The organism is Armatimonadota bacterium, assembly GCA_016789105.1.
In the GTDB taxonomy this organism is placed as follows: domain Bacteria; phylum Armatimonadota; class Fimbriimonadia; order Fimbriimonadales; family Fimbriimonadaceae; genus UphvI-Ar2.
The window spans coordinates 1-90,450 of record JAEURN010000009.1 but is presented as its reverse complement, the minus strand read 5'-3'; the positions used below and the strand labels follow the sequence as shown (position 1 = coordinate 90,450).

Annotated in this window: 82 protein-coding genes; 27 read left to right on the top strand and 55 right to left on the bottom strand. The window is 58.7% G+C overall.

Translation table 11 applies throughout. The annotated features are described in order from the left end of the window. Positions 1-78: 78 nt before the first annotated feature. On the bottom strand, positions 79-1,278 hold the full coding sequence (locus tag JNM28_11710; protein MBL8069108.1) for a glycine C-acetyltransferase: 1,200 nt from the start codon (positions 1,276-1,278) through the stop codon (positions 79-81). A gap of 65 nt (positions 1,279-1,343) precedes the next feature. Between JNM28_11710 and JNM28_11705 the strand changes: the two genes are divergently transcribed. The 3 genes from JNM28_11705 to JNM28_11695 all read left to right on the top strand — a co-directional run bounded on the left by JNM28_11705 (position 1,344) and on the right by JNM28_11695 (position 3,338). Then, entirely contained in the window at positions 1,344-2,018 is a 675-nt protein-coding gene (locus JNM28_11705; protein MBL8069107.1) for a DUF3298 and DUF4163 domain-containing protein, read from the top strand. Positions 2,019-2,119: 101 nt separating this feature from the next. Then, on the top strand, positions 2,120-2,713 hold the full coding sequence (locus JNM28_11700) for a DNA-3-methyladenine glycosylase (protein ID MBL8069106.1): 594 nt from the start codon (positions 2,120-2,122) through the stop codon (positions 2,711-2,713). 85 nt (positions 2,714-2,798) lie between these two features. Next, positions 2,799-3,338 carry a hypothetical protein gene (locus tag JNM28_11695; GenBank protein ID MBL8069105.1) on the top strand — a complete coding sequence of 180 codons (540 nt, stop codon included), beginning with the start codon at positions 2,799-2,801 and terminating at the stop codon, positions 3,336-3,338. Between the two features lie 17 nt (positions 3,339-3,355). Here the strand turns inward: JNM28_11695 and JNM28_11690 are convergent, their stop codons facing one another. The 4 genes from JNM28_11690 to JNM28_11675 all read right to left on the bottom strand — a co-directional run bounded on the left by JNM28_11690 (position 3,356) and on the right by JNM28_11675 (position 7,677). Next, positions 3,356-3,775 carry a YbaN family protein gene (locus tag JNM28_11690; protein ID MBL8069104.1) on the bottom strand — a complete coding sequence of 140 codons (420 nt, stop codon included), beginning with the start codon at positions 3,773-3,775 and terminating at the stop codon, positions 3,356-3,358. Positions 3,776-3,922: 147 nt separating this feature from the next. Further along, positions 3,923-5,107 carry a hypothetical protein gene (locus JNM28_11685; GenBank protein ID MBL8069103.1) on the bottom strand — a complete coding sequence of 395 codons (1,185 nt, stop codon included), beginning with the start codon at positions 5,105-5,107 and terminating at the stop codon, positions 3,923-3,925. A 523-nt stretch (positions 5,108-5,630) separates the two neighbouring features. Further along, positions 5,631-6,383 (bottom strand): ABC transporter ATP-binding protein, encoded by a 753-nt coding sequence (locus tag JNM28_11680; protein ID MBL8069102.1) that lies wholly within the window; start codon positions 6,381-6,383, stop codon positions 5,631-5,633. Positions 6,384-6,390: 7 nt separating this feature from the next. Continuing rightward, on the bottom strand, positions 6,391-7,677 hold the full coding sequence (locus JNM28_11675) for a TolC family protein (GenBank protein MBL8069101.1): 1,287 nt from the start codon (positions 7,675-7,677) through the stop codon (positions 6,391-6,393). 115 nt (positions 7,678-7,792) lie between these two features. Here JNM28_11675 and JNM28_11670 point away from each other — a divergent pair, with 115 nt between their 5' ends. Then, positions 7,793-8,866, top strand: coding sequence for a class I fructose-bisphosphate aldolase (locus tag JNM28_11670; protein ID MBL8069100.1), 1,074 nt, complete (start codon positions 7,793-7,795; stop codon positions 8,864-8,866). Positions 8,867-8,927: 61 nt separating this feature from the next. Here the strand turns inward: JNM28_11670 and JNM28_11665 are convergent, their stop codons facing one another. Together JNM28_11665 and JNM28_11660 are read right to left on the bottom strand one after the other, a co-directional pair. After that, entirely contained in the window at positions 8,928-9,551 is a 624-nt protein-coding gene (locus JNM28_11665) for a hypothetical protein (GenBank protein MBL8069099.1), read from the bottom strand. A 203-nt stretch (positions 9,552-9,754) separates the two neighbouring features. Then, complete coding sequence (locus JNM28_11660; protein ID MBL8069098.1) at positions 9,755-10,339, bottom strand: hypothetical protein; 585 nt, start codon at positions 10,337-10,339, stop codon at positions 9,755-9,757. A 517-nt stretch (positions 10,340-10,856) separates the two neighbouring features. On the opposite strand from JNM28_11660, the gene lpdA reads away from it, so the two are divergent. Continuing rightward, the gene (lpdA, locus tag JNM28_11655) at positions 10,857-12,413 is read left to right on the top strand and encodes a dihydrolipoyl dehydrogenase (GenBank protein MBL8069097.1); all 1,557 of its coding nucleotides are present in this window, start codon (positions 10,857-10,859) and stop codon (positions 12,411-12,413) included. 96 nt (positions 12,414-12,509) lie between these two features. Next, positions 12,510-13,097 carry a hypothetical protein gene (locus JNM28_11650; GenBank protein MBL8069096.1) on the top strand — a complete coding sequence of 196 codons (588 nt, stop codon included), beginning with the start codon at positions 12,510-12,512 and terminating at the stop codon, positions 13,095-13,097. A 79-nt stretch (positions 13,098-13,176) separates the two neighbouring features. Here JNM28_11650 and JNM28_11645 read toward each other — a convergent pair whose 3' ends face one another. After that, positions 13,177-14,259 (bottom strand): AI-2E family transporter, encoded by a 1,083-nt coding sequence (locus JNM28_11645; protein MBL8069095.1) that lies wholly within the window; start codon positions 14,257-14,259, stop codon positions 13,177-13,179. 41 nt (positions 14,260-14,300) lie between these two features. After that, complete coding sequence (locus JNM28_11640) at positions 14,301-15,707, bottom strand: HD domain-containing protein (GenBank protein ID MBL8069094.1); 1,407 nt, start codon at positions 15,705-15,707, stop codon at positions 14,301-14,303. A gap of 194 nt (positions 15,708-15,901) precedes the next feature. Here JNM28_11640 and JNM28_11635 point away from each other — a divergent pair, with 194 nt between their 5' ends. Then, positions 15,902-17,350, top strand: coding sequence for a peptidase S10 (locus tag JNM28_11635; protein ID MBL8069093.1), 1,449 nt, complete (start codon positions 15,902-15,904; stop codon positions 17,348-17,350). Between the two features lie 30 nt (positions 17,351-17,380). On the opposite strand, the gene JNM28_11630 is transcribed toward JNM28_11635, so the two are convergent. Continuing rightward, the gene (locus JNM28_11630) at positions 17,381-18,001 is read right to left on the bottom strand and encodes a hypothetical protein (GenBank protein ID MBL8069092.1); all 621 of its coding nucleotides are present in this window, start codon (positions 17,999-18,001) and stop codon (positions 17,381-17,383) included. Positions 18,002-18,114: 113 nt separating this feature from the next. Between JNM28_11630 and ribA the strand changes: the two genes are divergently transcribed. Next, on the top strand, positions 18,115-19,311 hold the full coding sequence (gene ribA, locus JNM28_11625; protein MBL8069091.1) for a GTP cyclohydrolase II: 1,197 nt from the start codon (positions 18,115-18,117) through the stop codon (positions 19,309-19,311). 154 nt (positions 19,312-19,465) lie between these two features. On the opposite strand, the gene JNM28_11620 is transcribed toward ribA, so the two are convergent. The 18 genes from JNM28_11620 to JNM28_11535 all read right to left on the bottom strand — a co-directional run bounded on the left by JNM28_11620 (position 19,466) and on the right by JNM28_11535 (position 41,677). Beyond that, positions 19,466-19,822: an endonuclease domain-containing protein gene (locus JNM28_11620; protein ID MBL8069090.1), complete on the bottom strand. Its 357-nt coding sequence runs from the start codon at positions 19,820-19,822 to the stop codon at positions 19,466-19,468. A 403-nt stretch (positions 19,823-20,225) separates the two neighbouring features. Next, positions 20,226-23,420 (bottom strand): ribonucleoside-diphosphate reductase subunit alpha, encoded by a 3,195-nt coding sequence (locus tag JNM28_11615; GenBank protein ID MBL8069089.1) that lies wholly within the window; start codon positions 23,418-23,420, stop codon positions 20,226-20,228. Between the two features lie 509 nt (positions 23,421-23,929). Further along, positions 23,930-25,156 carry a cell division protein FtsZ gene (ftsZ, locus tag JNM28_11610; protein ID MBL8069088.1) on the bottom strand — a complete coding sequence of 409 codons (1,227 nt, stop codon included), beginning with the start codon at positions 25,154-25,156 and terminating at the stop codon, positions 23,930-23,932. A gap of 39 nt (positions 25,157-25,195) precedes the next feature. Further along, positions 25,196-26,428: a cell division protein FtsA gene (ftsA, locus tag JNM28_11605; GenBank protein ID MBL8069087.1), complete on the bottom strand. Its 1,233-nt coding sequence runs from the start codon at positions 26,426-26,428 to the stop codon at positions 25,196-25,198. 26 nt (positions 26,429-26,454) lie between these two features. Beyond that, on the bottom strand, positions 26,455-26,862 hold the full coding sequence (locus JNM28_11600) for a small basic family protein (GenBank protein ID MBL8069086.1): 408 nt from the start codon (positions 26,860-26,862) through the stop codon (positions 26,455-26,457). Next, positions 26,859-27,614 (bottom strand): DUF881 domain-containing protein, encoded by a 756-nt coding sequence (locus JNM28_11595; GenBank protein ID MBL8069085.1) that lies wholly within the window; start codon positions 27,612-27,614, stop codon positions 26,859-26,861. Before JNM28_11595 ends, JNM28_11600 begins: the two co-directional genes overlap by 4 nt. A gap of 4 nt (positions 27,615-27,618) precedes the next feature. Then, positions 27,619-28,392, bottom strand: coding sequence for a hypothetical protein (locus JNM28_11590; protein ID MBL8069084.1), 774 nt, complete (start codon positions 28,390-28,392; stop codon positions 27,619-27,621). Beyond that, complete coding sequence (locus JNM28_11585) at positions 28,367-30,625, bottom strand: D-alanine--D-alanine ligase (protein ID MBL8069083.1); 2,259 nt, start codon at positions 30,623-30,625, stop codon at positions 28,367-28,369. The genes JNM28_11590 and JNM28_11585 overlap by 26 nt, the downstream gene beginning before the upstream one ends. Further along, complete coding sequence (locus tag JNM28_11580; GenBank protein MBL8069082.1) at positions 30,622-31,716, bottom strand: UDP-N-acetylglucosamine--N-acetylmuramyl-(pentapeptide) pyrophosphoryl-undecaprenol N-acetylglucosamine transferase; 1,095 nt, start codon at positions 31,714-31,716, stop codon at positions 30,622-30,624. Before JNM28_11580 ends, JNM28_11585 begins: the two co-directional genes overlap by 4 nt. Beyond that, a complete protein-coding gene (locus tag JNM28_11575) occupies positions 31,713-32,915 on the bottom strand; it encodes an FtsW/RodA/SpoVE family cell cycle protein (GenBank protein MBL8069081.1) in 1,203 nt (400 codons plus the stop codon). The genes JNM28_11580 and JNM28_11575 overlap by 4 nt, the downstream gene beginning before the upstream one ends. Next, on the bottom strand, positions 32,912-34,261 hold the full coding sequence (murD, locus tag JNM28_11570; GenBank protein ID MBL8069080.1) for a UDP-N-acetylmuramoyl-L-alanine--D-glutamate ligase: 1,350 nt from the start codon (positions 34,259-34,261) through the stop codon (positions 32,912-32,914). Before murD ends, JNM28_11575 begins: the two co-directional genes overlap by 4 nt. Further along, positions 34,258-35,211 (bottom strand): hypothetical protein, encoded by a 954-nt coding sequence (locus JNM28_11565; protein MBL8069079.1) that lies wholly within the window; start codon positions 35,209-35,211, stop codon positions 34,258-34,260. The genes murD and JNM28_11565 overlap by 4 nt, the downstream gene beginning before the upstream one ends. Then, entirely contained in the window at positions 35,204-36,556 is a 1,353-nt protein-coding gene (murF, locus tag JNM28_11560; protein MBL8069078.1) for a UDP-N-acetylmuramoyl-tripeptide--D-alanyl-D-alanine ligase, read from the bottom strand. The genes JNM28_11565 and murF overlap by 8 nt, the downstream gene beginning before the upstream one ends. A 55-nt stretch (positions 36,557-36,611) precedes the next feature. Continuing rightward, positions 36,612-38,108, bottom strand: a complete 1,497-nt coding sequence (locus tag JNM28_11555; GenBank protein ID MBL8069077.1) for a UDP-N-acetylmuramoyl-L-alanyl-D-glutamate--2,6-diaminopimelate ligase — start codon at positions 38,106-38,108, stop codon at positions 36,612-36,614. 9 nt (positions 38,109-38,117) lie between these two features. Beyond that, positions 38,118-39,836, bottom strand: coding sequence for a penicillin-binding protein 2 (locus JNM28_11550; protein ID MBL8069076.1), 1,719 nt, complete (start codon positions 39,834-39,836; stop codon positions 38,118-38,120). After that, on the bottom strand, positions 39,814-40,239 hold the full coding sequence (locus tag JNM28_11545; GenBank protein MBL8069075.1) for a hypothetical protein: 426 nt from the start codon (positions 40,237-40,239) through the stop codon (positions 39,814-39,816). The genes JNM28_11550 and JNM28_11545 overlap by 23 nt, the downstream gene beginning before the upstream one ends. Next, positions 40,236-41,162 carry a 16S rRNA (cytosine(1402)-N(4))-methyltransferase RsmH gene (rsmH, locus tag JNM28_11540; protein MBL8069074.1) on the bottom strand — a complete coding sequence of 309 codons (927 nt, stop codon included), beginning with the start codon at positions 41,160-41,162 and terminating at the stop codon, positions 40,236-40,238. The genes JNM28_11545 and rsmH overlap by 4 nt, the downstream gene beginning before the upstream one ends. Further along, entirely contained in the window at positions 41,162-41,677 is a 516-nt protein-coding gene (locus JNM28_11535) for a hypothetical protein (GenBank protein MBL8069073.1), read from the bottom strand. Before JNM28_11535 ends, rsmH begins: the two co-directional genes overlap by 1 nt. Positions 41,678-41,977: 300 nt before the next feature. On the opposite strand from JNM28_11535, the gene JNM28_11530 reads away from it, so the two are divergent. Next, a complete protein-coding gene (locus JNM28_11530) occupies positions 41,978-43,753 on the top strand; it encodes a peptidoglycan DD-metalloendopeptidase family protein (protein ID MBL8069072.1) in 1,776 nt (591 codons plus the stop codon). A gap of 1 nt (position 43,754) precedes the next feature. Here the strand turns inward: JNM28_11530 and JNM28_11525 are convergent, their stop codons facing one another. Both JNM28_11525 and JNM28_11520 read right to left on the bottom strand, forming a co-directional pair. Further along, complete coding sequence (locus JNM28_11525; protein MBL8069071.1) at positions 43,755-44,054, bottom strand: 4a-hydroxytetrahydrobiopterin dehydratase; 300 nt, start codon at positions 44,052-44,054, stop codon at positions 43,755-43,757. Between the two features lie 73 nt (positions 44,055-44,127). Next, positions 44,128-44,991, bottom strand: coding sequence for a prepilin-type N-terminal cleavage/methylation domain-containing protein (locus JNM28_11520; protein ID MBL8069070.1), 864 nt, complete (start codon positions 44,989-44,991; stop codon positions 44,128-44,130). Positions 44,992-45,181: 190 nt separating this feature from the next. On the opposite strand from JNM28_11520, the gene JNM28_11515 reads away from it, so the two are divergent. Continuing rightward, on the top strand, positions 45,182-45,889 hold the full coding sequence (locus tag JNM28_11515) for a hypothetical protein (GenBank protein MBL8069069.1): 708 nt from the start codon (positions 45,182-45,184) through the stop codon (positions 45,887-45,889). Further along, on the top strand, positions 45,886-46,599 hold the full coding sequence (locus tag JNM28_11510; GenBank protein MBL8069068.1) for a hypothetical protein: 714 nt from the start codon (positions 45,886-45,888) through the stop codon (positions 46,597-46,599). Before JNM28_11515 ends, JNM28_11510 begins: the two co-directional genes overlap by 4 nt. On the opposite strand, the gene JNM28_11505 is transcribed toward JNM28_11510, so the two are convergent. After that, positions 46,556-47,179: an HAD-IA family hydrolase gene (locus JNM28_11505; protein ID MBL8069067.1), complete on the bottom strand. Its 624-nt coding sequence runs from the start codon at positions 47,177-47,179 to the stop codon at positions 46,556-46,558. The two genes, JNM28_11510 and JNM28_11505, sit on opposite strands and share 44 nt — an antisense overlap. After that, a complete protein-coding gene (locus JNM28_11500) occupies positions 47,179-47,916 on the bottom strand; it encodes a sugar phosphate isomerase/epimerase (protein ID MBL8069066.1) in 738 nt (245 codons plus the stop codon). Before JNM28_11500 ends, JNM28_11505 begins: the two co-directional genes overlap by 1 nt. A gap of 75 nt (positions 47,917-47,991) precedes the next feature. Between JNM28_11500 and JNM28_11495 the strand changes: the two genes are divergently transcribed. The 7 genes from JNM28_11495 to JNM28_11465 all read left to right on the top strand — a co-directional run bounded on the left by JNM28_11495 (position 47,992) and on the right by JNM28_11465 (position 56,048). Further along, a complete protein-coding gene (locus JNM28_11495) occupies positions 47,992-48,867 on the top strand; it encodes an ABC transporter substrate-binding protein (GenBank protein ID MBL8069065.1) in 876 nt (291 codons plus the stop codon). Positions 48,868-48,890: 23 nt separating this feature from the next. Beyond that, positions 48,891-49,727 (top strand): S-methyl-5'-thioadenosine phosphorylase, encoded by an 837-nt coding sequence (locus JNM28_11490; GenBank protein ID MBL8069064.1) that lies wholly within the window; start codon positions 48,891-48,893, stop codon positions 49,725-49,727. A gap of 41 nt (positions 49,728-49,768) precedes the next feature. After that, positions 49,769-52,327, top strand: a complete 2,559-nt coding sequence (locus tag JNM28_11485; GenBank protein ID MBL8069063.1) for a hypothetical protein — start codon at positions 49,769-49,771, stop codon at positions 52,325-52,327. Next, complete coding sequence (rpiB, locus tag JNM28_11480) at positions 52,324-52,767, top strand: ribose 5-phosphate isomerase B (protein ID MBL8069062.1); 444 nt, start codon at positions 52,324-52,326, stop codon at positions 52,765-52,767. Before JNM28_11485 ends, rpiB begins: the two co-directional genes overlap by 4 nt. A 16-nt stretch (positions 52,768-52,783) precedes the next feature. Beyond that, on the top strand, positions 52,784-54,070 hold the full coding sequence (locus tag JNM28_11475; protein MBL8069061.1) for a hypothetical protein: 1,287 nt from the start codon (positions 52,784-52,786) through the stop codon (positions 54,068-54,070). Between the two features lies 1 nt (position 54,071). Then, a complete protein-coding gene (locus tag JNM28_11470) occupies positions 54,072-55,322 on the top strand; it encodes a S41 family peptidase (protein MBL8069060.1) in 1,251 nt (416 codons plus the stop codon). A 162-nt stretch (positions 55,323-55,484) separates the two neighbouring features. Further along, positions 55,485-56,048 (top strand): DUF899 family protein, encoded by a 564-nt coding sequence (locus JNM28_11465; protein ID MBL8069059.1) that lies wholly within the window; start codon positions 55,485-55,487, stop codon positions 56,046-56,048. A 36-nt stretch (positions 56,049-56,084) separates the two neighbouring features. On the opposite strand, the gene JNM28_11460 is transcribed toward JNM28_11465, so the two are convergent. Beyond that, a complete protein-coding gene (locus tag JNM28_11460; protein ID MBL8069058.1) occupies positions 56,085-57,161 on the bottom strand; it encodes a Gfo/Idh/MocA family oxidoreductase in 1,077 nt (358 codons plus the stop codon). 77 nt (positions 57,162-57,238) lie between these two features. Between JNM28_11460 and JNM28_11455 the strand changes: the two genes are divergently transcribed. Further along, a complete protein-coding gene (locus tag JNM28_11455) occupies positions 57,239-58,762 on the top strand; it encodes a DUF853 domain-containing protein (protein MBL8069057.1) in 1,524 nt (507 codons plus the stop codon). A 3-nt stretch (positions 58,763-58,765) separates the two neighbouring features. Here JNM28_11455 and JNM28_11450 read toward each other — a convergent pair whose 3' ends face one another. After that, on the bottom strand, positions 58,766-59,623 hold the full coding sequence (locus tag JNM28_11450; protein ID MBL8069056.1) for a hypothetical protein: 858 nt from the start codon (positions 59,621-59,623) through the stop codon (positions 58,766-58,768). A 730-nt stretch (positions 59,624-60,353) separates the two neighbouring features. Between JNM28_11450 and JNM28_11445 the strand changes: the two genes are divergently transcribed. Together JNM28_11445 and JNM28_11440 are read left to right on the top strand one after the other, a co-directional pair. Continuing rightward, a complete protein-coding gene (locus tag JNM28_11445; protein MBL8069055.1) occupies positions 60,354-61,097 on the top strand; it encodes a hypothetical protein in 744 nt (247 codons plus the stop codon). Positions 61,098-61,207: 110 nt separating this feature from the next. Then, the gene (locus JNM28_11440; GenBank protein ID MBL8069054.1) at positions 61,208-63,733 is read left to right on the top strand and encodes a hypothetical protein; all 2,526 of its coding nucleotides are present in this window, start codon (positions 61,208-61,210) and stop codon (positions 63,731-63,733) included. Between the two features lie 74 nt (positions 63,734-63,807). Here JNM28_11440 and JNM28_11435 read toward each other — a convergent pair whose 3' ends face one another. Together JNM28_11435 and JNM28_11430 are read right to left on the bottom strand one after the other, a co-directional pair. Further along, the gene (locus JNM28_11435; GenBank protein MBL8069053.1) at positions 63,808-65,277 is read right to left on the bottom strand and encodes a DUF2779 domain-containing protein; all 1,470 of its coding nucleotides are present in this window, start codon (positions 65,275-65,277) and stop codon (positions 63,808-63,810) included. A gap of 16 nt (positions 65,278-65,293) precedes the next feature. After that, positions 65,294-67,546, bottom strand: a complete 2,253-nt coding sequence (locus JNM28_11430; protein ID MBL8069052.1) for a family 20 glycosylhydrolase — start codon at positions 67,544-67,546, stop codon at positions 65,294-65,296. Positions 67,547-67,635: 89 nt separating this feature from the next. On the opposite strand from JNM28_11430, the gene JNM28_11425 reads away from it, so the two are divergent. Both JNM28_11425 and JNM28_11420 read left to right on the top strand, forming a co-directional pair. Then, positions 67,636-68,814 (top strand): PDZ domain-containing protein, encoded by a 1,179-nt coding sequence (locus JNM28_11425; protein ID MBL8069051.1) that lies wholly within the window; start codon positions 67,636-67,638, stop codon positions 68,812-68,814. Positions 68,815-68,889: 75 nt separating this feature from the next. Next, positions 68,890-71,430 (top strand): phosphoesterase, encoded by a 2,541-nt coding sequence (locus JNM28_11420; GenBank protein ID MBL8069050.1) that lies wholly within the window; start codon positions 68,890-68,892, stop codon positions 71,428-71,430. A 16-nt stretch (positions 71,431-71,446) separates the two neighbouring features. Here the strand turns inward: JNM28_11420 and JNM28_11415 are convergent, their stop codons facing one another. The 4 genes from JNM28_11415 to JNM28_11400 are packed head-to-tail and all read right to left on the bottom strand — an operon-like array spanning position 71,447 to position 74,711. After that, positions 71,447-71,845 (bottom strand): hypothetical protein, encoded by a 399-nt coding sequence (locus JNM28_11415; GenBank protein MBL8069049.1) that lies wholly within the window; start codon positions 71,843-71,845, stop codon positions 71,447-71,449. A 2-nt stretch (positions 71,846-71,847) separates the two neighbouring features. Then, entirely contained in the window at positions 71,848-72,369 is a 522-nt protein-coding gene (locus JNM28_11410; GenBank protein MBL8069048.1) for an adenine phosphoribosyltransferase, read from the bottom strand. Positions 72,370-72,403: 34 nt separating this feature from the next. Next, entirely contained in the window at positions 72,404-72,727 is a 324-nt protein-coding gene (locus tag JNM28_11405; protein MBL8069047.1) for a (2Fe-2S)-binding protein, read from the bottom strand. Between the two features lie 10 nt (positions 72,728-72,737). Then, positions 72,738-74,711, bottom strand: coding sequence for a PhoX family phosphatase (locus tag JNM28_11400; GenBank protein MBL8069046.1), 1,974 nt, complete (start codon positions 74,709-74,711; stop codon positions 72,738-72,740). Between the two features lie 137 nt (positions 74,712-74,848). Between JNM28_11400 and rpoZ the strand changes: the two genes are divergently transcribed. From rpoZ to prmA, 3 genes are read left to right on the top strand one after another with little or no spacing between them, the layout of a single operon-like run. Then, positions 74,849-75,412, top strand: coding sequence for a DNA-directed RNA polymerase subunit omega (gene rpoZ, locus JNM28_11395; protein ID MBL8069045.1), 564 nt, complete (start codon positions 74,849-74,851; stop codon positions 75,410-75,412). Between the two features lie 6 nt (positions 75,413-75,418). Next, positions 75,419-76,546 (top strand): molecular chaperone DnaJ, encoded by a 1,128-nt coding sequence (gene dnaJ, locus JNM28_11390; GenBank protein MBL8069044.1) that lies wholly within the window; start codon positions 75,419-75,421, stop codon positions 76,544-76,546. A gap of 2 nt (positions 76,547-76,548) precedes the next feature. After that, on the top strand, positions 76,549-77,400 hold the full coding sequence (gene prmA / locus JNM28_11385; GenBank protein ID MBL8069043.1) for a 50S ribosomal protein L11 methyltransferase: 852 nt from the start codon (positions 76,549-76,551) through the stop codon (positions 77,398-77,400). Positions 77,401-77,410: 10 nt separating this feature from the next. On the opposite strand, the gene rdgB is transcribed toward prmA, so the two are convergent. The 4 genes from rdgB to JNM28_11365 form a co-directional block, all read right to left on the bottom strand. Beyond that, positions 77,411-78,016: an RdgB/HAM1 family non-canonical purine NTP pyrophosphatase gene (gene rdgB, locus JNM28_11380; GenBank protein MBL8069042.1), complete on the bottom strand. Its 606-nt coding sequence runs from the start codon at positions 78,014-78,016 to the stop codon at positions 77,411-77,413. Positions 78,017-78,099: 83 nt separating this feature from the next. Beyond that, positions 78,100-78,816 (bottom strand): ribonuclease PH, encoded by a 717-nt coding sequence (rph, locus tag JNM28_11375; GenBank protein ID MBL8069041.1) that lies wholly within the window; start codon positions 78,814-78,816, stop codon positions 78,100-78,102. Between the two features lie 12 nt (positions 78,817-78,828). Then, complete coding sequence (locus tag JNM28_11370) at positions 78,829-79,527, bottom strand: 16S rRNA (uracil(1498)-N(3))-methyltransferase (protein ID MBL8069040.1); 699 nt, start codon at positions 79,525-79,527, stop codon at positions 78,829-78,831. Between the two features lie 43 nt (positions 79,528-79,570). Next, positions 79,571-80,239, bottom strand: coding sequence for a uracil-DNA glycosylase (locus tag JNM28_11365; protein MBL8069039.1), 669 nt, complete (start codon positions 80,237-80,239; stop codon positions 79,571-79,573). Positions 80,240-80,266: 27 nt separating this feature from the next. Between JNM28_11365 and JNM28_11360 the strand changes: the two genes are divergently transcribed. Further along, entirely contained in the window at positions 80,267-80,596 is a 330-nt protein-coding gene (locus tag JNM28_11360; protein MBL8069038.1) for a hypothetical protein, read from the top strand. Here JNM28_11360 and JNM28_11355 read toward each other — a convergent pair. From JNM28_11355 to JNM28_11305, 11 genes are read right to left on the bottom strand one after another with little or no spacing between them, the layout of a single operon-like run. Next, complete coding sequence (locus tag JNM28_11355; protein MBL8069037.1) at positions 80,593-81,447, bottom strand: hypothetical protein; 855 nt, start codon at positions 81,445-81,447, stop codon at positions 80,593-80,595. The two genes, JNM28_11360 and JNM28_11355, sit on opposite strands and share 4 nt — an antisense overlap. A gap of 56 nt (positions 81,448-81,503) precedes the next feature. Continuing rightward, on the bottom strand, positions 81,504-82,283 hold the full coding sequence (locus JNM28_11350) for a hypothetical protein (protein ID MBL8069036.1): 780 nt from the start codon (positions 82,281-82,283) through the stop codon (positions 81,504-81,506). A 25-nt stretch (positions 82,284-82,308) separates the two neighbouring features. Then, positions 82,309-83,034, bottom strand: a complete 726-nt coding sequence (locus tag JNM28_11345; protein MBL8069035.1) for a hypothetical protein — start codon at positions 83,032-83,034, stop codon at positions 82,309-82,311. A gap of 18 nt (positions 83,035-83,052) precedes the next feature. After that, on the bottom strand, positions 83,053-83,850 hold the full coding sequence (locus JNM28_11340; protein MBL8069034.1) for a hypothetical protein: 798 nt from the start codon (positions 83,848-83,850) through the stop codon (positions 83,053-83,055). Further along, positions 83,850-85,358, bottom strand: a complete 1,509-nt coding sequence (locus JNM28_11335; protein ID MBL8069033.1) for an ATP-grasp domain-containing protein — start codon at positions 85,356-85,358, stop codon at positions 83,850-83,852. Before JNM28_11335 ends, JNM28_11340 begins: the two co-directional genes overlap by 1 nt. Further along, entirely contained in the window at positions 85,355-86,116 is a 762-nt protein-coding gene (locus tag JNM28_11330) for an enoyl-CoA hydratase/isomerase family protein (GenBank protein ID MBL8069032.1), read from the bottom strand. The genes JNM28_11335 and JNM28_11330 overlap by 4 nt, the downstream gene beginning before the upstream one ends. A gap of 49 nt (positions 86,117-86,165) precedes the next feature. Then, a complete protein-coding gene (locus tag JNM28_11325; GenBank protein ID MBL8069031.1) occupies positions 86,166-86,729 on the bottom strand; it encodes a hypothetical protein in 564 nt (187 codons plus the stop codon). Positions 86,730-86,786: 57 nt separating this feature from the next. Continuing rightward, entirely contained in the window at positions 86,787-88,604 is a 1,818-nt protein-coding gene (locus JNM28_11320; GenBank protein ID MBL8069030.1) for a hypothetical protein, read from the bottom strand. A 10-nt stretch (positions 88,605-88,614) separates the two neighbouring features. After that, the gene (locus tag JNM28_11315; GenBank protein MBL8069029.1) at positions 88,615-89,055 is read right to left on the bottom strand and encodes a hypothetical protein; all 441 of its coding nucleotides are present in this window, start codon (positions 89,053-89,055) and stop codon (positions 88,615-88,617) included. Between the two features lie 38 nt (positions 89,056-89,093). After that, entirely contained in the window at positions 89,094-89,921 is an 828-nt protein-coding gene (locus JNM28_11310; protein ID MBL8069028.1) for a DUF1460 domain-containing protein, read from the bottom strand. A gap of 48 nt (positions 89,922-89,969) precedes the next feature. Then, positions 89,970-90,431 (bottom strand): hypothetical protein, encoded by a 462-nt coding sequence (locus JNM28_11305; GenBank protein ID MBL8069027.1) that lies wholly within the window; start codon positions 90,429-90,431, stop codon positions 89,970-89,972. Positions 90,432-90,450: the final 19 nt, after the last annotated feature.

Sequence of the window (90,450 nt, the reverse complement as noted above, 5' to 3'; positions counted from 1 at the left end):
CAGGGTATGAGGAGCGGAGCCCGAGTGGAGAAAACAACCCCTCCCAACCCTCCCCAGACTTGGGGAGGGGAATGCGGGCTAAACCCCGGCGCCGAGCTTGTCACGCACCCGGATGAAGGCACCCAAGGCATCAGCAAGATCTTGGTCGGTATGGGTCGCATTGGGCATGGTGCGGATGCGCGCCTTGCCCTTGCCCACCGTCGGATACACGATCGCGAGAGCATAGACGCCTTCTTCCCACAACAACCGCTCCGCCTCTTGGGCCGCCTTCTCCTCTCCAAAAAGGATCGGGGTGATCGGGGTCTCGCTGCCCATTGTGTCGAACCCCGCCCCGTGCAACATCTCTTTCCATTTGCGGGCGTTGTCCCATAGTTTCGCCATGGGTTCGGGGTCGTTTTCCATCACATCTAGCGCAGCAATGAGGGCAGCAGCGACCATCGGCGGGTGGGCAGTGGAGAACAAGTATGGCCGGCCACGGTTGACCAACCACTCCTTCAATGGCGCACTCCCGGCAATATAACCACCGACAACGCCGAGGGCTTTGCTCAATGTGCCCAACTGGATGTCCACTCGGCCGTAAAGGTCGAAGTGGCTGGCGGTGCCGGCCCCATTCTTGCCCAACACGCCGCTGGCATGGGCGTCATCCACCATTACAAAGGCGTCATACCGCTCCGCAAGACCCACAATTTCTGGCAGCGGGGCGATGTCGCCATCCATGCTGAAAACGCCGTCAGTGATGATCATGCGCTTATTAAAGCTTTGCGCCCGCCGGAGGCAATCCTCCAACTGATCCATGTCCTTATGCGCATAGACCCAGCCGTCGCTCTTGCGGTAACTCGCCGCACTCAGCCGCACTCCGTCGATGATTGAGGCATGGTTAAGCTCATCGCTGATAATCACATCCTCGCCAGTAACCACCGCCGGGATGCACCCACTGTTTGCCGTGAATCCGCTCGTGAAAACGAGCACAGCCTCTACCTTCTTGAACTTGGCAAGACGTTCCTCCAATTCGTCGTGGATCGCCATGGTGCCACCAATCCAGCGCACGGCCCCGGCACCAACCCCCCACTTTTCAATAGCCTCCAACGCCGCCTGGCGAACCTTGGGATGGTTCGCCAACCCCAGATAGTTGTTGCTGCTGAGGTTGATGACTTCCCGACCGTCCATCCGGACCCGCCCGCCCGCCGGGGATTCCAGGATGCGCGGCGTTTTGTAAAGGTGGGCGTCCTTCAACCCTTGGATCTCGCCTTTGAGCCAGCTTTGCAACGTGTCGTTCATTCAGTGCAGTTTATCCCGCCCTTGGGGAAGGTGCCCCAGGCGTAGGCTTCCAGTAAAATGCCGCCATGCCCCTCGCCGCTGCCGCACTGGTCGTATTAGCCTTCGCCGATACAAAGATCACCCATAAATCCTTGCATGACACCAAAAAGGGCAAATATGAACTCAACCTCCACTGGGTCGAACTCTCCCCCAAATCTGCGGTCAACAATTTAGCCAACACACTCATCAAATCGGCAGTGATGGGTGATATCGTCGAATTCAAAAAAGATGCGATGGAGCCCGGCTACAAGCCCGTTGCCCCTTGGGAGCACGAAGTTGGATGCACGGTATCGATGGCAACCCCGAACTTGGTCAGCGTTCTGATTGACACTTACAATTACTCCGGTGGCGCCCACCCCAACGGCTGGACGGAAGTCGTCAATGTAGCGCTCATCAGGGGCAAGGCCCAACAACTCACCCTCAAAGACCTGCTGGCACCGGGCGTCACCGAATCAGATATCCTCGACGTCATCGTGCTCCCGCGGGCAAACGCCGCCAAACGCGAACGGGGCATGGATGAGATCGACACGTTGCCTGAGGAAACCAATCGGAAGTTCATCATCTCCAAATTCGGCCTGACTTTCCCGTTCGACAAATACGCCATCGGTGCCTATGCCGAGGGCGAATACCAAGTGAAAGTCGCATGGAAGGATATGACAGGGTTGATTAACACGAAAGTCATCCCGTTTGCGGTGCCGTGATTCTCAACGTCATGCCGATCAGTCGTTAGTCATGGGTCGATGAGCTCCCCCACTGTTCAGGGCCTGCCCCGTGTCTTCACGCGATCTGGTTCAATCATGGCGTGGACGGCGAAGAACTCCGGAAGCGGTTGACCCTCCTTCCCGTCGAAGAATCGGCCGCCATGCTCCTGGGCGCACGGCTGGTGACCCCCGTCGGCTCGTGCCAAATCGTTGAGGTTGAAGCATATTCGGGCTCCCAAGATCCAGGCTCTCACGCCTTCCGGGGAGAGACCCCACGGAACCGGGCGATGTTCGGCCCATCCGGCCACCTCTACACCTATTTCGTGTACGGGAGTTCTTGGATGCTCAATCTCACCGCCGGGCCAGCGGGGGTGCCTGCGGCCATCCTCATCCGCGCAGCCATCCCGCTGGACAACCTCGATGCCGTCCGACTCAACCGGCCAAGAGCCAAGTCAATCCACGATTTGGCCAATGGGCCGGGGAAAATCTGCGCGGCTTACGGGATTGGTGCTGCCGAATACGGGTTGGACGCTCTGGATCCCGATTCTAGGGTTCACATTTTGCCAGACAAGCAGGCCCGTGAGGTCATCGCCACGCCGCGGATCGGGCTCGCCGTCGGCAAAGGCCACGAGACACCTTGGAGGTTTGTCGACGCCGGAGCCGCCCAGTGGGCATCTCGCCGCTCACTTCCCTGAGGCCGTTGCCCAGCGGCTCTTTCCCTTTCGGCAGGCCACCGAGTGCCGTTGGGCACCCATTTGCCTGCGAAAGGAAACACTACTCATGACAACCACAATCAAACGTGCTTTGGCCGCTTTGCTGGCAATCGCGGTCGCCGGAGCGGCCGCCGCCGGCGTCCGACCGGCCGAACCCTGGCGAGAATTCCGGATCCCTGGATCGAAATATGCCATCTCTGCGCCTGCGGCGTTCTCCCCGAACGATGCGGCTTCGGCCTTACCGGGGCCCGAGTTCCAGGCAACGGTCGCTGACCCCGTCCTGATCGTCGGGGTCAAGTCCGTTACAGATCCCGCGGCCACCATGGAAAGTCCGGCCTTTTGCGCCAACCAAACCCTTCAATCCATGCGGGGCAACCCGAGTTTCGTCCAGGGTGACTTCTTGAATAAGACCGTCCGGGGCGTGGATTCCGCTTGGATCTGCTATGACCTTTACAATGCCGAAAACGGCGTCAAGATGACGCAGGTCATTGGGATCATCGGGCGGGCAAATGAACGGATGATCGTCTGCCTGACCTATGACAACACATCCAAAGCGGCCTTTGAAACCGCCATTAAAGTCATGGAATCGATCCGGATCGCCCCATGATGGCCCCCCGCCGCCGGTCATGCACCCAACTGGTCGGCGGCGGGAACACCTGGATGGGCCCCCGAGAACTCTTCGATATCTTCAGTGTTCCGGCGAGTGACAATGTAACCGATCCCGGCCAACCCGAGGCCGCCGACCACCGCTTTAACCCATGGCTTGCGGATTGCAAACATTGACAGCCCGCAAAAAACGACGATGCTCAGGCATGCCACCCACTTGATCCGGCGGCTGATGCTCCGGTGTCGCTCCCAATGGGTGAGGGTCGGCCCAATGATTTTGTGGTCTAGCAACTTCCTGCGCCACTTTTCATTTGCCCCCTTGGTGAATGCTGCCAGGGCCAGAATAAAAAAAATGGTCGAAGGCATTCCTGGAACGGCAATGCCAACTAGCCCCGTGCCCACCATGGCAAAGCCCAACAGGTTCCATAGGAGCCGCATCAACCTCATTATCGCCGCACCAGGCAGCATTGCCCTTGACCGAGATGGGGCGAAGTTGACTCCGGCGACGGGGGTCGCCCCAAAGGGAGGCGCGCCCCCCATGGATGCCAGGGGGGCGCGCCGATTGTCCGAGCCGCCGTCTTCTCTTTACGCTGCGGCGCGTGAGTTGCCTTCCTTGTTTCTTGAAACGACCTGCTGGGCCTCGTTGATTACCGCGTTGAGCTGGGAGATTTGGGCATTGACCTCATGGACGCTGGCCACAAGCTCTTCCACTTGAGCCGTCATCTCCTCTGTCGAGGCACTCATCTCTTCCGTTGCGGCGCTGTTCTGTTCGCTTGTGGCCGCGATGTTCTCGATCCCCGAATTCGCCGAACTCACTTCGTGGTTGATCTGCTCGATGAGTTGGAGGTTCGATTCCGCCACGCTGTTGACTTGTTCCATGGCCGATGAGAGTTGCACATTCAGTTTTGTTGTCTCTTCGGCGGTTTTGGCGATCCCTTCCAGGCACCCGGCTGCCATCAGCGTGATTTCGGCCGCCCCTTCGACGTCGGTGATGGTTTGTTCCATCGACGCTGCGGCCTGTTGGCTGCCGGCTTGCACGGCGTTAATCAAGACGGCGATCTCTTTAGTTGCCACCGAACTGTGCTCGGCAAGTTTCCGGACTTCTTCGGCCACAACGGCAAACCCCCGGCCCATTTCCCCGGCCCGGGCCGCTTCGATGGCAGCGTTCAAAGCCAGGAGGTTCGTTTGGGCCGCGATGTCTTCGATGGTCTGCACGATCCGCCCGATCTCGTCTGACCGGGTCGTCATCTCGTTGACCTGGTTCGCGGTCTCGGACACGGTCGCCTTGACCCGGTCGATGGCGACCATTTTCTCTCGGATCTCTTCCCAGACTTTCGATTGTTTGGCGATTTCGTCGATGCTAGACAAAACCGTTCGTGCCACTTCACCGGCGTCCGAGAGGGCCGTCTGCTGGTGGATCGACCCTTCGCTGATCTTGTAACTCGCTTGGGCAAGTTCCCGCATGCTGGAGGCTGCGCTCTGACTGGCATCCGCCTGGACGGTTGCCGAACCCGCCAATTGCTCGCTGACCTTTGCCAGTTCGGTGATGGCCCGACCAGAATCTTCGCTCCCGGCCAAAAGCTGTTCGCTGTTGTGTTGCAGGTTTGTGGCGATCTCCCGCGACTGGTCTACAATTTCGCGAATTTTGGCAATGTAGCCAAACTCGATGTACGCTTCCATCACCAGCGCCTGGTCGAGGTTCAAAGTTTTTTGAAAGGCCCGGAGCCAACGGCTGAGCTTGGCCGGGCTGAACTTGTTCGATTTCACCATCAAGTCGAAAATCACGTCGTAATAGGTGCTCATCGCCGCATAAAACCACACTGGCTCCAGCCCGATCCGGGCATGGATCTGGCCTACAATCAATCGGCTTTCAAAGTATCCGGCCCCAAATTCGCCGTTCAGCATTTCGGCAAAGTAATTCGGATTGGTCTTCTTCAGTTTGTCGATGTTCGACCCCGCGGCAGTCACGATTGCTAGGGCGTCGGGATATTGGCCGATGTGGGCATAAAACGCGTCCACGATATCGGCCATATGCTTGTCGAAGAAGGGTTTCATGTCCCGCAGTGCGTCGCGGTCGTCGTTTGTGATCCGGTTGATGTCCAAACGGCGTTGTTGTTCGCGGGCATCAAGGCCAAAAAGCGGTGTCAGCATGGTCCTACCTGGTGTTTCTTTCGGTAAAGATCGGCTGAAACTACCTGGCGGCACAGCATGTTCTTGCAAATTTGCAACAGATTATCAAGATTCAAATCATGACAGTTTTTTCATGATTATGATGCTGGCTGAGCCGGTCGATTCAGGCCGGAAGGTCGGCGGCCGACGGAAGCTTCGCCAGCTCTTCACGGGCATCGATCGGATGTTCGACAAGCTCATCCTTTTCGATCTTCCCATCCCGGAACCGGATGATGCGACTGCAATGACGGGCGATGTCTTCTTCGTGAGTGACGATCACAACCGTTTTGCCCGCCCGGTTGAGCTCTTGGAACAGGGCCATGATCTCAAAACTCGTCCGCGTATCCAGGTTCCCGGTCGGTTCGTCGCCGAAGATGATCACCGGATCCGTTACAATTGCCCGCGCGATCGCCACCCGCTGTTGCTGGCCCCCCGAAAGCTCGTTGGGCTTGTGGTGAACCCGCTGGCCCAGACCCACCTTTTCCAGGGCCGCTTTTGCCAATGCGGACCGGTTCCGGGTGCCAGCATAAAGCAGCGGGAGCTCCACGTTCTTGAGTGCGCTCGTCCGCGGCAAGAGGTTGAACGTCTGAAAGACGAACCCGATGTACTTGTTGCGGACTTCTGCCAACTCTTGGTCGAATAGCCGGCTGACTTCCCGACCGTTCAAATAGTATTCGCCGCTGGTCGGCCGGTCCAAACACCCCGCCATGTTCATGAACGTGGATTTCCCCGATCCGCTCGGACCCATGATCGCCACAAATTCACCTTGGTAGATGTTGACCGAAACCCCGTTGAGGGCGCGAACAACCATATCCCCCATCACATAGGTTTTTGTGAGGTTGCGGGTTTCGATGACCGGTTTCGGCGGTGCTTCCATTTTTCCCTTATTCGCCCGGAACCGGTTGGCCGGTTGCCAACCGGAATTTGACGTCCGAGATCAGCATGTCATATGTCGCCTGGACCAGGTTCGACTCTGCGGTGGTGAGGCTCACCCTGGCGGTCAGCACTTGAATCAAGTTCCCAGCCCCTTCCTTTTGGGCGGCTTCCGCTGCCCGGTAGTTTTCCTGGGCTGCATTCAATGCCGCCGTCGCAGCTTCAAACCGGATCCGGTTTTGGCCGTATTCCTTGTAAGTCGATTCGATTTCGGCGCGAACGTTTCGGACATCCTGCTCAAAGCTCGCATTCTGTGCCTCCAGAGTTAACCGGGCAGCGTCGAGCACCGACTTGGAATTCTGGCCATCGTAAAGCGGCATGCTGGCCGAAAAGGTCAGCGAGGCCCTTTGGAAAGGGTCGTCAGCAAAAACACGGCGGTACCCCGCATCCAACGAGAATCCGATGAGCGAGTCGCGCTTGGCCGTTCGGACGGCCACCTGTTGGGAATAGATCCGCTCCCGGCTCGCCGCCAAGTCGGCCCGGTTTGCCAAACCCAATTCGATCGCCTGCTGCAGAGTCATATCCAATTCAGGCAGTTGTTGAGCGGTCGGCTTGGCCAATTCCGGCAATTCGCTCTGCTCCCAAGCCAAAACGGCCTTGAGATCTGCAGCAGAGGTTGCCACTTGGTTTTCCGCCGCCAGCACACTGACCCGGGCATTTTGGTAATCGGCTTCCGCCTGCAAGATGTCCTTCTTCGGCACATCCTCGATCGGCGGGTTCGCCCGGAACTTCGTCTGCTCCAAGATGACTTTTGCCCGTTCGAGGTTGTCCATTTGGACGCGGAGCAATTCTTGCGCCCTCAAAGCATCGTAAAACCGGGAGTGCACGCTGAAGAGCGTGTTGCGCAAAGTCTGCAAGGCATTGAACTGCTGGGCCTCGGCACTGTAGCGGGCCTGGTCGTAGCGATCCTGCCGGCTCCCGTCATCGAACAACCGCCAGCTTACGTCCAAAGCCGCATTTGTTGTCGTGAAATCGTCCTTAGACCGGAACGGCCCGGTGAGGGTTTCACTGCGCCCCCAGTCCCGTGAAATCGAGGGGGTCACACTTGGCAAAAAGGCACTGTAGGCCCCTCGGGCACTTTTTTGGGAAGCCCGGTAGTTCAAAAATGCCGCCTGGACCGAGCCGTTCCGCTCTTTGGCCATTGTCAATGCGTCGCTGATGGTCAATGGCTGCTGGGCCGAAGCCAATCCGCAAAGCCCCATTCCAAGGAACAAGGCCCCTATTGTCCGCTGTCTCATCCTATCTGTCCCAATTTCCTCAAACCGGTTATACCGACCCCGGCCGTGCCGGGTTGCCAATAGGGGCCGCAAGGCCCCGGCAAGACCACCCCGGCGTTCGTGGCACAATAGCCAAATGGCGCGATCACTCAGCGAAATCGAAGCAATCCTCGGTGCCCATGCGGAACCGTTGCTGGGGCACACCAGCAAAACCATCGACAAGTCGATGCTCCACCTGCCCGGCCCCGATTTCGTCGATCGGATCTATGCCCAATCCGACCGGAACAACAAAGTCTTGGGGAGCCTCCAAAAGATGTTCTCGCACGGCCGGCTCGGCGGGACCGGTTATGTCAGCATCCTGCCCGTAGATCAAGGGATCGAGCACAGCGCCGGAGCCTCTTTTGCCAAAAACCCCGTCTGCTTTGACCCGGCGGGAATCGTGGAACTCGCGGTGGAAGGCGGATGCAACATGGTCTGCTCCACACTCGGCGTCCTCGGCATGGTCAGCCGCAAATATGCGCACCGCATTCCCTTCATGGTCAAACTTAACCACAACGAACTGCTGAGCTACCCCAACCGCGCAGACCAGGTCATGTTCGCCCAAGTGGAGCAAGCGTGGGACATGGGGGCCATCTCCGTGGGGGCGACCATCTATTTCGGGTCAGAAGAATCAACACGCCAACTCGTCGAAGTCAGCCAAGCCTTTGAGCACGCCCACAGCCTGGGGATGAGCACCGTTCTTTGGTGCTACCTGCGCAACGACGCCTTCAAGAAAGACAAGGATTACCACCTTTCAGCCGACCTGACCGGCCAGGCCAATCACCTGGGCGTCACCATCCAAGCCGACATCATCAAACAAAAGCTCCCCGAATGCAACGGCGGCTACAAAGCCCTGGGCACCGGCGGATCCAGCTACGGCAAGCTGGATGAACGGATGTACACCGAGTTGGCCACCGACCACCCGATCGACCTGACCCGGTACCAACTCATCAACTGCTACATGGGCCGGTGCGGGCTCATCAACTCCGGCGGCGCATCGGGCGACAACGACCTCCAAGATGCGATCACAACCGCCGTCATTAACAAACGCGCCGGCGGGTCGGGGCTCATTTCTGGTCGCAAGGCATTCCAAAGGCCGCTCAAAGAAGGGATCGAGATCCTCAACGCCATTCAAGATGTCTATCTCTGCGATGGCGTGACCATCGCCTGACGGAGGGAATCGCATCTGGGGCTGGCCAATGCCTGCCAGCCCCAGAAATGCCGAGCGGCGCTCAGCCCTGCACCGGCTCTGCCGAAGGCTCTGCCATCTCCACTACCGCGACGGCCGAGGATTTTGCCACGGTTTGATCCAGCACTTCAAGGCCAAGGGGCGTTGCCACCCGCTCAGCGCTTTGCAGCGCCAGGGCATGGTGGTCTTGCTTGTTCAAACTTTCGACAAACGATCCAGGAACCGTGTCGATCAACATCGCTTCCCGGCGGGCATTCTTCCAAACCATAAAGACCCGGAACTGCTCGAATTCGTCCGCCTCGCCGTCGTGCTGGGCCGCATCGGTAAACAGTTCTGACCGGACACACACGCATTGAAAGGCCTCCCGCGCCGGCCCCCGTTCGCCCAACAGCACGGGCAGGAACCCTTTGACGGCTTCGTACCGACCTTCTTTGAGGTGGAGGGCGAACTTGACCGTCCACGTGGCGACCAAGAATCCGCCCAGCATCAGGATGGATCCCCCAACCACTTCGGCGACATTTGCCGTTTTTGAGCCGTAGAGCCCGTGTGCGACCGCGGCCGCCCCCGGGATGGCGGCCACCAAACCCCAAAGCCTTTGCCGGTTCGGGGTTTGCCAGGACATCACGTTTCCGTCCCCACCGGTTTGCTCTTCCAAATACCCTGCCATTTTTCAGCCCCTACCCTGATTAACGGCCACCGCCGCCAAGATGATTCTACAGAACAACTACTTCAAAACAAAATTACACGGTTCCAGCAGATTGCAAGCACCCGATTTGATCCCTTAGGGCCACCGCTTCGCTGTTCGCGCCTGTCGTGTCATCGGGGAGTCCCGCCGCCCGCGGTTATGCCACATTCGGCTTCAACCGCCTATCAATAGGTTTTCGCAACCCGTTTCACGTGTCCGTCAAAGAAAAGAACTTCAAAAGCAATGCCGTCATAGGGCACATCGTGCAACCTCTCGTCTTTTGGAGACCGGACGTGCCCGTTTCCAATCTCGTAAATGTGGATCGTCCCCGCCGGGTCAGGCGTTCCCGTTAGTGATAGAGAGAGAGTCTTTCCAGATCTTGAAAACGACAGGTTCCCGTTGTGTCGGTAGCTCGAGTACAGGTGATCATTCAGCCCATATCCGGCAGAGTAGGTACCCCGGTGCTCATCCAGAGGGGCAAAAAACTGATCGATCGTCAACCCGTAGGGCAGAAGACACAAACGCCATGCCTTTGCCGGGTGGTCATGGCTACCATCGCTTAACAACGGGCCCGATTCCGGGCTATGGGTGAGATAGGGGGGCAAGAGATCATCGTAAGCATTGGCATAAAGCGCCGAAGCAATGCCGATCTGCCTGAGGTTTTCCCCTGACACTTTCGACTTGGATCTCACCACGGCCGACCTTGCGGCAACCGTCAACAAAGCAGCAAGAATGCCGGAAATCGCCACGGCAACAACGATCTGGAGCAACGTATAACCCGATTGGATTCTAGAACGTTGTTTTGCCACAGTGCGACCTATTTGCATTTTCCTCGGTATAGTCCCCGGTGCAATTGCCGGTTTGGTATTGCAACGTCCGGCATGTCAACCAAGCGCAGTCAAATGGATTGACTTCAGCGCACCCCCTTTTATTGTTTGACAGTTGCCGATAAGAACCAGTCAATCCATCTGCTGTGCATTCAAGCACGCACTGGTCGATCCCGACCGGTTTGCATGCCACTTCAACCGCTTTGGGAGAACTCGAAGGTTTGGGACAATTTTCAAATCGGGATTGCGTCACATTGAATCCGGACCCGAATGCCACTCCGGCCAGGACGCTTACCGCAACGTAGGATCGAAAATGTTTCCTATCACGGGCGCCTAGCAAAAACCCAAGTAGCATAGTGGGGGGGGGCTAAAGACCTCGTTTGAGTTAACAGAAATCGTGTCGGAGAAGGTCCAGATGCAGGCTCACCGACTTGCAAATACCCCTCGGTAAACTGCCCCTGTGCAAAGCACGCCCCAAGGCGGATCCCCACAGCCCGAGACCCCGGTCGCCGGGCCTGCCGCCACCGTCCCCCAGACTTTTGAAAGTCTGATCAAGGATATTAGCGCGCTGATGCCACCCCAGGAAAAAGAACAACCAATGGCTACTGAGAACTTTGATGCCGACCTTGTTGTCATCGGTGCCGGCCCAGGCGGGTACGTCGCTGCGATCCGCGCTGCCCAACTCGGGGCAAAAGTCATGTGCGTCGAAAAAGAATTTCTCGGCGGCACATGCCTCAACTGGGGGTGCATCCCCTCAAAAGCCATGATCGGCTCAGTCGAACGGTACCAAGACACCAAAAAGGCCGCCGAACTCGGGGTCACCATCTCCGGAGAGGTCGGGTTCGATTTTGCGAAAATCATGGAGCGCAAAGAGAAGATCGTCCAAACCCAGCGCGGAGGGGTCGGCTACTTGTTCAAGAAGAACAAGATCGAGCACGTCGAAGGGTTCGCCAGTTTCAAAGACGCCAACACCATTGAAGTCGACAAAGATGGCCAAAAGCGCACCATCCGGGCCAAGAACTTTGTCTTGGCGATGGGTTCCAGCGTTATCCACATCCCAGTCCCCGGTTTGGAAGGCGGACGCGAGAACGGTGTTTGGACATCAGATGAAACCGTCACCGCCACCCACGTGCCCAAACGAATGCTCGTCCTGGGCGGGGGGGCCGTCGGGTGCGAATTCAGCTACGTTTTTGGCGGGCTGGGCAGCGATGTCACCCTCGTTGAAATGATGCCGAACCTCATCCCCATGTTCGACGAAGAACTGGGCAAGGAGTTGGGCAAGCAGATGTCCAAACTGGGCGTGAAAGTCAAAACCGGCGCCGCGCTAGAAAAATGTGAGAAAAAAGGCGACGCCTGGGTTTGCCATGTCAAAACCGGGACGACGACCGAACAGATCGAAGTCGATGTCGTCCTGCTGGGGGTCGGGCGCAAAGCCAACACCGAAGGGATGAACCTGGAAAAAATCGGCGTCAAGTTGCACCGCCGTGGCGTTGAAATTCTCGACGACACCATGGTCACTCATGTCCCCAACATTTATGCCATCGGGGACGTCACGGGCCGAATCCAATTGGCGCACGTGGCCAGCCACGAAGGCATTATCGCCGTCACCAACATCATCAAAGGCACCAAGGAAAAGGCGCAATACAAAGCCGTCCCCAACTGCGTTTACACCGTTCCGGAAGTGGCCAGTGTCGGCCTCACCGAAGAGCAAGCCAAAACTCAAGGCCACGAAGTCAAAATCGGCAAGGCCCAATTCCGGCCGAACGGCAAAGCCATGGCCAGCGGGCACCAAGACGGTTTTGTCAAAGTCGTCGTCGATGCAAAATATGGCGAACTCTTGGGTCTGCACATGATCGGCTCCCACGTGACCGACATGATCCACGAGGGCGTTGCCGCGATCAACCTGGAAGCCACGCTGGAATCGCTCTTTATGAGCATCCATGCCCACCCCACCATGGCCGAGGTCGTCCTGGAAGCATTCGAAGACGCCCACGGCATGGCCATCCACAAAGCCTAGGCCACCTACAGGGGCCGCGTTTGAGCAAATGGCGACCGCCCAGCCCAAACGCGGTCCCTGCATCTTTTCCCCTGCCAAATGCGTTAACCTGTTTGTATGGCAAATCTGGCTAAGTCCATCCCCGTGGCGTTGACTTGCTTCTTCCTTTGCGCCTGTGCGCCGCCGGTCAAGGTGGAACAGGAAACCGACGGCACGGAAACCATCAGCAAGAACACCAAAGGCGGTTCAATGACCTTTGGCAAAGAGGGCAACAACGTCGACATCAAGTCCGAAGACGGGTCGGAAGCTCACGCCAAATCCAACGCTGACGGCACGACCGCCATGACCGGCAAAGACAAAGATGGGAACGAATTCTCAATGCAGTCCGGCAAAGAAGTCGACCTGGGCAAATTTGGGCTGCAAAATTACGGCAACAAAGAAAAAAGCAATGGCGCTTCCTCGTCGGTGGAAGCCGACACCGCTGAAGGGAAATCGGCCAATCTCACGTTTGCAACCAAAGATTCCATCGACCAAGTTATCGGATTTTACGAAAAGCAGATCGCCAAAGACAAATCCACCTACAGCGCCAACGGGAGCAAATTCGTCAGCGGTAAGACGTCCAACGGAGCCGAAGTCTTCATCTCTGCCTCCGCCTCCGATGGCTTGACGCAGGTTTCGATCTCCGCGAGCCTTAAAAAGAGCTAAGTCTCCTGATCCCGGCCAATCGGAATCTGGGCTCCGCCCATTCCATGGTGCCGGGATCGGTTCTTTTTGCCGGGCGCGGTCAGGCGGGCTCCAAAGATTGGTCACCATCCCGGCGCAACCGGAGGATGTCGACCAAGGCCAGGAACAGGGTGAGGAGCATCGGCCCCGCCATCAACCCGACCGGGCCCAAGGCCACAACCCCGCCAATCAACGCAAAAAAGACCGGGATTTCGTGCAATTTCGTCCGGGCCCCAATGAACAAGGGCCGCAAAACGTTGTCGATTGTGGAGATCAACCCAAAGCCGATGACCAGGACAAGGACGCCCTGCCAGATCTTGCCCTGAATCAACAAGGACAGGCCGATCGGCACATAAACCACCGGTGCCCCCAAAAGGGGGATGGTGCAAAACAAGGTCGTGAGCAGCGCCAAAGGAATCGCGCCAGGGACGCCCACAATCCAATAAAGCAACAGGGCCAGCCCGCCTTGGATCCCCGCAACCACCACAACCGAATAGAAAACCGACCTTACTGTGTTTGCGATCTGCTGAAGGATCTTCTCGGTGTCTTCACGGGGCAAAGGAACCAAATCCAAAACTGGTTCCTTCATGTTGTGCCCGTCCCTCACCATAAAAAACATCGTCAGCAACGAAATGACCAAGGTCAAGACCGTGAACACAAAATTCTGGATGCCGCGGGACAATGGGGCAGAAATCCGGCGGCCGATCTCCGCTTTGTTTTTGTCCAGCACATCGGCCATGTGGATGTCGGTGGCCCCGACTCGATCCATTAGCGGTTTGAGCGTCTTGTCTAGTTCGTCGCCCAGCGTTCGGAGCACATCGGTTTCTGCCCCAACCCCACGCCCAGAATCATGGAGCAGCTGCTGGGCATAGCTCACAACTTGCACGCCCGCAATGGAACCGGCCACCGCCAAGGGCAATGTCACGACGAAGGCCGGAACAAGCGTCACAGCCAAGGCGGCCGTCCCCCGTTTCCACCCCTTGGCAACCAGCCGCTCGAAAGCCGGGTACAGCAAGATCGAAAAAACACTTGCCCACAAAATCGCCGGCAGGAACGGCGAAACCAGATAGATGACTCCGCCAATGACGGCGATGGCCACGATCCAAAAGATGATGAATCCATTGCGGGATTTGAAGTCGTGCATGCCTTTTTCCGTCCTACCTGGCAGGTCTGTACGATTCTGACCTAACCGCCGTTACTGATGATCCGTCTTAGGGCGTCTTTTGCCCCTTCGCGGTCACCCGGAGTAATGACGCCATCCAAGACCAACCGCTCGATCTCTGCTTTGAGCCGGCCCACTTCAGGTCCAGGATCGATCCCGGTCAATTCCATGATTTCCTTGCCAGAAAGAGGGCTTTGCCATCCCGAGTCCGATTCGCTCGTCTGCAACTCGGTGATCCTTTGCCGAACGGTTCCCAAATCCAGCCGGCGCACACCCTCTTTGAGTGCGTTGGCATCCGCATCCAGCAGCAGGAACCAATTCTCCAATTGCGGGCCCAAGTCCCGGGCGATCCTCCGCGCCGCGGGCTTGGTCAGCTCCTTGATCCCGCTCAGTCGCATATGGCTGCCAACCAACAACGAGACGTCGCTTGCCTGCCCACTCGAAAATCGCCACCTGAGACACAGCTCGGCCGCCATTTTGGCCCCCACGCTTTCATGGCCAAAAAAGCGGATGTCACCGTTTGCATCAACTGAACGCGTGACCGGTTTGGCCACATCGTGGAGCAATGCCGCCAAAAGCAGGATCAGCCGATCCCCACCCGCCTGGCCAGTAGCCGCGGCGTTGTCCACGACCTGCAAAGTGTGCCCCCACACGTCGGCAGTGTGCCATTTCCCTTGCGATACGCCGTGCATCGCCTCCAATTCGGGCGCCCAACTGCTGAGCAGACCGAGCCGGCTCAAATCGTCAAGGGCCTTGGCCGGAAACGGGCCAAGCAGCATTTTGGCAAACTCGTCGCGGATCCGCTCTTGGGATATCACCCCCAGCCGGAACGACTCCGATTGGATCGCCTCCGCCAATCCTGGAGCGAAGTTGAAGCCCAATTGGTGGCGGAATCGCACCGCCCTCAACATGCGCAGGGGGTCGTCGTGGAAGGTGCCCGCTGAATCCCGGGGCGTCCGCAAGATCCGGTCCGACAAATCGGCCAGGCCCGACCCCAAAAGGTCGACCACTTCCCCGTTCTGGATTTCTAATAGCAACGCATTGACCGTGAAATCCCGGCGGAGCGCATCTTCAAGCAATGTCGCCGGTTGTGTTTCGGGTTTGCGGGATTCCGGAGAATACGATTCGCGCCGCGCCGTCACCAACTCGACCGGGGTTCCAGCAACCATGACCATCGCCGTGCCGAATCGGGCAAAGGTCTGAGGTGATCCCACATTCTTGCGGTCATGAGCATGGATCACGGACGCCAGTTCCTCCGCATCCCCTTCGGTGACCAAGTCGAGGTCGTTTTTGGCCGGAATGCCGAGCAGCGCATCGCGGACTGCTCCACCCACCAGGTAAACGCGGCCTTGGAAAGGCGTGCCCCTGACGGCATCGCGCACCAGTGCCACCGCGGCATGGCCCATCAACCCGCGAATGCTTCCCGACATGTGACCCTCTGCATTGTGGACCACCGGGACGCCCAGGCCATTCCCGCGTTGATCCGACGCCTGAAGTAAGAGTGCAGGCAAATCTCGGAGCCAAGCGTTGCAAGGCCGGCCATCCCGTTTGCAGAAGCCGCGATGTGGACTATTCTCACCAAATTGGTGAACTTTGGCCGGTTCAACCCAGATAGGATAACGATATGCCTGACGATGCGGTGAAGCAAGACGCGAAGAACGGAGAAAAAAAAGAAGACAAAAGGAAACTTGTCGAAGAAACGCCGGTGACCCGGGATGGGGTGGCCGGGGGGCACGAATACACTGTTGAGACCGGCCGCTTGCCGATCTTTGACAGCGATGGCGAAATCGAAGCCCTCATGTTCTACCACTACTACCGCCGCAAGGGCGGAGGCGTGCGCCCAATCATTTTCAGCTTCAACGGCGGGCCGGGATCGCCCAGCCTGTGGCTGCACTTGGGGACGATGGGGCCCAAACGGGTGAAAATGGAAGCCGACGGGGATATGCCCCAGCCGCCGTTCCAATTGGTGGACAACCCCCACAACTGGCTGGAATTCGGCGACCTGGTCTTCATCGACCCGGTGGGCACGGGTTACAGCCGCGCCAAAGACGAAGAAACCGCCCAAAAATTCTGGAGCGTCAAGGGGGATATCGAGTCAGTGGGGGAATTCATCCGGCTCTTTCTCTCGCGGAAAGAGCGGTGGACTTCCCCGCTCTATCTGGCTGGGGAAAGCTACGGCACCACCCGGGCCACCGGGCTCAGTGGGTATCTCGTCGAGCGCGGCGTCGCCTTCAGCGGCCTAATCCTTGTGAGTTCGGTACTCAGTTTCCAAACCCTCCGGTTCAACAAGGGCAACGACCTCCCTTATGCCGTTTACCTGCCCACCTACACGGCAACCGCCCACTACCACGGCAAGGTGACCGGAGACCTCAAGCAGCTGATCGACAAGGCGCGGGATTTTGCATTTGGCGCCTATTGGACAGCGCTCGCCAAGGGGTCGGCCCTAGAAGGCGAAGAGCGGAGCCAGATCCGGGCCGAGCTTTCCGCCCTCACCGGTTTGACCGAAACCTATCTCGAACATTGCGATCTGAGGCCGGACATCTGGAAGTTCTGCAAAGAGTTGTGCCGGGACGAAAATCGCACCGTCGGCCGATTGGATTCCCGGTTCAAGGGCATTGATGCCACCAACCGCGGAGTTGACGAAGGGCCAGAGCACGACCCTTCCATGTCTTTGTTGATGGGGCCCTACACCTCTTTGTACAACCACTACGCCCGCACCCAATGCGGATACGAAACCGATTTGGAGTATTGCGTCTTTAAAGGGATCAAGAAACCTTGGGACTGGGGCAGCGCCGGGGACGGCCACCCAGACACCAGCGAGGCCTTGCGCAAAGCCATGAGCCGGAACCCCTACATGGGCGTTTTTGTGGCATCAGGCTATTACGATTTGGCCACCCCGTTTTTTGCCACCGAGTACACGGTTTCCCACTTGGATCTAGATGCCTCACTCCGCAAGAACATCGAAATCAAAGAGTACGAGGCCGGACACATGATGTACATCCACGAAGGTTCGTTGGAAAAACTCGCCGCCGAAGTCGGCGAGTTTGTGCGCCGAACCCAGGGCGTCAGCTAATGGTTTGCGGGGTTGGCTTTTGGCCAACCCCTACTTGACGCGGAACGATTGCATGATTTGGGGAGCCGCCGAAATCGCCTGTTCCCCATTGGTCGTCGTGAAGTCCACCCGGTAGCACGATTCGCCGTCGCAGACGATGTAGATCTCTTGCCACGTCTCATCCCCGGTCACCATCTTGCCGTGGTGTTTGATCACGTAGGCCGGGCCGACCGGAAGCTCGATTTTCTCGGATTTGGACCGGAAGATCTCTTCTGTAACGCGCTTGGCCTCTGCTTCCAAATCGGCCCCGCCACCATGCTTCGTGATATTCACGGTGAGGCCAGTGGCCGGTTCCCCGGGGAGCGGGCGGTAGTCCTTGTTGTTCAGAATCAAAGACGCATTGGCGGTCGTTGATTCTTTGGGCGCGCTCATGCTGTAGCCAACCCCGGGATTGCTCATGTTTTGCAGGTCGCCCAGGCTTGCCCCGGCTTCCTTTGGCACTTGGTAGCTTTCGGGGACAACTATCGAAAACGTTGGCTGCTCGCACAAATACCAACCGGCTTGCACTTGGGCCGCCGGCACGTCCCGTTTGAGCTTGATCACATTTTTTGGCCCGCAGGCGACCAACGTGATCAACGCGACCAAAATCCCGAACTGACCTAACCGCTTCATCACTCCTGACATTACATCCTGGGACGAACGACTCGTTGCACAAAGAATGTTAAGGTTCGGGCCCATCTGGCGGATTTGACTCGTCAAACCGCCCGTAGAATGGAGCTGAACCCATGATCGCCACGATCCAAGAAGCCCTGCAAGACCTGAAAAACGGAAAAATGGTGATCGTCGTCGACGACCCTGGCCGCGAAAACGAAGGCGACCTGATCATGTTGGGCGAACACACGACCGCCGAAGACATGAATTTCATGATTAAAGAAGGGCGCGGCGTGCCGTTCATCAGCACAACCCCCGAGCGGCTGGATCAACTCGGCATCCCCATGATGACCAAGGCCAACACCGCCCGGCTCGGCACCGCTATGGCCGAAACGGTGGACGCCATCGAAGGCACAACCACAGGAGTCAGCGCCGGCGACCGCGCCAAAACCGTAGCCGTGCTTTGCGACGAAAAAGCCTTGCCCGGCGACCTGATGCGCCCGGGGCACATGCTGGTTTTGCGCGCCGAACCCGGAGGAGTACTCCGCCGCGCCGGACACACGGAAGCCTCGGTTGACCTGGCTCGGCTCTGCGGATCGGTGCCCGTTGGCGTCGGCGTCGAAATCATCGGCGATGACGGGGAGATGCTCCGCCTGGGCGGGGGTCTGGAAGACTATGCCCTGAAACATGGCCTGAAGATCATCACGATCGAAGACCTCATTGCCTACCGCCGACGCACCGAAACCCTAATCGAACGCAAAGCTGGACCCATCGAATTCCCCACCAAATACGGGACGTTCACGATCTACGCCTACGAAACCGAAGTTGAGCCCGAACCCTTCATCGCGATTGTCAAAGGCGAAATCACCCCCGAACCCGTTCTCGTCCGGGTGCACAGCTCGTGCCTCACCGGGGATATTTTGGGTTCGCTGCGGTGTGATTGCGGCGACCAACTTGCCGCCGCGTTGCAGATGATCGAATCCGCCGGATCGGGCGTCGTCCTCTACATCGCCCAAGAAGGCCGGGGCATCGGCATTGTCAACAAGCTCCGCGCTTACGAACTACAAGATGGCGGGCTGGACACTGTCGAGGCCAACGAAGCGTTGGGGTTCAAACCGGATCAGCGCGATTACGGATTGGGCTCGCAGGTGTTGTACGACCTAGGGGTCCGCAAAATGCGGCTGATGTCCAACAACCCAGCCAAACGTGCAGGTCTGCAGGGGTTTGGGCTAGAGATCGTGGAAACGGTGCCTCTGATCACCCCACCCACCGAGCACTCGGAAAAGTACATCGAAACCAAGCGCGACAAAATGGGCCACATGATCCCCTAGTTCCCTCCCCAGGACTGGGGAGGGCTAGGGAGGGGTCGAAAGAAAACATTGGCCTTCCCTCCCCAGGACTGGGGAGGGCTCGAGAGGGGTCGAAAAAAAACGGTTTCTTCCCTCCCCAGGACTGGGGAGGGTTAGGGAGGGGTCGAAAAAAAAACTACCCGCCCTCTAACACCGCCCAAATGTGTGTCAAAACCGCATCGGTTTGGTGCAACACGTCGTCGTTTGATATCCGAATCACGAGGAACCCCAAAGATTTTATAAGGGCGTCACGAGCAGCATCTTTGGTTAGTTGCTCCGAATCGTGGCTCACTCCATCCACCTCGATGACAACCCGGCGCTCCATGCACACGAAGTCAACAACGTACGGACCAATTGGATGCTGGCGGCGGATTGTATAGCCGCGGTTCCGCCATTCGCGGAGCCTTGACCACAGGACTTTTTCCGGCCCTGTCATGTGGCGGCGCAAAACTTTGGCATTCGTTTTTGCGCGTTCCGAAGCCGTCCGCCGCATTGACTGATGTTAGCTGACACACTCCCTCCCTCAGTCTGGGGTGTACGGATTCCTTCGTGAGCGCAGGGCTAAAACGCTGCCCAAGGCCCCCCTCCCCAAGTCTGGGGAGGGATGGGGAGGGGTTGCTGAATTTCTGCAGCAATTTGGCTCAAGTTGCAAGCTGGAAACTACAAACTGAGGGCGTTGAAAGCCAAGCTAAAACAGGCCTCGACCCATCCCTAACCCTCCCCAGTCCTGGGGAGGGGATTCGACGCAATACGTGGCAACAGCTTCATTGCGCCAAAACTGGGAAATGGGGTTGTTCAAACTTTGAAGCAGACTCCGGCCCCCCTCCCCAAGTCCGGGGAGGGCATTGGACGCAGACCCGGCAACTCATCTACATTGGGCGACCAACAGATGGCACTCACTGACACGCCTCACACTCCTCGCCGTTGCGCATGGCTTCAATCGAGCAGGCCGCCTTTTCCGCTTCCGTATAGACCCGCCGCTCGTCGGCCTGCTTTTTGACCGCGACCGTCGCCTTTTCGATGTTGCTGGCCCCCAGGGTGCGCAGGTAGTACGTGGTTTTCAGCCCGACGTGCCACGCCCGGCGATACATGTGCGACAGCGTCTTGAGATCCGCTTGCCCAAGGAACAGGTTCACCGATTGCGATTGGTCGATCCACTTTTGCCGCCGCGCCGCCGCATCGATCACATATTCGTAGGGGATGGCGAACGCGGTGGCAAATTTCTGCTTCAGGTCGTCCGGGATTTCTTCGATGGCATCCAGTTCCCCGTCAAAGTATTTGACCTGGTCGATGACATCCGGTGTCCACAGGCCCCGCGCCTTCAGGTCCTTGACCATGTACGGGTTGACCACCACAAAGTCGCCGCTCAAGTTGCTCTTGACGTACATGTTCTTGTAGAGCGGTTCGATGCATGGGCTGGTGCCCATGATGTTGGCGATGGTGGCGGTGGGGGCAATGGCCAACACGTTGGAATTGCGCATGCCTTGGGTGGCGATTTTCTCGCGCACTGGTGTCCAGTCCATTTTCCCGCCTCGGGGCACTTCAACCGGGATGCCGCGCTCACGTTCCAAGGTTTCGAGAGTGTCTTGCGGCAGCATCCCACGATCCCACTTTGAGCCCTTGTAGCTGGAATAGACACCCCGTTCGGCGGCGAGATCCGATGACGCCTCGTAGGCGTAATAGGCAACCGCTTCCATGATTTCGTCATTGAATTCGATGGCTTCCTCGCTGGCAAAGTCGACACCCTTCTCAAACAAGGCATGGTGCAAGCCCATGACCCCCAAACCGATTGGCCGGTGTTTGCTGTTGGCGTTCTTTGCCGCTTCGGTCGGATAGAAGTTGATGTCGATGACGTTATCCAAGGCGCGGACGGCCACGCGGACGGTTTCCCGCAATTTCGCATGGTCGATCTCCCCATCCGGGGTCAGGTGGTTATCGATGACGATGCTGCCCAGGTTGCAAACGGCGGTTTCATCGGCGCTGGTGTTCAGCGTGATTTCCGTACACAGGTTGGAGCTGTGGATGACTCCGACGTGGTCCTGGGGTGAGCGCAGGTTGCACGGGTCTTTGAACGTGATCCACGGATGCCCGGTTTCGAACAGCATCTTCAGCATGGCTTTCCAGAGCTCCAACGCCTCGATTTCGCGACCCCAGATTTCGCCGCGCTTGGCCATTGCCTCATATTCCACATAGCGGGTTTCAAAGGCCTGGCCATAAAGGTCGTGGAGATCTTTGACCTCGTTGGATCGGAACAACGTCCAATTCCCCCGCTCTTCCATCCGCTTCATGAAGAGGTCGGGAACCCAGTTGGCGGTGTTCATGTCGTGCGTGCGGCGGCGCTCGTCGCCGGTGTTGCGCCGCAGCTCCAAAAAGTCGTAGATGTCGTTGTGCCAGGTTTCCAAATAGGCACAACCGGAACCCGCCCGCTTGCCGCCTTGGTTCACGGCGACTAATTGGTCGTTGTGCATCTTGAGGAACGGGATCACCCCCTGACTTTCGCCATTGGTTCCATTGATGAACCCACCCGTGCCCCGCACGCTGGTCCAACTGCCCCCGAGCCCGCCGGCCCATTTGCTCAAAAACGCATTTTCGGCGATCCCCCGCAACATGATGCTCTCAATCGAATCATCGACCTTGTAAAGGTAGCAGCTGCTGAGTTGGCTGCGCAGTGTGCCGGAATTGAACAGGGTGGGCGTGCTGCTGCAGAACCGCCGGCTTTTGTAGAGTTGGTAAAGCTCGATGGCTTTGTCTTCGCGGCCATCTTCGTCTTTGAACAGCCCCATGGCCACCCGCATCCAGAACATTTGGGGAGTTTCGAGCCGCCGCTGCGTTTTTCCGGTTTTGTCGGTAATCAGGTATCGGTCGTAAAGGGTTTGGATGCCCAAAAAGTCGAAGTCCAGGTCGGCTGTCGGATCCAAGGCGGAGGCCAGCTTGGCCATGTCGTAAACCCGCAGATCCGGCGAGATCCGGTCGATCTCCACCGCCTGCTGGATGTTGCGCAAAAACGCCTGGGCATGGAACTGCTTTAGCTTGTCGAGGCCGTCGCGGACGATATCCCAATCCAAAACCTCTTCATAGATGTATGTCAGCAAGATCCGGGCGGCAAAAAACCGGAAGTCGGCATCCTTTTCCATCAGGGTCTTGGCGTTCATCACGATCAGCTTCCGCAAGTCGGCCGCCGGGATGTCCGCGGTGATGCTTCGACGGAGCTCCACTTCAATGCGGTCGCGCGGCATATCAATATCCAAACCGATCAAGGCGAAATCAATGCGCCGCCGCAGGTCTTCGCCATCCCAAAACTGGGGGACGCCATCCTTGTCCAGCACCGAGATCATTTCGAACTGGTCGCTGCTCGCCGCTGTGGCCCGCTCTTCCAAACGCATCATGGCGCGCTGGGCCCGATAGGTGATGTAGGCTTCGGCGACCTTGAAATGGCCCCCGCGCATCAATTCTTCTTGAACCAAATCTTGGATAGTTTCGATGCCCACATAGGCGTTGCCGCTGGAAAGAACCTTCATTTCAACATTTGCCGAAATTTCAACCGCTGGCTCACTGTTCAGCCCTTGGCTCAAAAACGCCTTGCGAACCGCAATCTCCACCTTGTCGGTGCTCCACGGCACCACCTGTTGGTTCCGCCGGATGAGCTTGACCCGTCCCACCGGGCTATCGCCCTTGGGTAACCGGCTCCGCTGGCTGACCAGGCTTTTGGCAACTTCAAATGCCCCCGCCTCAATCAAGACGGCTTCGATCAAGACCGAGAGGTCGTATTCGGTGATCGAGAGCCGGTCGCCACCCAGTGTCCCCAACCGGTCGATGACATTCCGCGCGATCCGCTTGGCAAATTGGCGGTTTTCGGGGGTGTCCAAATCAGTGCGGCCTTGGCTAAGAAGGACGGCGGCCATCGCGTCCCCGACGATCTCGCCCACCACCCCAACCTGAAATGCCTGCTCGCTTTTCCCGCTGACCAATCGGATCTCCTTTTCAAAACTGAGTTCCCGGCTGATCTCGTCAGCCCAGTCCAGCTTCGGCCGTTCGCCGGTTGACATCAGGGCGTAACGCTTCAGTTCCAGATCCGATAGAGTGCTGCTCATTGCAAATTCCTTTTCAATTGTTCCAATTTCTTTTGACGCCGCGCCCGGCGCCCGCCACCCCTAGCCCTCCCAGGCGGGTGGCCGACCTTTGCCTTTTCAGGAAGAAAAAGCCCCGGAGCCAGGGCCCCAGAGCGTCTTCTTTGCCCACCGGCGGTTTGTTGACCCCAACGCCAGATGCCGTCGTGTGCATCCGTGGGATCCGCCGGCTTTCCAGGCGGAAATCCGTTTCGGCCCTCGCAATCCAGCCCTCGTGAATCCACGGGGGTGAACCGCTACATTCTGTGGTTGGGACGCCATCCAACCACAAGATGGAGCGACTTTTTTCAGATTTTCTTTCCGACGATTACCCACAGCCCGCGGGGGAAAAACCCGCTGTTGGCTGATCTTGATTATAGTATCTTTTTGTCTACTATTACAAGGGGCTGAGACAAAAAAATTGCCCAGGCTTTGCAACCCGGGCAATCTTATGGAGGCAAGTCGCCATTACAGGGGAACTCTCTGACCCGCGCTTACTTGTCGCGGTTCCGCCGGTGTTCGCGCAAGAACGCCGGGATATCGATTTCGGCATCCGATTCTTCGAAGACATCCTTTGATTCGGATGCCTCCCGTTGCGCCGCTTTGTTGCGGTCCCAGATATCGCGGATAGCACTACCGGTTGGGGAACTGAACTTCCGGGATTCCGGAGCTTGCGGTTCCTCTTTCGAAACCGATTCTGCAGCTGTCGCGGCCGTGCTGGACGATTGGGTTGCTTGCGGTTCGGACGAGGCCACGCTCTTGAAAACAGGCTTGCGCGGTTCAGCGTCAAAACCGGTTGCCAGGACGGTGATGCGGACTTCGCCTTCCAGCCGGGGGTCGATGACGGTGCCAAAAAAGATGTTGGCTTCTTCGGGGTCGCACAAGTTGTGGATGTAATCCATCGCCTCGCTCACCTCGCTCAGCGTCAGGTCTTCCCCACTGGAGATGTTGACCAAAAGACCCCGCGCGCCGTTGATGGTTTGCTCCAACAGCGGGCTGGAAGTGGCTTGCTCGGCGGCATGCAGGGCGCGCTGCTCACCCACACCGTATCCGATCCCCATCAGGGCCGGGCCGGCGTTGAGCATCACTGCTTTCACATCGGCAAAGTCCACGTTGATCTGGCCGGGGATGGTGATGATGTCGCTGATCCCTTGCACGCCCTGGCGGAGGACGTCATCGGCAACCCGGAACGCATCGATCATGCTCGTCCGCCGCTCCACGACATCCAGCAACCGGTCGTTCGGGATCGTGATCATCGTGTCCACTCGGCCAATGAGCGAGGAAACGCCGTTTTCACTCATCCGGCGGCGGCGCGGGCCCTCAAACCCAAACGGACGGGTGACGATGGCCACCGTCACAGCCCCGAGTTCTCGGCTTAAGTCGGCAATCACCGGGCTGGCCCCGGTGCCGGTTCCGCCGCCCATGCCTGCGGTAACAAAGACCATATCCGCGCCTTCGATGACTTTGCGGATGTCGTTCTTGCTTTCCTCAGCGGCCGCTTTGCCCGTTTCCGGGTCGCCACCGGCACCGAGCCCACGGGACAGGTTGGGGCCAAGCTGGATTTTTTTGCCCGCCTTTGAATTGTCCAGAACCTGGATGTCTGTGTTCATCGCGATGAACTCCACACCCTGGATCCCTGCGTCCACCATTCGGTTCACGGCATTGCACCCGCCGCCGCCGACCCCAATCACCTTGATCACCGCACCATCTGCCATTGCCATTGTCCTGATCCTTAACTTTCCTTTGCCGAGCCAATCTGGCTACTTTCGGCCATCCAACCTTGAAATCAACGTCCTAAAACGATCGCGCCACCCGGCGGAACCGCTGATTGGGGCCATTTCGGCCTCATCAGATTCTAAAGCGTACCGCGCAACGCCCACGATTGTCGCGAGCATAGGCGATGCGACCTGTCCAGCAAATCTCCCCACCACTCGCGGTTGTGCAACTTTGCAATGTTTTCCGTTTAAGATTTCTTGGCAAAGATGCTCAGTTCCGGGCAAAATGCTCCCACCACCGGTCAAAACTACCATGACAGGAATATCGCTTTCCGGCGCAAACCCTTCCAATTCCTGGCCGATGGCCGCAAAGATTTCACGCAGGCGGCTTTCCACAATCTCGACCAGCACCTTCTTTTGCATGGGGCGGTTGCCGGTCCCGGGTTGATTCACCATGACCCGGGCTGCAGCATCCACGGATTCCGCCCAAGCTTCGGCTTCCTCGCATTTCAACCTTTCGGCTTCGTCCCAGTCAACGTTCAAAAGTTGCATGATGTCCCGCGTGACGAATGCCGACCCCATTGGGATTACAGCCTGGTAAGCAAAGGCCCCGTCTAAAAAGACACCGATCGAGGTCGATTCGGCACCAATGTCGACGACGGTGGCCCCAAGTTCCAAGCCATCGGAGCTGAGCGTGCCGAGGCCCGATGCCAACGCAGTCGGGACAATGCCTTGGATCTCCCTCCCACCCATGCCAAGGATCCGTTCCAGTTGGTCCAGCTCGCTGTCCCTCCCGGCCACGATGTGGGTTTCAACTTCGATTTTTGTAGCTGGCGCCCCCTCCGGAGGGTGCCCCACCCGGTTCCCATCGACGGCATAGTAGCGGGGAACCGCCATAACTTGCCCAAAACCCGGCGGCAAGGCAACCCGTCGGCTTGTTTGCACCAGCGTGTGGATGTCTTGACGCTTCACCGCCCGGCCCGCCGGATAGACCGGCGTCATCGCCTGGCCGGTGCAACTATGGAAATCCGGGGAGCCATAGCCAATCGTCAGCCTTTTAACCGGCGCCTGAATGTGCCGTTCCAGCTTGCCCAATACGGCATCCACGGATTCGGCGACAGCCCGTTCGTCATCGATCCGCCAGCGGTCGAACCCCGCAGATGGGCCATAGGCCAAAGATTGGACTTCGAGCCTCCCCTTTTTGTCCGCATGGGCGATCAGGGCCGCCACTTTGGCGGCCCCGATTTCAAGTGCCACTACCGAGTCGTGAACATCCACAGATCCAATTCCTCAAAATCCAATTGTTAGGCTTCCGCCGCTGGCTCTGCCTCGCCGCCTGAAAGTGTTTCGCGGAGCTCGCGCCGTTTCCGCTGATCCGCTATTCTACTGATTGCAAGCCGGCGGATCAGGCTTGCATTATTAAAAATCCGCCAGCCGAACACCAGAGCCGCCGCCAACATCAGATTCAGACCAATGTTCACGCCCAGCCAAACAAAGAACATTGCCAGCACAATGTTGAACAAAAACCCGGAGACAAAAATGTCTTGCTGGAACTTTCCTTCCAGGTAACTCCGCGAACCTCCGCAGATCGAATCGAGTCCGGCCAGGACCGCAACGCTCATATAAGGCGCCAGCAGTTGGGGGACTTGCTCAGAAACGAGCGCACCCAACAACACGCCGACGATCAGGGCCAAAACCGGGATCAGAATCAATTCTTTACCTCCGGAACGTGTCCGAAACGGAATTTCGTCGATCCGTCATAGGCCGGGATAACCAGTTCCTTGGCCGGCTCCACCGAAACCATATTGGGGTCGACTTCCCGGAGTTCAGTCAGAATCCCGCCCGGCATGTTGATCGCCCCCAGCAAGGTCTTTGAATCTCCAACAGCCTGGACCGCGATCGGTGGAGCAATTTTTTGAGCCCCTACCAAAATCGTGCTCCCAACACATCGGAAGTCAGTGCGCGGGCCGACCCGCAACCCATTGACGGCAATCGCCTCCGCACCGGCGTTGAATAGTTCGTTCACCGTCTTCAACACATCCAGGTAGTGCACAACGCCGTTGTCGGCAATCAACATCTCTTCCGGAGGCTTTTTGCTGTCGTTGAGCGTGACGATGATCCCAGGTCCCACAACATCCGTGAGCCCGGCGAACATCTTGGTCTCTTGCAGACTGTCGTTGATCTCTTTGGTGGCGTTGCCAGTTTCGGCGATCTTCGTCTCGAGCTTGGTCTTGTCTTCACGCAACTTGGAGACTTCTTCTCTCAAGTTGACCAGTTCCTTTGCCATATCCAAGTCGCCGGCGGCAAACTCCTGGCGGATACCATCTGGCAGGCTGGCAACCGTCCGCTGCCGAGCCCCTTCTTTCAAAACCGCCAGGCTGCCCAACATCCCAATCAACAGAGCCAGCAGGCTCGTGGGGAGGACCCAACCTTTCGGGCTTTGGCGGCTGGCAAATGGGTTCATCGATTCAAGATCCGTAAACGGGCCGGTCAGGTGCGCTCACATTGATTGACTTGTAGCGAAGAACCTTGTCTTTTTCCTCGCGAAATGCCCGCTCCAAAACGTCGAACTTTTCGTCCAAATCGGAATCTGTGCCCAAAACGATCTGGGGACCATCGACCACCTGTAAGGATAGAACGGATCGCTCATCCAACACAACCTTAAAGGGCAGTTCGCCGAGGAAAGTCTGACTTTTGGCGGCAACATGCGCGACCGAAACCAACGGCCAGGCCGGCACAACCGTCAACTGCATAGCCATGGAAGATGCCGGGAGCACCAAATCAGGGCCTTTGAATGCCTCGGCCCAATAATCCTGATACAGCGTGCCTCGGCTATCCAAATAGGTAGCAAAATTGGGCGGCTCTTTCTCGGCGCCAAGATTCTCCTCAACCCGGGCGACCGGGACACGGGGGACGACAACCGCCGTACCGCGTCCAAAAATGTTCGTCGTCACTTTTGCCTCGGCAAGACGGTTGTCGGCCAAAATCGACGTCTCCATTGCGGATTGGCTCTGCCGGATCCACGGGACTGTAGCCCATATTTGCAGCCTTTTTTGAATCAACTTGGATTCATCAGAGTTTGCCCCTTTCACCGTGACCGATTTCAGACCAGTTGCCGTGCTCATGCCCAGCCCAGCGGCAAGGTTGGCAATCGCCAGTATCCAAAGGAAGCCGCCAAGGCCCAAGCCGGCTGGCTTGCGCGGCTGCGGGTTGCGATTACGGGCAGGTTTTTTCGAGGGCATCGAGCAAAATCCATTCAACCAGGTCTGGGAAGCTGATCCCGGCCTCGGTGGCCGATTTCCGAACCAAGCTCGTCTCGGTCATTCCGGGCAAGTTGTTCAATTCCAGCACCACGACCTTGTCCTTTGTGACGATCATATCTGTGCGGGTGATTCCCCGGCAACCCAGTGATCGATGGCATGCCAGGGCCTGAGCCATTGCCACCTGCATCTGTTCCGGTGCCAGCCGGGCCGGGCAGATCTCATCGGTTGCCCCCGGCGTGTATTTGTTCGCAAAATCGTAGTCCCCTTCTTGAGGGGCGATCTCGACGGGAGGCAGCGCGCGATCCCCCATGACAGGCACGCTGATCTCGACTCCTTCGATCAACTCTTCGACCAAAACCTCATCATTGTGGGCCAGCGCCTTTTCAATGGCCGGCGCCAATTCTTCAGGCCGTGAAACAAAACTCAGCCCCACAGTGGAGCCCTGCCCGTTCGGCTTGACCACGGCCGGAACCGGGAAGTCGGGGACTGGTTGGCCACGCCGGACCACTATCCCCTGCGGAACCGGGATCCCCGCTGCGGCAAACACTCGTTTTGATGCCTCTTTATCCATGGCTAATGCACAAGCCTGGATCCCGCAACCCGTGTAGGGCACACCAAACGTTTTCAGCAGGCCCTGCACGCCGCCATCCTCGGCCCATTCGCCGTGCATCGCCAAAAAGATGGCATCGGGGCGGTCCGGGCCAACCAAACGGCTCAAATCGCCAGACCCAAGAGCCACTGCCGCGATATCGACAAGCTCAGATCGGTATCCCTTTGACAAAAGAGCGGCGTGGACGGCCCTCCCACTGTGGATCGAAACCTCCCTTTCTGGGCTCAGCCCCCCATAAGCCACCCAAACCGAGCGCGTGGGCCGGTCGCAACGGCCCATTTCGGCAACAAACCCGGCGGCAAACTCTGAGATGTTCCCCGCGCCCATCCCAACAACGACGTCGCCGGGCTCGACCCAACGGGCCACTTTCATCGGGAGTTGTTGCCGCGCCGGTACGTAATAGCCCGGCTTTTTGCATTTTTCCAAGATCCGCCAGCTGCTCACACCTGGCATCGGCTCTTCTCGGGCCGGGTAGATATCCGTAAGCACAACCAAATCGGCATGGTCAAGCGCAGCCGCGAATTCGTCGATCAAAGGGGCGGTTCGCGAATACAAGTGGGGTTGGAAAACAACGACAAGGCGCCCGGGCCAACCCGCGCGAACGGCCGCCAACGATTGCGCGACTTCCGTCGGGTGGTGAGCATAATCGTCGATCACGGTCAACCGGCCAAAACCCGCCATTTCCCCATCGAACCACACCTGCTGACGGCGCTCGGCCCCGCCGAAATTTTTGATTCCTTCCAGAGCGGCTGCCCCGCCCCCTGCCACCTGAATGGCGGCCCAGGCGGCCGACGCGTTGGCGATGTTGTGCGCCCCTTTTTGCCGAAGTTCGCCGTCCACCGGGGATACGTCCGGGTCGAAACCGATTTTCTCCACGCCAACCCGCTTCGCGATCTCGCAAGCCCCCGGATCGGAGAGGTTGTACACAAGGATCCGGGCCCGGTTGGCGAATCGCGTCACGGAATCCCGCAAATTCTCCCATGTCCCGTGGAAATCCACGTGGTCGAGTTCAAGATTCAGCAGGACGGCAATATCGGGGTCAAAATCATGGAGGCTGTCATAGGCCTCGCACGCCTCGACGACGGCAAAATTCCCGCCGCCATCCACCACAGAAGTCCCCAGTTCCGGGATTTCCGCCCCCACAACGACCATGGGGTCCATCTCGCAGGCGATTAATCCAGAAGCGACCATCCCCGTGGTTGTCGATTTCCCATGGCTGCCGGTCACGGCAATGGTTTTCTTCCCTTCCAGCAGCCAACCAAGGGCCTGCGACCGGCGGAAAATGGGCAAACCCAACTCCCGGGCCCGCGCCACTTCAGGCGACGAGGCCAAATCGATCGCATCGGTCAGAACCACCCGGTCGCCCGGCTCGATCCCCACTCCGCTGTGGCCGATGTGCACCTCGATCCCCTCGGACTGCATCGCATGGATTAGAGGCGAATCGGTGGAATCGGTTCCCCGCACCCGGTAGCCACGGTTTTTGAGCAACCTGGCCACTCCGGCCATTCCCGCGCCGCCGATCCCAACTAAGAAAAACGAATCCCCACCGCGCAATTCTTCGCGGCTCCCAAATGCCGTGGCGATTTCTTGTTTTGTCCTCATTTCCGCGCCGGCCCCGCCGACTCAACGATATCCAAAACAAGGTCGACGGCATCCGGCACGTCCCATTCGGCTAGCGCCTTTCGGGCGGCGTCGACGCGTTCGGGGTCGTTGAGCCAACCCAAAATCCGCGATTCCAACACGGCCGGGTCCAGATCCCCTTGCCGGATGACATCGGCCGCGCCCAAATCCGCAAACTCCAACGCGTTGTGATACTGGTGGTCGTGGAAAGCCGCCGGATAGGGCACCAAGATGGACGGCCGGCGGAATGCCGCCAATTCGGCAAGTGTTCCTGCCCCGCTCCGGCAGACGGCGACGTCGCTTTGGCAAAAGGCGTCGGCCAATTCGGGGGCCTGGAGGTAGCTTTTAACCGAATACTCTGACCGGATCCCCATCCGCGCCAGGCTCTCCATTGTGCTTTCAAAGTGGGTGAGCCCGGTGATGTGCGTCCACGAGAGGGGCCGGTCGGCCATACGCAGGGCGGTGCTCAGCGCCATGTCGTTGAGGGCCTGGCTGCCCTGGCTCCCGCCCATCACCAAAATGGACGGGTGCGCCGACTGCCCTACCGGCAGGCGGCCCTGTGCGGCAGATTCGCGCAAGACTTGCCGAACCGGCATGCCGACTCGCTTGACCTTGCCCGCCGGGAAGTGCTTTGCCGTTGCCTTGAACGCCGTGCAGACCGCAAACGCATACCGGCCCATAATCAGGTTCGTCCGGCCCGGAACAGAGTTCTGCTCGTGCAAGACCAATGGGACGCCCAGCTTCCGAGCCGCATTCAAAACAGGGGCAGCCGAATAACCACCGGTCGCAAACACGGCGTCAAAGCCGCGCCCGGCCATCTGGGCCTTCACCTGGGTTGTGACCTTGAGCAAGGCCGCCAGGCTTTTCAGTCCCCGTAATGACGTCAGCCGGTAGACCGGGCCCGATTCAAATCCACGGAACTCCATCCCCGCCTTTTCACAAGCCGCCCCTTCTTGGCCCCTGTTCGAGCCCCAAAATTCAACCTGGTGCCCCCGCGCTTTTGCCCCGAGGGCGATTTCCAATGCAGGGTAGACATGCCCCCCGGTCCCGCCGCCTGTGGCAAGGATCCTCATCTCACATAGGCCCGCCGGGCGGGTTCCTGTTCTGGTTGACGGACGGGTTCACCGCTTTCAACCAAGATGTTGGGGGATCGCACTACGGATTGGGCCACCCCGATCGCCAACCACAAGGCCAGCAGGCTCGAACCGCCCCCACTGAAAAAGGGCAGCGGAACCCCCATGACAGGAATCGCCCCATTCGCCACCACGACATTCGCCACGGTTTGGATCCCGATCCAACACGCGATCCCGACCAAGGTCAGCCGCTGGAAGCGGTCCACGCGCTCCATTCCTTGGCGGTAGAGCCTCCAAACAATAAACCCGAGGAGCCCGATCACCGCGATCGAGCCAACCAGGCCGGCCTCCTCGCCGATTGTCGCCAACACAAAGTCACTGGTGGGCTCGGGGAGCGTATATTTGGCGCGGCCCTGCCCAAACCCTTTGCCGAGCACACCCCCCATTGCCAAAGCCGTTTCGCTTTGGGTGGTTTGGAAACCGATAGAATCGATCTTGCTCTCGCTCCAACGGTCGCCATGGCTCAGGATGCGAGTCAAACGGTAAGGCTTGTCGACCACGGCGGCCGCTCCGACTAAGGCGACAACCACGGCCACGGTGACGAAGCTTTTGTGAGAGACGCCAGCCGCATACAACATAAAGGCACTTGTCACCACAATAACCATCGCCGTTTTCAAATCCGGTTGCAATTCAATCAGTCCGACAACGGCGACAACGGGGATGAGGGGCCACGCCCTGGCGATTTTTGGGAAGAGCCACCGACCCAACCACAGACGGAGCGATCCGGTGCGCACCGACTTCCAAGCCGTATGGCCGGCAAATGCAGAAGCCAAAAACAGGATGCAAGTGAGCTTGGCCACCTCGCTGGGTTGAAACGACGCAGGCCCAAACCGGAACCAGCGCGTTGCCCCGTTCACCGGTTTCCCCAACACCAAAACGCCAACCAACAGCAGGGCGGTGACAATGACCGCGGGCCAGGCGTATTTTCTCAGTTTTTCCGCGGGTAACCGGCTCAATAGCCAACATCCGGCGAAACCTGCCAAGGCGAAAAGGGACTGCATCAATACCGCACGGGGGAACCCCTCCCCTTTTACGGCCGATTCGGCATAGCCGGCATCCCAAACGGCAATGATCCCAAACATCGTGGCGATTGCCGCGGCAGCGAACAGGAGGTAGTCAGGATTTCCGTATCTCTTCATGTATTCAGCCAGTCCTTGGCGATTTTTTTGAAGGCCGCTCCGCGTTCCTTGAAGTTCTTGTAGGGGCCGGAGCTGGCACACCCGGGGGCGAGCATGACCACTTCCCCCGGCTTGGCCGAGGCGACCGCGGCAGAGAACGCCGATTCAAGCTCGGGATATTCTGGATACCCTCCGCCCAATAAGCCGTTCAAATGCTTTGCATCGCTCCCGTAAAGATACACTTTTTGATCCCCTTGTTGCAAGTAATCCCGCAAAGGGGAATAGTCGCCATTTTTCGTGTTCCCCCCCATCAAAACATGCAGTTTGGAACTCAAACTTTCACAACTATTTATCACAGCCATGGGATTTGTGCACATTGAATTGTTGACAACCTGTACACCACCCCGGACGCCCAGCGGCTCCATTCGGTGCTCCAGCGGATGGAAGTTGAGCAGTCCTTCCACCATGCCCGGCCGGACTCCCCCGGTGTAAGCACAGGCCATCGTCCAAGCGACCATGGCGTTGGCAACATTCATCTCACCCAAGAACGGCAAATCCACGAGCTGGAAATCGCGGTCGCCGAACCAGATCGTCGCACCGCTGCGGCGGCAATAGCGGCCTTCACCCCCTTTTGGCAAAACCCTCAAAACCTCGGCCGTCTCTGTACCCGTCAAGGCCACGGTGCCGTCGTCTGCGTTCCAAACGATCGTGTCCCCTTCAGCCATATTTTTGAACAGGTTCATCTTGGCCGCCCGGTACTTTTCCATGCTGCCATATCGATCCTGGTGGTCTTCGGTGATGTTCGTGATGCAGGCCACCTTGGGTCGGAAACCGATGACCGTCTCCAATTGGGCCGAGCTAACTTCGGCAACCAGCACCCCATCCGAAGACGTCTTGAGGGCAGCGGTGGAAAGGACACTTTCCGGGTATCCAGAGCCCGCGATGTTTCCGCACAGGACGGCCCCTTGGGCCTCCAGGATCTTATAGAGCATGACGGTCGTCGTGCTTTTCCCATTGGTGCCGGTGATGGCCAAGATCGGCGCTTTGGCAATGCGGAAGGCAAACTCTACTTCTCCCATGACCTTGCCCTTCCAAGCCTCTATGACCGGATGCCCCGGCGGCAGCCCCGGGCTCACCAAAACCCAGTCAAAGCCGGCCTCCAATTCGCCGTGCCAGCCAGTCACCGCTTCAATGCCAAGTGCTTGGAGGCGGTCGGCCGCTTCCATCACCCGGGGCACGTCGCTTGGGATCTCGTCGAACCCGACCGGGACGGCTCCGATCGCCGCCGCCGCTTCGCACATCGCCACCCCGCTCACCCCCAACCCAATCACGGCGAGGCGCTTGCCCGCGAATTCGGCCCGGCTCATTGCCACACCCAGGCCAAGGCCAACACAACCAGGGAAGCCTGGACAACATGGAACAACCACACGATCCGCGTGTGCGGCCACCCAAGATCTTCTAATGCGTGGTGGATCGGCGTTTTGAACTTGAACGCCCGCTTTTTGAACGCCTTCACCCAAAACACCTGGATCGGCGGGAGGGCGATTTCAACAAACATCACGAGCAACACAATTCCGGTTGCAAACCAAATTCGGCCCGAACCTTCAGCAAGAATTCGCATGGTCGCCCACGCCAATATGCCGCCGATCGGCAACGACCCGACATCGCCCATGAACACTCTGGCCGGGGGAGCGTTGAACGCCAAAAACGGCAAAAATGAAACAGCGAGCCCACCCAAAACCAAGACATGGCTTTGCGATAGCTGCTGTTCGATATTTGCCGCGCCCATCATTGCCGGAGTCCCCATGGAAAGAAGGATGAGGCCCAGGCAGATGACCACCCCGAGCCCACCGCTCAGGGTGTCCAGCCCGTCGCTGAAGTTGTAGGCGTTGCCCAAAAACAGAACCATAAACACAAAGAGGGCGAGTTGCCAAGGGGCCGTGTAGCCGGTCAGCCACGCCGCCGCAACTGCGCCACCGATTTCCAATCCCAATTTCGGCATCCAGTGCAGGCCCCGGCTGCCAGGTTTCAACTTGGGAACCAAGAAATCGTCGGCAAACCCAACGGCAGCGTAACACAGGATCAGCACTAAAGGGGCCAGATAATCCTGGCGCCAAGTGAAAGCCATGGCGCACAACAAGCCAGAGAGCACGATCAGTCCACCCATGGTGGGGGTGCCTTGTTTGTGCTGGTGCCCTTCTAGATGCTTGCTAACATTTTGGGCGCTTTTGAGCCGGACAAGTAACTTGAAGATGAACGGGGAGAGGACGGCCGCCCCCAAAAGACCCGCCACCAAAGCGGGGACGAGTTCACGCAAGCCAGCCCTCCAACACGGATTCCAGCCCTAGGGCCCGGGATCCCTTGATCAGAACTGTGTCACCTGGCTCAAGCCCATCCAGAAATGCCCGGACGCGGTGCAAATCCAGTTCGTCCAGCGAGGTCATATCCGCCTCCTTCATCCCCGCTGACCGCGCCTCATCATAGATATAACGGGTTGGCCCACCGGTTAGGAGCGCACGATCCACTCCGCTATGGGCGAGGGCTTGACCGACCAATCGGTGCCCGCGTTCAGTGAAATCGCCAAGCTCCTTCATCTCGCCCAAAACCGCCAAGCGCCGGCCTTGCGCCGGGCCCTGGGCCAGGGCTTCCAAAGCCGCCACTGTGGAATCGGGGGAGGCATTATAAGTGTCGACAAGAACCGTGACCCCCTGGCGCACCAACACCTCCAGCCGCATACCCGGCAAATCCGCCGAAGCCAGACCCTCAACGGCCTGGGTGAAATCAACGCCGCAACACGTTGCGGCCAAGGCGGCGGCAGCCGCGTTCAAGGCCTGGTGGCGGCCAAATGTGGGCAGGTCAACTTCAGCCTCGTGCCCTTTGAATGCCAAGCGCACGGTGCATTTGCCCCACTGGTCGCTGCGATACCCGACAACCTGACAATCCGCCTCGTGCGAGGCGCCGAAACTCAAAGTCCGGCATTTGGGCACGGCCGCGAGATCGGGGAAAAAGTCGTCTTCCCGCCACACAATGGCAACCCCGTCGGCGGGGAGCGCTTCAAGCAACTCGGATTTTGCCCGGAAGATGCCTTCCCGGCTGCCGACCTTTTCAATGTGCGCCGTGCCAATCACCGTCACCACGCCGACCGTTGGCAGGGAGATTCCCGCCAGGTGCCGGATCTGACCGAAGCCCCTCATCCCCATCTCCACGACTACGGCCTTTGTATCCGGGGTCAACCCCGCCCACAAGAGCGGACTTGTGTACTGGGTGTTCTTGTTGCCGATAGTCTTGAGCACGGTGCCGAGTGGGTGCAAGGCCGCGGCGGTGAACTCTTTGACCGTCGTTTTGCCGTTGCTTCCCGTGATGCCCACCACCGGGCCATGGAACTCTGCCCTTAGGCTCCGCCCGAATGCCGCCAGGGCAGATTCGACGTCATCAACCGTGATTTGGGGGATCCCGCAGTCGCGCTCCACCAGGCAAGCGACGGCTCCCTGGGAGGCGGCTGCCGCAACAAAAGCATGCCCGTCGACCCGGTCTCCTTTGATGGCGATGAACAGCGATCCAAGCCCCGCGTCTCGGGAATCGGTCGCAAATCCGGTGATTTCAGGATCACCTGGTCCGGACCATGCGCCGCCGCACCTGCGGGCAAACTCGGAACACCTCACCGAATCCCCTCCGCAGCCGTCGCGCTGACCTGGATATCGGTTTCCATCGGCAGCGTCACCGGCAAGACAACGCCTCCGCCGCCACAACCCGGTCGTCAAACCAATGCTTGGTGCGGCCGATGATCTGGTAATCCTCGTGCCCTTTACCAGCAATCACCACGACATCCCCAGGTTCGGCTTTGGCAATGGCGGCAAAAATCGCTTCGCGCCGATCCGGGATGATGAGGAAATCCCCAGTCATCCCAACTGCGATGTCGTCCAAGATCGCCTGGGGGTCTTCCGTGCGGGGGTTGTCGCTGGTCACAACCGAATAGTCGCTATGCCGGCTCGACTCTGCGGCCATCAAGGGCCGCTTGCTCCGGTCGCGATCCCCGCCGCACCCGAAAACGGTGATGATCCGACCCTTTGCCAGGCTGCGCACGGTTCCCAAAAGCTGGGACAAGGCATCGGGGGTGTGGGCGTAATCCACCAGAACCGAAATCCCTGTCCCATTTGGAACCGGCTCAAACCGGCCCGGGGCCGGCTTCACCGTGGAAAGTCCTTCCACGATCTGCGCGGGCGATTCGCCGAGGGCAAACATCGTTGCGGCGCAAGCCGTCACGTTTTGAATGTTGAACGCCCCACCCAACGGGATCGACGCCGGAACGGGCTCCTCACCAAATGCAAATATGAGTTCCATTTTGTCGACCGCCAAGTCCGAGATTTCAACCTGGATTGCCGAACCGTCGCTACCAAAGGTCCATACCTCGCAGGGGAGGTCGCGCATCCAGGCTCGGGCCACCGGGTCCTCCCCGTTTAGGACGGCGGTGAACCGCTTGGAAGTCGAGGCGGCCCATTCTGTGAACAACAGCTTCTTTGCGGCGGCATAGTCAGCCATCGACCCGTGGTAATCCAAGTGGTCTTGAGTGAGGTTCAGGAACACACCAGCATCAAAACCGATCCCCGCCACCCGCCGTTCCTGCAGCGAGTGGCTGCTCACTTCCATCACAAATGTCCCGACGCCCTTTTCCCGGGCGTCCGCCAACGTGTTCCACAGATCCACTGGGAACGGTGTCGTGTTGGCTCCGGCGGTCAAATTTTGCCCGTCGTGGTACCCCAAGGTCCCCAAGTAGGCTGCCCGCTCCCCCAACGCTTCATAGGCCTGGCGCATGATCCAAGCCGTCGTGGTCTTCCCGTTGGTCCCCGTGATGCCGACCACTTCCATTTCTGCCGAAGGATCGCCCAAGACTTCCCGGCAGATTTGGCCCGTCGAGAAATTGAAGCGGCTCCCCGTGGGTTCAATGAAAATGTCCGGCAGCTCGGCGTCCCGCAAAAAGGGGACTGAACCCGGCCCATGAACAACGGCGGCAACCGCCCCCTTTGCCGCGACATCGGGCAGGAAGGAGTGGGTGTCACGGCTTGCGCTTGGCATGCACACGAACAGATCGCCCGGCCTCACTGAGCGGCTATCTGCACAGACACCCGTGATCACCGGATCCCCGGAGGCCACCGAAAACAGCCCCGCATCCAACTGGAGCCGGCCAGCCAATTCGCTCAAGCGGATCCCGACCATGCCGGAACTCTACCGCGCCGGGCTTGGGGTTGCCGTGCCGCCATCGGGCGCAATGCCATAACGCCGGATCAATGTCTTGGCCATCTCCACAAAAACCGGCCCGGCGACCGACGCCCCATAATAGCTACCCGCTTTGGGGTCGTTGATCATAACGAGAACCAGGGCCTTGGGATTTTGCGCCGGGACGATCCCCACAAAGTTCGAGACCCAACCCTTTTGGCTGGATCCTTGGAGCCGCTGCGCCGTCCCGGTCTTGCCCGCCAAGGTGTAACCAGGGATCCTGAGACCCTTGCCTGTGCCAAAGTCCTTTTGGATTGTCGAGACCATCAGGTTCTTTACAAAATCGGCGACTTCGGGCTTGACGATTTGACCCGCAGCCTCGACCTTGGTCTCCTCATCGCCGATTTTTGCAATCAAACGGGGCTTCATGCGGAGGCCCCCGTTTGCCAAACAGCTGAAGGCGCTCGCCAAAGCCACCGGGGTGGCGTTCATCGATTGGCCGAAGCCGTTGGTCGCCAATTGGATTGCCTTTGCCGGATCATTCTCGTTGTACATGCCGCCGGTTTCCCAGGGGAGGCCGAGCGAGGGCTTGTCGAGCAGTCCCAGTTGCTTGATATAGCCGTGCATGCCGTCCGACCCGATCTTGCCCGCCCAAGTCGCCGCCGCCACATTGCAGCTCTCGGCGATCGCCTTTTCCCAATCGACGTCTCCATGCGCCCCGTGCGAACAATGAATCGTCTTGGTGGAGACCCGCAATGCCCCACTGCACTGCAAATGGTCGGCATAGCCGACATCACCGAGATCCAAGGCTTTGGCCAGGGTCATGATTTTGAATGTGGATCCAGGCTCGAACATCCCTCGGTAGGCGACGTTCAGGTCTTCTCCGTCGCCAATCTTCCCTTCCGGATCAAAAGTCGGGTAGTTCGACATTGCGAGGATGTTTCCGGTGCTGGGCTCGATCACCACGATCGCCCCGCTCTCCGCTTTGTTCAGCTCGACCGCATGCTTAACGGCCTGCCCCGCTTCGAACTGCAAGACGCTGTCCAAGGTGAGCGTGATGTCTTTGCCCTGAACAAGCTGACGCAGATCCTTGTCGTCGATCGACATGAACGCGCCGGTTCGGTCGATGAACCCTTTAGCCTCCCCGTTCTGCCCTGCCAGCTTGCTGTCAAAGCTCTTTTCCAAGCCGTTCACCGCGCCATCGGGGCGCACCAACCCAACAATCCCACTCGCCGTCCAGCCAAGCGGGTACCGGCGGTGCATGACTTTGGCCAGGGAAACTCCGTCGGCATTCCATTTTCGAGTGATGGCGCGCACCGCCCGGGCCTCGTCGCCACCCAAAGGAGTCGCCCATGTCCGGCGATCTTGGCCAACTAGGGCCGGCTCCCGAAGTTCTTCTATCGAAATCCCTGTCGCCTGGCTCAGCTCGGCGTAGAAACCGGGTGAGCGAGGCAGTTTGTTATAAAATAGCTGGAATTCGTAAACGTCGTCGTTTTGCGCGAGGATTCGTCCATCAGCCGAAATGACCGACCCGCGGCGGGCCACCAAATCATCTTCGACCTCGTAGCGGCCGCGCTCAAAGGCCAGCTTAACGACGTCCTTCCGGTGGATCGCCTGCACGTTGGCTTGGGTTGCCGCGGCCACGATGAACCCCGCCGCCAAAAACAAGCCCACCGGCCTGGTCGCCCCGCCCGGGGCCCGGTTTTTAGTCTTTCGTCGGGATGCCATTGTCCGCCCCAATCCCATATGCCGCCACAAAGCCGCGGGCCGAAGCCCAATCGCCGATGTCGGCTGCGCTATTCAGACGGTCGTACCGCTGCCGGAGGCGCACCATGTCGGCTTGGGCCAAACGGACTTGGGAATGGGCATCCACCGCCTTGCGGCGCTCCAATTCGCCCAAAGTATTGCCCACCAAAACGGAGGCCATGAACGACGCGGCGGCAAACACGGTGAACAGAACCGCTTGGGCAGCCAGAAATTCTGCCGTGGAAAGTCCGAATTGTTGTGATTTGGCCCGACGGGCCGGCACCGCCTGCTCAATACGGAGGGGGTTCTTCTTGGAGGGGGCCGTTGTCGTCGTCCGTTTGTCGGTCGCGCGTTCGCGCACATGGATATAGGGGGCTGCACTCATGCTGTTTGGTCTTCCTTGACCCGGCGGACGGCGCGGAGGGCCGCGCTGCGGGCCTTGTTGTTACTGGCCACTTCGTCCGGCTGGGGACGGAGCGGCTTTTTGTAGATCGATTCGAAATTCCCGCCCGCGACCAACGTCTTGATCGCAGACTTTGCGGCCCGGTCTTCGCCGGAGTGGTAACTGAGGACGGCCATGACGCCGCCGACAGCCAAGCAAAGCCCCGCATCAAGGAGGGCCCCTTCCAAGTCGTCCAACTCGCCGTTCACCAGGATCCGGACTGCCTGGAAGGTCCGGGTCGCCGGATGGATGCGCTTGTCGCGCTTGGCCGAAGGGATGGCGGCCAAAACACAGTCCACCAAGTCGGCCGTCGTCCGAAGCGGCGACCTTTTGCGGCGTTCCACAACCACTTGGGCAATCTTGCGCGCCCAGCGCTCATCACCGAATTCCCAAAGCGCTTTCTCCAATTCAAGGGGGGAGATCCGGTTGAGCAGGGCGCTGGCCGGTTCGCCACGAGACCGATCCATGCGCATATCCAGGTCGCCCTCGTTGCGGAACGAAATTCCGCGGGCCGGGTCTTCGATCTGGGCATTGTTCAAACCCAAATCGAGCAGGACCGCATCCGCAACCGGTGCGCGTCCTGCCCCCGAGCACGCACTGACCAAACAGTCTCGCAAGCCACGGTAGTCGGTGTGGAACAAACGGACTTCCACATTCTCCACTCCAGCCAGCCTCGTCTCCGCCTCGCGGAGCATCTCTTCATCCCAATCGAGACCGATGAGCATGCCCCCAGGAGCGATGCGCGAAGCCATCATCAGCGCGTGGCCAGCCAGCCCCAAAGTGCCATCCACCGCTGTCGCGCCGGGCCCCAGCGGCAGGACCTCCATCACCTCGCGGGCCATGACAGGGACGTGGATCCGTTCCATCATGCCACCGGCCCTTCGGCCAACATGCCTTTGTAAAGTTCGGCGATGCGGTCACGCCGTTCGCGGTTGTAGCCCTTGGGGTCGCGTTGGTAAACCGCGTATTCGCTTTCCGACCAAATCTCGGCCACGTCGCCCGCACCGATGACGACCACGGCTTCGCCCCGCGTCAACTTGCATTCGTCGCCGATAGCCTGGGGAACGACGAACCGCCCGCTCTCTTCTGCCTCAACTCCGGGGAAAGCATTGCCCATCACTTCGAGGGCGTAGTCGCGACGGTACTCGGAGTGCTTGCTATAGCGGTTGATCTCGGCCCACAGCTCGTTGTAATACTGGTTCGAGGTAACTTCAAGGCACCCTTTGCGACCGATCAGTAAAACAAAATTGACCCCGACCGCATCGCGGACGGTTTTGGGCAACATCATCCGGCCCTTTTTGTCGAGGGTGGTTTTATCCCGGCCAGAGAGCAAAGACTGAACGGCCGCCAAGTGGGTTGCTGATTCCACGCCGTCTGCCATAGTCGCCTCGCCTAACCTCTTTGATGAAGCTGGGGCCGGCTGTTCTTCCTAGGGCCGACCCCATCTTTTTCGGACACCCCTGTCCAAATCCCTCCAACTGCGCCCCATCCGTGGGTTGAAACTGGATTGATTGGAACTATACGGGATTTTATGGGAAATAGCAACACTTTTTGACAATTTTTCGCATTTTCGTTATTCACTATCAAACATTCTACTAATATGTCTACTATTTCTAACATTGTGTATACGTCTGCAAAATCTAGACAAATTGCCGGGTCCCCCAGGATCCATAATCTGTCTTTGAAGGTGGAAGCGATGCCGGTCAAGAACCTGTCCCAAAGATTCCCAAGCGTGCTCCTTGCCGCAATTGCCCTTGGACTTCCATGTGGCGCGGCGAAGGCCCAAGTGGCAATCCGCTACAACGCCACCGTCACCGCCGTCGACTTCCCAGCAAAAACCGTTGTTGCCACAACCGAGTCGGTCATCCAGCCCGATGGCACAGAGCTGAATTACGGGACACCGCCTCAAAACACCTTTGCCGTCGATGCTTCGACACCGATCCATTACGCAAACAACCCGGCGAGGTGGGTTTCACTCCGAGAGGTCAAACCAGGGACGCCGCTCGCTGTGTATGGCCGGACGGACGGAGGCCGCGTTCTTGCCGACCGGATTTTGATCCAGGCCAGCGACCCGAACGCCGTCCGCCAGACCGCCGTCGTCCCCGACGGTCAAAACCCCATTGAGCCTGACAAAGTCTGCAAAGACCGGGTTACCGTGCCCCTCATTTTCCCCATCGCTGGCAAGGTCAGCTACTCCGATTCTTTCCTTGCGTCACGGGGCGGCGGCTCCCGGCGGCACCATGGGCAAGACCTCATGTCCGCCAAGCTCAACCCGGCCATCGCTTGCTTTGACGGCGTGGTTGAACTCAATGTGGGGCTCGGCAATGCCGGAAACACGGTCACGATCTATGGCGATAACGGCTGGACGGCCGAGTACTACCACATGAATAACGACACCCCAGGCACAGACGACGCCCGGGGCACAGCCGAATATTGCTTCGCCCCCGGACTCAAATCCGGCGACCGCGTCAACGCCGGGCAACTCATCGGCTGGGTCGGAGATTCAGGGAACGCCGAAAGCACCGGATCACATGTCCATTTTGAACTGTGGAACCAAGTCACCGGGGCGGTTTACAACGCTTTTCCTTCCCTGCAAGCGGCCAAACGGCTTGCCCAACCGGTCGTTTTTGCGCCTGCTCCGGATCTTGAAATCCCCAAGGGGAGCGCACGCTACGACGGCGTCATCCGCAAAATCGACCGCGACCGCAAGGTACTGGTCGTCGACCTTTTGGCCACCGACACCAATGGCAAGGGCCTAACAAGCGTGACCAAACCCACGCGCGAATTTTTAATCGCGGACGATAAGTCGCTCTTCCGCGTTTTTGGCATGCCCGATGGGCTCACCCTGGATAACGTTGTAGTTGGGGATCGGATCAGTTCTATCGCCCGGATGACCCCGCCCGGGCACGGCCAAGAACTCACGCAACTTTTTGCGGTCAGGAACCTCAATGCCCAAATGACCGCCCCGATCCCGCCTAATGAACGCACAGATGCTGGGCAGCTCGCCGAGCCTGCGCCACCTCCTGCAGGCGGGACCATCCTCCTGGGGCCTGACGACAAGTACCTTGAAAATTTGGCCAAGGAAGTTTTGGAGGAGGTTAACGCCCAGCGGCAGCTCAAAGGGCTCAAAGACCTTGTCTTTGACGCAGGGCTCGCTCGCACCGCCCAAGCCTGGACGGTCAGCATGGTCGACGGCGATTTCTTCGACACCCGAGATGAAAGGATCGGCCTGTCGGTCACCAGTCTGGCGGCCCGGGACGGCACTCCCGAAGCGACGGTCGGATTGGTGTTCGATTCACTGGATTCCCGCGCCCTAGCTGCGTCGCTGATCAAGAACTACGCCCGGGACATCCTGAACCCTGACCTCAAGACCATCGGGGTCGGGCACACCTACATCGATGATGATCCCGGGCAAGTCCAGAGGAAGCACTACTGGACAATCCTCTTCGCCCGGTGACTCAGCGTCCCAGACGGTCTACCCGTCGGGCGAATTCAAAATCGTAAGCAGTCAGTCCGCCGCCGGCTTCATGAGTGACGAGGCTGACCCGGACATGGCCAATGCCGATCGTCAATTCCGGGTGGTGGTTCAGTTCGTCGGCGGCATAGCCGACTGCCACGGCGAAAACAAGGCCATCTTTGTAGGTTTCAAATGTAAACCGGCGGGTCAATTCCCCTTCTTCAATAGTCCAATTAGGGACCGAGGGGAGTTCCGCCTCGATTCCGGCGGCCGACAGTTTGTCATACGTAAGTTCTGCCATAAACGGACCTTACCAAAAATGAGGGGCGGGCTGCCACCAGCCCGCCCCTGAATTCCTACCGTTTTCTGACCGGTTACGGGCAGGCGGCGGTGTCTTCGCTATCGGTGATGTTGCTGCCCGGAATGCCGTGCAGGTCGTTGTAGGGGCCGACCACGCCATCCAGGGTGAATCCGACCGGCGAGATCGGAACGGCTTGCAACTGGCCTTCGGTGCGGCAAAGAGCACCGGTGGTGCAGTTGACGGCATCGCGCCGCCAGCTGTAGTAAACCGGAGCGCGGCTGCCCGCCGGGGTCGGGATGTCCGCTGCGATCGTGTTGATTGCGGTCGCCTTGTAATACTTGCTATGGGTGTCGGCAAAGTTGATCACCAAGCCGTCAGCATGTCGGGGCATTCCCATGAACGTGAAAAAGTCCAGGGTCGGGATCGACTTGCGGATGTAACCGTCAAAGAACATGATCGTGCCGGCAACCGTTTCCATGGCTGTTGCGCTGGTCACCGGGGTCTTGGCCGTTTTGAATCCGCAAAGGTTTTCGCCAAACAGGCCGAGGTTCGGGATATAGCTTGCGCGCTCCACACCGTTGGGCATGGTGTTCAGGCCAAGGGCGTTCAGACGATCCTTCCAGCTTTGGCCTTGGCCGTCGGCAGGGCTGACCAAAATCTGCTTGTTCTTCATGTAGGGGTCAAGCGCATCGTAAACCGAGAACACTTGGTTAAGGGTTCCCAGGCCGACGAAGTAGGCGCTGGCGGGCATGATGTCGTCGTAATCCGAGTTATAGATGGCGACCGCCGTTCCAACCTGCTTGAGGTTGCTGATGGACTGGGTTTTCTTTGCTGCATCCTTAGCCTGGGCAAAAACCGGGAAAAGGATGGCGGCCAAGATCGCGATAATCGCGATCACGACCAGCAGTTCGATAAGGGTGAAAGCACGGGTTTTCATGTGGGTTTGATCGTCTCCTGGGAAACGCCGGGCTTCGTGGCCCGGACACAGTCCCCAATATTAGCCGATATGCCTTGAGACTTGTTAAGTTTTCTTAATGTTCCTGGCAATTTGTCCGGGTGTCGACCGGTTGGCATTATTGCTTTCTGCTGGCCCAGTCGGTTGCAAGCCAGGTGCCAAACTCTGCGGGATGGCGGTGTCAGGCGGGATCTCCCGGTATTTCCGACCTGGCCTGGAATCCCTCCAGGCAATGTGGCGGCCGATGCTGATCGTCCAGTCCGCCCTGGTTCTGACCGTTGCCGGATATTTCCTCAATCCTGGATTTCAACAGGTGATGGAACGCGTAGCCGAATACAAAGACCGGGGCGGCGTGCCTTTGGTGTTGGCCGTCGGATTCTTTGCGGGCGGGATCTTGCCCGAAATCGCTAAAGCCCTCGTGGGCAAAATCGGCAAAACCGACCGGGATTGGGTCAACTCGACTCTTTACACGGGGTCGGTTTATATGCTTGTCACGTTCCTTGTGGTCGCCTTTTTCAAACTTCAGGTTGTGCTTTTCGGTGATTCGGGGACATTGGGGATGGTGGTCAAGAAAGTCCTTGTTGACCAACTAATATTTAGTCCGTTCGTCAGCATCCCATTGGCGGTTGGGCTGTTCCGGTGGAGGAAAGACAAGTTCGACTTCAAGGCGTGGCGCTCGGTCGCCTCACTGTCCGGGTACCGAGAAAATGTCTTGCCCGCCTTGGTGATGTGCTGGTCGTACTGGGGGCCAATTACCTTTGCCATGTACTTTTTGCCCGAGCGGCTCCAGTTTGTGGTGAGCTCGTTTTGCCAGGCCGCCTGGAGCCTGCTGTTCGTCTTCTTGGTCCACCGACCCGAATCCCACGCCCCGCCAGAATGATCGGCCGGGATCGCCACTGGAGCCGCGCGATCGGCCAAGGATGGGAATCGGTCAGGGCCACATGGCTGCCGATGGTTGTGGTGCAGGCGGGGGCTGCCGCCGTGACGGCCGGGTACTTTTGCTCCGCTCAAGTCCGATCCGCCTTGGTGACGCTTGGCGAGTTCCGTGAAGCCGGCGGTTTGGCTGCGGTATTTGCCATGGGGTTCCTCGCCGGGAGCGTCGTGCCCGAAATCGCAAAAGCTCTCACCGGTCAATCGCGGTTCAGGGAGCCGGGCTGGGCAGGGTCAGTTTGCTTCACCGGGCTTGTCTATGCCGTCGTCGGCGGCTTGGTTTTCGGTCTCTACCTCATCCTCGATGCCGCATTCCAAGGGAACCGCTCGCCAGGGGCAACCGTGGCGAAGGTCGCAATCGACATGTTGGTTTTCAGCCCGTTCCTGAGCATTCCGCTTGCCACGGCGATGCTCTATTGGTGGGGGCACCGCGCAGAACCCGGACTAACGAAACGGATCCTGTCCCCAGGCTTTTATGCCGGCCAGGTGTTGCCGGGGGTCGTTTTGTGCTGGGCGTTTTGGACCCCGGTTTTGACCGCGGTCTACAGCCTGCCGCTCCCCTTGCAGTTCCCGGTTGCCATGCTGTGCGAAGCAGCCTGGTCGATCGTCTTCGTCTTCAACGTTCAAGCGGGCCAAGAGCCGCCAGTGATTGCCGAATAAAACCTGGAGGGTCGCCAGCGGGATCCACCGTTTCGGCATGCCAACCCACGGCCCGGGCGGCGGTTACGTTTTTCTCGGCATCATCAAAGAAGGCGATTTCCCCGCCCTTGAAGCCCGAAACCTCTTCGACGTGGCGGTAGATCCGGGGATCCGGCTTCCCCATCCCTAGCCGGTGGCTGGCCAAAAGCGTGTCGAAGGCTTCACAAACTGGGAAACGGCCCGAGAAAAACTCCCGGTAATGCAGGGCATTCGTGTTGCTAAGGCAATACACCTGGATCCCGCTCGACTTGATATCGCGGACCAATTCCAGGGCACCTTCGTATTCCCGGTCGAGGATATAGCCGTGAGCTTGCTCTGCCTGGCTGATGGTCAGACCGAACTCCCCCGCCAACGCCACCAGAAAATCGTTTTCTCCCAACAGGCCCTCCTGGAAGGCCGTCAGCAACCGGTGCTCGGCCAGGCGGTCTTGGTCGAATCCTTCCGGAACCGGCAAACAGAGTTCCTCCAAAACTTCCGACCACCGGTGGCGGATCCGGATCATCACCCCGCCAAGGTCAAACACGACGAGGTTGACCGGCATCAATCGGTGAGGCCCTTGCCTAACAAGAACTTTCGGCTTTTGGCAACAGATTCGAGCGGGTCGATCTTGGGCTGGTCGTTTTCGATAATCGCATACCGCAGCCCCATCTCCTTACCCGCCCGGATGATTGCATCCCAATCCAGACTCCCAGATCCGACTTCGGTGAATTCCCCGTCGGCGTCCATATCTTTAAAGTGGGCTTGGTCGCATTGCTTGGCCAAACGGTGCAGCCAATCCACGGGGTTTCCGCCGCCCTTTTTGACCCAGAAAAGGTCCACTTCGGCATGGAGGTCCGGCCCGGCACTCTCCCAAAGCACTTCAAATCCAGTCTTCCCTCCGGTTTGCTCGAACTCAAAGGCGTGGTTGTGGTAGCCGAGTTTCAGGTCGTTCTGTTTATAGTCCTGCGCCAGGCCACCCAGGGTTTCGGCAATCTCCTTCCAACCTCCGTCGAACGACTTCGGGTCGAGCCAAGGGACGACCACGAACTCCAAACCGATCGTATGGGCTTCCTGGACGGTCTGATCCAAATGTCCTTTGGCTTGGTCGAGCCCTACGTGCATCGAATGGGCCTTCAATCCCCGTTCAGACAAGCCCATCCGGAACTCTTCGGGCGTGTGGCCATAAAGCCCGGCCAACTCCACGTTGCGAAACCCTTCGGAGCTGAGCTTGTCCAAAGTCCCCCAAAGGTCTTTTTCAAGCAAGGTGCGCAAGGTGTAAAGCTGAACGGAGATTTTCATGGCACTGGATTTTCCCGGGGGACTGCACCCAGCGGGCACTAAACGGAGCCGGGATGTGTCTGCCAGAATAGCACCATGAAGCTTCGGATTTCGCCTTTGCTGGCCGCCTTGCCTATCGCATTCTCACTCATCGGATGCGGACAGACCGGCAGCGGGATCGGCGGCAGGAACCACGACTCGGAACAGGTTTTGGAATACGTCAGCCTGAGCCCGAGCACCACCGAGATCCTGTTCGTCTGCGGGATTCCGACCACAAAGCTGTTGGGCCGGACCGCGGCTTGCAACTATCCGGCCAACCTCACAAAAGTGCCAGTTGTGGTCAACGGCACAACCCCGGACTTTGAAAAGATCGCCGCCCTCAAGCCACAAAGGATCATCCTCGAGAAAGACCTCTATTCCGAGGCCACCATTCAAAAGCTTAAAGATCTTGGCCCGGAAGTTCTCGTCGCCGATATCGACACCCCCGAAAAGTACCGTCAACTCCTCGTTCTGATTTCCAAAGGCGGAGGCACGGAAGTCAGCACCAGCGCCTATATCGACAAAGTCTTTGCAGCGGCCGACGTCCTCAAAGCCAATATGGCCAGCGGCACAAAGATTTCCGTCGTGATTGGCGACCCCGCAACCGGGTACATGGCCATGGGGAACAAAACGCTCTTTGCCGAATTTGTCAAACGCGCCGGAGGCGATTTTGTCGGGCCGGACTCCAGCCGGTTTGAAAAGGTCAGCGCCGAACAGCTGATTGCGATGAACCCCAAAGTCGTCATCTCGACCTTTGCCGATTCCGACAAAGTGGCCAAGGATCAAGCCTTGAAGCCGGTGGATGCCATCGCCAAAGGTGCGGTCATGGGGATTGACCCCGATCTGCTTTTGCGGAACGGGGGCCGAGTGGAAAAGCTCCTCGACAACGTCGCCACCGGGATCGGGCGAGTCAATGCCCTCATCGAAAAGTGAGGGCGGTGTAAATTAGGGCCGATATGGCAGTTGCAGAAATCGGCGTATTCGGCGGATCGGGCTTTTACAGCCTGCTGGAAGACGTGACGGAAGTCAAAGTGGATACCCCCTATGGGCCACCCAGCGACGCCGTGATGCTCGCCGAAGTCGCCGGCCGAAAAGTCGCCTTCCTTCCCCGCCACGGCAGGCAGCACACAATTCCGCCCCACAAGATCAACTATCGGGCAAACGTTTGGGCCATGCACAAGCTCGGGGTCAAGGCCGTGATCTCGCCGTGCGCGGTCGGGTCTCTGCAATCCCACATCGCCCCCGGCTCGTTCCTGGTTGCCGACCAATTTGTGGATCGCACCAAAGGACGGGACGACACCTTTTACGATGGCCCCATCACCAGCCACGTTAGCCCGGCCGACATGTACGACAAAACCTTGAGGCAGATCGCGGTCGAAACCATCCGTGAGCATGGGATCGAGGCCCACGACGGGGGGACGGTCGTTGTCATCCAAGGGCCCCGGTTCAGCACCAAGGCCGAGTCAGTTTGGTTTACAAAAATGGGTTGGGAAATCATCAACATGACCCAATACCCCGAGGGGTACCTCTGCCACGAACTCGGCATGGCCGTCGTCAACATCAGCCTGGTCACCGATTACGACTCCGGGGTGGTTGCCGACGTCGAAGCCGTCACCGCCCACAGCGTCCTGGAAGTCTTCCAGCAAAACGCCGAAAACGCTCGCAAAGTCGTCTTGGATATGATCCGCAAGTTTCCCCACGACCTGGATTCCCTGGGCAAAAAGGACGGCTTGCAATTCACAAGGGGCGATGGCCACGCGTCTAGCCAATACGACATCCGGATCTTTGATTGAGCCAACAATCGAACCGGCAAATGAGGACAAACTAAAGGACAATGATCAGCTTTGCGTGTGCGGCCCTGTTGCTCGCAACCCCGCTCCAGGAGGTCTCGAAGCCGCCGGCATTCCCGGTGCCCGATCGGGTTTTTGAACAAGGGCCCTACCTTTTTCATTACAAATCCAGCCACGAATATGGGGCCGCAATTCCAAAAGGCTCCTCCGACGTTTGGGCGGGGGTGAAGTCAGCCGCCGATTCCAACACCGCCTCGGCGCCGGCAATGCCCAAGCTCAAGGTGAAGATCTACCTGTTCCCCGAAACCTTGACCGTCGCCCGGTACAACAACAACTACACGGCCGACCGCACATTGCTCGTCGGCCCAGAGCGGGATGCCTTCGACAACTCGGTGAAGCAATATGTGGACTTGCTGAAGGCGAGCGGGTTCGACCCCCAAGTCTCGCTGACGGAAGACAACGACATCCTTGTTCTTTCGGATCCTGAGCAAGCAGCAGCGTCCATTGCCTCCATCATGGCCCCCGATGTCAACGACCAGCGTTTTGCCGGCGAAGATCCCGTCGATCACGGGCCGTTCGACGTTATCCTCGCGCTAACCACCGTCCCGATGTCGCGGTCCTACTACGGCTGGCTTGACCAAACCCCAGCCTGCGTCATCCCGCTCACAAGGCTGAGCCCGATGTCTTATGACGTCGATTTGGCCGCATACCTGTTCAGTGCGACCAAGTGGCAGTTGACCGCCGCTAAACTCCCCGGCCGCTTGCCGATCCAGGTGCAAACCAAACCGTCACCGGTCGTCCCTGGCCCGGACATGACGCTTGCCAAACCAGTCGACCTTTTCGGCCGGATGCCGGCCCCGCCAGTTGTGCCCTTGCCAACCGAGAGCCCGCTCCACTCGCACCCCGTCGATTCCACCGCCGTCCTTTTGCCCGATGGCAAGCTCGCCGTGACGGGCATGGGAACTTGGCTCCTAGCCCAAGCCATGCAATCTGCGAACCCGCCAAAACTTTCTGACCCAGAGCGGGGACTCGACTACCAAGGCCGCGTTTGGACGATGTACAAAGCTGAGGGATATGACTCGCTGGATGCCGTTTTCGGAGTCACACCGCCTGCCGAAGCCAAAGGCGAGACGGCAATTCCTGAATCGGGCCCGCTGCCCCTCGATTTCAAACCCTATGGATTCTTTCGGCCGACAAAGCCATTGACCTCGCTTGAGCCGATTCCCAACACCTTCACGCAGTTCGGATACTGTCCACGGGGGGGCGTCACCCTGGTTCAACGCCGTCAAATCCCGGTAATAGCCAAGCCCGAAGGTAAAGCGCTGACCTATTCGCTGAAATCCGACACTCGGGAGATCCTGTGCCTCCAGTTTTTTGGAAAGGATGGAGAAAGGGTCGGGCAAGTACAAATCTCCGGGCCAAAACAGGCCGGAATGGATATGGTTCTTCGGAAGTCGTTCACCGGCAAGGATTTCCAGACCAGCACGATCCCCTTGAACTTCCTCAAATCGCCGGTCTACCGGATCGCGCTTGCCGTGCCGGACAATCCCATCCCTTCATCGGCAATTGCCGGAGAGACCAAATTCATCGAGTTCGGGAGCTTTGTGATCAGCCCTCAAACCGGAGACAGCTTCACCGACGAAGCGCAGCCGATTGATGTGTTTGACCGGAACGCGCCCAACGCTGAGCTCGAACGGCTCGCTCAAGGGTCAAACAGCGAAGTCGCGATTGCCGCTCTCGGAGCCTTGGCCGATCAACCTGTCGAAAGTCAAGCGGCTTTCTTCGGCAGTTTCAGCCGGTCGGCCAGCTCGGCGGCCGCCTACATGGGTAGCAAAGCCCTAGCCCAACTCAAATCGCCAGAAGCAAAGGCGGAGATTTTGAAGACGTTGAACGAAGGCCCGTTCGACTTCAACCGACGCTTTGCCGCCATGGCCGTTTCCGAACCCGGCGAAAAGGGCTTCCTCGACATTGGCAACCTGCTCCTCACGGCGCGGAGCTGGAATACACGCCTGCAAGGCGCCAGGCTCATTGCCATGACCAAGTCGGACGCGGCCCAAACCTATTTGGTCGCTTCGCTCTTCGACCCTTCAGTCAACGTCCGCGGGGAAATCGCCAAACTCCTGGATCCGGACAACATCCTCAGTGGACGGCGGCTCCTCTACTTGGCCGTCAACGATGCAAGCGAGGACATCCGGGCCACTTGCTACACCAAACTTCTCGACGCCAAAGATGCCGCCTTGGTTGGTGAGGCCCTTAAAGGCGTGAAAGACGAAAGCCGTTTGGTTCGCCTGGCGATCTTGGCCAAAATCATGGCCAAACCCGACGAAAAATACCGAGCGACCTACCGCATCGCCGTCTTGGACAAAGACCCTGTAGTCCAGGCCCTCGTCCTCAAGGCATTCAGCCAACTGCCGGAACCGGTCGAGCTGGGCGAAGTCGCCAACACCGTTGGCAGCCCGGCAATCCCGGTCCAACTCGCCTTGTTGCAGTTGGCCCAGTCCAAGCAGTTCAAGTTGCCGGCCGAAGAACTCGCCCGGCTTGCCGCCTCGCCGGAAAAGGCCGTCAGCGACCTGGCCAAAAAACTTCAGGGCGGGACACGGTGAAAATCGTCGTCGGGAGCGACCACGCCGGCGACCATTACAAGAGGGAGGTCGCCCAACACCTGATCGGCAAAGGGCACGATGTGGAAATGGTCGGGAGCGAAGGGGCGGAAAGGTACGACTACCCCCTTGCCGCCGATTTGGTGGCCCAAAGGGTTGGCCGGGGAGTCTCCGACATGGGGATCCTCATCTGCGGCAGCGGGATCGGCATGTCCATCCGCGCGAACCGGTATCCGGCCATACGCGCCGCCCTTTGCACTTCCGAAGACATGGCCCAATTGGCCCGCGAGCACAACCACGCAAACGTCTTGTGCCTTGGCGAACGTATGATATCTTTAAGCTTGGCGACCGCGATTGTCGACAGGTTTTTGGAATCCCAGCCCGATAACTCAGAAAGGCACGCGCACAGGGTCACCCTCCTCGGGCAAGAAATCACCCCCTGACAAGCCACCAAACACAATGGCAGAAGGCAAAAACACAGTCTGGACATTCATCGTCCTGGTCGCCGCCGTGGGCAGCCTCTGCGCCGGGTTCTTGGCCCGGAACAAAGCCGACATGGGATCGCTGGCCTCAAACAAACCACTCGGTGTCGGACTCTTGGCCAGCACCGACAAAAAAGGCGAAACCAGCGAAGCGGAATACTTTTATGAAATCGCCGAACTGCTTCACCAATACTATGTCGAACCTGTGGAAGTCGACCAGAAAATGGCCTCCGGAGCGGTCAAAGGCATGGTTGCCAGCCTTCTCGACCCGGAAAGCAACTTCTATGAACCGGAACAGTTCAAAACCTTCCAAGACAGCCAATCCGGGAACTACAGCGGGATTGGCGTGGAACTCGACTACATCTTCAACCAATCTGAGCTGAAAAAGCTACAAGACGGCAAATCCGATGTCGATTCCCTGCTTTTGCTCCCCAAAGTCGTGATTTCCTGCGTGATGCCGGGTAGCCCAGCCGAAAGGGCCGGCCTATTACCCGGCGACGAAATCCGGATCATCCAAGGCAAGTACCTTGTGACTGGCCAAGACATCCAGGATCTGCGGGACATGCAAACCAAGGTGACGGAAAAAAAGGCGACGGTCGAGCAACTCAACAAACTGCGTGATGCCGTCCAAGACCACGCCAAGAATTCCATCACGTCGGTCAAGGCCCGCACCATCCTGACTTCGGGCACGGAAGGCGAAATCCAAATGACCATCCGCCGCAATGGCAAAGAGATGCCCTTTGATGTCGGCCGGGCCCAGACCGTAGTTCCGGCCATCGACAAAAACCTGGATGGCCGGATCGCCCTCCGGTTCTTTCGTGGCGCGGCCGCACAAATCCAACAGCTCACGGTGGAAAGCGGTATGGTCTTCGACCTCCGGAATTCCGGGAATGGCAACTATGACGAAATGGAGCGGTCCCTGGCAAAATTCGTCTCCGCCGGGCCCCACGGTGCCATCTACAACGCAGACGGCAAACCTGTCCGGCCAATCAACGCCTTGACCGGCACCGAGCAGAAACTGAAAGTAACGTTGATCGTGGACAACTCGACAATCGGGGCCGCCGCCACCTTTGCCCACATCCTGGAATCAAGCGGAGTGGCCCAAATCCAAGGCGCCATGCCGGCCGAGTCCAGTTGGGTCGAAGTTCAAACCCTTCCAGATGGCAGCGGATACACCCTGGCCATCGGCAAGTACTCGGCCCAAGCCCCCAACACGGCCGCCGTCGCCCAAAACGGCGGCAAACCAACCGTCGAGGACAAATGACATGAAAGCAGCCCGGATCACCCTGACCATCGCCCTTTTCGGCATCTTGTTCGGCCTCGGATTCTTTGCCCGGGATGTCTTGGCCGGGAACCGACCCGACTTCGGGGCATTTGGAAGGCTGGCGGCCGCACCAGACAAAAAAACTCAGAACCCGGTTGAAACGTTTCAGGCCAACTATGGCTACATCCTTGCCAAACACGGGCAAAACACGACGCCGGAAAAACTCCGGTACGCCGCAATGGGCGGGCTTGTAGCCAGCTTGGGCGACCCCCACACCAATTTCTTGGAGCCCAAGGTCAATGAAAAGTTCAACACCGAGACCAGCGGCAACTATAGCGGGGTTGGGGCACGCTTGCAACAAGACCCCCTAGGCGCCCGCATCGCCGTAGTCTTTGCCGGTGGTCCGGCTGGCAACGCCGGGATCAAAGAAGGCGACATCATCACGCAAGTCGATGGGAAAAACGTTGCCGGTAAGCCTGTTGATGACATCGTCGACCACATCCTGGGTGAAGCCGGAACCCCAGTCACCCTCGGCATCATCAGGACAGGACAGGACGGGATCATCCAGATGCCGATCGTCCGGCAAAAGGTCGTCATCCCCACGGTGGAAAGCAAAAACCTCGAGGGGAACATCGCCTATATCTCCATCTCTGGATTCAGCGAGCCGACCCCGATGCAATTTGAAGAGGCCGTCCGCCAAGCCGATGCGCGCAACCCCGCCGGAATGATTCTCGACCTCCGCGGAAACCCCGGCGGGCTCTTGGAATCGGCAGTCAAGATGTTGTCCCTGTTTGTCGACGACAAACCCGCCGTTACCATCAAAGCGCGCGATGGGAAATCCGCAACCCTAAAAACCAACCGGGGGCAAGCCATTTCGGGAAGCTATCCCATCACGATCCTCATCAACGAGGATTCCGCCTCGGCCGCCGAAATCTTTAGCGGTGTTATGCGTGATTACGGCAAAGCAAAGCTCATTGGAACCCACAGCTACGGCAAGGCTTCTGTCCAAGAGTTGCGCCGCGTCCCCGATGGCGCCAGCGTCAAAGTGACCATTGCACGATACTTCCTCCCCTCCAGCGGAGATATCGGGCGGAAGGTCGATGAAGACGGCGCCTACCTCAGCGGAGGGCTCAAGCCAGACATAGAAGCAGACATCCCCCGTGACTTCGAAGGATTCAAATTTGCCGAACCAGGGCACGACCCTCAACTGGACAAAGCCCTCGAATTCATCCGCAAGAACCGGCTCAACTAGCAAAGGTAACCTCTAACCGTGCCCAGAATCCAGGTGAAACATGTGCCGATCCTCTGGTTTTCGGCGGCGTTTGTGACGGTGATCCTCTTGCTCTACGAAGTGCTTTTCCGCTCCCACTGATTTCATGCAACTAATTTGTTGCATTAGTGGTATGCTGTCGCGATGCCGAGCCCAGCCGAACTCGAATCACAGATTATTGAACTCAAACAGCAACTCGCCGAGGCCAGGAAGGCCAATCCCCCCGAGCCGGTTGCCAATTACGAATTTGAATCGGCCGATGGGCCGGTGAAACTCGCTGAACTCTTTGGCGGCAAGGATTTCCTCTATGTCATCCACAACATGGGCAAAGGGTGCCAATATTGCACGCTGTGGGCTGACACCCTGAACCCGATCGTTCCCATTCTTCGCACCAAAGCCGAGGTTGCACTGTGCAACATGGACAGTTTGGAAACCCAACGGGCCATGCAAGCCTCGCACAATTGGGATTACCGCATGGTTCGGGATGCCGATCGGGCTTTTTCACAAGATATGGGGTACTTCCAGCCGGCGCAAGAAAGCGGTGACGGCCGGGCGTCCCTTCTGCCCGGCATCAGCGCATTCCGCAAATCGTCTGATGGGACAGTGACCCGTTTGAACAACACGCCGTTTGGCCCCGGCGATGACTTTTGCCCGATTTGGCCGTTGTGGGAACTCATCGGCGGCTCGGACTGGGAGCCTGCGGGTTGAAGATGGCCCCTCTCCTCAAGGAGAGGGGCCAATAAGTCAGTAGCTGACGTCGATCCGTTCTTCTTTGCCGGTTTCGGCGCTCTTGTAGACCGCGTCGAAAATGGCGTTCAGGATCAATCCGTGCTCGCCGGGGACGAGCGACTCGCCGCCTTCGCGAATGGTCCGCACGAACTCTTGAACTTCTTTGACGTGGGAACTGGCCACGTGCGGGATGTTCACCGGGCGTTCGTTAAAGCATTGGCGGTCGCGTTCGCTAAAGATGACGATCGGGTCATCGTTAAACGCCGGATAGACCTCAGCACCGCTTTTGGTGCCCATCAAAGTCGTTTTGAAAAACTCTTCGGCGATGTTGGCCATGAACGAGCTTTCCAACAACACCATTTGGCCGCCTTCAAACCGGATCATGGCCGCCGCCATGTCTTCCACCGTGAAGGCATCCCGGTCGAAATCGCCCATGAAGTTGACGATCTCCGGGTTCTTGCCCAGCAGATCCCAAGTCATGCCGGTTGCCGCAACGGGTTTGGGATAGCCCATCAGATGGAGGGTGAAGTCGAGGATGTGCACCCCGATGTCGATGAGCGGGCCACCGCCTTGTTTGGCCTTGTTGGTAAAGACCCCCCAACCAGGGACACCCCGGCGGCGCATCGCCTGCGCCCGGCCGTAATAGATGTCGCCCATGTGGCCTTTGGAAATGTAATCCTTCATGAAGACGCCGGGGCCGCAGAAACGGTACTGCAAGCCGACTTGCAACACCTTTCCGCTTTCTTTGGCCGCCCGGCACATCGCCTTGCTCTGCTCGGCATTCATGCTCAACGGCTTTTCGCAAATCACGTGCTTGCCAGCCTTGAGGGCGTCCACTGTCATTTGCATGTGCTCCAAATTCGGGGTGGCAACGCTGACAGCGTCGATCTCGGGGTCTTTCAAAATATCCCGGTAGTCGGCCGTCGTCTTTGAAACGCCCCACTTGGTCGCGTTTTCTTTCAGAATGTCGGGCTTGATATCGCAAAGCCACTTGACTTCGACCTCGTCGGGAATGGAGGCGTACCCGGGAAGATGGGCGTGATTGGCGATCATCCCGGTTCCGATAACCCCGACTTTCAACTTCTTAGCCATACGCCAGCCATGTTACCAACATGATTCCCGAGGTTGCCCCGTCAACCGGCCCGGTTGGGTTATCATCCCTATCAGTCATGGCCGAACCGATCTTTGTTGGCAAATCAACCGAGCCCGTCTACCAGCTCCCCAAACTCAGCAACCGGCACGGCCTAATTGCCGGGGCGACGGGCACCGGCAAAACCGTTACCCTGCAAATCTTGGCTGAACAGTTTTCGGCGATGGGAACACCGGTATTCATGGCCGACGTGAAGGGTGACTTGAGCGGGATGTGCCAGGCTGGCGGCGGCAACCCCAAACTGGAAGAGCGGGCGCAACAAATTGGGCTTTCGCCATATGGCTACAAAGCAAGCCCTGTCATTTTTTGGGATCTCTTTGCCGAACAAGGCCACCGCATCCGGACGACCATCAGCGAAATGGGGCCGCTTTTGCTTGCCCGGTTGCTGGAACTCAACGAAACCCAAGAAGGGGTACTCAACATCGCCTTCAAAATCACCGACGACCAGAACCTCCTCATGCTCGACCTCAAGGACTTGAGGGGGATGCTCAACTTCATCGCGCAAAACGCCAAAGACATTCAAAGCGAATACGGGCAGGTGAGCGGCGCCAGCGTCGGCGCGATCCAACGCGCCCTGCTTGTTTTGGAGCAACAGGGAGGAGAGAACTTCTTCGGCGAACCTGCCCTGGATCTCAAAGACCTCATGCGGACAACGCGGGATGGGTTGGGCTACATCAACATCCTGGCCGCCGACAAGCTCATGCAATCGCCCAAGCTCTACGCGACATTTTTGCTTTGGCTGCTGAGCGAATTGTTCGAAGAACTCCCAGAAGTCGGCGACCCCGACCAACCCAAGTTAGTTTTCTTCTTTGACGAAGCCCACCTGCTGTTCTCGGATGCGCCCAAGCCCCTTGTGGACAAAGTCGAGCAAGTCGTGCGGCTCATCCGGTCCAAAGGCGTCGGCGTCTATTTCGTCACCCAAAACCCGCTCGATATCCCCGATGCCGTTCTCGGCCAACTGGGCAACCGGTATCAGCATGCCTTGCGGGCCTTCACCCCGCGCGACCAAAAAGCCGTCAAGGCGGCCGCCACCACCTTCCGCGAAAACCCGGATTTCAGCACGGAAGAGGTCATCACCCAACTCGGCGTCGGCGAAGCCCTCGTCAGCACCTTGGAAGGCAAAGGCACCCCCATCGTCGTGCAAAAAACACTCATCCGGCCGCCATCATCCCGCCTTGGGCCGGCCACTCCCGATGAGCGGAGGCAAGTGATGGCCGATTCCCCCGTCGGCGCCATTTACGAAAACGTCGTTGACCGCGAATCGGCTTACGAAGTCCTGAGCAAACGGGCTGAACAAGCCGCCCTTGAAGCTGAACGGGCCGAACAGGCCGAAGCCCAGGCAAAAGCCGATGCCCAGGCGGCCAAAGAAAGGGAGAAAGTGCAGCGCGTCACCTCGCGCGCCCGATCCACCCGCGACACCCCGGTCGAAGCCATGATGAAATCCGCCATGCGCTCGGCAGGCTCGCAAATCGGCCGCGAGCTGAGCAAGAACAGCGGGAGCATCCTCCGGGGGATCTTGGGCGGACTGTTCAAAGGGAGATAATCTTTACTTGATTATTATGTTAACCAGTTGCGATCTCTCACCAATTCTGAATTCAAGAGTAATGATCATATTGGCCCCGCTCATACTTCGACCTGCAAAATCAGCCGGCACATTCAGTTCGGGAAGCAATTCAGAGATTACAGCACCCGACATATTTTTATTTCCCAATATCTCGTATCTCTCAAATGAACCATTACCACTAGTCCCCAGTTCACTGCAAATATTTGCCAAATTCTGCGAATATTTCAATCTCTCCTCAGTTATGTATGCAACGCTATTCTGGATAAGTTTCGCCCGTGTCTCAGCATCAGATCCGAAAGCTGTTATAGTGTATTGATCACTCAACGATGTTGAAGATGATGTCAAGCGAGAATTGCGCAGGGATTGAAATGGAATCGAAAGGGACTTCGGCGGAAAGCCTGTTGAAAATCTGACAAAACCAGGAATTCCAGCACGATCCGCAAACGTTAGCCTCCCATTTGGCTGGATTGAAATCCATAAGCTCCCGTTTGATGGCAACGATTTCAGTGACTCGTTTCCAAAAGTTGACGCTACTCTCCGAGCAAGTGCTGATGCAAAATCATTCTGCTCCACATCACCCAAACATCCTCTTGCTAAGATTAGTTTGTCTTCTGACGCAGTCAATCCGATCGCGTCTCTGTCAATAAATGCAACTCCAAGTCCAAAAAACTCTTTCTCTTCCCAAAAGTGCTCTTTAGAATACACCTCCAGATCCTTTCTGATATGGGGCAAGTCACTAGGCAATGAATGCCTAGAAATACAAACTACTGCAGAATCCCTTGTCCCGCTAATATGAAAAGTTAACTGGCCTACGAAAAACATCACTGATGCAACTAGCATATGGCGCTCCCAATTACCTTCTTAGGTATTCAATTTCTGATAGGGCCCTCATACTCGTCAAACACGTCGACAGCCTCAGTTCCAGCAAAACTGCTTAGGACTCTCGTTCTGCTTGGGCCAATCGGAACGTTTTCTTGCCATGTTTCGACCGCCGGCTGCACGTAGTTTTGAACTGTTGGATACCCGTTGACTAGAACAACATCATATTGACAATATCAATCCACTTTCATCGCCTTATGATAGACGAAATTTGGGGCCAGTGATACGCCGCCACAAGTAACGAGAATCGGACCCACGGTCGAATCATATAGGTTGGCAACTGGTGTTGTCCAAGCTGGACTTCCTGAACCGCCTTGACTCGTTTCAACGCATGATTTTGCTTTTTGCCAGCTGTGAGTTGAAACAGGAACATTTATTGAAGTTTCTCCACTGTTTATTGTGGTCGGGCCAACAGTCTCAAACGTCGTGATCGTCAAGATCGGCCTCGTTTGCAATTCCCACGTTGGATCGAATTGAAGGCAAACTCCAATAAATCCCATTATCATTCCAACAATGTACCCCCCCCCCCCCCCTCCCCCTGTGTCAATCCTATTGGGAGAATCAGTAATTTTACTAGGTTTAATATGAAGAGCCGAATGCCGTGCAAAGAATATGCGGCATAATGGAGCAGATGCCAATTGGCACCGCATGATTTGGGCTTTGCCCACCGCAACTGGAAAGGAGCACACAATTGAACAACCTTAAATGCCTTTTGGCGGTTTTTGCCGCCGGGATCGCCGCGTTGGCGCATGCCTCGTCGCCGTTCAACATCAACCAAACCCCCAATTTTGGGGCCGCCAACGGCGTTGCCGTCTCTGATCGCTATTCGACCAACGGGGCCGGCCCCAGCCACATCACGGCGGCCGACAACTTTAACCTCGCCATCGATTCCAGCAACGATTACCAATTGACCTCGCTATCGGTAACCGGATTCGCTTTGAACGGGCTCGGGCTCAGCCAACTCCCCAATTCGGCCATTGGAACCTACGAAATCAACATCCTAGCGGCCGACGGGGGCGGAAACCCGACCCACACCGTGCTCTTTACACGGACTTTCAGCGCGGGGGACAGTGCCGTTTCCACCGCATTCGCGGCCGCTGGGACCGGCGCCAATACCGGCTTCAACTTCTACAAGACCACATTCGACCTTTCCGGAGCACCGATCGGATTGGGGACTGGCGGCAACTACTACCTCAACTTCGGGGTTTCCGGGTCGAACAACGCCACCTTTGCCTGGGCATTCAGCGGGACGGGCAGCGGAATCTCCAACTATCTGTCCCAAAACAGCGCGGGCGGGGGCTGGGGCACCTGGACCAACAGCACGGGAGCCAACCTTGCTTTTGAACTCAACGGGACGATTGAAACGGTTCCGGAGCCGGCGACCTTCGCTTTGGGCATTGTTTTGCTGCCCCTGCTGAAGAGGCGGAAGAAGTAACTCGCTTGCACGGTCGATGGTGCCCTCAGGGATACTGACGCACCATCGACCGTTCCCTAATGGGCGTCCCTTAACAATAATCTGACCGAAAGCCCGGTAAAGTTCGGGGCATGATGGTGTCCGCGCTCGCCGCCGCCGCCCTGGCGCAACAGGGCCAAATGTTGCCGGTCGGCAAACTCATCACGCCGCTCGGAACCCACCAAGAAGTCGGCTCCTACCCGGTCAACATGGTGGCCACTGCCGATAAGCGGTTTGCCGTTGTCACCACAATAGGCTTCCGCCAAAAACTCTCCTGTGTCGATGTCGCAACCGGGAAGATCGTCTCCCAAATCGACTACAAGACAAGCAAGGACAACCCGGAAAAGGTCGGCCTGTATTTCGGGATCGCCATCCACCCCAAGACCGGCGATGTCTATGTCTCCCGCGGTGCCCAAGACATGGTCACCCACTATTCGCTGGTTGACGGAATGCTTTCCGAAATCGATACGCCGATCAAAGCGCAAGCCCCCAAAGACCGGGGACTCCCCTACAACTTTGCCGGGATGTCGTTCAACTCGAACGGTTCCCGGTTGTTGGTTGCCAACAACCAGACCAACAGCAAAACGGGTTATCAGGGGTCTGTGACCATTTACCAAACCGACACCGGCAAGCCGTTGTTCGAAATCCCGACCACGGGCTTCCCCCTGGCCGCTGCTTATAAAACGCGCGGGGCCGGGGCCGACACCAAGGCTTATGTCGCCGGTGAAAGGGATGGGGTCGTCGATGTTCTCGACCTGCGGGCGAGAAAGGTTGCCAAGTCGATCCAAGTCGGGGCCGCGCCGGTCGGGATGGTCTTCAATCGAGCGCAGACCCGCCTTTATGTCGCCAACGCCAGCAGCGACACCGTCAGCGTGATCGACACGGCCAGCGACCGGGTCGTTGACACCATCATGCTGCGGCCGACCGATATGATCAACATCCCTGGGGCGGGGCCGCTCGGTGTCACCCTCTCGGATGACGAACGCACGCTTTACGCCACCCTCGGCGATATGGACGCGGTCGCCGCCGTCGACCTCAAAAGGGGCGCGCTGGAGGCCTACTTCCCGACCGGTTGGCTGCCGACCGCCGTCGTGGAATCCAAGGGCCACATGCTGGTCACCTGTGCCAAAGGGACACAGGCCATGAACCCCAACAACCCACCCGTGGAAGAAAAAGGCACCTACATCCAAGATATCATCGCCGGGACGGTGACCCACTTGGCCACACCCAAACCGTCAGAGTTCAAGTCCCTAACGCGCCAAGTTGTGGTCAACAACCGAATCAAGCCCGGGCTCGACGCCACCAAGCGCACCGGATTCCAAAACCCGGGAATCAAGTACGTCATCTACATCATCAAAGAAAACCGGACATATGACAATGTCCTGGGCGACATCCCCAAAGGGAACGGCGACCCAAAGCTCACCCTGTTCCCCCGCGCCGTCACCCCGAACCAGCACGCCTTAGCCGAACGGTTCGTTCTGCTGGACAACTTCTATGTCTGCGCCGAAGTCAGCCAAGACGGTTGGCAATGGTCGCTTAGTGGCAACACTTCGCCCTACGGATCCCGGAACACGCCCTACAACTACAGCGGCCGTGGCCGGAACTACGACACCGAAGGCGGAGTCAACGGCGAGCCCGTCGAGCTTTTTGGCCAAAAAAACGTGGCCAAGCCGGCGAGTGGCTACATTTGGGAGAATATGGCCGCCAACAAAGTCACCTACCGGAACTACGGAATGTTTGCTGCGTTCGTCGGTGACGATGACAAGCGCAAATCGCTGGATCCCAATGCCCGCGACAGCTACCCCCTTATCCCCGTTCTCCAGGGGCACACCAATGTCAACTTCCGGCACTACGACAACAACTATAGCGATTCGCCAATCTACGACGAATATGGCGGTTTCACTTGGCAAGCCCGGGTCAAAACTTATGGGGAATTCAAGTCGACAAACCGGTTCGACGAGTGGAACCGCGAGTTCCAGCAATTTGTCGAGCAAGGCGAGATGCCCCGGTTCCAAACCGTGAGGTTGGGGAACGACCACACCTTGGGCACTCGGGCCGGAGTCCCCACCCCGTCATCGCAGGTCGCCGACAACGACTATGCCGTGGGCAAGCTCGTTGAAGCCGTCAGCCATTCCAAGTTTTGGAAAGAAACGGCCATTTGCATCCTGGAAGACGATGCCCAAGCCGGAATCGACCATGTCGACGCCCACCGGTCCACCGCCTATGTGGTCAGCCCTTACATCGGCAAGGGCACGCACGACAGCACCTTTTACAACACCAATTCCATGCTCCGCACAATGGAATTGATCTTGGGGTTGCGACCGATGAACCAATACGTTGCGGTGGCTTCGCCGATAGCCGTGTTCGGCAATGCGGCTTCCAACTCGGAGCCCTACAAAGCCATCCAACCATCCCGCGAGATCGTCTGCCAACTCAATGAGAAGACGGCCTACCGGTCGTCGGATAGTGAAAAGATCCCGCTCTACACCGAAGACAGCCGGATCGACGAAGACTTGAACGACATCTTGTGGAAGTCGATCAAGGGCAAAGATTCCCCAACGCCCAAACCCCGATTCGGCCTTTGGTTGGAACCCAGGTTCTTTGGCGACGACGATTGACCAGGTTCGAATCTGCTTCATGGGCTCGGATTTGAACCCGGGCCCATCCTGGCAAGGTTGGGCGGATGGCTCAATCAGCGACAGAGTTCCCAAATCCGGTTGAAAAGCCGAACCATGGCCTCGGTGTCTCGCTCGCAATAACGCAACAAAGCCTCGCGGCGGCGGTTTAGCTCATCTCCGGCAAGCTTGCCCGTCCGTGCCTCGATGTAACTCATTTCGGCCATCCCCCCGCTTTTGATCTCCAAATCGGAATAGTCCAAGTCGGGGACCAAAGCGGGCAAAACCACTTTGATCGATGTTTTGCCCCGCATCGCCGGGTGATAGACCGGGCCTTTGAAAAACCCTTCCATATCCACCGCCGACCGTAAGAACTGGCCGAGCAAACCATTCGCCCCTTCGACCCCGGCCGCGACCAACCGGTTGAGGCACCGCTTTTCAAACGGCGAGTAGTGCAAGATTGAACCAGCACCTGAAAAGACCGGGGCCAAAGCGGCCACAACTCCAGGGTGAGGATCCGGCGATTCGAGGTCGATGTGTTCATAGTGGGCCAACGGGCCGCCTGGCCCGGAAAGGACATGGGCGCTGAACTGGAACACCACCAGTTCCCCGCCGCGCATCCCCGGGTTGACGGGAAACAACGGAGAGGCAGTCTCAAAATCCAAAAACACGAGAGGGAACTTCATCCCGCTGACTGCTTTGGCGAGGCTGGCATCCACCCACGGCACCTGGCCCGATGCCAGGACTTGGCGAACATGTTCGGCGTTGGGGCTCAAGACCACAGAGTCCGGTAACTCCGACATCCGGCGGTAACCGGCGGCGCGGAGTTCCTCATACTTCCCTTTGCTGAGGTTGGGGGCAAACAACAGGTCGTCGTCGGGCAGGGCTGCAAAGCAGTGGGAGTAAAAGGGGCAGGCCGAATCACAGTGCCGCCCCGGCTCCACCGCCTCGGCCCGGCCATCCTCGATGATTGCCCGGAGTTCTCTGACCTGATCGAAGAGTTCGATCGACTCGCCCCTTGCGGGACCGGTCACATCTTGGACGGCAAACAAATCTTGGATCCGGCTGCTTGCGATTGCCGGGGCATCCAGGGCCACCGTTACGATCTCCACCCGTTCGACCGATAGGCCGGACCGCTCCAACACCATCAGTTGGAAGGCGGAATCCGTCACATGTTGGTCGTTGACTGACTTCGCCGACTTCACCTCGCGGATCACCCAGCCGGATCGTCCACGGTAAAGGATGTCCACTTGGGCGTAGAGCCCATCGGCTTCAAATGCGGCCTCATAGATGGTCTCGGCGCCACCGGCCAAAAGGCCACGGGTCGATTCAAGGCGCAATGCAGTTGTATCCCCCGCCGATTCAACGCCCCCCGGGTTGAGCCCCCGGGCCAACTGTCCGATTTCGTGGCCGAGCGCGGCCCTTGCCAGCATCGCCTCGTCTGAGGTGGCCAGGTCAGGAGCGTTCCACCTGAACCAAAGCCGCTTGGGGCACCGTTTGCCATCCTTGAAAGCAGACTTCGAAATCCGCCGCGGACCGCTATCCACACCGTACTCTACCGCGTTACCGGTCGCGGAACAGCCATTCGGTTGGCACGCTGCGGCGGCGGAAACCCTTTGCCTCGACTTCCCAAAGTAGTTCGCGGTTGCCGCCCATGTCAAAGTAGCTCAATTCAAAAGGATAGTCCCCTTTGACCAGCCGCGCCGTTGCCTGCGATGCCTGCGCGACACCCACGTTCGGCAAATCGATGAGCTGGACTCCAGCCAAGGTCAGCCGGCTACCGTCGTCGCTACGCAAATAAAAGGTGTAGTCGCCATCGGCCGGGATACGCAGATAACCAGAAAACTTTGCACCAAGCGGCTCGGCCAAATACCGCCATTGGTTTGCCCAAGTCGGGACTTGCCCGCGTTCCGTAGGATCGGCGAACCCGTCGACGCTTCGAAAACGCCCACGGTGCCAATCCGCCCAAAGGCCAGGTTGCAGGCCAGCCCGCGCCGGGCCGACCAAGACATATTCCACGGTCGTAGCCTCTCCCATCGGCCCGCCCCCCCTTTGAAATGCCGCTTTTAGCGTCGTGCTTGCGGCCACGGCAAAAGGGCCGTCATACACCTCGCTTGATGGGGTTGGGGCACTGCCGTCCAGTGTTCGGCGCAAGGTCATCCCGGGCGGGGTCTCGGGCGGATCCACCGAAATGCGTTCCCGGAAAGCCACCATCACTGGACCCAGCTTCGGCCGTTCGATGTGGCTCTGGATCCCCATCGCATCCAAGCGCGCGATATGTGATCCCAGGCCGGATTCAAAGCGGCCCCAATCTTTCGTCTTGGTGTCGCTCCAAAGGGCTTCTGACAGGGCAAGCACCCTCGGGAATGCCGCCTGTTCAACCGCTCGCCAGTCGTTGAGCCGCTCGGTCCATAACTGGCCTTGGCCACCCCGGATCAAGGCTTGTTGGCCTGCCGTGAGTCCGGGAGGCATCGGGTCGAAGGCGTAGACATTCTCGGTTGAGGTGATGGATTCCGACCGGTCGAAGTAGGCGGTGTCTTGGGGGGCCAAAACTGCTGGCAGCCCCGCTTTGACCGCCGACACCGCGCCCGAGATCCCCCGCCAACTCATCACCGTCAAACCTGGGATCGGGCCGGAATCGATCGACTCGTCCCATGCCACCGGGGTTTTCCCCTTGGACTTGAGGTAGCCGGAAACTTGGCGCATAAACCAGCCGTATTCCGCTTCCACCCCACTGAGTTGGTTCCTTTCCCGCAAGCTCTGGCAGGAACGGCAGCTCTCCCATGTCCGCAAATCTGGCTCGTCACCCCCGATGTGGATTTCGCGACTTGGGAACAGGGCGCAGACTTCATCCAGCACCCCGGTGATAAAGGACATGGTTTCCTCCTTTCCCGGGCAGAACGTGTTCACAAACTGAGTGCGCAAACTGGGCAACACCTTGTTGACGCTTTCACTGTCGCAGGCCAGCTGGCGGTAGGCCCACAATGCGGGCAGGCAGTGGCTCGGCATCTCGATTTCTGGGATGACTTCGATGTGACGCTCAGCCGCATAAGCAACCACTTCCTTCACTTCTTCCTGGGTGTAGAACCCGCCATAAACCTCGTAAACGCCATCGTTCTGGTTGAAAAACAGCTCAGCCGGGTTGAACCCCCGTCCGTCGCCGATGCGCCACGCCCCAACCCGGGTGAGGTCGGGATATTTCTTGATTTCCAGCCGCCAGCCGCCGTCATCCACCAAATGCCAATGGAACCGGTTGAACTTATAAAGGGCCAAAACGTCGATGAACTTCTCCACCGCGGCCTTGCCGAAAAAGTGCCGCGACTCATCAAGGTGCATTCCCCGCCAACCAAACCGGGGGGTGTCCGAAATTTCGACCGCAGGGACTTTCCACGGCGCATAAACGGGCTCGCCAGATTCGACTGCGACCGGCAGCAATTGGCGGAAGGTCTGGATGCCGTGGAACAACCCGTCGGCGGCAAAGGAGCGGATCGAGGCAAACCCCGGGCGGATGCTGACCCGGTAGCCTTCCCCGCCAAGCCACTTCATTTCTGGCTTGAGTTCGAACTCGATGTAGTCTTTGGCCGGCTTTGCCGGTTGGATCGGCAACGGATACCCCGTCGAGCGGCGGAGCATGGCCGCGAACTTCTCCGCCTCCGCCAATTCGCCCGCGCCGGCAACGATAACCGTCGATGGCAAGATTTCGAACTCGCCGGATTTGCGGACATACTCTTGCGGCTGCGGGATGATCGGCGGCAAGGTGGCAGGTTGCCCCAAAAGCGCCAAGCCTAGCAGCACCATCGGAAGCCCCATCGCCATCGCGCGCGATTTTACCGGAGCCCGTTCCCGTCCATCTGCAACGATCAGCCGCCCTAGACGTCAACTCAAGTAGACTCTGGGGTCAACGAATGTTCACTGCCGCCATCGCCGCCGCCGTCCTGAATTCCAACGCAGCCCAAAGCAAATCCGAGTGGCCTTTCAAAATTTTGCCAGACGCGATTGTCGTTGATAGCGAGGTCAACGGAAGGCGCGTCTCGTGCATGTTCGACACCGGGTTTTCCGGTTCATATGTGTTGAACCAAAGTGTGAACGTCGGCAAGCCCACCGGCACCATGAGCCTTAAAGACTTTGTCGGGGTCTTTGAAGCCCCAACCGTCAAAGTCACCTCCCTCAAAATGGGCGAAGTTAAGTTCGACACCGAAGGCAAAGAGGTTGTGCAAATGCCCGACGAGGATTACACCCTCAACTACGGCACCCACTGCGACGGAATCATGGGGTTGGAAGTCATCGCCCACCGCATCACGACCATCGACTTCCAACAATCCAAATTCATCTTTCACCCAGATAGCTACGACATCTCGCAGTTCAAAGGCCAGCCGGGCAAAATCGTCCTCAAAATGTTGCCAATCGGCAACAACTCGATCGAGCTCCAGGCCAAAGCCCCCAATGGGAAAAAGTTGAACTTGGCGCTGGATACCGGGAACGCCTTTTACAGCACCACCCACAAAGACAGCTTGGAACGGATCGGGCTTTGGAAAACCGGAGTCAAACCCAACTACGTCAAACAATCGTTCGTCGCATCGGGGGCCGTCGATAGTTGGGATCTTGAACTGGAAAATATGAACATCTTTGGCCACGACGTGCCTTATTCTGTGTGGAACATCATCGACCGGCCCGCCAGCGACGCCGAAGGCGACGGGACAGTCGGATTTGGGTTCCTCAAGAATTTCATCATCACTGTGGACATGGAACGCCGGTTGGTGATGCTGGAAAACTTCACCGGGCAAGTCTCCACCCCAAAAACCGGGGATGTCGGATTCTATGCGTTCTTTGACCCAAGGAGCAACCGCATGGTCATTACCCGAGTTCTGCCCGGAAGCCCGGCCGAACGGGCGGGGATCAAACGGGGCGACTACCTTGTCTCCATTGAAGGCCAAGAAGTCCAAGCCATGGGTTTCCGGGCCCTCCTTCGGGTTTTGGAAGGCGAACCGGGGAGCATCATCCATGTTGCCACTTCTCGGGATGGCGTCCTCAACCGGCATGAGCTCAAACGCGAGCCCATGCTCAACAAGCCGATCCTCAACTGAGCAAGATTGTCAACGAGTCGTTAACAACGGACCCAAACGGGAATTTCTACATCAGGGCGGGTTATCCTTGCCCACATGAACCGGATCGCATGCCTGGGAATCTGCGTCGCCGCCCTGGCGGGTTGTCAATCGGCGACCGTGGTTGGCGTCGAACCCAACATCCTCCCAACGGGCCATCGGCTTCAATCCCCAGGGCAGCGGCTGGAAATGCCGGGGCGGCCGGTTGACGCCCTCTTGACCGAAGATGGCCAGACGATCGTGATCAAAGATGACAACGCGATCCGCACCGTCAACCCCCAGTCCCACACCCTGCTCGGTTCAGCTGCGTTACCAGGGGGAGCATCGCTCTTTGGCATCGCGCAGCGCCCCAAAACATCTGAAGTCTGGGTGACCAATGCCGCCAACGCGATCCAGGTATTTGATATAGCCGACCGTGCCAAGCCCGTCAAAATCCGGGAAATCGCCTTGCCAAAATCGGCAAAAGGCCAAAACTCTTTCCCTTGTGGCATCGCCTTTGCCCCAGACGGAACAAAAGTCGTTGTTGCCCTCAGCATCAACAACGAAGTGCTGTGCCTCAACCCGGCGACCGGTGCCCAACTCTGGAAATCCCCGGTCGGGGTCGCCCCGTTTGGGGTCGCCATCCACAAGGGCTTAGTTGTCGTTTCAGAACAAGGAGGCCCCAAGCCCACGACCGGCACCAAAACCGCCCCCAGTGCCGGAACCGAGACCGCGGTCGATAGCCGCGGGGTTGCCGCTAATGGATCCGTGAGCCTGCTCAACCTGGACACGGGAGCAGTCTCCGCCCAGTTCGTCACCGGCCTCCAACCCAGCGAAATCGCCATCGACTCTGCTGCAGGCATCGCGTTTGTGGCCGAAACCAACAACGACTCCGTCCGGCGCATCGACCTCGGCTCAAAAAGAGACCTCGGGAGTTTCAGTTGCAAACCGGATGGGAAGTTGCCTTATGGTTCGATGCCGAACGCTCTGTGCTACTCCCCATCCGAAAAGAGACTCTATGTTGCCAATGCGGGCAACAATGCCGTGGCCGTGTTCGACATGACCAAGAATCCGCGCCTCCTCGGCCAAATCCCCACCGATTGGTATCCTTCGGCGCTCATCAAGCAACAGGGCAACCTGTTCATCCTCAACAACAAGGGAATCGGAGCCCGGCCGGTCGGCGGAGTCAAGAAGCCGGCCTACAATTCGCATGAAAAAAACGGCACGCTCATCAAGGTTGCACTAAACGACAAAGACCTGCCCGCCTACACCAAACTCTCTGCCGAGCTCACCAAGCAATCCAAAATCCTGAGCGAGATTCAAAGGGCTTCAGCTTCGGGCGTGGCACCCGTGCCCGTCCCCAAAAAGCTCGGGGAGCCCTCACTCATTAAACACGTCATCTACGTGATCAAAGAAAACCGCACCTACGACCAATGCTTTGGGAACATCCCGGAAGGAAATGGCGAAGCCAGCCTGAACAGCTTTACCGACGCCCACATCCCGAACCACCGCGCCTTGGCCCGCCAATTCGTCTTGCTGGACAACTACTATTGCAACGGAGTGCTGAGTGCCGACGGCCACTCTTGGGCAACCGAGGGGAACCTGACGCCCTATCTCAACCGGGCGTTCGGGGGATTCAACCGGAGCTACACCTTTGGTGACGACCCGATCACATACTCACAATCCGGGTTCATCTGGGATGGCGTTTTGGCGGCCGGGCTCTCATTCCGCAACTATGGCGAGATGGATTACGCCACGCCGGTCCCCAACATGTCCGGCAAGGAGATCTTCACAAAGTACTTTGCTGGCGAACGCCTCACGTTCTCCCAAAACATCGGCATTGCCAACCTCAAAAACTATTCTTGCCCCACTTACCCCGGTTGGAACATGAACATTCCCGACCAACTGCGGATGGACCGCTTCTTGGAAGAATTCCGGAAGTTTGAATCCGACGGCGAATTGCCCAACTTTATCACCCTCTATCTTCCCGAAGACCACACGGGGGGCCCCGTGACCCCTGCTGCCCACATGGCCGACAATGACCTGGCTGTCGGGCGGCTCGTGGAAGCCGTCAGCCACTCCCGGTTCTGGAAGGACACGGTGATCTTTGTCAACGAAGACGATCCCCAGGCCGGAACCGACCATGTGGATGGCCACCGATCCATCTGCCTGGTGATCAGCCCCTACACCCGCGGCAAGGGGACAGTCAGCGAGTTCTACAACCAGAACTCGGTCCTGAAGACCATCAACCGGATTTTTGCGATTGCCCCGATGAACCAAAACGATGGGGCGGCAAATCTAATGGACGCCTGTTTCAACCTCAAGCCGGACATCGCCCCCTATGCGGCCATCACGCCATCGCAGAAGCTTGACGAATACAACTCAGCGGAATCGTTGGGGCAAACTGCTTGGGCCTATTGGAAAAAGGTTCAAGCCATCGATCTGACGCGGCGAGAAGTCCAAACCGACCGGGAAATGGACATCCTCTCGCGCTATGTCTGGCATGCGCAAATGGGTGAAAAGCCATATCCCTCAGAATGGACAGGAGCCCACGGGCGGGGGCTTTCCAAACTCGGGCTGAAACTCGGTTTGGGCGGCGGTGTCGACCGGGACGACTAAATCCGGCTGGCGGCGACTAGCCCTTTGCCCGTTCGGTGATCTTCACCCCGAATTTCTTTTTGGCAACGGGCGATGCGTCGATCTCATCTTTGGAAGTGAACGTGTCCGTCACTTTCTTTTCCTTGCGGTAGATGCCGCTAACTTCGACCTTGTCGCCGTCTTTGGGGGCGGCGTCGCCTTCAAGTTTGCCTCGGAGATAGACATTGGCCGTTGCGGAGGCACCTTTTAGCTTGAAAGTGATGTATGGGTTGCCGGCCCGACTCGTCCTGGCTTTGTATTCGGCGACTTTGCCAGAGACCACGACCTCTTTGCCGTCGTATTTGGCCTTGTCTTTCAGCAAGGTGTCAACCGTGACGGTTGCCGCCAACGAGATGGCGGCGAGGGCGAAAACGCCAAGAACCAGAAACCGTTTCATGGTCAATATTTTATCAGGCTCTCGATCTCGTACCCGGACAGCCTCTCCCGGCCATTCAGGAACCCGAGCTCGACCATGAACCCGAATCCGCAGACATTGCCGTTCAACCGCTCGATCAAGCGTGCTGCCGCCTGGGCCGTGCCGCCTGTGGCCAGCAAGTCATCCACCACATAAACGCGCTGCCCCGGCGAAATTGCATCGACATGCATTTCGATGGTGGCCGTGCCGTATTCCAATTCGTACTCCTCGGTGATTTTTTCGTACGGCAATTTTCCAATCTTGCGCGTCAACGCGAACGGCAACCCCAAATCGAGGGCAATCGGGACGCCAAACAAAAATCCGCGGCTTTCGATGCCGGCAACGACCTCGGCCCCCTTGGCTTTGGCATCGGCACAAAGCCGGTCTGCGACCTCGCGGAACGCCTGAGGGCTCTGCAAGACAGGGTGGATGTCCTTGAACATGATCCCCGGTTTGGGAAAGTCGGGGACATCGCGGATCAGGCTTTCGGCAAGGAGCTTGGCCATGGATTGCCGTTTTACCTTCCGGTGCTGAGGAGGGTCAGTCCTCGACCTCGACCCCGGGATCCCACCCTTGTGCGCTGGCGAGCATCAAGGGGGTGACCTCCATATCCCGATCCACACGGATCTGGCAGCTCAGCCGGAACTGGCCCAAAACCCCATCCTCTTCAAGGCAATCGTGCTCGGCTTGCCCCATGGCTGGTTCTTCGGAATGGAATTGAACCCGGCATGTGGTGCAGCGCGCATTACCCCCACATCGGTGGCTGATGTCGATCCCGTTGCCTTCGATCGCTTTGACGAGTTTTGTGCCTTCGGCGACATCGAATGAACCGGTTCCCGGAACCGTGACTTTGTAGCTTGCCATCGTCTTGAATCTACCTTCCCAAGATTCCCGCGATCACGTTCCGGCGCGAGACCGCATTCGCCTCGGGGGAACCGATCGGCGCGCCATTGTCGGCTTGGATGGCAACAATGCTAGGGCGGGACGGCTTGCCCGGTTCTGGCCAACTGTTCTCAAATGCACCAAATTTCCCCCCTTCGTCCGGGTGCTGAATTGCCAGGAAGGCGGTCGTGCCATCAGGGGTGAACGCCGGCCCGCAAACTTCGCTCCCCATCACGCTGGCCATGAACTGCCGGAGTTTGCCCCTCTCCGGACCTTCGGTCGGAACGGCAAAAAACCCGTCCCGCAGCTTCAGCGTCTTCTCTTGGCCATCGGTCGCAATCCAAAGGTTGCCATGCCGGTCAAAGCAGATGTTGTCCGGACAGCTGATGGGGCTCACCCCCTCCTTGGGGAAGCCAGCGTAATAGGTCGACTCGTCTCCGGGGTTCCCACAAACAAGGAACAGATCCCACTTAAAGTTTTGCGACGCGTGGTCGTTGCCCTCCTCGATCAATTCGACGATATGGCCATGCTGGTTGGAATTCCGGGGATTGCTCTTGGTCTTCCCTTCTTTGCCTTCCTTGCCCCGATCCGTGTTGTTTGTACAAACAATGTAGACCCGCTCGTTGACCGGGTTGACTTCGATGTCTTCTGGCCGGTCCATCTTCGTCGCCCCCAACAGGTCCGCGGCGATTCGGGCATCAACCACCACGTCCGCCTGCGAGTGGAAGCCGTTATCGGCTGTTAACGGGCCGGTCCCATAAACAAGCGGCAACCACTGCCCCGTCCCATCTTCGTCGAACCTCGCCACATAAAGGGTTCCGTTGTCCATCAAATCCCGGTTCGCTTTGCGGTCTTTAGCATTGAACCGGTTGGCCGACACAAATTTGTACACATATTCGAACCGCGAGTCGTCGCCCGAATACATCACCACTTGGCCACCTTTTGCCACGTGGGTTGTGGCGGCCTCGTGCCGGAACCGGCCGAGCGCCGTCCGCTTCACGGGAACCCAATCCGGATCGAACGGGTCGATCTCCACCACCCAGCCAAAGTGATAGGGTTCGTTCGGCTCAATCGCAGAATTAAACCGATCCACGTGCTTTTCCCACCCATATTGACTTGCACCAGATCCCACGCCATACCGTTCCGCCGAACGCTTGTCCTTTTCAGAGGTGTATTCCGCGTGCCCGAACAGATCTTGGAAATTCTCCTCCCCGCTCAATACCGTGCCCCAAGGAGTCGTCCCGCCGGAACAGTTCGAAAAAGTCCCCGTGCAGGTTGTCCCATCGCGGTGGGCCGATGTTTTGAGCCGCGCATCGCCTTTGGCCGGGCCCGAAATCCGCATAGGTGACGTCGCCGAATAACGCTTGTTAAAATTCCCGCCGGGAACAAGTTTCCACTTGCCGCCTTCGCGTTTGATCTCGCTGACCGAAAACCCCACCGCTTCCATTGAAACCTCGGCTTGAGACCGATCGATTGCCGTGACATCCTCGACCGGGAACATCAACTCCGGATTGACATATTCGTGGTTAACGGCCAGCAACCCATGGTCGCTTGAATCAGATCCAAATGGAAGAGGAAGATAGGCGACAAAATCGTTGTTGTAGCCGAACGAGACCGCCTGCTCTGCACCCGTCAATTTGGCCACGTCGCTTGGCTTGCCCGTGTCAAGCCGGTCTCCCCAGCTCAAAACAACCTGGTAGCCGTAACCGGGCGAAAGGGCCAAACCCTTGGCCGTGCTCGGGGCGATCGGCCGGAAATCCAGCCCCTCGGCCGCCCCAGGTGCGCCTGCCGCCTGGCCCAAGGCCTTGCCGACTGATGTTGCGGCGATGCTCGCCACCAATCCGCTTTTGAGGAAGCCGCGACGGTCGATGCGCCGGGACACCACGTCTCCGAATTCATCGCCGCGGCCCCTATCCGACCGCACCACCTCATCATGGTCGTAGTGGGTTTGTTTCTCGCTGGACATGCACGAATTCTAATCGGCGGAAACGGGAGCGCGAACGGGTCCGGGCCCCTTGTTAACACTTCTTAACCGCCGAAATGCCCGGCATAGGCCCAGGGCAATTCCTTTGCCGTCACGACTGGTATCATAGTGCGTTCCCCATGAGCGCCAACGAGAAGATCTTCCCTGCCCCGGATATCCTCAACGAAGTCGAATACGGTAAGTTTGTCCTCACTAACCTCGCCGCGAAACGGGCAAAACAAATCAAAGAAGGCGCGCCCCCGCTCGTCCGGATCGACACCAACCACCCGCTTTCCATTGCCTTGGAAGAAATCGCCAAAGGCAAAATCAAGCCGATCCTCGGCAGCGACGCCCAAGCCGCCGAACTCGACGAAGACTACAGCGCTCTCGACGAGCTCGGCTTGGATGATGTGGGCCTCCTCCTCCCCGGAGTCGATGATGACGACGCCGATGACGACGACCTCGACCTCCTCGGCCTGGATGACCTCGGATTTGGGGATGACGACGACGAAGAAGACCTCACCCTTGAAGGCGATGCCGACGAGACGGTCGCCGCTTTGCTCGAAGACGACGACACCGGGGCAGTTGCCGCGGCCGACGATGAAGAAGATGTCGCCGTTGCCGAAGACGACGGGCCGGAAATGTCGCTCGACGATTTGGCCAGCGAAGAAGAAGCCGGCGCAGAAGACGACGAAAACGACTGATTGCCCATGCCAGACCAAGACCCCTACGCCGTCTTAGGGGTTTCGCGAGACGCGAGCCCGGACCAGATCAAATCTGCCTACCGCAAACTCGCGCGGCAGTACCACCCCGACGTCAACCCGGACAACCCTGAGGCCGAAGCCAAATTCAAGGAACTCAGCACGGCATACGCCATCCTCAGCGATCCCGACAAGCGGGCGCAGTTCGACCGGTTCGGCAGGGTTGACGACGGCGGGGGCATGCCCCCCGGAGCCGACTTTTTCACGGGAGGGGCCGGATTCGGCGACCTTTTCGAAGCGTTTTTCGGCGGGGCTGGCGGAGCCCCCCGCGCCCGTGGGGGCCTACGGGAAGGTGACGACATCCGCACCGAAACCAGCGTCTCCCTCGTGGAAGTCTTGGCCGGGATCGAGAAAAAAGTTTCCTACCGCCGTTCGGCAACTTGCGGGACGTGTGACGGAACGGGCACGGCGGACAAAGCCCCGCCCAAAGCTTGCCCCACCTGCAACGGCATGGGGGCCGTCACCCAAACCCGTCAGACCGTCATCGGCAGCATCCGGACTCAAATGCCGTGCCCGACATGCCGGGGTGAAGGCATCAAAATCGAAAATCCTTGCCCGGAATGCCGCGGCGAGGGCGTGACCCCCAAGCAAGAAGAACTGTTCGTCAACGTCCCCGCCGGAATCGAAGGGGGCCAAACCTTGAGGGTTGCCGGTAAAGGCGGAGACGGGGCCCGGGGCGGGCAGCGCGGCGACCTCTACGTCGTCGTCCATGTCCTTGAAGACAAACGGTTCATCCGGGAAGGACGCGACTTGGCCACCGTCGCCGAAATCAGCTTTGCCCAGGCTGCCATCGGTGACTCGATCGAAATCGACGGCTTGACCGGGCCGTTGGAACTCTCGATCGAACCCGGAACCCAACCGGGCGACACGTTCCGGATCAAGCAAGAGGGCCTTCCCCGCCTTGGGGGAGGAAACCGGGGAGACCTTTACGTCGAAGCCAAAATCACGGTTCCCAAACGGACTTCCGAAGCCGAATCCAAGCTTTTGAAGGAGTATGCCGAACTCCGTGGCGAACCCATCCCCGGCGGGCCAGGCAAACCAGCCAACATCTTCGAGAAGATCTTTAAAAGGCGCTAACGATGTCGGAATGGATCGAAGTCAAGGCCCATTTGAAAGCCATCCCGCTCGACTGGTCCACATGGGATGAGATTTTTGAAGAAGCCGGGGTCAACGGCACCGTACAAACCGACGAGCCCCCGACCATTTCCGGATTCGTCCCACCAGGTTCTGAAGAATCCATCGCCGAGTTGGAATCCCTGCTCCTCAAGGCTGGGGCTAGCAGCGTTACGACCAGCAAGGTCGACGAAGTGGATTGGGCGGAAGCCTGGAAGCAATTCTTTATCCCCCGTAGGGTTGGGGAACGGTTCATGGTCGTCCCCAGTTGGACGGAACATTTCAAGGCGGAGCCCGGCGACCTCGTGATCACGCTCGACCCGGGACAGGCCTTTGGAACCGGCGACCACCCGACGACAAGGGGTTGCCTGCAACTCATTGAGAAAGTCGGCGCGACGGGCAAAGATGTCGCCGACATCGGCTGCGGTAGCGGCATTCTCTCCATCGGGGCCGGGCTGCTCGGCGCCGCCTCGCTCGTTGCCGTGGACACCGAAGCCGTTGCCTGCGAAAGCGCGCGCGAAAACCTTATGAGGAACGGGGTGGAAGGGCAAGTCTTCCAAGGCGAAGGATTTGCCCCCCTTCCCACCAATGAAACTTACGACATCGTCCTGAGCAACATCATCTCGGCGGCCCTCATCGGCCTCGCCCACGAAGCGGCGCGCCGTGTGCGCCCCGGGGGGCATTGGGTTATCAGCGGAGTCATCGATAAGAATTGGCCAGACGTTTTGGACAAGGCCGAACGGTGCGGATTCGTGCTGGCGGAACAGTTCACGGAAGACGGTTGGATTGCGGCAACGTTTGCGCGCCCCTCCGCCTAAACTCTCAGGGTCAAATTTGCCCCGCAAGCCAGTCGCCGAATTCCCTCAAGACCTTCCCCCGGTGGGAAACGGAATGCTTCTGGTCAGCCGTCAACTCGGCCATCGTGCATCCGAGTTCCGGAAGAAAGAAGATTGGGTCGTAGCCAAACCCCCCGTTCCCGCTGGGTTCAAATGCAATCCGCCCCTCGCAAACAGCTGAAAAATCCAGGGTTGGCATCCCGAGCCGAGCAAGGGCGATATGGCACCGGAACCTTGCCCCCCGTTGCGATTCCGGGACGCCTTGCATCCGCTCCATAATGATCGCCATCTTGTCTGGGAAAGGGGTTTCTTCACCGGCAAACCGCTTGCTCCACACCCCGAGCTCGCCCGGTAACGCGTCGATCTCCAGTCCCGCGTCGTCGGCCAGGCACCATTCCCCGGTCTGCACAACCGCAGATTCGGCCTTGATCGCCGCATTCTCTGCATAGGTCTCCCCCGTTTCTTCGGGTTCTGGCGAACCGGGATAGTCGGCTAGGGTCTTGAAAACCAATGCCGGAAAGCGGGCCGAAAGGATGGCCATCATCTCACCCGCCTTTTTGGGGTTGTGGGTGGCTATTACAAGGGTCTGCAAGTTCATTGAGTGTTGCCGTTCCCCAGTTGCCTCCAAAGGCCGCTGCCACTGTTGCCGCAACCGGCAACCCGGCTAGAAATTGAGTCCATTCAAAGTCCCAGCGCGGCCTCTTGCAGAGCGATGAGTTCGGTGACTCCCTTCTTGCCTAGGGCGAGCATCCGGCCCAAAGCATCAGCACCGAACGGTTCGGCTTCGGCCGTCCCCTGGATTTCGATGAATTTGCCCGACTTCGTCATCACAATATTCATGTCGGTTTGGGCGGTCGAATCTTCCTCGTAGCACAGGTCGAGCATCTCGACACCCCGGACAACGCCGACCGATACCGCAGCCATGGGTTCTTTCATCAGATGCCGCTTGATCATCTTCCGTTCCAACATCCACGTGACGGCTTGGTGGCAAGCGACATAGGCAGCCGTGATGCTAGCCGTCCGGGTTCCCCCGTCGGCCAACAAAGCATCGCAATCGATGGTGATGGTGCGCTCGCCCATGCGTTCAAGGTCCACCACGGTTCGCAACGCCCGGCCGATGAGACGCTGAATCTCCATAGTCCGGCCATTGGGGCCACCCCTCATGGCATCGCGCTGGTTGCGATCCCGGCCAGACCGGGGGAGCATCGAATATTCGGCCGTAACCCACCCGCTGCCCGTGCCTTTGAGCCAGCGAGGGATGTTCTCTTCGACCGTTGCGGTCACATGCATGTGGGTGTCGCCCATCTTGATGAGGCAAGAGCCTTCGGCATATTTTGAAAATCCTGCTTCAAGGACCACGTCCCTCAACTGGTCGTTGGCCCGGCCATCGCTGCGCATAGGCTCTAAAGTCTACCGGCCCGAGAGGGCCAAGGTGCAGGCTGCGGCAACCGCGGTGCCGACCCGCAAAACCCTTGGCCCCAAAGTGACCGGGTTCTTGATCATCTCTGATTCCTGCGGGTCCCACCCCCCTTCGGGGCCGACCACCAGGACGGCCTCGCCTGCCAATTCTGGGAATCCCGCTTGGGCTGTCTCGGACTCGCTGAGCACTACCGATCCGGGATACCGGGCCAAGACATCGCCGAGACCGGTGCAGGTTTCAAATTCGGGGAGCCGCATCCGGTAGGCGACTTCGCACGCCTCCCGCGAGATCGCCCGAAGCCGCTCCAGCTTTTTCTCAAATTTGGATGCCTCCCACTTGACCACGCTGCGACGCGCGGGGAACAGGCAGAACTTGGCAACGCCAAGCTCAGAGGCCATCCTGACCGAATCCTCGAGCGCGTCGGGCTTTGGCAGCCCAAGGGCCAATGTGATCTTGAGCGGGCTCTCAGTGGACGGATGGACGGTTTCAAGCGGAATTGCCGATTTCCCGTCGAGCCGGCAACGGATGGCCGAACCGTCCCCGGGCAACAGCAAAACTTGGTCGCCCGAACCGAGCCGCAAAACGCTCCGGAACTTCTTCATCTCCAATTCAGGGATCAAGATGGGCTGGCTTGGGTCTAGCCCAGGGATCTCGACGAAGGCACGCGGCAAGGCTCTCAGGCGGGACATCTGCCCTCAGGTTTACCCCGCAAGCCGGGACGGAACCGGCAACTCATGCCTGGATGACTTTGGCAAACCGACTGACAACGTCATCCAGCATCGGCTCGGTGAGCCGCCCCGTGAACGTGTTCTGCTGGCTGGGGTGGTAGCTTCCGAGAATCAAGATGGATCGCCCGGGTGCCACCTCGACCGATGCCTCAACCCCATGCCCGAACTTGGGCGCCCGTGCGCCGAGCATCTTGAAAACCTGGGACCAGGCAATGCCGCCCAGGCACAAAACAGCGTGCCATTCCTGTAACGCCCAGGTTGATTCCAGCCAAACCCGACAGTTGGCGATCTCTTCGTGCGTGGGTTTGTTGTCCGGCGGGGCACAGTGGCAGGTCGCGGTGATGAGGCACCGGCTCAAGGCCAACCCATCATCCGCCGATTCCGCCGTTGGCTGATTGGCCAATCCCGCCCGGTGCAACGCCCGGTAGAGCCAGTCGCCACTCCGGTCTCCGGTGAACATCCGCCCGGTCCGGTTGGCCCCGTGCGCCGCAGGGGCGAGCCCGATAATCAACCCACGCGCGGCGGGATCCCCAAAGTTGGGCACGGGGCGGCCCCAATATTCCCAATCGGCAAAGCCTCGGCGCTTTGCCAGCGCAACGGATCGGCACCAATCCCGCAGGCGGGGGCACTTCCCGCATGCAACGATCCCCCGGTTCACTGCGTCAAAATCCATGGCCCGATCCTACACCCAGTTCCAAAAATGCCCACCTACGAGTACGAAAAATCGGATGGCGACTGCGAAATCTGCCCAGGCCGATTTGCCGTCATCCAATCGCTGGATGAACCAGAACTCAAACATTGCCCGACCTGTGGGCTCAATGTCCGAAAAGTCGTCAGCCAGGTGCAGGTCAAAACCGCAACCGATACCAGCGCAGACAACGCCGCCAAACGCGGCCTGACCACCTATCGCAAGGCGGGGGAAGGCACCTGGGAGAAAATCGCCGGCCAAGGCGTTGACGTCATCCAAGGCACTCCCGAACAAATCAAGGCTGCAAACCAGAAAAAGAAAAAAACGCTGGACTTGGGTTAGGGCTTTTCTAACATCCATGACTCATGGTGCCAGGCCGTTTCCCCCGGTACCACCGTCGATAGGGGGCCGAGCGTTTCAATTTCCACAAATGATCCTTCCGAATAGATTTCGGAGTTGACCCCAAAATCCGGATAGGACGCCTCGGGTTCAAAGCCGTGCTTCTTCACAAAGGCCACGTCGGGCAGTTCATACCGACAAACTCCCGTCCGATTAAGGATCCCGACCTTTTGCGGTGAAGCATGGATTTCATCGACGGCGATCCGCAACGAGTCGCTACCCCAAGAAAACCGAGGGTCGTTCAACTGGGTGTATGACCAAAGGGCCATGGTTCGCACCGGCAACAAGCGGTCGGGGGCATGGGGGGCAAACGGTTCGTTTGGGATCACGACAACGCCTCCGGGACGCATGATGGTCAGTGCCCAAGGCGCTAAATGGACCGGTTCGGCACCACAGTTGCGCACCCCATGGTCGATATCAACTCTCGAACCTCTTTCCGACAGACTTACCTTGACCGTTTTCTGCAACCCCGAAAGGGGTTCGACCGGAGAGCGGAGCGAGGCGTTCCGCCCTTCAAGCACCAACTCGACTGGCCCGTCGTCGGCCGCGTAAGTCACGGGCCAATTCTCAGGGGCCACCCATAACCGGTGACCGCCCCAAATCCGGAATGTGCCAATCCCGGTCTCAATATGGCGGTTGGGGAATTCCCCAAGCACGTTCTCGCCCTCCTGCAGACGGTAGGAGATGATCCGGGGACCGAAATCAAGGGTCGCCAAAACCTCGGCATCGCCGTTGGAAAGGCAAAGGCACCTCCCAAATACGGGGTGGGCTATCGTTTTTGGCGCGGAGTCCATTGGGGAGAAGCCACGTTACCCCACCCGGAAACCGACACGTCCCGTCGTAGCGATCCTCAGAGCCCTTGGTGCCCGTCGACGGTTTGTTCGGTCGATTCTGCCTTTGCCGCCGTTGGGCGTTCTAAATTGGCCCGCAACGATTCCCCTTCCTCCTGCACCCGGTGGGCGATTTCGTCCGTGAGTTCGCGCATCTTCCGTTGGCCGGATTTGGCCAACGCAAAGTAAGCGATCAGGCCCGCGACCAGCAGGGCGATCGCGATGGGGATGTTCACCAACGGGTTGCCGGGGCCCCGCGTTTCGCCCGGCAACAGCATCATCGTCGAGACGAACGCGCCGATCAAGCCTGGATAGAGTCCCGCCATGAATGGCAAGAACATTGTTTGCCGGGTGGTGATGCGGGTCCTCCCGTTGCGGCTGGTCATGCGCATCGTGCCATAGGCCGGGCCCTTCATGATCGGCATTTGAAGGCTTCGCCCCACTTGTTGGCCCACATTCAACATCCGCGTGCCACGCGGCCCATGGCCGCCCATCCTGGGTGGCAATAACTCGCTGACGACATCGAAGTTTTCTGGCGGAAGTTCGACTTCCACAACCCGTTCGAATTCAGTCCACAAGGGAATCCCCAAAAACGACTTGGCTTCCTCTTCACCCGTGGGCTCGCCTTTGAACGCCTGCTCCAAAAACGTGGGGTCGATGCCCGCTTCGGCAGCCATTTTTTCCAACTCGGAATAGCTGATCCCAGGCGTGTATTTGTCGCCTCCCGCCTTTTCCTGCAATTTGGCAGCTTTGACCACCAAATCTGCCGCCTCTTGCTCGCTGAAATACCGCTTGTCCACCAGGTTTTCAAATCATACCGGCACGCTACCGGCCCAAGTGGTCGAAACCATGGCTCAACTCCCGTGTGTCAACCGCCGATGTCAGGGGATGCGACTGGATAGCCGACTTGGCCGCCTGCGCCAAGTCATCGACCTTGCCCCGGATGGTTTCCCGGTTCCGGCGCATCTGCCAACCGATGAGGAACCAAGTGGCGACCATCACGCCGAGCAACGCCGCAAATCCAACAAGGTTGGCCGGGTTCGGGCTTTTGGCAATCAGCGCAAGGTTAATCATGATCGGCAAAAAGGCAAACGGCATCAACGGAAGGAGGCGGCTGGACGAAATGCGGGAGCGCGCCACGATCCGCGTTTTCCCTTCCCTCTTGACCAAATCGACCGTGACATAGCGCCAACCTTGCCAAAACTCTCGCGATTCACGGGCTCCCGGCGTCCCCGGGTCTTCGTAGCGTGATCCGACCTGGTCGGCCAGTTCTTCCAACTGGGCTTCAGAAAGTTCGCCGTCCAAAATCCGTTCAAACTGTTCCGGACCTGGCCAACGGATTCCGGGGCTGATTTGATCCCGGCTTTGGACGACCCCCGTCCCCCGACCCAAGACCTCGCGAAGCCTGTTTGAATCGATGCCGAGTTCCTCCGCCATCGAATACAACTCCGATTCCGCGACCGAATCCTCCGGCGAACTGCCCAATTGGCGACTTGCCGCCGCCATCAGCGCTTCCATCGCCTCCTCTTTGCTGTACTTGCGGTCAGACAATCTATAACTGCTTACGCGTCAGTCGCGCCCGAGGTTTTCACGGAGTTCGCCGGTTTCCACGATGCTCCCGGGCGAGCTCGCGGCGAGGCTCTCGCGATTGAGCTCCGCTTCGTCACGGATGGCATCGGCGATCCGCTCCAGACGGCCGGGGATGCGCTTCATCGCATTCTTGAGGAATCCGCCCAAAACCGCCCAAAAGCCGACCGCGCCCACACCGAACGACGCCATCATCGGGATGAAATTGACCCCACCCCCCTTGAGGCCGACCCCCATAGCGATCAAGAACCACACCAGCATGATCGGGAAGTAGATGGCCATTGTGGCGATCACGTTGCTCGTCACCGCCTTGATGCGCGTCCGGCCGTGCCGGGAACTGACTTCCATCGTCCCCATCAACAGGCCTTCGTAAAACTGGCCTTTGATCATGCGGCCGACGACGGTCGGCCCCCAGCTGCCGGCACCGGCCCCGGCAGTTCCGCCGCCATAGCCTGGGTTATAGAATTCCCCGGCGATCACATCGAAGTTCTCGGGCGCGATTTCAGCGTCGACCACCATCTCGAACTCTTCGCTGAGGGGCATGCCCAAAAATTGCCGCGGCCGCTTGGCACCGCTCTTTTCAATCGAACCGGGGGCCGCCGACATCGCTTGGCGCAAAAACGAGGGGTCGACCCCAACGTCATCGGCCATCCGTTTGAGCTCTTCCCATGTCACTCCGGCCGTGTATTTGCCGGAATCGCCAGAGGCCTCTTGCAGCTTTGCCGCCTGGACAATCAAATCTGCCGCTTCTTTCTCACTGAATATCCGCTTCTCGTCCATCAGTCCAGCCTCGCATTGCGGAATCTGTCACCGAGTCCCCACGCCGATGAGCCCTCCCGGGTTTCGCCTCTTTGCCCCATCGCCGGACGAGAACTAGCAGCCGCCATCAAATCAGGCAGATATGCCGGAAATCCACCGCCTGGCGTCCAATCGGCGAATTCCCTCCCTAAGAAGCCGGTATCAAACCTCCCCGCCTGAAACTGGGCAGCGGAGACCACATCGAGCAAATACGATTGGTTCGTCTTGACCCCGACAATATGCGTGTCGCAAAGGGCCTGTTGGAGACGCGCAACCGCCGCTTCCCGATCCGCGGCATGGACGATCAGCTTGCCCAGCAACGAATCGTAGTACCGGCTGACCTCATCCCCGCTACGGTAACCGCCATCAAACCGGATCCCGTTCCCAATTGGGGGCACGACTTTGAGAAGGGTGCCGATGCTCGGCAAAAAGCCCTTCGCCGGATCCTCGGCAATCAGCCGGACTTCGATGGCATGGCCATGGATTGCCGACCGGTCACCGGCCAGCAACGGCTCCGGCAAGTCTAAGGGGTCGCCCTGGGCAATCCGGATCTGCTGGCGGACAAGGTCAACTCCCGTAACCATCTCCGTCACCGGATGCTCCACCTGCAAGCGGGCATTCACTTCCAAAAAGTAAAACTCGCCGCTGGGTTCATCGAACATGAATTCGACAGTCCCCGCTCCGGTGTATCCCGCGGCCGCAACCAATTTCCGGCATGCCGATTGCATCCGCTGCCAAAGATCGGGGGTCATGACCGGGCTGGGCGACTCTTCCAAAACCTTTTGGTGGCGGCGCTGGAGACTGCATTCGCGCTCGAACAGGCAGGCGACGTTTCCATGGCTGTCGGCCAACACCTGCACCTCGATGTGGCGGGGCCGTTCGACCAGCTTCTCCACCATCATCGCGTCCGAACCGAACCCCTTCCGGGCTTCATCCATGGCGAGGCGGCATTCGCGGTCGAATTCTGCCGGATCGCGAACCACCCTCATCCCCCTGCCGCCGCCTCCGGCGCTTGCTTTGAGCATCACGGGGTAACCGATTTTGGTAGCTTCTTCTTTCAGTACTTCGGGGGTTGCTCCGGGTTCAAAAAAGCCCGGGGTGACGGGGACCCCGCTTTCCACGGCCAGCCGTTTGGCATCGATTTTCTCGCCGAGTTTGCGCATTGCCGACGCGCTGGGCCCGATGAATGTGACTCCCGCTACGGCACAAGTCTCGGCAAACTCCGGTCTCTCGCTCAAAAATCCGTACCCGGGATGGATCGCGTCCGCCCCCGTCGTCTTGGCCGCATCCAAAACCGCCGCGATGTTTAAGTAACTTTGCGCCGGCTCGGATCCCCCGATGGGGACGGCCTCGTCGGCCTGCGCAACGTGCATCGAATGGGCATCCGCTTCGCTGTAGACCGCAACCGTGCGAACCCCCATTTCTCGGCATGCAGCAAAAACCCGGACGGCGATCTCGCCCCGGTTGGCAACCAAGACCTTCTTGATCAATCCACAACCTCCTGCACAAACGATGCGGGGCGTTTTTCCAAAAACGCGGCGACGCCCTCCTTCCCTTCTGCCCCGGCGCGGGCGCGCGCCAAAAGCCGGCTCGATTCTTCCTTGCCCAGCGGCGCTTCTGCCGCGAGTTTTTTGCAAAGGGCCACCGATTCGGGCCCGTTTCGCAGCACGTCGGCAATCTTCTTCTTTGCCTGCGATTCCAGTTCTTCCAACGGGCAAACGTCGTGGACGAGGCCGATTCTCAACGCCTTCTCAGAGTCGAAAACCTCCCCCGTAGTGAACAGGGCCCGCGCATGACCGGCCCCGGTTTTGGGGATCACAAATGGGGATATGGTTGCCGGCACCAGACCAAGCCGCACCTCGCTGAAACTGAACTTGCAGCCTTCGGCGGCAACGGCCACGTCGGCCGCCGCCACAAGCCCGCAGCCACCGCCGAACGCCGCGCCGTGGACCGCCGTCACCACAACCGCCCGGGAAGTCGCAATCGATTCGAACAGGCCAGCCAGTTTCAAGGCATCCTGAGCGTTCTGCTCTTCGGTGTAACCGGCAGCCTTGCGCATCCAATTGAGGTCGCCCCCTGCACAGAAAACGGGGCCCTCGCCGGTGACCAACACGGCGCGGATGGCAGGATCCAAATCGGCGAACAAAGCGGTGAGCGAACCGATCAGGCTGTCATCAAACGCATTGCGAACCTCTGGCCGGTTGAGAGCAACCTTCAACCACCCTGCCTTCTCCTCGACATTGAGCATTCGGCTAGGTTACCGGTTCGGCCGGGCCCGACTGGGAATCCGCGATCCGCTATTCCTTCAACCCGGCTTTGAACCGGATGGAAGCAAAAGCTTTGTCGATTGCCGCCACGCTCTTGGGGTCGCTGGGGTAGCCAATCGCCATCACGGCATAAACCTTGGTGCCATCACCCAACAGGAAACTCTTGAATAGCGTCGCCTTTTCGCCTTTGCCAATGGTGTGAGATTGAAGGATCGTCGGCTTCTCATCCAACTTGCCTGCCTTGAACCCATTGACCTTGACGTCTTCGTCCTTGTCGCTCATGCCGGTTACAAGGTCTTTGGCGACTTGGGCCAAGTGCTTGTCATCCGCCACAGTGCCCGGACGGCCATTGAACACACTCACCAAAAGATAAAAATCGTCGGATTCAAAGGAGAAATCGTCGGTGGTCAAAACCCAATCATCTTTGTCTTCGACCTTGGTTTCGCCTGCCGACTCCAACTTGCCCGGGAGGCTAAGGCTCAGCGCGGACTTGCCGACGTATTGCCGTTTCCAAGTTTCTTGCGCCGCTAGGGCGCTCCCTGCAAAAGCCACGGCGCCCACTAGCGCCACCAACATCACCCGAGTCCGAACCATTGTGTTCCCGCTTGCCATCTTAGACGTTTCGGCCGGGGGTTCGTTCCTTGGGTCCGGTCAGCTAGTCCCTTTGGTTCGAACGGTGATCGTCGCCGGATAGTGCGCACCGCTCAATGGAATGGTGTCGATCCGGATCTGTTGCGCCTGTCCTGGTGCCAGTTTTGCCTCCAGCAAAACCATTGATTCTTTACTCTGCAAAATCCGCCCCGGCAGGAGTTTGCCGTTGACACTAAATATGGCGCCGGAGTACCCCGCACTCGCTTCAAACACCACTTCCACTGTCTGGTTGCGGTCGGTCGGATTCTCAATCCTCCCCTCAACCACATATTGCACGCCGAAGTTGCCGGATAAAGGCGGCCCTCCCAAAGCACTCGGGATCCCCTGTTCGCCGAGCCGGATGAACTGATGGCGCCCCCCAACCTGGTAAAGGAATCCCACTTGTTTTGCCGGCCCGGAAAAAATGTCGCGTTCGGTGCCGCCAACCGGGAACGGCAGACCCGCCAGCCCGATGGATCGGCGGACCAGCCAGGGTTTGTCCCCAAAACCTTGCGGCTGCCAATCGGCCGCGACATCGGCAAGCGCCAGAGCGTTACCGACCAGGACGACGTCGTCGGATCCTCCCGCCAAAAGGCGCAAGCTGGCGAGGCCGCTCGAGGTTTGGCCCGGTTCCAAACGCCGCAGGGATAACGGGGTGGCCGACCGCGGAGGCAGTGTCAGCACCGTGCCTTGGTAGCCGAGCCAGTCGGCAAAATACCGGTTCCCTGCCTCAAATCCGGCCTTGGTCGGGTCGGAATTGGGTTCGGCGTCACCACTCGCCAACCAAATCCGGGCGGGAACGTCGGACCGATTCGCCAATATGTATTGCACCGCCAAGGGTCGCGCAGATTTGTTGAAGTGGTGCCACAAAAGCCGGGTCGGCATTGCGGTCACCATCCGGGCAAAATAGAGCTGGCCCGGCCCGGCAAGGTTTTCGGGATTATTGCTGTACCAAAGGACGTCATCGTAAACCCGCCCCCCGCCGGAATTCTTGACAAGAACGTTCGCCATCCCTTTGGTGGTGGCAAATCCGGGGGCCTCGACGGCCACATCAACCGGGACGACCCGGCTTTGCCCAGGGCCTAACGGAGCAATTTCGGGCACGGTGTATCGCACCAACGCACCCGGTTCGGCTGAGAATTCTGTCGACATCGCCCCTTGTATCCCTTGCAAGACCAATTCTTTGCGGGCCGGGCTACCCGTCACTTCGACCGTTAAAGTCTGGGGGAACACCGCCGCCGGTGATAGCACAGAAAACGGGATCGACTTTAATGCCCCGCCCGCTGAAAGGACAATCGCCCCTTCCCCCCTTTTCAAAGGATTGACAACCAGGTCGAACCCTTGCCGGGTGACTTCGACCAGACCCGGGGGTTCCGAGCTAATCGCCGCCGACCGGGCCGCCGAGCCGATCACCCTCACCCGCTGCGGCTGGCCGACCCCCAAAGAGAGGGGTTGGCCAGGCACCGTCAGCGGCGGGACATAAAGGGCCTTGTTGATTGAGTTGGCCCAAAGCTCGGCAAGCTTATCGGGGGACAAACCCTGGGCCTTTGCCTCCGCTTCGGTGACCGTGGCCACAGTTTGCCCCTGCAAAACGACCCTCCAACCGGGGTCGGCGACCACCTTGAGCGTCTGGCCGCGCTTGAATGGAGATAGGGCCTTGGCTATGACCGCGACACGTTCTTCCGGCTGGAGGCCGCCGGCCGCCGTTTTGACAGTGATCGCATCGACACCATTGACAACAAGAATCCGCCCGCTCGCCACAATGTCGGCGTCAGACGCCAGGGGCACCGTCGTGGAGGCCGCTAAAGCCAGTACCGGAATCAGCACCCAACCCGTCATCGGACCATGGCTACTTTTTGTTCTTCAACTCTTCCGCGCAGGCCGGGCAAACCGTCTTTCCATCCACGGTCACGGCATCTTCTTTCGGCAAATGGCCATGGCAATTGTCGCACCAGACCCGACCCTCCGGAGGAGGATTTTGGCCATCGAATTTGACTTCCTGGCCCTTGGAATCGAGGGCGGGGTTCTTTGTGGGTGCAGACCCATTGTTCAAAGGCGTCGAAGTTCCAGAAATCGCCGACCCCGAATTACCGGGGGTTCCGGACGTTGCCCCTCCGATCGGAGATGACCCCGTTGTCGACCCCGATTCTGCCGAACCGCCACCGGATGTCGCGCCACTAGCGGATTGGGAATCTTTGACCTCGGAGAGTTTTTCTTTCCCGTTGTTGCCGCAACCGGAAACGGCCGAGAGGGCAACACACGCCAGGGCGGCACAAAGGAGATGTTTCATTGGATTCGCTGAAAACGATTATGGCGGATTATCTCCAGTCACAGCGGGAAATCTGCAAGGCGCGACACGACGAACCCGTTGCAAGTCCCAACGCTTTGACCCCAAGCCGAAAGGCTCTGCCGGACGACCTGGCGCTGGGAACTGGAGGCATGGATGAACGCCCCATCCCCGGCATAAATCCCCACGTGACTGAAATCAAGTCCCGCTTTTGTGGTGCAGAGGGCAAGCAAATCACCTGGCTCCATCAGGGGATAGCAATCCACCCAGTGATCCTTAGGGATCCTCTTGAACCGCACCGGATCGAGCCTGGCCTCCATTTCCCGGGCGTGGCGCTGAAACCCGGGATCCGCTTTTGACGCCCCGTAGGCTGACGGGTGGTCTCCCATGTAGGACGTCACGGGATCCCATGCCACGCCACCCGGAAACCGCTCGGAAACAATTTCGAGCCTCCGTGCTTGGGAGTGGTTTGACAATGTGTCAGTGGTGTAATGGAGCCGGCTCCAGTATCCGTCTACCTTGCCTTGCCGGTAGCGGGTTTGAGTCACAGCCTTCACCAAGCGGGCCTCAGAATAGTTCGGACAAATCCTTGCCAAGCCCCAGCAACAATCGACAAGCGTGACACAATCGAACCGGTCAAGGAACACGCGGCACCGCTCGGGATTGCCTTCCAACGTGCTTCCCACGTACGGGGTGCCGAGAAAATGGCCGGCAATGGCGTGGATGCGTCCGCCAAATGCCAAACGATCCCACCGGAGGGATCGCGATGCCCGTTCGATCTCATGAAAGGCATCCGGCGGTTTGCCCAAAACTAGGGCCGAAAATCCAGCCGCCCCCATGGCCAAAAAACTCCGGCGATCCAGCCTCATCGAAATAAGCCGGCGACCCGGGTGCATGGCCCGGGCCGCCGTCCAAGGTCAATCAACAAAAATGTTGAAGGGAACCGAGAGGCTCACCGGGGTGCAACCCTGCTCGGTGGCCGTGATCGTAATCGTGTAGCTCGACCCGGCAGAAAGCGTGCTGGCGTCGAACGTGATATCCACGTTCCGGAGGCTGTCCACCGGCACATTCGCCGTAGCCGGGTTGAATGACGCCGTCACGCCCGACGGGAGCCCGCTGACCGAAAAGGACACGTTTGCCCCCGAACCGCCCGTGCGGCCCTGGAGAGCGTTCACCTGGCCGTTCACGATGGTGAAGGTTTCCGTGTTCTGCCCACCTTGCGGAACCGACATGTTGGACGGGCCGCTCAGCGACAAAGCCGCGCACTGAAGGGGCGTTCCACCAGTGTTGGTGTTGCCATCCGGGACATAGGCGGCAAAACCCGCACAGCCACCAAGGTACACCGCCGAAGCGGCCGCAATCACTTGCCAAGTTTTCATCAGAACTTCACCTCCAAAC

Coding starts and splice junctions, on each gene's coding strand:
- JNM28_11495 (MBL8069065.1), top strand. CDS start 47,992: ATGAAGCTTCGGATTTCGCCTTTGCTGGCCGCCTTGCCTATCGCATTC.
- JNM28_11440 (MBL8069054.1), top strand. CDS start 61,208: ATGATGGTGTCCGCGCTCGCCGCCGCCGCCCTGGCGCAACAGGGCCAA.
- JNM28_11645 (MBL8069095.1), bottom strand. CDS start 14,259: ATGCACGACTTCAAATCCCGCAATGGATTCATCATCTTTTGGATCGTG.
- ribA (MBL8069091.1), top strand. CDS start 18,115: ATGATCGCCACGATCCAAGAAGCCCTGCAAGACCTGAAAAACGGAAAA.
- JNM28_11705 (MBL8069107.1), top strand. CDS start 1,344: ATGCCCCTCGCCGCTGCCGCACTGGTCGTATTAGCCTTCGCCGATACA.
- JNM28_11615 (MBL8069089.1), bottom strand. CDS start 23,420: ATGAGCAGCACTCTATCGGATCTGGAACTGAAGCGTTACGCCCTGATG.
- JNM28_11315 (MBL8069029.1), bottom strand. CDS start 89,055: ATGAAACATCTCCTTTGTGCCGCCCTGGCGTGTGTTGCCCTCTCGGCC.
- JNM28_11640 (MBL8069094.1), bottom strand. CDS start 15,707: ATGTCGGGAAGCATTCGCGGGTTGATGGGCCATGCCGCGGTGGCACTG.
- JNM28_11320 (MBL8069030.1), bottom strand. CDS start 88,604: ATGACGGGTTGGGTGCTGATTCCGGTACTGGCTTTAGCGGCCTCCACG.
- JNM28_11450 (MBL8069056.1), bottom strand. CDS start 59,623: ATGCTAGTTGCATCAGTGATGTTTTTCGTAGGCCAGTTAACTTTTCAT.
- JNM28_11420 (MBL8069050.1), top strand. CDS start 68,890: ATGAACCGGATCGCATGCCTGGGAATCTGCGTCGCCGCCCTGGCGGGT.
- JNM28_11595 (MBL8069085.1), bottom strand. CDS start 27,614: ATGAACCCATTTGCCAGCCGCCAAAGCCCGAAAGGTTGGGTCCTCCCC.
- JNM28_11470 (MBL8069060.1), top strand. CDS start 54,072: ATGAAAGCAGCCCGGATCACCCTGACCATCGCCCTTTTCGGCATCTTG.
- murD (MBL8069080.1), bottom strand. CDS start 34,261: ATGAGCCGGGCCGAATTCGCGGGCAAGCGCCTCGCCGTGATTGGGTTG.
- JNM28_11425 (MBL8069051.1), top strand. CDS start 67,636: ATGTTCACTGCCGCCATCGCCGCCGCCGTCCTGAATTCCAACGCAGCC.
- JNM28_11590 (MBL8069084.1), bottom strand. CDS start 28,392: ATGCCCTCGAAAAAACCTGCCCGTAATCGCAACCCGCAGCCGCGCAAG.
- JNM28_11370 (MBL8069040.1), bottom strand. CDS start 79,527: ATGTCCCGCCTGAGAGCCTTGCCGCGTGCCTTCGTCGAGATCCCTGGG.
- JNM28_11665 (MBL8069099.1), bottom strand. CDS start 9,551: ATGGCAGGGTATTTGGAAGAGCAAACCGGTGGGGACGGAAACGTGATG.
- JNM28_11415 (MBL8069049.1), bottom strand. CDS start 71,845: ATGAAACGGTTTCTGGTTCTTGGCGTTTTCGCCCTCGCCGCCATCTCG.
- JNM28_11400 (MBL8069046.1), bottom strand. CDS start 74,711: ATGTCCAGCGAGAAACAAACCCACTACGACCATGATGAGGTGGTGCGG.
- JNM28_11305 (MBL8069027.1), bottom strand. CDS start 90,431: ATGAAAACTTGGCAAGTGATTGCGGCCGCTTCGGCGGTGTACCTTGGT.
- JNM28_11405 (MBL8069047.1), bottom strand. CDS start 72,727: ATGGCAAGCTACAAAGTCACGGTTCCGGGAACCGGTTCATTCGATGTC.
- JNM28_11490 (MBL8069064.1), top strand. CDS start 48,891: ATGGCAGTTGCAGAAATCGGCGTATTCGGCGGATCGGGCTTTTACAGC.
- JNM28_11325 (MBL8069031.1), bottom strand. CDS start 86,729: ATGGTTCGGACTCGGGTGATGTTGGTGGCGCTAGTGGGCGCCGTGGCT.
- JNM28_11630 (MBL8069092.1), bottom strand. CDS start 18,001: ATGAAGCGGTTAGGTCAGTTCGGGATTTTGGTCGCGTTGATCACGTTG.
- JNM28_11635 (MBL8069093.1), top strand. CDS start 15,902: ATGCCTGACGATGCGGTGAAGCAAGACGCGAAGAACGGAGAAAAAAAA.
- prmA (MBL8069043.1), top strand. CDS start 76,549: ATGTCGGAATGGATCGAAGTCAAGGCCCATTTGAAAGCCATCCCGCTC.
- JNM28_11650 (MBL8069096.1), top strand. CDS start 12,510: ATGGCAAATCTGGCTAAGTCCATCCCCGTGGCGTTGACTTGCTTCTTC.
- JNM28_11550 (MBL8069076.1), bottom strand. CDS start 39,836: ATGGCATCCCGACGAAAGACTAAAAACCGGGCCCCGGGCGGGGCGACC.
- JNM28_11520 (MBL8069070.1), bottom strand. CDS start 44,991: ATGAAAACCCGTGCTTTCACCCTTATCGAACTGCTGGTCGTGATCGCG.
- JNM28_11545 (MBL8069075.1), bottom strand. CDS start 40,239: ATGAGTGCAGCCCCCTATATCCATGTGCGCGAACGCGCGACCGACAAA.
- JNM28_11460 (MBL8069058.1), bottom strand. CDS start 57,161: ATGGCTAAGAAGTTGAAAGTCGGGGTTATCGGAACCGGGATGATCGCC.
- JNM28_11580 (MBL8069082.1), bottom strand. CDS start 31,716: ATGAGGATCCTTGCCACAGGCGGCGGGACCGGGGGGCATGTCTACCCT.
- JNM28_11555 (MBL8069077.1), bottom strand. CDS start 38,108: ATGGTCGGGATCCGCTTGAGCGAATTGGCTGGCCGGCTCCAGTTGGAT.
- JNM28_11430 (MBL8069052.1), bottom strand. CDS start 67,546: ATGGCGATGGGGCTTCCGATGGTGCTGCTAGGCTTGGCGCTTTTGGGG.
- JNM28_11585 (MBL8069083.1), bottom strand. CDS start 30,625: ATGAGGACAAAACAAGAAATCGCCACGGCATTTGGGAGCCGCGAAGAA.
- JNM28_11310 (MBL8069028.1), bottom strand. CDS start 89,921: ATGAGGCTGGATCGCCGGAGTTTTTTGGCCATGGGGGCGGCTGGATTT.
- rsmH (MBL8069074.1), bottom strand. CDS start 41,162: ATGGAACGGATCCACGTCCCTGTCATGGCCCGCGAGGTGATGGAGGTC.
- dnaJ (MBL8069044.1), top strand. CDS start 75,419: ATGCCAGACCAAGACCCCTACGCCGTCTTAGGGGTTTCGCGAGACGCG.
- rpoZ (MBL8069045.1), top strand. CDS start 74,849: ATGAGCGCCAACGAGAAGATCTTCCCTGCCCCGGATATCCTCAACGAA.
- JNM28_11455 (MBL8069057.1), top strand. CDS start 57,239: ATGGCCGAACCGATCTTTGTTGGCAAATCAACCGAGCCCGTCTACCAG.
- JNM28_11330 (MBL8069032.1), bottom strand. CDS start 86,116: ATGCTCAATGTCGAGGAGAAGGCAGGGTGGTTGAAGGTTGCTCTCAAC.
- JNM28_11675 (MBL8069101.1), bottom strand. CDS start 7,677: ATGAGACAGCGGACAATAGGGGCCTTGTTCCTTGGAATGGGGCTTTGC.
- JNM28_11575 (MBL8069081.1), bottom strand. CDS start 32,915: ATGAAGAGATACGGAAATCCTGACTACCTCCTGTTCGCTGCCGCGGCA.
- rdgB (MBL8069042.1), bottom strand. CDS start 78,016: ATGAACTTGCAGACCCTTGTAATAGCCACCCACAACCCCAAAAAGGCG.
- JNM28_11710 (MBL8069108.1), bottom strand. CDS start 1,278: ATGAACGACACGTTGCAAAGCTGGCTCAAAGGCGAGATCCAAGGGTTG.
- JNM28_11505 (MBL8069067.1), bottom strand. CDS start 47,179: ATGCCGGTCAACCTCGTCGTGTTTGACCTTGGCGGGGTGATGATCCGG.
- JNM28_11535 (MBL8069073.1), bottom strand. CDS start 41,677: ATGGCAGACGGCGTGGAATCAGCAACCCACTTGGCGGCCGTTCAGTCT.
- JNM28_11515 (MBL8069069.1), top strand. CDS start 45,182: ATGGCGGTGTCAGGCGGGATCTCCCGGTATTTCCGACCTGGCCTGGAA.
- JNM28_11500 (MBL8069066.1), bottom strand. CDS start 47,916: ATGAAAATCTCCGTTCAGCTTTACACCTTGCGCACCTTGCTTGAAAAA.
- JNM28_11340 (MBL8069034.1), bottom strand. CDS start 83,850: ATGGACGAGAAGCGGATATTCAGTGAGAAAGAAGCGGCAGATTTGATT.
- ftsZ (MBL8069088.1), bottom strand. CDS start 25,156: ATGGCAATGGCAGATGGTGCGGTGATCAAGGTGATTGGGGTCGGCGGC.
- JNM28_11620 (MBL8069090.1), bottom strand. CDS start 19,822: ATGCGGCGGACGGCTTCGGAACGCGCAAAAACGAATGCCAAAGTTTTG.
- JNM28_11485 (MBL8069063.1), top strand. CDS start 49,769: ATGATCAGCTTTGCGTGTGCGGCCCTGTTGCTCGCAACCCCGCTCCAG.
- JNM28_11680 (MBL8069102.1), bottom strand. CDS start 6,383: ATGGAAGCACCGCCGAAACCGGTCATCGAAACCCGCAACCTCACAAAA.
- JNM28_11355 (MBL8069037.1), bottom strand. CDS start 81,447: ATGGACTCCGCGCCAAAAACGATAGCCCACCCCGTATTTGGGAGGTGC.
- JNM28_11670 (MBL8069100.1), top strand. CDS start 7,793: ATGGCGCGATCACTCAGCGAAATCGAAGCAATCCTCGGTGCCCATGCG.
- JNM28_11360 (MBL8069038.1), top strand. CDS start 80,267: ATGCCCACCTACGAGTACGAAAAATCGGATGGCGACTGCGAAATCTGC.
- JNM28_11685 (MBL8069103.1), bottom strand. CDS start 5,107: ATGGTGAAATCGAACAAGTTCAGCCCGGCCAAGCTCAGCCGTTGGCTC.
- JNM28_11690 (MBL8069104.1), bottom strand. CDS start 3,775: ATGCGGCTCCTATGGAACCTGTTGGGCTTTGCCATGGTGGGCACGGGG.
- JNM28_11525 (MBL8069071.1), bottom strand. CDS start 44,054: ATGGCAGAACTTACGTATGACAAACTGTCGGCCGCCGGAATCGAGGCG.
- rph (MBL8069041.1), bottom strand. CDS start 78,816: ATGCGCAGCGATGGCCGGGCCAACGACCAGTTGAGGGACGTGGTCCTT.
- JNM28_11410 (MBL8069048.1), bottom strand. CDS start 72,369: ATGGCCAAGCTCCTTGCCGAAAGCCTGATCCGCGATGTCCCCGACTTT.
- JNM28_11365 (MBL8069039.1), bottom strand. CDS start 80,239: ATGGATTTTGACGCAGTGAACCGGGGGATCGTTGCATGCGGGAAGTGC.
- JNM28_11465 (MBL8069059.1), top strand. CDS start 55,485: ATGCCGAGCCCAGCCGAACTCGAATCACAGATTATTGAACTCAAACAG.
- JNM28_11475 (MBL8069061.1), top strand. CDS start 52,784: ATGGCAGAAGGCAAAAACACAGTCTGGACATTCATCGTCCTGGTCGCC.
- JNM28_11695 (MBL8069105.1), top strand. CDS start 2,799: ATGACAACCACAATCAAACGTGCTTTGGCCGCTTTGCTGGCAATCGCG.
- JNM28_11510 (MBL8069068.1), top strand. CDS start 45,886: ATGATCGGCCGGGATCGCCACTGGAGCCGCGCGATCGGCCAAGGATGG.